Below are 109,717 nucleotides of genomic sequence, written 5' to 3'. Positions count from 1 at the left end.
GCAAAGGCAGCGTGACCGGTCGTGACTGGGTCAGCGAAGCGTCGTCCAGTGCGTCGAGCACATTCATCAGCCAGAGCTGATCGCGGCGGCCGTGGCGCAGCAGGTATTCAACAATATCGGCGTCCAGCAGCATGCCGCGCGCGCCCGCGTGTTCGATCAGCAGCATGCCCTTGGCGTCGTCGTTCAGCGGCTGGATTTCGAAAATCAACGCCTGGCCGATGCGCGTGCGCACGTCTTCACGCAGCTTCAGTTGCTGGGGCGGTGCACTGCCTGCCAGAATCAGCGAGCCCTGCGCTTCGCGCGCCTGAATCAGCGCGCGGAATAATGCCGCCTGTCCGGCTTCGTCGAGTTGATCCACGTCGTCCAGCGCCGCAACAAGCCCATCCTCCATCAGCAGTGCGGAGCCTTGCTGTGCCGGCAGATAGGCTGAAGGCCGGCCACTGGCGCGGCTCTCCGAGAGGGCTGCGTGCAGAAGATGACTCCGCCCGGTGCCCGGCGCTCCCCAGATATACAGCCAGCTGCCGTCACGCGCCGCAATCTGGCGGCGCAGCGCCAGCATCAGCGCGGCGTTGTCGCCCACGACGAAGTTTTCCAGCGTCGCTGGCACCTGAGGGCGCACGTCGAGCGTCAGCTGCTGCATGGCAACTGGCTGGGCAAGGCGCGGTAGGCGGGCACGAACATGGCGGAATCCGGCGGAGTTTTGCGTAAAAGTTGCAGAGCGACTTCTCGACACTCCCCTCTCTCATTTGGGGAGAGGGGTTGGGGGTGAGGGAAACGAGCATGATTTTCATGTTCGTAGGCGAGGGCGCAATCTTACCGGGCCGGGGGCTGAACTCAAATGCCGGCAGACATTTCCCTTCTCGCGAAGCGGGAAGTAGTCGGGCGGCAAAGCGTCTGAGCAGGTAAAATGCCGCACTTTCCCGATTGCCCGAGCTCCCTATCATGGCCCAGACCCCTCTCGATTACGCCGCTGCTGGCGTCGATTACAGCAAGATTGATCCGCTCAAGATCCTCGCCCAGAAATCTGCCAGCGCCACGGCCCGCAACCTTGCCGGGCACGGTGTCAGCGAGATCCCGGCCTCGCGCGGCGAATCGGCCTACGTGATGGACATCGGCGGCACGTTGATCGCCTCGATCACCGAATGCCTCGGCACCAAGGCACTGGTCGCCGATGCCGTGCGCGCCATCACCGGCAAGACGCACTACGACGCCATCGCGCAGGACACTATCGCCATGGCCGTGAATGACCTGATCACTGTTGGCGCCACGCCGTTGTCGGTGCACGCCTACTGGTCCGCCGGCGGCAGCGAATGGTTTGCCGACGAGCAGCGCATGGTCGATCTGGTCACCGGCTGGCAGCAGGCCTGCGACGTGTGCAAAGTCAGCTGGGGCGGCGGCGAAACGCCCGCGCTGGCCGGCGTGGTCGAAGCCGGCCGCATCGATCTGGCAGCCTCCTCGGTCGGCGTCATTCCCTCGCGGGATCGTCTGACCCTGGGCGACAAAATGGGCGCGGGTGACGCCATCGTGCTGCTCGCCTCCAGCGGCATCCACGCCAACGGCGTGAGTCTGGCACGCAAGCTGGTCGAGCGTCTGCCGCAAGGCTACGCCACCAAACTGTCGGACGGCCGCCTTTACGGCGAAGCCCTGCTGGATCCGACCACACTCTACGTGCCGGTCACCGAGGCCCTGTTCGCCGCCGGCATCGTGCCGCATTACTCGGCCAACATCACCGGCCACGGCTGGCGCAAGATGATGCGTCACCCCGGCAACTTCACCTATCGCATCCACACCCTGCCGGACGTGCCGCCGGTGCTCAGCTTCATGCAGGAACACGCCGGCATCGATGACCGCGAAGCCTACGGGAGTCTCAACATGGGCGCCGGTTTTGCCTTCTACGTCGCCGCCGAGCAGGCCGAAGAAGTCGCACGCATCGCCAACGAACTGGGCGTCAAAGCCTGGGTCGCCGGCCGCGTCGAAGCCGGCCCGAAGCAGGTCGTGATCGAGCCGCTGAACCTGACTTATGCGGCGGATGAGTTGCATTTGCGGGCTTAATCGTCATAGACAGCTAACGAAAAACCGACCCGGGCGACCGTGTCGGTTTTTTTACGAAGGACATTTCGATGGCAAAAATTTTCTATTCTTGGCAGGCTGATCGATCAACCAAGACGTGTCGGAATCTGATCGAAAGAGCGCTCCAGCAAGCCATTGCAGAGTTGAGTAGCGATGCCGAGATTGATAAGGCAATACGAGAAGAACTGGAGCTGGACAAGGACACCAAAAACGTTCCCGGTTCGCCGCCCATTGTTGAAACAATTTTCAACAAGATCGATGAAGCAGCCATATTTGTACCGGATTTGACCTTTGTTGGGTCGCGTGCGGATGGTAGGCCTACACCGAATCCGAACGTGCTGATTGAGTATGGTTGGGCACTCAAGTCATTGACCCATTCACGAATTGTGCCGGTTATGAATACTGCGCATGGTGAGCCGACTGGTGAGTCAATGCCCTTCGATATGCGGCATTTGCGTAACCCGATTCAGTTTTGCTGTCCTGATAGCGCGGATGAAACAGCTAGAAAGACCGCTCGGCAAGGTTTGGTGAAGGCCTTCAAAGAGGCGCTACAAGCAGTTTTTGTGAGCGGGGCGTTAAAAGAAATGCAGCCGCCTGTAGCTTTATTTCAGGCGAAGGAGCCTATGTCTGGGAGGGCTAGATTCAGGGCTGAAAATGACCCGATTGGGTTTACTCATTCACAGATACAACTTAAAAAGCCCGAACCAATCCGTTTGAATAGTGGGGCCGCCATGTGGCTTCGGTTGATGCCGAAACATGTACAAGCCAAGCAATGGTTGAGTACTGAAATTGAACGCGCTCTGCGCCAGAATGGGCACATTCCGCGTCCTGTGAACTGGTCGCGTGATGGGAGTCTTAGTTTTGTTCGTGGAGACGATGGGTTTGGAACATGCATGAACGTTGATGGTGATAAAACTCCCGCGACGTTCTATGGATTCAGGTCTGGGGAAGTTTGGACTACCGACACTATTTTATTGTCATGCGATCCGTCAAAAGTGCTGTTTGATGAGGATGAGTTCTGCGTCGTCTTAAAAGAGGCTGCAGCGTTTCTTGAACGCCTAGGTGTTTCAGGCCCCTACCGTTGGATTGCAGGACTGGAGGGCGTTTCAGGCCGGAGTTTGCCCGCGCCTGATGACGGTATTCAGCGTTGGTTGTCGCAGTCGCCGATCATGAATGAAGTTGTCGAATGCGAGGGAGAGTTCTCTGGGAGGTCCGACGATGCGGTATTGGCGTTAGAACCATTCTTTGAGTTTGTATATGACGCGGCACATAGGACGCGCTAAATGCAACCGAGTAGGGCGCGCACCGCGCACGCGAACCGGCCGCAAAGGCCCATCCATCAAGGCTGTGCAGGCAGGTATCCCGGAGACGCCCGCTGCATGCGGCTCTCCAGAGGTGTAGGGGGCAATCCTCATGCCTTTATGGCGAGTAGCACGTCTGTGCTACGCCTTGTGCTAAAGTGCAGAAAATCCTCTCAGGAGTCTGCCATGTCCACCACCACCATCCGTTTGCCCGAGGCCCTGAAGGCGCGCATCGCCCGCGTGGCGGCGCACAGCAATCAGACTGCGCACAGCTTCATCCTTGAGGCGATTGCCGAGAAGGCTGAGCTGGCCGAGCGGCGCAAGGACTTCGAGGAGCTGGCCGGGCAGCGCTATGCGAAGATTGTGGCTACTGGCGAGACGATCCCGTGGGCCGAGATGCGCAGCTACCTGGAAGACAAGCTCGCCGGCAAGGCGACCGAGACGCCGCAGGCCCGCAAGCTGGCGCGCTGAGCGTGGCGCGCATCGAACTGGCGCCGGAAGTCGCCGAAGATATCGAGCGGATCTACACCCACCTGGCGCAATACGAGGTGGCAAATGTCGCGGCGCGCATCCAGGAAATCATTCAGGCGATTGCCGCGCTGGAGCACAATCCCTTGATTGGCAGACCCACAGAAGGCGGCTTGCGCGAGCTGGTCGTGGGGCGTAACAATCGCGGCTATCTTGCGCTGTATCGTTATCTGGACGAGATCGATACGGTTTTTGTGCTGGCTTTGCGCAGTCAGCGCGAGGCAGGTTACGCACGAGACGCTTAGCGCCAAGCCGCTCCAGACCGAACAACATCCATCCACACACATCAAACATGAGCACAGCCCACGACTTCATCCTCTTCGATCTGGACGGCACCCTCAGCGATCCGCTGCAGGGCATCGGCCGTTCGCTGAACTACGCGCTGGCGCATTTCGGTTATCCGGAGCGTGAGCTGGCCGATCTGGCGCCGTGCATCGGCCCGCCGCTGGATCAGAGTCTGGCGCAGCTGACCGGCACCACCTCGACTGAGCACATCGGCGAGCTGGTCGCCAAATACCGCGAGCGTTACGGCGACATCGGCTATGCCGAGAATGTGGTGTATGACGGGATTCCGCAAGCGCTCGCGCAGCTGCACGCCAGCGGCATTCCGTTGGCCGTGTGTACCTCCAAACGCGCCGATTTCGCCGAGCGGATTCTGGATCTGTTTGGCCTGCGCGAGTATTTCCGCTTCGTCAGCGGCGGCGATGTGGGCATCCACAAATGGCAGCAGATCGCCGGCCTCGTCGCGCAGGGCACGGTGACTTCCGCCAGTCTGATGGTGGGCGACCGCGACGTGGATATCGATGCTGGGCAGCGCAACGGGCTCAGCGCGGCGGGCGTGCTGTGGGGCTTCGGTTCGCACGCCGAGCTGTCGGCCGGGCAGCCGCGTTATCTGTTCAAGCAGCCTGACGAGCTTTGTCCATCGCTGCTTGCCTAGCCCGATTTCGACGGCTCGCCCGTTGAAGCAGCACGACTGAATTTCTCGAAAGGAAGAATGATGCGCAAGCTTGTGTGTGGGGTATTCGCGGTGCTGGTATTGACGGCTTGCGGCAATAAGCAGGAGTTTTCTGGCGAGATGGCCAAGTCGGCCGTTGCGCCGATGCAGGCGCGCAGTGCTGCCGCTGATGGTGCGGGCGCGGCGGCGGAGGCTGAGGCGGCAGTGCCGCGTCACATCGAGTTGCGTCACATAGTGGTGATCGAAGTAGCGGCAGACAAGCTGGAGGGCGTGTGGCGTGAGCGGCTGGAGGCGTGCAAGTTGCCTGCTTGCGAAGTGGTTGCGGCGGGGATCGAGAATCAGCGTGGCGATCTGGGTACGGCGAATCTCTCGCTACGCATCGTGCCGGCGCAGGCCGGTGGCTTGCTCGACACCCTGCGCGGTCTGGGCAAGCTGGCACAACATCAGATGAGCCAGACTGATCGAACCAACGAGGTGGTCGACATCCAGGCGCGCCTCAACAATCAGAAGGCGCTGCGTGATCGCCTGCGTGCGCTGGTCGCCAGTCGCAATGTGGCCAAACTCAGCGAACTGCTCGAAGTGGAACGCGAGCTGGCGCGGGTGCAGACCGAGATCGATTCGGCTGAAGGCCAGATGCGTGCCACGCTGGCGGTGACCAAGAAAACCAGTTTTGACATCAATTTCCGCACGCCGGCTTCTATCGCCCGGCCGGGTTCCTGGGAGCCGATTCGCAATGCCTGGAACAATCTGGGCCGTGTTTTTGCAGATAGCCTTGCTGCATTGATGTACTTCGTGGCCGGTGGCTTGCCCTGGTTCGTCATCGGTGGAGTGGTTTTCTGGGGCCTGCGTCGCCTGTGGCGTCTGCGCCGGGCGCGGCGTGACAGCAAGCCAGCCTGAAGCTTGCGCATGACGGATTCTTCGCCCCGGCACCTGCCGCCACGCTTGCCGTCTTCCATCGTGGCACTGGCCTGTTTTTGGGGGCTGGCCGAAGCCACGCTGTTTTTCATCGTGCCCGATGTGCTGCTCAGCTGGCTGGCCTTGCGCCGGCCTTGGGCGCAGGTCTGGCGCGCGTGTTTGTGGGCGCTCGGCGGCGCCTTGCTGGGCGGGGTCTTGATGTATGGCTGGGGCCGGCTGGCGGCGCCTTCGGCATTGGCCACGTTGCAACAGATTCCGGCGATCAGCCTGGCGATGTGCGAAGCCGTCGGCCAACAGTTGCGCGAGCAGGGAGCGCTGGCGCTGTTCACCGGCCCGCTCACCGGCGTGCCGTACAAGATCTACGCCGTGCAGTCGGGCGCGCAGCAGGCCAGCCTGTGGCTGTTTCTGGCGATCAGCGTGCCGGCGCGCCTGTTGCGCTTTCTGGCCGTGGCCGGTCTGGTGCGCCTGATCTGCCGGGCTTTTCCGGCCATGTCGGTGCGCTTCAGGCAAGGTCTGTGTATGGCGGGCTGGAGTAGCTTCTATCTCTATTATTTCTGGCACTTTGCCTGAAGATCCGCATCTGGGTTGGGTCTTCAGCTGGCCTGCCGTGACAGGCCCATGGGTATTGTCTTAGCGGGCAGGGTGGCTGTAGAGGCTTACTGGTGGCGGCTTTCGGGGATGTGATTGATTCCAGCTTGGACGTTCTTTTGTGCCACAGAAAACGGCGGAAACTGGCCGTTTGTACCAATCGGCCAGCTCGCGACGAGGGGACACTTTTGGCTGCTATAAAGAGCTTTCAAGTCACCCGACCCTGAAAGGAAAAATCATGAGCTTTTTCGGCAAGATTCTCTCGAAACTCGGTTTTGGCGGCGATGAAGCCGCTGCCACCACCACGCCTGCTGCGCCTGGCCCCGCCGTGGCAGCGGCGGCCGCCGGCGTAGCACCGGTCGTGGCTATTGCTGTGGTGGATGTCGTCGCCAAACTTGAGGCCCTGGCCGGCAGTCACGCAGAAAAACTCAACTGGAAAACTTCCATCGTCGATCTGCTGAAACTGCTCGGGCTGGACAGCAGCCTGGCGAGCCGCAAGGAACTGGCGACCGAGCTGGGCTGCCCGGCAGAAAAAATGGGCGACTCCGCGCAGATGAACATGTGGTTGCACAAAACCGTGCTGCAGAAGCTGGCCGAAAATGGCGGCAACATTCCGGCGGATTTGCTCGACTGAAATATCGTCAGATAGTGTGTTCAGGGGCCGTCGCGTTTGCGTCAGCCCCTTTTTCTTGTCTTGAGCAATGATGCAAGTGCTGGAGAGCCACATCTGGCAAGGGCCTGCAGGCAGTGGACGGGCAGGGTGGCTGGAGATGCTTGCCGGGAATGGCTCTACGCAGTGATGTTGGTTTAGCGGGTGCTTAGGGTATAGGGCAGGACCACGATGTCCAGAACAAACGAGAACGGGAAGTCGATGGCGGCCAGCACGCCCATCCAGCATTCAGTCGAGCAATTGCTGGCGGCGCCTGCCACCAGAGCGGCATCAATCTGAGTGCCCGCCATCACCTTGTCGCTGGAGCAGGCGTAGGCGCCGCTGCAACTGAGACCATAGATCGAGGCGCAGGCTGATAGCGAAAGCACCATGGTGGCATTGGCGGCGATTGTCCGGATGCGGTGCATGTTGTTTCCTTATGGCGAGTGAGCCGCCTGTGGGTTGATTGGGCTGAAGAGGCCGCTGAGTGAGGGGATACCGGATATAGCTACTTTTCGTTACTTAATTTTTGCCCCACATTTTGAGCAAAATTTCGGGCTTGAAAACGGGTTCTGGTTGTGAATAGTCCGGCCGCAATCGTCGCAAAAACGGATAGTCCGGATGTTCAGGATTGCGATCAACACTACCGCCGGTCCCATAAACTGGAGAACTTGTGTGGATTTCGACGAAAACCAGATGAAGCCAAGAAACAGTGCGCTGGTCACGATGATGAATAGCGGGAGCACTCGCCGTTTCAGCGCAGCATTCCTGTTCAGGAAGAAAAACAGAGCGCTTCCGATTCCGAGGGCGATCCACACTGCGATGAACAACTGAAAATCCTTGGGCATTTGTGCTTCCTTGGATAGGTAGTATTTGAAGTTGTGTCTGGGAAAGCGAATTTGCTAAAAATGCCAGTATGCGAAGTTGGCCGCGATGAAATCCTGTTGCTCAATACAGAACCAAAGTATCCCGCCACCCATCGCAATCATCACGAGTGCCGCTATGGACGTGTAGAGCGAGCGAAAGTGCTTTTGGCGTTGAAGCCAAGCATTGAAGATCATGGCAAGACATCCCCATAACGCGAGCAACCCGCCAGTGCCGAAGAAGGTCAGCCAGCCGGGCTTTGTTGCGGGAAGTCGCGGGTAGATCAACCCAAGGCAGAACACCATAAGGACAGGCGTTGCGATCAGAGGCCAAGTGTATTGAAGCAGTCGAGTCGAAAGAGGCTTGCGCTCGTCTTTGTCTTCATTCATTGAAACTCTCCCGAATGGCATTCCTCACGTCTCAGCGCAACGCGTGAGTTACAACTGGCTCGCCGCCTTCACCGCCAGATAGCGATTCACGGTTTCAATCGCCAGATCTTCGGGCGCGACGTCCAGGCACAGCACGCCTTCGGCGCGCAGGCGTTTGAGGGCGGCTTCGCGGCGGCGGGCGTAGCCGACGGCGGCGGCGAGGCGCGCGGCGTCGTGGGCATTTTCGATGCCCTCGCTCTGGGCGCGATCCAGTGCGGATTCGCGCAGGCTGGCGACCAGTACGAGATGGCGTTTGCCGAGCAGGCGCGTGGCGGCGATCAGGCTCTGATCGTCTTCGTCGCGCAGGTTGGTCATCAGCACGACCAGCGCGCGCTTGCGTTCGCGCAGCAGCAGTTGTTGGGCGGCGCGTTCGAAATCGCTGACTTGCAGCGTGGGTTGCAGGTCGTAGGTTTCGCGCAGGATGCGGCTGACGGTGGCGCCGGAGTGTTGGGCAGGCAGGTAGCGTTCGGGCCCGCCGAGGGTCATCAGGCCGACGCGGTCGCCGTGACTGAGCGCGACGTAGGCGAGCATCAGCACCGAATCCAGGGCGTGGTCGAAATGCGAGAGTTCGCCATCGCGCGCGCCCATGCGTCGGCCGCAGTCGACGAGCAGCAGGATGCGTTGGTCGCGCTCGTCCTGATACTCGCGCGAAATCATCTTGCCCATGCGCGTCGTGGCTTTCCAGTCGATCTGGCGCATGGAGTCGCCTTCGCGGTATTCGCGCAGCTGCGAGAAATCCATGCCCTGACCACGCCGCCGACGTTGCTGCAGGCCGAAGCGCGCGTTGCGGTAATCGACGGCGCGCAGCGCATGACGGGCGAGTGGCGCGAAGTTGGGATAGACGCGCACATCCTGCGCTTCGCCGACTTTCGTCTGACGCAGCCAGGCCTGCCAGGGCGAGACGATGCGTAGCTCAATCTGGCCGAATTGATGGTCGCCGCGCAGCAGGGCGCGCACGCGGTAGCGCAGGGCGAAGCTGTTATTGCCGGCGGTGAGGATCTGGCCGGGCAGGCCTTCCTGGGCGAAGCCGGCCGGATGATGATCGAATACGCTGAGCCGCGCCGGCACTGATCCGGCCCAGTGCAGGCGAATCTCCACGGGCGACCATTCGCCCACCGCCAGCGTGGCATTGACCACGCGCTGGCTGGCCGGCAAGGGCTGGGCGCGCAGCAACAGCCAGTCGGCAGTGGCCCACAGCAGCAGCACCGCGCCCAGGCCGCCACACCACGGGCTGAGCGCCGGCAGGAAGACCGTGGCAATCGCCAGAGCGAGCCAGACGGCCAGGGCGGTGAGGAGGCGGTTGGAGGGCAGGGTCATGCTGGCGCCCTTAGTTCTGTGGCGTGGGTGACCGTGTTGCGCGATAAGGCAAGACGGCTCCTTCCCTCTGTCAGGGGGAAGGTTGGGATGGGGGTGTGAGCGTCAAACACGGTTTGAGTGTTAATTGTGAGACTGGACCCTCTCCCTAGCCCTCTCCCTTGAAGGGCTAGGGGACTGCTGAGTGGGCGCTCAGCCTGTCCGCTTGATAGGAAGGATGAGTTCATGACTCGACTCAAGCGCGCGGTGCGTCAGTACGTGCCAGCAGGCTGGTGAGGATACCGTCGATGCTCAGGCCTTCGATTTCGGCTTCCGGCACCAGGCTGATGCGGTGGCGCAGGGCCGGCAGGGCGATGCGCTTCACGTCGTCTGGGGTGACGAAATCGCGCCCGGCGAGCAAGGCCATTGCGCGAGCGGCACGCACCAGGGCGATGGCGCCACGCGGGCCGGCGCCGATGGCGATGCCGGGCCATTCGCGGGTGGCGCGCACGATGCGCACGGCGTAATCGAGGACGGCTTCATCCACGCGCAGACCAGCGGCGATCTGCTGCATGGCGATGAGCTGTTCGGGTGTGGCAACTTGCTGCACGGCATCGACTTCGAGCTTGTCGCCGGTGCGGCCGGAGCAGGAGGCGCTGACCAGCGCACGCTCCTCGTCCAGCGTCGGGTAGTCGATCAGTACCTTGAGCAGGAAGCGGTCGAGCTGTGCTTCGGGCAGGGCGTAGGTGCCTTCCTGCTCGATCGGGTTCTGGGTCGCCAGCACGAGGAAGGGCGGCGGCAGCGGGATGGTTTTGCCTTCGATGGTGACCTGCGCTTCCTGCATCACTTCGAGCAGCGCAGCCTGGGTCTTGGCCGGCGCGCGGTTGATCTCGTCGGCCAGCACCAGATTGGCGAAAACCGGGCCACGGCGGATTACGAACTGGCTGCTGCGCGTGTCGTACAAGGTGTGGCCGGTGACGTCGGCGGGCATCAGATCGGGCGTGAACTGGATGCGTGAGAAGTCGCCGCCGAAGGTCTTGGCCAGCGCTTTGACCAGCAGTGTTTTGCCCAGACCCGGCACGCCTTCGAGCAGGATGTGCCCGCCCGAGATCAGTGCGCACAGGGCGTGTTCGACGACGGCATTCTGGCCGACGAAGACACGGGCGATTTCGGCGCGCAGGCTGCGCGCGAGTTCGGTGGCTTCAAGGGGCGTGGTGGGCAGGGTCATGGCTGTGTCCTGGAATCAAGAGTGGGTTGGCGCAGGCGCTTGCAGTGATCGCGCAGCAGAGCCAGGGTCTGGCAGCGGCGCAGGAATTCGTGATGCGAGTCAGGCTCGGGCGTGAGGGCGCGGTGGATTTCGCCGGCTTTGATGCCGGTGAGATGTTCTCCCAGTGCCTCGCGGCTGTCGATCTCGGGGTGGCGATGTTGCAGGGCTTCGAGCTGGCGCAGCACGTCTTCGCGCAGCGGCGCGATCAGCGGCTCGTAAGCGCGTTGTTTGAGCAGAAAATGGCCGCTGGCGGCGAGGTGTTCACCCAGGCCGGGGCGCACCGGGGCTGGCTCCGGCAGCAGCGGGCCGAAGCGCGGAGCGACGCGGCGCAGGCCGGCGATGATCAGGATGGCGAGCGCAAGCAAGGCTTCCGGCGCATGCGCGGCAAGCCATTCGAGCAGGCCCGGATAATCCGGTGCGAAGAGCATCAGCACCGGCCGCTTGCCTTCGGGCAGGCTCAGCAGGCGGATGAAGAAGGGCGCGTGATCGGCCTTGGCCAAACTGTCGTTATCGAAAGGCGAGAAGTCGCCAACGGTGACGTAGCCCTTGCCATGGCGGAAGCGGGCGTAGATCGAGGTGACTTCGCCGGCCTCTGCACTTTCGTCTGTGACGCTTGAGTCGGAATCGATGTCGACTTCAGGTTCTGTTTCGGATTCTGCTTCGGCCTCGTCCACGTCTCCGGCGGCTTGCGCCTCTGGTGCGGGCTGCGCTTCTCCGGCAAGCCCGATGGGTGCAGGCGCCAGCCCGGCGGTTTCGGGATGTGGCGCCAGCCCCACAGGTGCGGCGGTCTCGTCGGGCGTGCTCTGGGCAGTGGCCGGCGCGGGGCAGGTGCCGCTGCCGCCCTGGCTGTGCGAGCCGCCGCTCGGAGCTTCGCCGACGGTGAAGATCCGAGCTTCTTCGTCGTCCGAACTTTCCGGAAAGCTGCCGTGCAGATCGACACTCCAGATCGCGTTGTCATCCAGATCGAAAACGGGAGTGTGGCGCAGCTTGAGCTTCAGGTGCCGGCCTTCGATCAGCAAGGCGCGCTCTTCTTCCGCGTAAGACAGGTTGCCGCGCAAGTTGACGCCCAGCGCAGCGAGCAAGGGGTCTTTGTCGTCTTGCTCGGCCAAGGGCAAAACCAGATGGCCACCACGTTCAATCCAGCCGAGCAACTTGGCGCGCAGGGCCGGGTCGGCGAAGCTCTCGTGGCCGCTCAGCAGCAGCGTGCTGTCGGACGCCAGATCGTTCAGACGCGTCAGATCTTCGCTGCGCTCGGCCGGATAGCCGAGGCGGCTCAGCAGCAACATGCCTGCGTGGTAATCGTTGCGCAGGGCTTCTTTTGAATAGCCGGTGCGCTTGGTGGTGGCGTGCCAGGTCAGATTGTCGTACAGATACCAGCCAAGCGCGCCCAGCAGCACCAGCAGGGCAGCGATCAGGATCAGGCGGGCCTTATTCACGCGCACCTCCGCCGAATTCGCGCCACCATTCCTGACACAGGGTTTCGATTTCGTGCGCGCCGATCTCTTGGTGCGCGTAGGCCAGGCGCTGCCAGCAACCCAGCAGGCGGGCGAGGAAGGCGGAGCGCGCGGGCGTGTGCTGGCGCACGCGGCCAAGGCAGTCGCCCTCGGTGTCGCCGCGCGCAAAGGGCACCTGTTCCTGATGCGCCAGACGCGATAGCGTGCCGCGGAACAGCAGGCTCAGCGCCGCGCGCGTGTCCCCGTTGCGCGCCAGCTTCAGGGCCGCACCGGCGATGTCGTCGGGCAGGGATTGCGGGCGGATGTCGAAGCCAGCCAGCTCCGCCGGCGGCACATAGCGCGTGCCGCGCCGGGCCATCCAGCCGAAGCGTGAAATCAGGTACACGAGGATGGCCACGACGCTGAGAATCAGCACCCAGCCGCCGACCCGGCCGAGCATGGCGAAGGCGTTACCAACCCACTTGGCGGCGCTGGCAATGCTGTCGAGCACGCCCTTGAGCCAATCCGGCAGCTTGCTCGGCTCATTCTTTTTCTTTTTGTCGTCGCGCCAGCGCAGTTCGCGATCCGCCTCTTCCTTGCCGAAGGCCGGATCCTGCATGACGCTCTTGATTTCCTGCGCACTGCGCTCCACCGCCTGCTCGCGCAGGGCGACGCTATCCGCTGCCAGTGCCGGGTGTGGGGCCATCGCGCCGAAGCCAATCGTCAGACACAGCAGCAGGCCGACAAAGCTGCTGGTCAGCGCGCTGGCGCGCTCGGCCGCGTGGGCGCGATTGAGACGGCGCAGCTGCAGCTCCACGTCCCAGGCTTCCAGATCGGTGCGCCGCTTGATGTAAAGCATGAAGCCACCGGCCACGTAGAGCGGCTCCAGCAGCAGGCTGCAGAGCAGCAGCGGCAGATTGAGCAGAAGCGAGAACCACCAGGGGGCGTGCGTGAACATCTGGCCCAGACTTTCGAAATCCGGCCACATCGATTGCGGGATCAGCATCGCGATCAGGCCAAGCAGGCCCAGCCACAGGATGCCTTCCAGATGCAGCCAGATGATCGTCTGCCAGCGTGCCGCACCGCTGATGCGCCGGCCCAGCAAGGCTTTGCGCTGACGTGCAGCCCGCCCGCGCAGGCCTTCCAGAACGTCGACCGGCAGCTGGATGCTGCGCGTCATGCTGAAGCGGCCCCAGGTCAACGCGGCGAGCAGGCGCGAGTTCCACAGCAAGTTCGGCAGGGTGCGCAGGGTGGCACGCACGCTCGGCGTCTCACCGAAAACGGTGTGGCTGATGACATGCACCGCAACACGGTCGAAGGCCGGTTTGAGCCACCACATCAGGGAAATCGCCAAGGCGATGTCACCCAGCCACAGCGAAAAAATCAGGCATAGCACGGCTGCCGTCGGCAGCGTCACGGCAAACCAGGCGGCATACAGCGGGCGGGCATGGCGGATGCCCAGACGCACGCCCAGATCAAGCGCTTCCCAGTGAGTGCGCGGGCGCAGGGCGACGGACAGGCGCTCAAGCTCCATGGCGGCTCCCATGGTTTCGTAGGTGCGACTTCAGTCGCACGCCACCGGGAGTGCGACTGAAGTCGCACCTACGTAGAACACGCGCCGTGGCGTCTTGTCGAAGGAGGTGTGCCGAAGAGCCGCAGCGGACGGACTTCTTCAGGCATGCAGGCTGAAGAGCAAGGCGCAGAGCGGCTCTGCAGACAGGCATCGGTTCCGTCGAAAAACTACCGGTTTGGGGCTGGATATTCATGTGCGATCCCTCCCCGCGAACACGAAGTAAGCCAGCGGCAGCAGACTCAGCACGCTGCCCACGCTCAGCTTGATCGGCAGGCCCAGCTTCAGTGGCGACCAGAAACCTTCGATCAACGCCGCGATCACCAGCATCACGGCCAGGCCGCAGATCATGCCGATCAGCGCGCGGGCGGTTTCGCGCAGCGCTGCGCCGCGCGTGCGCTGGCCGGGAGCGATCACCGCGAAACCGAGGCGTAGACCGGCCGCTCCGGAGAGGATGATGGCGCCCAGCTCGAAGCCGGCGTGGCCGATGACGAAGGAGTGGAAGTTTTCGCCGAGCCCGGCCTGGATCAGGCGCATCTCGACGACGCCGAAGGAGAGGCCGTTGCTTACCAGGGCGAAGATGGTCAGCAGCCCGGCCGTGATGCCGCCGGCGAAGCAGCGGAAGGCGATGCTGACGTTGTTGAAGATATAGAAGCCGAACATCTGGAAGTCGGTCGAGGCTTCGCGCGCTACCCGACCCAGCGTTTCCGTGTCGGTGCTGTACATCTGCTCCATGCGCGCCACCTCCAGCGGGCTCATGATCAGATAGGCCAGATCCGGCTGCAGGTGCACTGCCAGCATCATCGCCAGATGCGGGCCGAACAGCAGCAGGGCCGCCGCCAGCACCCACCAGCGCATGGCCCGCACATCCACGGCAAAGCCGCCGCTGGCATAGCGCCAGGCGCGCTGGCCGAAATTGCCCTGCGCGCCGTAGAGCGTGTCATGCCCTTGCTGAACCAGCTGGTGCAGCTGTTCGACCAGTGACAGGCTGTAGTCACGGTCGCGCGCCAGCGCCAGATGCTGGCACAGCTGACGGTATCGCTGTGGCAGTTCATGGGCAGGGAAGGGCGGCTGCTTCAAGGCGTTCTGTTTCGTGCGACGCAGCCGGGCGTGCGCGAACCATTGCTCGAAAGCTTCCCAGTCGGCCGCGTGCTGACGTTCGAAAAATTCCTGTTTCATCGGCGTCGTCCGACCAGATGATTGGCCAGGCCCAGCAGGCGTTGCGCGCCCTGCGGCCCGGCGTCGGCCTGGGCCAGAAAGGGCACGAGATCGGCCAGCTCTTCCTGACGCGCCGGGGTCAGGCTTTCGGCGCGTTCGGCGAAGGCCACCAGCGCGCGCTGGGTGGCGCGATCCAGCGGCGCAGCCGGCACGATGGGCGCTTCGTCGGCCAGCGCTGGCAGGGCTTGTTGTTTCTCGCGATAGATCACCAGCGTGCCGGCAACGATATCGCCGAGGCGGCGGAATTCGCGATGGCAGAGCATCGACACGATGCCGCAGCCATACGCGAAGGGCAGGAAGTCGGCGGTGCGCAGCAGATTGCGCGTGAAGGACGCGCCCCAGCCAACCGGCGTGCCGTTGTCATTGACGACGGCCAGGCCCATCGAGCGCTTGCCCGGCGTGGCGCCCTGATTCAGCACTTCGAAGAGCACCGGGTAGAACCACTCAAGCAGGAACATCAGGATCAGCAGGATGCCGCCGCCGAAGTTGCCCAGCCCGGCCAGCGCTCCGGACAAGGTGGCGATGATGCCGAAGCGGATTGCGGCGTCGATGAACCAGGCCAGCGCGCGCGGCAGCAGACCGGCCGGGCGCAGTTGCACCTCGATCAGTTCGGGCGTGGTGACGGAGCGCAGGGTATCAAGCATGAGTGGTCGCGACAGCGCCCGCAGGCGCCGCCGCTGAGCAGGCTGGGATTATTCTTCGATGAAGATGTCGCGGTAGGCGGTGTAGATCGAGGCGTAGAGAAGGGGGAAGACGACGAGCAAGCCGAGGAACAAGGGGATGCTGCCAAGGATCATGAGCAGAAAGCTGAGGATGAAAAAGATCAGGCCGGGAACGAGATTTTTCATGCAGCCGGCGAAGCTGGCTTTCATCGCCTCGAAAGGCGTCAGGCCCTGCAACACGATCAGCGCCGGGGCAAACCACATCGCGGCATAAAGCATGAGCATGGCTACCAGGGCGAGCAGCACCAGCAGGACAATCCCGACAATTGCCGCCGCGCCGAAGCCGGTTCCTGTCGCTGCAAAAATGGCGACGCCGATCCCGCCAATGATGGCGATCGGAATGAATACCGCCATCGAAAAGGCCATGGTCAATAGCCCTTGAATGCACAAGGGGCCAAGGTGCTCCTGAAAACCGCCAAACAGGTCGCCGAGGGCCAGTTCGCCGGATTCGCGCTGACGCTCACAGGCAATCATTACGCCGCCCATCAACAAGGGCATGAGGACGACGGTGACCATGTTCACCAGCGGGATGATGGCGCACACCATGTAAATCAGCATGAAAACCAGGAACAGACCGATCCAGGTGCCGGGCGATTGCTTGAACATTTCCCAGGCGCTGCCGATCCAGGCCGAGGCGTTGCCGGCCGGCACTTTGCGCCCGCCGGGGATGAAACTGCCTTCGTTCGCGTATTGCTCCTCGTCACTGAGGATGGCGATGGGCGGGGCGTAGGGATTGGTGTCGTGTTCGCTCATGCTGGCGGCTCGCGGGTCTGATGCGTTGAAGTGTCCGGCAGAATGCCGCAGGCGCATGCCGGGCGCAAGCGCCGTCTGCCGGATGTCATGGCGTGGCGCTCGGCTTGTGGTATTTGTGCAGCAGGGTGGGCTGGCTGAAGAGCCGCGCGGGGCTTGGTTCTGCAGTATGCCTGCCTGCGCAGGGCCGCTGGATACGGCTCTTCGGGCAGGTGTGCGGCGGATGTTGTAGGGCGCAATCGAAGCGTAGCGCATTGCGCCGCAGGCAAGGCGTTCATGGGTGCTGAGGCGGCGTTGTGTGCATGCTTCGGCGCAATGCGCTCCGCTTTGCTTCGCTTTGCTTCGATTGCGCCCTACGGTGACGCGTGGCTAATGCTCCAGCCGGTGCTTGCGCGCCACTTCGTGCTCGTCGAGCAACTGCATCAGCGCGGTGTAGCGGCGCGCATCGAATTCACCGGAATCGCGGGCGCCGCGCAGGGCGCAGTCCGGCTCCTTGAGATGATTGCAGTCGCGGAAGCGGCAGGTGCCGAGCAGCGGACGGATTTCCGGGAAGCCGCATTCGATCTCGTTTTTCGTCAGATGGGCGAGGCCGAAGCTTTGCAGGCCGGGGCTGTCGATCAGCTGGCCGCCGCCGGGCAGAGCGTAGAGACGGGCGTGGGTGGTGGTGTGCTTGCCCGAATCGAGGACTTCGGAAATCTCGCGCGTGCGCGCATCGGCATCGGGAATCAGCGCGTTGGTCAGCGTGGATTTGCCCATGCCGGACTGGCCGACGAAGAGGCTGGTGTGATCGCGCAGGCGCTCACGCAGTGGCTCGACATCGCCCATCGCGCTCATTTCCAGCACCGCATGGCCCGCCGCGACGAAGGCCTTGAGCTGGGCGCGGCAGGCTTCCAGCGAGGCGGGGATGTCGCTCTTGTTGAGGACAATCAGCGCGGCGATATCCTGCGCATCGGCGGCGACCATGCAGCGTGTGATCAGCTCGTCGGAAAAACCCGGCTCGGTGGCGACGACGACGACAATCTGCGTGACGTTGGCCGCGATGAGTTTTTCCTTCCATTGATCGGCGCGGTAGAACAGGCTGGCACGCGGCAGGATCTTGTCGATCACACCTTGATCCGGCGCATTCAGCGCCATCTCGACGCGATCTCCGCAGGCGATCTCGCTGCGCTTGGCGCGCGGGTAGCACAGGGCTTCGCCGCCTGTGTCGAGCCGCACGGCATATTGACGGCCAAAGGCCGCGATCACGGTGCCCTGGGCGATGGTGCTGACGACGTTGTCCTTGCTCATGCCTTGCCTTGCAAGCGGCCGATGCGGATGGCCGCTGGCGGGTGCGAATCGTAGAACAGCGAGTGCAGCGGATCGGGTGTCAGGGTGCTGGCGTTGTCGCGATACAGCTTGGCTAGCGCCGTGACCAGATCGCTGGCTTGGGCGTTCGCCACCGCATAGGCGTCGGCCTCGAATTCATGTTTGCGCGACCAGAAGCTCATCAGCGGCGTGAGCGGAAAGGTCACCAGCGGCAGCGCCAGCGAGAACAGGATCAGCGCCAGCGCTTCGGATTGCGCCTGCACGCCCAGACCGTTGTAGAAAGCGGCCTGCTGGCTGAGCCAGCCGAGCACCGCGAAAAGGGCCAGCGACAGCACGGCGAACAGCGCCACGCGCTGCCAGATGTGGCGATGCTTGAAGTGGCCGAGTTCGTGGGCCAGCACGGCCTCGACTTCTTCGGGCGTCAGGGTGGCGAGCAAAGTGTCGAAAAAGACGATGCGCTTGGCCGCGCCGAAACCGGTGAAATAGGCGTTGCCGTGGGCGCTGCGCTTGGAACCATCCATCACGAACAGACCCTTGGACTTGAAGCCGCAGCGCGTGAGCAGTGCGTTGATGCGTGCAGCCAGTGCCTCGTCCTTGAGCGGCTCGAACTTATTGAACAGAGGTGCAATGAAAATGGGATAAATCACCATCGCGGCGAGGTTGAAGGCGATCAGTACGCCCCAGGTCCACAGCCACCAGTCGCTACCCATGCTGCGCATCAGCCACAGCACTACCCACAACAAAGGTGCGCCGATCAGCACGGACAGCGTAGTGCTCTTGACGAGATCGGTGATGAAAGTCGCGGCGGTGGTCTTGTTGAAACCGAATTTTTCTTCCAGCACGAAGGTGACATACAGCGAGCCCGGCAGCTCCCAGAGAAAACCCAGCACGCCCAGTGCGCCAAACAGGGCGATGCCGTGCCACAGGCTGGTCGGGTCGAGTACGCGGCCGAGCTGTTCATGCAGCACTTGCAGGCCGCCGCCGAAGGTCAGCAGCAGCAACCAGACGATGCCCAGCGCCAGATCGATCCGTCCGTAGCGCGATTTGGCTACTGTGTAATCCGCAGCCTTCTGGTGCGCGGCCAGATCGATGCTGGCCGCGAACTCGGCCGGCACGGCGCCCCGGTGCGTGCGCACATGGGCAGCCTGGCGGATGCTTAGCCACAGGCGGATGACGGTACTCAGCACGAGGAAAAATACGAAGGCGATGCTCAAAGTCTGGGAATTCATAGGCGGGGCAGAAGTCTTTCGGGTAGTGGCGTTCTGCCGGGTGCGTGCGAAAATGCAGGCCACTCAATGCAGACCGGAAAGATTATATGGCACAGGATCAAAACAACCTCGTCTGGCTGGATATGGAAATGACCGGGCTCGAGCCTGATCGCGACCGCATCATCGAAATCGCCATGATCGTGACCGACGTGAATCTGAATGTTGTCGCCGAAAGTCCCGTGATCGTGGTGCATCAGAGCGAGGCCGTGCTGGACGCGATGGACGACTGGAACAAGAACACCCACGGCAAGTCCGGCCTGATCGAGCGCGTGCGTGCCTCGACGACCGATGAAGCTGCGGCCGAAGCGATCTATCTGGAGTGGATGGCGCAATACGTGCCCAAGCGCACGACGCCGATGTGTGGCAACACGATTGGCCAGGATCGCCGCTTCATGGCGCGCTACATGCCGACGCTGGAAGCCTACTTCCACTACCGCAATATCGACGTCAGCACCCTCAAGGAACTGGCGCGGCGCTGGAATCCGCCGGTATTGGCCGGTGTGAAGAAGAGCGAGGCGCACACGGCGCTGGCCGATATCCGTGAATCCGTTGCCGAGCTGGCGTATTACCGCGAGCATTTCCTGAAGCTGCCTGCCTGAAGATCCTCGCCCGGCTTGCCTGCGCAACAGGCCTGCCTGGAGAGGGCCGCCGGGTGCGGTTCTTCAGCTCGCCTCAGTTCAGGTATTTGACTGCTGTGTAGCGCGCACTGCGCTGTTCGCTGAGCGGAAAACCGAAGCCGATTCCCATGCCGCTGTGGCGGCTGCCGAACATGCCACCCGTAGAGATGCTGCTGCCGGTCTGTGATGAGGTGACGACTTCAATCAGGGCGTCGGCGCCGATTTCGCGGGCTTTTTTCAGGACGCCGGCTGAAATGCTTTGATGGCGCTCATCCACGGCGGAATTGAACGAATCCTCGATGTAGCCGAGGATTGCGTACTTGCGATCCGGCTCGCCAATGAACCAGACGTCCATGCCTTCCGTGGTGAAGCGCGAGCCGCCCTTGCCGCTGTAGCTGTTGTCGCGACTCTCGTGCGGGTAATAATTGGTGGTGGCACAGGCTGCGAGCATGGCGCCGACGGCGATGAGGGTAGTGAGCCGGAGCAGGGTTTTCATGGCAAGTTCCTGAATGGATAGCGTTTTGCAGTGTAGGCCGAGCGTTGGTTTTGCAGAAGGGCTTCCGACGTTCGGACATTTTTGGGCTGTGTCAGAGAAGATTTTGTGCGAAACATCCTGAAGTCTGGGCTTGCACTGCGTTTTAAAATCCTCTATAGTTCGGCTCCTCGTTGATTTAGAACGAGATTTTGCAGAGTTAGCTCAGTTGGTAGAGCATCCCCTTGACATGGGGAAGGTCGTTGGTTCGAGCCCAATACTCTGTACCAGAATTTTGAAAATCAGGCGATGAAACTGGCTGGTTTTCAGTAAAAGACAATTGACTCAAGTGTTTGCGACAGTTTTGTCGCGCCTTGCAACGAATATTTCAGCAACAAGGAATCGAAAATGTTCCGAACGCACAGCACGACATTTGCTCGGTAAGCGTTTCGGAGTCGCCTTCGATCTGTTGTTGATTGAAAAAAGTGCGGCTTAGCCCGCACTTTTTTTTCGCCCATTTTTTACGTTCCCGATTGAGGCCACCGCAATGCCGAATATCACGCTCCCCGATGGTTCCGTCCGCAGCTTTGAGGCTCCGGTTTCCGTCGCCCAAGTCGCCGCCTCGATTGGTGCAGGTCTGGCCAAGGCTGCGCTGGCCGGCAAGGTCGATGGTCAGCTGGTTGATACCTCGCATGTGATGAGCGCGGACGCGAGTCTGGCGATCGTGACCGAAAAGGACGCGGACGGGCTGGAAGTTATTCGCCACTCCACGGCCCACCTGCTGGCTTACGCGGTGAAAGATCTGTTTCCCGAAGCGCAGGTCACTATCGGCCCGGTGATCGAGAACGGCTTCTACTATGACTTCGCGTATTCGCGCCCTTTTACACCGGAAGATCTCGAAACCATCGAAAAGCGCATGGGCGAGCTGGCCAAGAAGGATGTCGCCATCAGTCGCGAGGAAATGGAGCGCGACGAGGCTGTCAAGTTCTTCCTCGGTCTGGGCGAGAAGTACAAGGCCGAGCTGATCGAAGCGATTCCGTCCGGCCAGACGATTTCTTTGTATCGCGAAGGCGATTTCATCGATCTGTGTCGCGGCCCGCACGTACCCTCGACCGGCAAACTCAAGTTCTTCAAGCTGATGAAAGTGGCTGGTGCCTACTGGCGCGGTGATGCCAAGAACGCGCAGTTGCAGCGCATCTACGGCACCGCTTGGGCCAAGAAGGAAGAGCTTGAGGCCTATCTGCACATGCTGGAAGAGGCTGAGAAGCGCGATCACCGTCGTCTCGGCAAACAGCTGAACCTGTTTCATCTGCAGGACGAAGCGCCGGGCATGGTGTTCTGGCATCCGAAGGGCTGGACGCTGTGGCAGCAGGTCGAGCAATACATGCGCGAGCGCCTGAACGCCTCTGGCTATCAGGAAGTGCGCACGCCGATGGTGATGGATCGCACCCTGTGGGAGAAGTCCGGCCACTGGGAAAACTACCGCGACAACATGTTCACCACCGAGTCCGAGAAGCGTGACTACGCGGTGAAGCCGATGAACTGCCCGGGTCACGTGCAGATCTTCAATCACGGCCTGCGCTCCTACCGTGATCTGCCGCTGCGTCTGGCCGAGTTCGGTTCCTGCCATCGCAATGAGCCGTCTGGTGCGCTGCATGGCCTGATGCGCGTGCGTGGTTTCGTGCAGGACGATGCACACATCTTTGCGACCGAAGATCAGATCGAGTCCGAAGCCATGGCTTTCGATGCGTTGCTGATGAGCGTGTATCAGGACTTCGGTTTTCACAACGTTGAGGTAAAGCTGGCCTTGCGTCCGGACAAGCGCGCCGGCTCCGATGAAATCTGGACCAAGGCAGAGGACGGCCTGCGCGCGGCGCTCAAGGCTTCAGGCAAGGAATGGGAAGAGCTGCCGGGTGAGGGCGCCTTCTACGGACCCAAGGTCGAATATCACATCAAGGATGCGCTCGGCCGTTCCTGGCAGTGCGGCACGATCCAGCTGGACTTCGTGCTGCCCGAGCGTCTCGACGCCGAGTACGTGGCCGAAGACAACTCGCGCAAACGCCCAGTGATGTTGCATCGCGCGATCCTAGGTTCGCTGGAGCGTTTCCTCGGCATCCTGATCGAGAACCATGGCGGTGCTTTCCCGCTGTGGCTGGCGCCGACGCAAGCCGTGATCCTGAATATCACGGGCGCACAGGCCGAATACTGTGCGGATCTGGCTGAAAAGCTGCGGGCGCAGGGCTTTCGGGTTGAAGCAGATTTGCGGAATGAGAAGATTAACTATAAAATCCGCGAACATAGCTTGCAAAAGCTGCCCTACCTGTTGGTTGTCGGCGAGAAAGAAAAAGACGCTGGCATGGTCGCGGTAAGACTCCGTGGCGGTCAGGATCTGGGGCAAATGCCCATAACTGAATTGGTCGAGCGTTGGCAGGGTGAGCTGAAAAGCCGCCAAGCCTAGTCTCGGTTTTATTGTTTTTTTGGAGATTTCACCATCGCTCAGGAAAAGAACGCACACCGCCTCAATCGGGAAATCAGTGTCCCAGAGGTGCGGCTGGCAGGGGAAGACGGCGAACAATTAGGTATTGTTCCAACGGTTGAGGCGCTGGCCATGGCCGAAGAAGCGGGTGTTGATCTGGTCGAGATCGCACCGCAGGCCAAACCGCCCGTTTGTCGTTTGATGGACTACGGCAAGTTCAAGTACCAAGAGCAGAAGCGGGCACACGAAGCCAAGCAGAAGCAGAAGCAGATCCAGGTGAAGGAAGTCAAGCTTCGCCCGGGTACGGATGAAAACGATTACCAGATCAAGATGCGCAACATGACGCGCTTCCTGGAAGAGGGCGACAAGGTCAAAGTGACCCTGCGCTATCGTGGCCGTGAAATGGCCCACCAGGAATTCGGTATTCGTCAGCTGGAACGTATCAAGGCCGATCTGGGCGAGCTGATTGTGGTTGAACAGTTTCCCAAGCTGGAAGGGCGTCAGCTGGTGATGGTGATTGCGCCGAAGAAGAAGACCTGATTTTGCGGGCATTGAAAGATGTCCGCGGGGGCGCAGCAGCCTTGGTTTGACCTGCTGTAAAACAAGTGGTGCCTTGGTAGTTAAAGCACTCCGTCAGGAGTCACCGGGTTCCCTATCCAATAGTTGGAGTTTTAAATGCCAAAGATGAAAACCAAGAGCGGCGCTAAAAAGCGCTTCAAGGTTCGCGCGGGTGGCAGCGTTAAACGCGGTCAAGCGTTCAAGCGCCACATCCTGACCAAGAAGACCACCAAGGCGAAACGTCACCTTCGTGGTATGACCAGTGTTCATGACACTGATACGGCACGCGTTCACGCGATGATGCCCTACGCTTGATTCAGGAGATAATAAATGCCTCGCGTTAAACGTGGTGTAACGGCTCGCGCCCGCCACAAAAAAGTACTCGACAAAGCCAAGGGTTACCGCGGCCGTCGCAAGAACGTATACCGCATTGCCAAGCAAGCGGTAATGAAGGCTGGTCAATATGCCTATCGTGACCGCCGTCAGAAAAAGCGTCAGTTCCGTGTTCTGTGGATCGCCCGTATCAATGCGGCCGCTCGCGAACTGGGCCTGACTTACAGCCGCTTCATGAATGGCCTGAAAAAAGCCTCGATTGAAGTCGACCGTAAGGTGCTGTCTGATCTGGCTGTGTTTGACAAGCCCGCATTTGCGGCTCTGGCCAATCTGGCCAAAGCACAACTCGGACTGTAAGCAGCGCTGCAGGTTGAAAAGGAGGCGCAGGCCTCCTTTTTTTTGCTCTATCGTCAGCGTGCCTTCTGGTGGCACGCGAAATCAAATTCGAATGTGAAGTTGACGTGGAAAACCTCGATCAATTGCTCAATGAAGCCGCCGCCGCGTTTGCCGCCGCCGCTGATATGAACGCGCTGGAGCAGGCCAAGGCCCGCTTTCTGGGTAAGAGTGGCAGCCTGACCGAATTGCTCAAGGGCCTCGGCAAGCTTGATCCGGAGGCTCGCAAGAGTGCTGGCGCCGAAATCAATCGCTGCAAGACGGCTATCGAAGCCGCTCTTGAATCCCGTCGCGACGCGCTGCGTTCTGCCCAGCTGGAAATCCAGCTTGCGGCCGAAGCCTTGGACGTGACTTTGCCAGGTCGTGGTATCGGCCGTGGTGGTCTGCATCCTGTGATGCGCACGCAGGAGCGCGTCGAAACCTTGTTTCGTTCCATCGGGTTTGAAGTGGCCGACGGCCCCGAAATCGAGGAAGACTGGTACAACTTTACCGCGCTGAACACGCCTGCGAATCATCCGGCGCGTTCGATGCACGATACCTTCTATCTGGAAGGGGCGAAAGATGTGTTGCTGCGCACCCACACCAGCCCGGTGCAGATCCGCAGCATGCTGGCGCACGCCGCCAGATATGCCAAAGCCGAAGTGATGCCCGAGCTGCGCTTGATTGCGCCGGGTCGCGTTTATCGTGTGGACTCCGATGCGACGCACTCGCCGATGTTCCATCAGGTCGAAGGCCTGTGGGTGGGCGAAGACATCAGTTTTGCCGGCCTCAAGGGCGTGATCATCGACTTCCTCCAGCAGTTCTTTGAAACCGATGAGCTGCAGGTGCGCTTCCGTCCGTCCTTCTTTCCGTTTACAGAGCCCTCCGCCGAGATTGATTTTGCTTTCATGAGCGGACCGAACAAGGGGCGCTGGCTGGAGATCGCCGGCTGCGGCATGGTGCATCCGGCTGTGTTGAAAAATGGCGGCATTGATGCGCAGCGCTATACCGGTTTTGCTTTCGGCATGGGTCTGGATCGTTTGACCATGTTGCGTTATGGCGTGAATGACCTGCGCCTGTTCTTCGAGAATGATTTGCGCTTTCTCGCCCAATTTCAGGACTGATCGAGATGCAGTTTTCCGAACAATGGCTACGCGCCCTGTGTAATCCCCCGCTTAACTCCGAGGAGTTGTGCCACCTGCTGACCATGGCTGGGCTTGAAGTTGAAGAGGTTGAAGCGATTGCCCCGCCGTTTACTGGCGTGGTTGTGGCGCAGATCGTGAGCTTCGAGAAGCACCCGAATGCCGACAAGCTGCGCGTGTGCAGCGTGGATGTGGGGCAGGGCGAGTTGCTGCAGATCGTGTGCGGCGCGCCGAATGTGGTGGTCGGCATGAAAGCGCCGTGTGCGATGGTCGGTGCCAGCCTGCCTGGCTTTGACATCAAGCCGGCCAAGCTGCGCGGTATCGAGTCCTTTGGCATGATGTGCTCGGCCAATGAACTGGGTATGACGCAGGCGCATGACGGCCTGCAGGTGTTGCCGGATGACGCGCCGGTGGGCGCCAATCTGCGCGACTACCTGTCGCTGGACGACAAGAAAATCACCATCAAGCTCACGCCGAACCGTGCGGACTGTTTGAGTCTGGCTGGCGTGGCGCGTGAGCTGGCGGCCCTGACCGGGACGCCAGCGACTTTCACCGCGCCAATGGATGTCGCCGTGGCGCACATCGAGCAGCGCTCCGTAGTGCTGGACGCGCCGGAAGCCTGTCCGCGTTATTGCGGTCGCGTGATCACGGGCGTGAATGTGAAGGCGGCCACGCCGGACTGGATGAAGAGCCGTCTGGAGCGTTGTGGCGTACGTTCTATCAGTGCTGTGGTGGATGTCACCAATTATGTGATGCTCGAACTCGGTCAGCCGCTGCATGCCTTCGATAACGACAAGCTGCAGGGTGCGATTCACGTGCGCTGGCCGCTTGTGGGTGAAAAAATCACGCTGCTGAATGGCCAGGAAATCACGCCGGCAGCGGACATGCTGCTGATTGCTGACGAAACCCGCGCACTCGCCTTGGCGGGCGTGATGGGTGGCGCCGAAAGTGGCGTGACGGACGATACGCAAGCCATCTTCCTCGAATCCGCATACTTCCAGCCGGACGCGATTGCAGGCCGTGCGCGCATTCTTGGCTTTTCGTCGGATGCCTCGCATCGCTACGAGCGCGGAGTGGATTTCGAACTCGCCCAGCGCGCGATGGTACGTGCGTCTCAGTTGATTATCGAGCTGTGTGGCGGTGCCGTCGGGCCGGTGGTCGAGGCTGTGGCGGCGGCGCATCTGCCGCAACGCGCAGCCGTAAGTTTCCGCCCGGCGCGTGCCCGCAAGGTGCTGGGTTTCGAGGTGTCTGATGAGGCAATGCTGGCCTCGCTCTCCAGACTGGGTATGCGCACAGCCAATGCTGGCGCGGCTCTTGAGGTGACGCCCCCGAGCTATCGTTTCGATATTGCGATTGAAGAGGATCTGATCGAAGAAGTCGCCCGCGTGTATGGCTACGACAATATCCAGCCGCTACCGCCCAAGGGTCCGGCTACGATGCAGTCCAGTACCGAAGCTGCGCGTCCGGTGCATCGTCTGCGTCGCCAACTGGCGGATCTGGATTATCAGGAAATTATCAGTTACGCCTTTGTGGAAGAGGCTTGGGAGCGCGATTTCGCCGGCAATGCGGATCCGGTCAAACTCGCCAATCCCATCGCCAGCCAGATGAGCGTGATGCGCTCGACGCTGCTGGGCGGGCTGGTCGGCGCCTTGAGCAGCAATTTGCGTCGGCGTGCGAGTCGTGTCCGTCTGTTCGAGACGGGGCGTTGCTTCGCCAAGGATGCTGCAGGCGCGCCAGTGGCGGGTTATTCGCAGCCAATGCGTGTTGCTGGTCTGGCCTGGGGTACGGCGGAGCCGGAGCAGTGGGGCCAAGCTTCGCGCCGTGTCGACTTTTATGACGTGAAGCGCGATGTTGAGCTTTTGCTGGGCAATCGTGCTGAATTTGTCGCCGCGAAACATCCTGCCCTTCATCCGGGCCGATCAGCGGCGGTCAAAGTGGATGGAAACGTGACAGGCTTCATGGGTGAACTGCACCCGGCTCTGGTACAAAGCTATGGTCTGGTCACGGCGCCGGTGGTGTTCGAACTGGCGCTCGATAGCGTGCTGGCCGCAAGCGTGCCCGCCTTTGCCGAATTGCCACGTCATCCTGCGGTAATGCGTGATCTGGCGCTGGTTGTGGTCAATGCCGTGACGGCGGACACCTTGCTGGGCGTGTTGCGTGCGGCGGCGAGCGAGATCGTACGCGGCGTTGAGGTATTCGACGTCTATTCGGGCAAGGGTATCGAGCCCGACCAGAAGAGTATTGCACTGCGGGTGATGCTTCAGCATGCTGAACGCACTTTGGAAGAGGCCGAGATTGATGATGCGATGCGGGGGCTGATCAGCGCCGCCGAGCGTGAAACAGGGGGGCGTTTGCGTGCCTGAGATGATTAAAAGCACTGCGGCAACACTGACCAAGGCTGAGCTGGCCGAGTTGCTGTTTGATCGCGTGGGTTTGAACAAGCGCGAAGCCAAGGATATGGTCGAAGGTTTCTTCGACGAAATCCGCAATGCCTTGGAGCGTGGTGAAGAAGTGAAACTTTCTGGCTTTGGCAATTTCCAACTGCGGGACAAGCCGCAACGCCCCGGCCGTAATCCCAAGACCGGCGAAGAAATCCCGATTACCGCGCGTCGCGTGGTGACGTTTCATGCAAGTCAGAAACTGAAGATGACTGTTGAACAACTGAGTGATGGACAACCAGCTTGAAGAGGTCGGAGTTCTGCCCCCCATCCCCGCCAAACGGTATTTCACGATTGGCGAGGTGAGCGAACTATGCGGCGTCAAACCGCATGTGCTGCGTTATTGGGAGCAGGAGTTCACCCAGCTCAAGCCGGTCAAGCGGACGGGCAACCGCCGCTATTACCAGCGTCATGAAGTTCTGCTGATCCGCCGGATTCGCGAGCTGCTGTATAGCGAAGGCTTCACCATCAGCGGCGCACGCAACCGGCTGGAGGAATACCAGATCCTCAAGCGCGAGACGGCAGAAATTGTCGAGCGTGGCCGTTCAACGGCCGCCCAGCTGCGAGATGAACTGGAAGCCGTTCTGGCGATTCTGAAGGCCTGAATTCATAAAAACCTGTTGGTTTGGCTGGCTTAAATCGAGAGCTCTGCTATAATCTCGCTTCTGAGTCGGGGCGTGGCGCAGCCTGGTAGCGCACTTGCATGGGGTGCAAGGGGTCGCGAGTTCGAATCCCGCCGCCCCGACCAACAGAAAAAATAAAAAGGCTGCTCTCCGGAGTAGCCTTTTTGTTTTGCAGTATTCATCGGCAGCTCAGTGCCGTTTGATCCTTGATCTCCAACTCACCCTGTTTCCCTCCGCATGATCACCATCAAGAATGTAACGCTGCGTCGCGGCACAAAAATCGTGCTCAACAGCACAAATGCCACGATCAATCCGGGCGAAAAAGTCGGGCTGGTCGGTCGCAACGGGGCAGGGAAGTCTTCCCTGTTTGCATTGCTGAACGGTTCGATCCATGAAGATGGTGGTGAGTTTTTCATCCCGCCACAGTGGAAGATGGCGCAGGTTGCGCAGGACATGCCGGAGACGGATCAGAGCGCGACCGACTTCGTGATCGAAGGCGATACCGTGCTGCTGGAGGCACGCGAGGCGGTGGCCGAGGCCGAGGCAAGTGACGATGGCATGGCCATGGCGCATGCCTATATGGCGCTGCACGACGCGGGCGAGCACGATGCTCCGGCACGCGCGCAGGCGCTGATTCTGGGTCTGGGTTTCAGTGTGGCTGAGCTGAGCAACCCGGTGAATAGTTTTTCGGGCGGTTGGCGCATGCGTTTGCAACTGGCGCGGGCCCTGATGTGCCCGTCGGATCTGCTCTTGCTGGATGAGCCGACCAATCACTTGGACTTGGATGCGTTGGTGTGGCTGGAAGCCTGGCTCAAACGCTACGAAGGCACGATGGTTGTGATCAGCCATGACCGCGAATTCCTCGATGCTGTGACCAATGTCACCCTGCATATCGACAGCGCCAAGCTTGTGCGTTACGGCGGCAACTACAGCAAGTTCGAAGACATGCGCGCCGAGCAGATGTTGCTGCAGACGGCCTCGCTGGCCAAGCAGGCCGACAAGATTGCCCACCTGCAGAAATTCATCGACCGCTTCAAGGCTTCCGCCGCCAAGGCCAAGCAGGCGCAGAGCCGTGTCAAGGCGCTGGATCGCATGGTCAAGATTGCGCCGGTGCTGGCGGACGCCGAGTTCCAGTTCGAGTTCAAGGAACCGAACAATCTGCCTAATCCGATGTTATCGATGCTGAATACCAGCTTCGGCTATCCGCCGCGCGAGGATGCTCCGGCCGGGGCTGAGTCGACGGTGATCGTCAAAAATATCAATCGCTCGGTGCTGGCGGGCCAGCGCATCGGCATCCTCGGCGCGAACGGGCAGGGTAAGTCGACGGTGGTCAAGACCATCGCCGAGGCCTTGACGCCGACGCATGGCGAGATCACCAAGGGCAAGGGTCTGACCATCGGCTACTTTGCCCAGCAGGAGCTCGACGTGCTGCGCCCCATTGATACGCCGCTGGAACACATGCTGCGTCTCGTTAAGGAAACGCCGGTCAACATGCGCCCGAGTGGCAATGACTGCCGCGAACAGGGCTTGCGCAATTTCCTCGGCACCTTCAACTTCGGCGGCGAGATGATTCATCAGCAGGTCGGCAGCATGAGTGGCGGCGAAAAAGCCCGCCTCGTGCTCTGCATGATCGTGTGGCAGCGCCCGAATCTGTTGCTGCTCGATGAGCCGACCAATCACCTGGATCTGTCCACGCGCGAAGCGCTGGGCGTGGCTCTCAACGAATTCGAAGGCACCGTGATGCTGGTCAGCCACGATCGCGCACTCCTGCGTGCGGTGTGTGACGAATTCTGGCTGGTGGCCGATGGTGCGGTCGAGCCGTTTGAGGGTGACCTAGATGACTATCAGGTCTATCTGCTGGATCAGGCCAAGCGTGCGCGAGAGGCGGCTTCGGCGGCACAGAAAAAGCTCGCCGCGTAAAACGCTGAGAGCAAGGCCATGAGTTTAAAAAAGCCCGCACGGGAAATCGGGCGGGCTTTTTCATTCCTGCCTGAAGAGCCGCTCCTGGCGTTGCTGAGCAGGCAGGCATCTTGAAGAGTCACGCGCGGTAAGCCTGAGCGAGAAGGTATGCTGAAGAGGACCGCTCCATGCGGCTCTTCAGGCAGGCGTAAAAAAGCCCGTCCGCTTTGCAGCGAACGGGCTTTTTGCTCTGGGCTGAGCGATCAGGCCTTCACTTCGTCAGCGATTTCCTTGTATTCAGTGATCTGGTTGAAATTCATGTAGCGATAGATCTTGCTGGAGTCCGCGTTGATCACGCCCATGTCGGCGTGGTACTCGGCAACGGTCGGGATGCGCCCGAGTTTGGAGCAGATCGCGGCGAGTTCGGCCGAGCCCAGATACACGTTGGTGTTTTTGCCCAGACGATTCGGGAAGTTGCGGGTCGAGGTGGACATGACCGTCGCACCTTCACGCACCTGTGCCTGATTGCCCATGCACAGCGAACAGCCCGGCATTTCGGTGCGCGCACCGGCATTGCCGAAGACGCTGTAGTGCCCTTCCTTCGTCAGCTCGCTGGCGTCCATCTTGGTCGGCGGGGCAACCCACAGTTTGACGGGCAGATCGCGGCGGCCTTCGAGCAGCTTGGAGGCAGCACGGAAGTGGCCGATGTTGGTCATGCACGAGCCGATGAAGACTTCGTCGATAGGCGTGTTGGCAACATCCGACAGCAGCTTGGCATCGTCCGGATCGTTCGGGCAGCAGACGACAGGTTCCTTGATGTCGGCCAGGTCAATCTCGATGATTTCCGCATACTCGGCATTGGCGTCAGGCTGCAGCAGCACGCCGCTGGCGATCCACTCTTCCATCTTCTGAATGCGGCGCTCCAGCGTGCGCTTGTCCAGATAGCCGTCGGCGATCATGTTCTTGAGCAGCACGATGTTGGAGTTCAGGTATTCGACAATCGGCTCGCGATTGAGGTGTACCGTGCAGCCGGCGGCAGAGCGCTCGGCGGAAGCGTCCGAGAGTTCGAAAGCTTGTTCGACCTTCAGATCCGGCAGGCCTTCGATTTCGAGGATGCGGCCAGAGAAGGCGTTGACCTTGCCGGACTTGGCGACGGTGAGCAGACCCTTCTTGATGGCGTAGAGCGGAATGGCGTGCACCAGATCGCGCAAGGTAACGCCCGGCTGCATCTGGCCTTTGAAGCGGACCAGGATGGACTCAGGCATGTCCAGAGGCATCACGCCAGTGGCTGCCGCGAAGGCGACCAGCCCGGAGCCGGCCGGGAAGCTGATGCCAACCGGGAAACGGGTATGGCTGTCGCCGCCGGTGCCGACGGTGTCGGGCAGCAGCATGCGATTGAGCCAGCTGTGAATGATGCCGTCGCCGGGGCGCAGGGCGATGCCGCCACGATTGCTGATGAACTTGGGCAGCTCGCGGTGGGTCTTCACATCCACGGGCTTCGGATAGGCGGCGGTGTGGCAGAAGGATTGCATCACCAGGTCGGCAGAGAAGCCGAGGCAGGCCAGATCCTTCAGCTCGTCGCGGGTCATCGGGCCGGTGGTGTCCTGCGAGCCGACCGAGGTCATCTTCGGTTCGCAGTAAGTGCCGGGGCGCATGCCCGTGCCTTCCGGCAGACCACAGGCGCGGCCGACCATCTTCTGCGCCAAGGTGTAGCCCTTGCCGGTGTCCGCGGGGATCTGCGGCAGGCGGAACAGGGTGGACGCCGGCTGGCCGAGGAATTCACGGGCCTTGGCGGTAAGGCTGCGGCCGATGATCAGGTTGATGCGGCCACCAGCGCGCACTTCGTCGAGCAGGACCAGATTCTTCAGTTGCGATTCGGAGATCGTTGTGCCGCCCTTGGTGGCGACGACCTTGCCGCTGGCATGATCGACGTTCAGGGTGATTTCGTCGCCCATGTCCATCTTGGAGACGTCCAGTTCGATGGCCAGCGCGCCGGCATCTTCCTGGGTGTTGAAGAAGATCGGAGCGATCTTGCCGCCCAGGCAGACACCACCGAATTTCTTGTTCGGCACGAAGGGGATGTCTTCACCGGTCCACCACAGTACGGAGTTCGTCGCGGACTTGCGTGAAGAGCCGGTACCGACCACATCACCGACGTAGGCCACCAGATTGCCCTTGGCGGCCAGATCCTGAATCATTTTGATCGGGCCACGCTTGCCGTCTTCTTCCGGGGTGATGCCGGTGCGGGTGTTCTTGAGCATCGCCAGTGCGTGCAGCGGGATGTCCGGGCGGCTCCAGGCGTCAGGCGCCGGGGACAGGTCATCGGTGTTGGTTTCGCCGGTGACTTTGAGCACGGTCAGCTTGATGCTGGACGGAAATTCCGGGCGCGAGGTGAACCATTCTGCTTCAGCCCAGCTCTTGATGATGCCTTGGGCAATCGCGTTGCCAGCCTTGGCTTTTTCGGCGACGTCGTGGAAGAAGTCGAACATCAGCAGCGTCTTCTTCAGACCTTCGGCGGCGACCGGTGCCAGTGCAGCGTCGTCGAGCAAATCAATCAAGGGCTTGACGTTGTAGCCGCCGACCATGGTGCCGAGCAGTTCGGTGGCCTTGGCCTTGGAAATCTGCGGAGCAATCACGTCGCCATGAGCAACAGCAGCCAGGAAGGAGGCCTTGACCTGTGCGGCGTCATCCACGCCGGGCGGCACGCGGTGCGTGAGCAGCTCGACGAGGAAGGCTTCTTCGCCAGCCGGCGGTGCTTTCAGTAGTTCGACGAGCTCACCGGTCTGTTTGGCATCCAGCGGCAGCGGGGGGATACCCAGCGCGGCGCGCTCGGCAACGTGTTGGCGATAGGCTACTAGCACGGTCAGTCCTCCAGGGTTTGCGCAGGCGCGGCTTGGTGCCGTGCCTGCAAATAAGCGTCAGTCGAAAAAGCGGTTCAGTACTGCGTCTTGCAAGGTGATTCCAGTGGCATGCGCTCGTTTCAGCACATTCCAGTAATAACGGTAAGAGGCACGATCATGCAGGCGATCCTGATGGCGGATCGGTCCCCAGTCGGCGTCTTGCGCGGCAAGGATGATTTCGCTGGCTGAGCCAACTTCTGCCGCAGCGGGCTGCATGCCTTGCAGGATCGACTCGATCTGGTTCGGGTGAATGCTCCACATGCGCAGGAAGCCAAATTCATTGCGCGCACGGCGTGCATCCATTTCGATGACTTTGCCGTCTGCAAGTTCCGTGCATACGTTGTGGCTGGGCACCACGCCATGAGCCAGCGCGGCACTGACGATGCGGGTCTTGGCGTCAATAATCAGCGGATGTTCGAACTGACCCGGGCTGCGCATGGCCGCCGAGCCAATCGCGCCGTGGTGGGCGCTGACGAAGTCCATCAGGCCGAAATCCAGGGTCTCGACGCCGGGCAGGGCGGCAATATCCCACACTTGATGTAGCGCACCGTGGGTTTCAATCAATACGTGCAGAGGGATTTCGCGCATCAGGCCACCGCGCGCTTCGACTTCGCGCAGACTGGCGATGACGCGTTCCACATCAGAGGCGCCGCGCGCTTTGGGTAGTACCAGATAGGCGAGACGTGTGCCAGCCAGGCCGACGATCTGTTCCAGATCGGTGCGCCAGGCGTTGTGGGTAATGTCGTGAATGCGGGCGCCGACGCGATTGAAACGGTTGTCGGCACTCATGATCAGGGCTGCGATCATCTCTGCGTGATCGCGTTCGGCACCGGCGGGGGCGCCATCTTCGCAATCACAGGTGATGTCGAAAACGGCGCCGCGCTCGGTTTGCAAGGCCAAGGCCTTGCGCATGGTTTTCTCGTTGCCGGCGAAGTGCTCGACCACGGGAATCCGGGGCAGTGGGCTGCCCTCTGGATAGAGCACGGCATCCGGATGCAGGGGGCTGCGAGGGGATGCTGTGCTCATTGGGCTCTCTGTTGCAGCTGGAGGTTGTAGATCAGACCAGCAGGTCGGCGACGCCGGCGCGCTCTTCGGTCAGTTCGCTGAGTGTGAAGTCCATGCGTTCGCGTGAGAACGCATCGATTTCCAGACCTTCGACGCGGGTGTATTCGCCGTTGGCGGTAATTACGGGCACGCCGTAGATGATGCCCGCCGGAATGCCGTAGGAACCGTCGGATTCGACACCCATGGTGACCCATTCGCCGTTGGAGCCGAGGAACCAGTCATGCATGTGATCGATGGCTGCGTTGGCGGCCGATGCCGCGGAAGACAGGCCACGCGCTTCGATGATGGCGGCGCCGCGTTTGCCAACGGTGGGCAGGAATACATCGCGGTTCCAGGCTTCGTCGTTGATCAGCGCCTTGACCTTGTCGCCATTGGAGGTGACGAAGCGGTAGTCGGCATACATCGTCGGGCTGTGGTTGCCCCATACGACCAGATTCTTAAGGCTGGAGACCGTGCGGCCGCTCTTGCTGGCCAGTTGCGACAGGGCGCGGTTGTGGTCCAGACGCAGCATGGCGGTGAAGTTTTTGGCGGGAACGCGGCCGAACTTCTTGGCGCTTTCCTTGGCAATGTAGGCGTTGGTGTTGCAGGGATTGCCAACAACCAGAACACGACAGTCCGGGGCAGCGTACTGGCCGATGGCCGCGCCTTGCACGGTGAAAATCTTGGCGTTCTCGGCCAGCAGGTCCTTGCGTTCCATACCGGGGCCGCGCGGACGGGCGCCGACCAGCAGGGCAGCCTGGGTGTCCTTGAAGGCGATGGCCGGGTCATCGGTGGCGATCACGCCTGCGAGCAAGGGGAATGCGCAGTCTTCCAGTTCCATGATCACGCCGGCCAGGGCCTTCTGAGCTTGCGGCAGATCGAGCAGTTGCAGGATGACGGGTTGATCCTTGCCGAGCATTTCACCGCTGGCGATGCGGAACAACAGGCTGTAACCGATCTGGCCGGCAGCGCCGGTAACGGTGACACGGATAGGGGACTTGGACATTCGGGGCTCCTTGGTAATTCTGTTTAGAAGACTATGCCTGGGTGTTTGCGCCGGGGCGCGTTCCGCGTTGGGGTTGCGGGTGTGCTGCTGTATGTACTGCTGATTATCGGATGAAGTCTATACGCAGTGGTTTGGTGTGTCAAAAGCTATCTTATGTCTTCTATAAGATATGAGATAGGATATGGACTAAGGTTTTTATTTGTGCTTGAATGATCGTTATGGCACACGAATCGCCCACTTTCAGCCCCCTTTATCGCCAGATCAGAAACCTGATCGTGCAGGCGCTTGAGGCTGGCGAATGGCAACCCGGACAGGCAATCCCCAGCGAACAGGAATTGGCGCTGCGTTTTGGCGTGAGTCAGGGAACGGTGCGCAAGGCGATTGATGAGTTGGCTGCCGAAAATATTCTGGTGCGCCGGCAGGGCAAGGGAACCTTTGTTTCTACTCATCAGGATCCCCGTGCCGTGTTCAGGTTTTTGCGCTTGAAGGCGATCAATGGTGGTCCGGTTCTGCCCAAGAGCATGCCTCTCGAATGCATGCGTGGCAAAGCCGGGCAGGAAGCTGCGCGTAATCTCGGGATTGCGCCGGGCAGTCAGATCATCATCGTGCGCCGGGTGTTGAAGCTGGAGGGCAAGCCGGTGGTGATTGATGAAATGTATCTGCCGGGCGATGTGTTTCAGGGCTTGAGTATCGAGCAGCTGAAAGATTGGCAAGGCTCGCTGTACAGTCTGTTTGAATCGCGTTTCGGGGTGCGTATGGTGCGCGCGACCGAGAAGGTTCGCGCGGTCGCGGCCGAAAGGGCTGTTGCAGAAGTGCTCGGAGTGGCGGAAAACACTCCTTTGCTGTCGGTGGAGCGGGTGGCTTATAGCTATGGTGACAAGCCGGTGGAGTGGCGGCGCGGCCTGTATTCAACGGCCGATCACTTCTACATTAATGAATTGAGTTGATTTTGGGGCGTCGCCAGGCGGCGCAGGTTTGACACAAGGGAGTGCGGAATGGCGGAAGCTACTGTCAAAAAAGAACGGCCCAAGCATCTGAATCTCATGCAGATCAGATTGCCCTTGCCGGGTTTTGTATCGATTTTGCATCGCGTTAGCGGTGTGGGCCTGTTCTTGAGTCTGGCCGGCTTGATCTGGTTGCTGGGGGCAAGTCTTGGTACTCCAGAGCAGCTTGAGTGCTATCGCGCAACCATGGCTTTCAGCGTGCTGGGCCTGCCGGTCGTGAAGCTGTTTCTGCTCGGCTTGCTGTGGGCTTATCTGCATCACTTCTGCGCCGGCATCCGTTTTCTGTTGCTCGACATGCACATCGGCATTGAACTCACTCCGGCACGCGCCAGCGCAGTCGCTGTATTGCTTGTGAGTCTGAGTCTGACCGCCTTGCTGGGAGTGCTGACATGGTAAAACGTCTTGTAGTCGGAGCCCACTATGGTTTCCGCGACTGGCTGGCCCAGCGCGTGACGGCGGTGGTGATGGCTGTTTATACGGTTTATATGTTCGTCTGTGTGTTGAATCTGCCTGCGTATGACAACGCCGCCTGGCGTGGTTTGATGTCCGGCGGCTTTGCCAAGTTCGCAACCTTCTTGTTTGCCCTCGCGTTGTTCTATCACGCCTGGGTGGGTGTGCGGGATATCTGGATGGACTATGTAAAACCGATCAGCGTGCGTTTGACGCTGCATGTAATCACACTTTTGGCACTCATCGGCTACGCCGGTTGGGTTGCCCAGATTCTGTGGAGGCTGTGAGTGAAAGTCGCCAAACGTTCGTTTGATGCAGTAATCGTTGGTGCTGGTGGCGCTGGCATGCGCGCAGCGGTCACTCTGGCCGAGTCCGGCCTGAAGACCGCGGTGATCTCCAAGGTGTTTCCGACGCGTTCGCACACCGTCGCGGCGCAAGGTGGGGTGTCCGCTTCGCTGGGTAACTCCGAGCCGGATCACTGGACCTGGCACATGTATGACACGGTCAAGGGTTCCGACTGGCTCGGTGACCAGGATGCGATCGAGTTCATGTGCAAGCAGGCGCCGCAAGTCGTGGTGGAGCTTGAACACTACGGCATGCCGTTTGACCGCACTGACGAGGGCAAGATCTATCAGCGCCCTTTCGGTGGTCACATGTCGAACTTCGGTGAAAAGCCGGTGCGTCGCGCCTGTGCGGCCGCTGACCGTACCGGTCACGCCATGCTGCATGCGCTGTATCAGCGCAATGTGAAAGCCAATACCCAGTTCTTCGTCGAATGGCTGGCGCTGGACATGCTGCGCGCTCCCGATGGTCGTGTGCTCGGCGTGATCGCCATGGAAATGGAAACCGGTGAAATCACCGTGTTCCAGGCCAAGGCAACGCTCTTCGCCACCGGCGGCGCAGGCCGTATCTATTATTCCTCGACCAATGCCTTCATCAATACTGGTGATGGCGTGGGCATGGCGGCGCGTGCCGGCATTCCGTTGGAAGACATGGAGTTCTGGCAATTCCACCCGACCGGCGTGGCTGGTGCGGGCGTACTGATTACCGAAGGCGTGCGTGGCGAAGGCGGCATTTTGCGCAACGCATCTGGCGAGCGCTTCATGGAGCGTTACGCCCCGAACGCCAAGGATCTGGCTTCGCGTGACGTAGTGTCGCGTGCCATGGTGACGGAAATCAACGAAGGTCGTGGTTGCGGGCCTGCCAAGGATCACGTGCTGCTGGATATCACTCACCTTGATCCGAAGGTGATCATGTCGCGCTTGCCGGGGATTCGCGAAATCTCCCTGCAGTTCGCAGGCGCCGATCCGATCAAGGAGCCGATCCCGGTTGTGCCGACCTGTCACTACCAGATGGGCGGCATTCCGACCAATTATCGTGGCGAAGTGGTTGCCGAGGGCGCGCCGGTTGCCGGTTTCTATGCGGCAGGCGAGTGTGCCTGTGCTTCGGTGCACGGCGCGAATCGCCTGGGTACCAACTCGCTGCTCGATCTGTTGGTCTTCGGCAAGAGTTCAGGCGAGTCGATGATCGAATTCATCAAGAACGAACCCGCTGCGATGCCGGAAATTCCGCAAGGCGAGATCGACAAGGCCTTGGCCCGCGTCAATCGCCTGGATATGCAGACCCAGGGTGCAGACGTGCATGAAACCCGTCTGGCCATGCAGCGCACCATGCAGGCTCATGCTGGTGTGTTCCGCTTCAAGGACATGTTGTCGCAGGGCGTAGACAAGATTCTGGATGTCGAGAAGCAGGTGCTGCAGACCGAGATCAAGGACAAGTCACAGGTCTGGAACACCGCGCGGATTGAGGCGCTGGAGCTCGAGAACCTGATCGAAGTCGCCAAGGCAACCATGATCTCGGCGAATGCACGTACCGAATCACGCGGCGCTCACGTGCGTGACGATGCACCGGATACGCCGGAGCGTCCGAACGGTCGCGATGATGCCAACTGGCTCAAGCACAGCCTGTGGTATCGCGAAGGCAACCGCCTGGAATACAAGCCGGTGAACCTCAAGCCATTGACGGTCGACAGCGTTGAGCTGAAGACGCGTGCCTACTGATTGACCGGGAGCTAAGAACAGATGACCACCCGCACTGTCAAATTCAAGATTTATCGCTACGACCCGGATAAGGACGCAGCACCCTACATGCAGGATCTTTCGGTCGAACTCGACCCGTCTGATCGCAAGCTGCTGGACGCACTGGTCAAGGTCAAGGCACTGGATGATTCCATGTCCTATCGCCGCTCCTGTCGTGAAGGTGTGTGTGGCTCGGATGCCATGAACATCAACGGAAAGAATGGCCTGGCGTGTCTGACCGATGTGGACAGCCTGCCGCAGCCTATTGTGCTGCGCCCGCTGCCGGGGCTGCCAGTCATTCGCGATCTGATCGTGGATATGACCCAGTTCTTCAAGCAATACCACTCGATCAAGCCTTACGTGGTGAACAACTCGCCAGCGCCCGAAATGGAGCGCCTGCAGTCACCCGAAGAGCGCGATGAGCTGAATGGGCTTTACGAGTGCATCCTGTGTGCCTGCTGCTCGACCAGCTGTCCGAGCTTCTGGTGGAATCCGGACAAGTTCGTCGGCCCGGCTGGCCTGCTTGCGGCTTACCGCTTCATTGCCGACACGCGTGATGAAGAGACCAACGAGCGTCTGGATAACCTTGAAGATCCGTATCGCCTGTTCCGTTGCCACACCATCATGAATTGCGTCGATGTGTGCCCGAAGCATCTGAATCCGACCAAGGCGATTGGCAAGATCAAAGAGCTGATGTTGTCGAGGGCCATCTGAGCGATGTCCGATCTGCACGCACTACGTGAAAAAGTGAAATGGCGCGCTCGGCGTGGTTTGCTCGAGAACGATCTTTTCTTCATTCGCTTTGCGGCAAACGAGCTCGATAGGCTGAGCGAACCGCAGCTCATGGATTTGCTGGATTTATTGACCTGCGATGACCATGAGTTGTGGGCCATGCTTAGTGGCAAGACCGAATGTACGGTTGAAAAATGGCAGAACATGGTGGCCTTGCTTCGGCAGAGCGCACCGGCAATCCCCTCTGAAGCGCCCCCGGAAACACGTTCCAAGGAAGGAAATGAAGGCATGACTACTCCAAAAATCGCCACGCTGGGCTTCAATGGCCAGTCCTACGAGTTTCCGGTGCTTACCGGCAGTATCGGGCCTGATGTCATCGACATTCGCTCGCTGTATGCCAAGACCGGCGCCTTCACTTTCGACCCCGGCTTCATGTCGACGGCGGCCTGTAAATCGGCCATCACCTATATCGATGGCGACAAGGGCGAGCTGTTGTATCGCGGTTACGCCATCGAGCAATTGGCGACCAATTGTGACTATCTGGAAACCTGTTACCTGCTCAAGAATGGAGAGCTGCCGAGCAAGGCTCAGTACGATGTCTTCACCAAGACTGTGCGTGAGCACACCATGGTGCATGAGCAGCTGACACGCCTGTATCAGGGCTTCCGTCGTGACGCGCACCCGATGGCGATTCTCGTCGGCATGGTTGGTTCGCTGTCGGCTTACTATCAGGATTCGCTGGATATCGCGAACCCGGAGCACCGCGACGTAGCTGCCATGCGCCTGATCGCCAAGCTGCCGACGATCACCGCGATGGCCTACAAGTATACGATTGGCGAGCCTTTCATGTTCCCGCGCAATGACCTGGACTACTCCAGCAACTTCCTGCACATGATGTTCGCTACGCCGTGCGAGAAATATGAGCCGAACCCGGTTCTGGCCCGCGCACTGGACCGCATCCTGATCCTGCACGCCGATCACGAGCAGAACGCTTCGACCTCGACCGTGCGTCTGGCTGGTTCTTCAGGCGCCAATCCTTTCGCTTGTATCGCCGCGGGTATCGCCTGTCTGTGGGGCCCGGCGCACGGCGGTGCCAATGAAGCCTGCGTAGCCATGCTGGAAGACCTGATGGCGCAGGGTGGTGTCGAGAAAATTGGCGAGTTCATTGCCAAGGTCAAAGACAAGAATTCCAGTGTCAAGTTGATGGGCTTCGGTCACCGTGTGTATAAAAACTACGACCCGCGCGCCAAGCTGATGCGCGAGACCTGTCACGAAGTGCTGAATGAACTCGGCCTGCAGGATGATCCGATGTTCAAGCTGGCGATGGCCCTGGAAAAGATCGCGCTGGAAGACGAATACTTCGTCTCCCGCAAGCTCTACCCGAACGTCGATTTCTACTCCGGCATCGTGCAGAAAGCCATGGGTATCCCGGTCTCCTTGTTTACCGGCATTTTTGCCATGGCGCGTACCATCGGCTGGATCGCGCAGTGGAACGAAATGATCGGCGATCCGGAGCAGAAGATCGGCCGTCCGCGTCAGCTCTACACTGGCGCACCGCACCGCGATGTCAAGCCGATGGCTTTCCGATAAGTAAGCGTAATAGTCCGACGTATTTGCCAATTATTCCGGGTGTGGCTGGCCGCCGCACCCGACCAGAAAAGGCTAACCAAAAATGAGACAGCTTCAGCTCAACTCTTACCTGTTCGGTGCCAACGCACCGTTCATTGAAGAGCTTTACGAGAATTACCTCGAAAACCCGTCGAACGTGCCGGACCAATGGCGCGATTATTTCGACTCCCTGCAGAACCTGCCGGGCGCGGGTCGCGATGTCGCGCATGCACCGGTGATCGCCTCGTTTGCGCAGATCGCCAAGCAGGGCAAGCCCTTGTCTGCAGCAGTCACCACGCCAGGCGTGGCCGACAAGCGCCAGATTGGTGTGCTGCAGCTGATCAATGCTTATCGCTTCCTGGGCAACCGTTGGGCACAGATTGATCCACTCAAGCGTCAGGAGCGTCCGTCGATTGCCGAGCTGGAACCGTCCTATTACGGTTTCACCGAAGCCGATCTGTCGACCAGTTTCAACATCGGCTCCTTCCAGTTTCAGGAAAAGAGCCAGGCTTCGCTGCGCGAGATCCTCGATGCCGCACGCCAGACCTACTGTGGCACGCTCGCCGTCGAATACATGTATATGGCGGATGTGCAGCAGAAGCGCTGGATCCAGAGCCGTCTGGAGCCGATTCGCTCCACGCCGAGCCTGGATGTGCCGACCAAGAAGCGCATTCTTGAGCGTCTGACCGCGGCCGAAACGCTTGAAAAGTATCTCCACACCCGCTACGTCGGCCAGAAGCGTTTCTCGCTGGAAGGTGGCGAATCCGCCATCGTCGCGATGGACACCTTCATCAATGCCGCTGGTGGTCTGGGCGTGCAGGAAATCGTTATCGGCATGGCCCACCGTGGTCGTCTGAACGTGCTGGTCAACACTCTGGGCAAGGCGCCCAAGATGTTGTTTGAAGAGTTTGAAGGCAAGCACGCGTCCGACCTGTCGGCGGGCGACGTCAAATACCACATGGGCTTCTCCAGCGATGTGAATACCGCTGGCGGCCCGGTGCACCTGACCCTGGCCTTCAATCCGTCGCACCTCGAGATCGTCAACCCCGTCGTGCAGGGCTCGGTGTATGCCCGCCAGACGCGTCGCGGCGACAACGGCAAGAGTCAGATCATTCCTCTGCTGATTCATGGCGACGCCGCTGTGGCCGGTCAGGGTATCAATCAGGAATTGCTCAACTTCAGCCAGACTCGCGGTTACGGCACGGGCGGTGCAGTGCATCTGGTCATCAACAACCAGATCGGCTTCACCACCTCTGATCCGCGTGACTCGCGCTCCTCGATCTATTGCACCGACATCTTCAAGATGGGCGAGTGCCCGATCTTCCATGTCAATGCGGATGATCCGGAAGCCGTCGCGCTGGCTTGCCAGCTGGCCATTGAGTTCCGTCAGACCTTCAAGAAGGATGTTGTCATCGATCTGCTGTGCTACCGCAAGCTTGGTCACAACGAAGCGGATGAGCCGATGGTGACTCAGCCCTTGATGTACAAGAAGATCGCTCAGCATCCGGGCACGCGCAAACTGTATGCCGACAAGCTGGTCGGGCAGGGCGTGTGCACCAGCGACGAGCCGGACAACATGATCGCTGAATACCGCGAGCATCTGGATCGTGGCGAGCTGCTGTATAACCCGGTGCTCTCCGGCCACAGCCGTAAGTTCGCGCAGGACTGGACGCCGTATACCAAGAAGGCTTATACCGATGAAGCCAATACCAGCGTGCCGATGGCCGAGTTGAAACGTCTGGCCAAGCGCCTGACCGATCTGCCAGAGGGTTTCACCCTTCATTCGCGCGTGTCCAACATTATCGAGGCTCGCAAGGCCATGGGTGATGGCACGCAGCCGCTGGATTGGGGTATGGGCGAAAACCTCGCCTACGCGTCCTTGGTGGCACAGGGTTATGGCATTCGTATTTCAGGTCAGGATTGCGGGCGTGGCACCTTCTTCCACCGTCACGCGGTGTTGCACGATCAGAATCGCGAAAAATGGGATGACGGCAGCCACGTTCCGCTGGCCAACATCCAGCCTGAACAGGCTCCGTTTGTGGTGATCGACTCCGTGCTGTCCGAATCCGGCATTCTCGGTTTTGAATATGGCTATGCCACCGCCGAGCCGAATCAGCTGGTGGTGTGGGAAGCTCAATTTGGTGACTTCGGCAACTGCGCCCAGGTGGTGATCGATCAGTTCATCGCCTCTGGTGAAGCCAAGTGGGGTCGTCAGGCGGGCATCACCATGCTGCTGCCGCATGGCTACGAAGGTCAGGGCCCGGAGCACTCATCCGGCCGTCTTGAGCGTTACATGCAACTCTCGGCGGAGAACAACTGGCAGGTCGTCGTACCCTCGACGCCCGCACAGATCTTCCACCTGCTGCGTCGCCAGATGATTCGTCCGCTGCGCAAGCCCTTGGTGGTGATGACGCCGAAGTCTTTGCTGCGTCACAAGGATGCGATCTCCTCGCTGGATGATCTGGCGACCGGCACGTTCCAGACCGTGATTGGCGAAGTCGATAAGTTCGACGCCAAGAAGGTCAAGCGTGTGGTGGTATGTTCCGGCAAGCTTTATTACGAGCTGTTGGCCGAGCGTCGCAGCAGGGAACTCAAAGACACTGTCATCGTGCGTCTGGAGCAGCTGTATCCCTTCCCGAACGACGCGTTTGCAGTCGAGCTGGCGAAGTATCCGAATGCCAAGGATGTGGTGTGGTGTCAGGAAGAGCCACGCAATCAGGGCGCCTGGTACTGGATCGCTTCACGTCAACATCTGACGCGTTCCATGGGTGACAAGCACACGCTGTATCTGGTCAGCCGCCCGGCTTCGGCCTCGCCGGCGGTGGGTTACTACGCAGTGCATAACGCCCAGCAGCGTGAAATTGTTGAAGGCGCTTTCGGCAAACTCGGACAAGACCTGGCGCCGCGCTTCTGAGCGCGCCCGGTCAGATAAAAACTGGAGAATCAGAAAATGATCATCGAAGTCAAAGTTCCGCAACTGTCGGAATCCGTTTCCGAGGCGTCCCTCGTTACCTGGCACGCTGTGGAAGGTCAGGCCGTCAAGCGCGACCAGAACCTCATTGATATTGAAACCGACAAGGTCGTGCTGGAAACACCGGCCCCGGCCGATGGCGTGATCGTCAAGATCGTCAAGGGCAACGGCTCCACCGTTGTCAGCGGCGAATTGATCGCGCACATCGACACAGAGGCCAAGGCCGGCGCCCAGCCTCCTTCTGCAGCCACCCCTGCTGCACAGGCAAGCGCAGCGCCAGTCTCCACGGGGGCCGCAGCAGCAGCGGGCACCGGCCCGGCTGCGCGCAAGATCCTCGCCGAGAAGGGCGTCGATGCGGCTTCGCTGGCAGGCTCCGGCCCTGGCGGCCGCGTCACCAAGGGCGATGCGCTGGGCGTCTCGCGTCCGGCCGCTGCAGGTAGTTCTGTCTCGGTGCCGGCCGTTGCCGCACCGGTCGCCAAGGCTACGGCGGATCTGCCGCAGCCGCCCGTGCCGCCGGCTGTAGAAGCAGCCCTCAGCGACCGCCCGGAACAGCGCGTACCGATGAGCCGTCTGCGTGCCCGTGTCGCCGAGCGTCTGCTGCAATCGCAAGCCACCAACGCCATCCTGACCACCTTCAACGAGGTGAACATGGCGCCGGTGATGGAGCTGCGCAAGAAATACGTCGAGAAGTTCGAAAAAGAGCACGGCATCAAGCTCGGCTTCATGTCCTTTTTCGTCAAGGCTGCGGTTGCCGCGCTGAAGAAGTATCCAGTGCTGAACGCTTCCATCGATGGCAATGACATTGTCTATCACGGCTATTTCGACATCGGTATCGCGGTCGGTTCGCCGCGTGGTCTGGTCGTGCCGATTCTTCGCAATGCCGATCAGCTGTCCATCGCCCAGATCGAAAAGAAGATCGCTGAATTCGGCGCCAAGGCCAAGGAAGGCAAGCTTTCCATGGAGGACCTGGCCGGCGGCACCTTCTCCATCTCCAACGGTGGCGTGTTTGGTTCGATGTTGTCGACCCCGATCATCAACCCGCCGCAGTCCGCAATTCTTGGCGTGCATGCCACCAAGGATCGCGCCGTGGTGGAGAACGGTCAGATCGTCATCCGCCCGATCAACTACCTCGCCATGTCTTACGACCATCGCATCATCGATGGCCGCGAAGCCGTGCTGGGCCTGGTCACCATGAAGGAAGCGCTGGAAGATCCGGCCCGCCTGCTGCTGGAAATCTGAACGACGGGAACCGGGGATTGGGAAATGGGGACTGGGTTTTGTACCGCTGGCGGCGCCAGCGCAAATATCCCCAGTTCCCAGTTCCGATTACCCAGTTCCCACTATCCAAAGGATAAGAAATGAGCCAAGAATTCGACGTAGTAGTGATCGGTGGCGGCCCCGCCGGTTATGTTGCTGCCATCCGCGCTTCGCAGCTGGGCCTGAAGACCGCCTGTTGCGAATCCGAGTCCTATGCCGATCCCAAGGGCGAACCGCGCCTGGGAGGCACCTGCCTGAACGTGGGTTGCATTCCGTCCAAGGCCCTGTTGCACTCGTCCGAGCTGTTCGATCAGGCCAACCACTCCTTCCAGATGCACGGCATCAAGATGGATTCGGTCAGCATCGATGTGCCTTCGATGATCAAGCGCAAGGACAATATCGTTACCCAACTGGTCAGCGGCATCAAAGGCCTGTTCAAGAAGTACAAGGTTACCTTCAAGCCCGGCCACGGCAGTTTCGTGGCGCAGGTCGATGGCAAGTGGCAGGTCAAGATCGGTGAGGAAATCGTCACCACGACCCACGTCATCGTTGCCACCGGCTCGCATGCCCGTCATCTGCCAGGCATTCCGGTGGATCAGGAACTGGTGCTGGACAACATCGGCGCGCTCAACATCGCCGGCGTGCCCAAGCGTCTTGGTGTGATCGGTGCTGGCGTGATCGGTCTGGAAATGAGCTCGGTGTGGAAGCGCCTCGGCTCTGAAGTCACCATCCTCGAAGCCATGCCGGATTTCCTCGCCGCGGCCGATGCCAATGTGGCCAAGGAAGCCTGGAAGATCTTCACCAGCAAGCAGGGTCTGAACATCCACATGGGGATTCAGATCAAGGAAGTGACGCCCAAGAAGAAGACCGTCATCATCAAGTACGAAAACGATGATGGCGTGCAGACGCTGGAAGTCGACAAGCTCATCGTTGCTGTGGGCCGCATCCCTAACACTGCCGGCCTGAACGCCGATGTTGTGGGCCTTGCGCTGGATGATCGCGGCCGTATCGCGGTTGATCATCACTGTGCCACCAACCTGCCGAATGTCTGGGCCGTGGGTGACGTGGTGCCGGGCCCGATGCTCGCGCACAAGGGCATGGAAGAGGGCGTCATGGTCGCCGAGCGTATCGCCGGGCAGGGCACCACGATCAATCACGACACCATTCCATGGGTTATTTACACCCATCCGGAAGTGGCGTGGGTAGGCAAGACCGAACAGGATCTGAAGGCGGCCAACATTCCCTACAAGCTGGGTCAGATCCCCTTCCTGGCCAACGGGCGCGCGCTCGGTCAGGGCGACACCACCGGCTTCGTCAAGGTGCTGGCCCATGCTGAGACCGACCAGATTCTGGGCGTGCATATCCTCGGTACCAATGCGTCCGAACTGATTGCCGAAGCCGTCGTGGCGATGGAATTTGGCGGCGCAGCCGAAGATCTGGCCCGCACCTGCCATGCGCACCCGACGCTGTCGGAAGCCATGCATGAAGCGGCACTGGCCGTCGATAAACGCTCCTTGCATTTTTAAGCAGCGGGCTTGATCGCTTAACAAAGGGCAAAGGCCAAAACCTTTGCCCTTTCTTGTTTTCGAGGCAGCGCCATGGATTCGCATCACATTCTCAATGTTCCTGAATTCGGCGTTAGCGATGCTTACGACGCGCTGCTTGGCGTGCGTGGCTATACGGCCGATGCCGCCCAGTTAGGCGCGATCGCCCGCCTGCAGCGGCTGTATACCGAACTGCTCAGCTTCAAGGCGCAGCGCCGCACGCAGCTGCGCAAGTTCTTCATCCACCCGGATCTGCCACGCAGCGTTTTCCTGTGGGGCGGCGTCGGACGCGGCAAGAGCTTCATCATGGATTGCTTCTTCGAGGCCGTGCCATACAAGCGCAAACGTCGCGTGCATTTTCACGCCTTCATGCACGATCTGCACGCCCAATTGCGCGCCCACAAGGCCGAAGAAGACCCACTGGCGCGGGTTGCCGACGATCTGGCGAAACAGGTGCGGCTGCTCTGTTTCGACGAATTCCACGTCTCCGACATCGCCGATGCGATGATTCTCGGCCGTCTGCTCCAGGCCTTGTTCGAGCGCGGCGTGGTCTTCGTGATGACCTCCAACTATCCGCCCGATGGCCTCTATCCCAATGGCCTGCAGCGCCAGAATTTCCTGCCGACCATCGATTTGATCAAGCGGCAATTCGATGTGTTGGAGGTCGACAATTGTGTCGACTACCGCCTGCGCACGCTGGAGTCGCTGAACATCTTCATCACTCCGGCCGATGACGTCGCCCAGCGCGAACTTGCCGGACACTTTGGCAAGGTTGCGGGTTCGGCGGGAGCTCCTGGCGAAATCACCGTGCAGGATCGCAAACTGCCCGTGCGCCGCGTCGCGCCCGGCGTGGTCTGGTTCGATTTCGCCACCCTGTGCGAAGGCCCGCGCTCGCAGAATGATTACCTCGACATCGCCAGCCAGTACCACACGGTCATCCTTTCGGGCGTGCCGGTGATGAAGAAGGAGCAGGGCAACGAAGCACGCCGCTTCACCTGGCTGATCGACGTGCTTTACGATTGTCGCGTCAAACTGATCCTCAGCGCCGCCGCCGAAGCACCCGAGCTGTATCGCGAAGGCCCCAACGCTCAGGAATTCCCGCGCACCGTCTCACGCCTGATCGAGATGCGCTCGCGCGAATACCTGGCGGAGCCGCATCGGGCGCAATAGCGAGTCCCAGCCGAAGAGCCTCACCCAGAATGGCTCTGCAGGTAGGCATGCCGGAGAGGCTCTTCCGTCATGGCTGTGCAGGCACATGCCGCGGAGAAGTCCGCTGCACGCGGCACTTCAATGATCATTTACATGCTCTGTGTGGGAGTGTCCAAGCTTAGGCATGGCATTTCTTGTACTCCTTCTCAGAGCCGCACGGGCATGAATTGTTGCGGCCATCCTTTTTGGATTTGGTCAGTTTTGCGGAGTGTGGAGACTGAGCGAAATACGTGATGTGATCTTTTAACTGCTGCAGGACTGATGTTTCGAAGAAATTCAGAGGGGCTTATTCCAATTCCAGATAGAGACGAGCCGCAGAGAGTGCTAAAGCACGACAAGGCTAAGTCAACAAAGTATCGTTTCTAGCTGGAATTGGAGTTAGCAGGGACTGGCGCTGCTCAGGCATGCGGCCAGATCCTTGCGCAGCTCGGGCATATTCAGCCTGCCCAGCCATGTCTTGACGATGCGGCCGTCCTGGCCGATGAGGGCGGTAAATGGCAGGCCGCCGGAGCGATTGCCGAATTGCGCGGAGAGTTCGGCGCCGTGCATGCCGGCAACGTACAAAGGGTAGCTGATCTCGAAGCGGTCGGCAAATTTCCGGATACTTTCTTGCGAGTCGAGGCCGATGCCGATGAACTGGATGTGTTCGGCGCCGAGCTCGGTTTGCAGGGCGGCGAGTTCGGGCATCTCCTCCACGCAGGGGGCACACCAAGGTGCCCAGAAGTTGATCAGCAAGGGTTTGCCCGCCCAGCGGGAGAGGGCTTGCGGGCTGCCTGTGGCATCGTGCAGGGTCGAACTCAGGAACTGGTTTGTCACTAACTTGCCGGTGTTTTGCTGTGAGCGCTGATGGGCGTTGAAAACGATGCCGAGCAGCGCTGAGCACAATGCTACGGCTAGCAATACGGCATTTCCAGATTTCATCAAGACTTACCCAAGGGCTATTGGCGAGTGTCAAAGTCACGTTCCGTAGGGCCGACTTCAGTCGGCCATCCATGCGTGGAGTGCGACTAAAGTCGCACCTACGAAGGCAGATCGCGCCGTCTGGAAAAATGCTCAGCCTCCGAGGCTTGCCACAGCCTGAAGCTCAGCGCGAGGCTCAGAGTCAGCAAGACGGCGGCGCCGGCATTGTGCGTCACGGCCAGATGCAGCGGCAGTCGAAGCAGGACGTTGGCAATCCCCAGTCCGACTTGCAGACATAAACCGGCGCCGAGCAGCAGGCCCCAGTTGCGCCATTCGGCGCGGCGCAGCAACAGGATGCTGAGCGTGCCGAGGATCAGACTGACGACGAGTGCACCGACGCGGTGCGCCCAGTGAATGGCGACCAGTGCGCTGGCGGGCAGAAATCCGCCCTCGGCGGTCTGGCCGAGTTCGCGGTGGATCTGGAAGGCCTGCGTGAAATCCATTTCAGGCCGCCAGGCGCCCAGACAGGTCGGGAAGTCGCTGCAGGCCAGGGCTGCGTAGTTGCTGCTGACCCAGCCGCCGAGGGCGATCTGGACGACGACGGCCAGCAAACCGAGCAGGGCCAGCCAGCGCAGCGGACTGGAGACGGAACGCGGCTTTGGCGCCTGGCGCGACAGGATGAGCCACACGAGTAGTGCCAGGGTTGTCATGCCCCCCAGCAGGTGTGCGCTGACGATGACGGGTTTGAGCAGGAGCGTAACCGTCCACATGCCGAGCAGGGCCTGTAGGCCGACCACGGCGACCAGTACGCTGGGCAGGAGTGGCGATTGCTGCAGGGCGCGGCGATGCCTCCAGGCCAGAGCCGCAATCAGGGCGATGAGCAGGCCGAGGCTGCCGGCCAGATAACGGTGCAGCATCTCTTTCCAGGCCTTGTGCGTTTCGACCGGCTTGCCGGGGAAGTCGACCAGTGCGGCGGCATGTTCATGCGCCGCATCCGGCACGCCGATCAAATGTCCATAACAGCCGGGCCAGTCCGGGCAGCCGAGTCCGGCGTCCGACAAACGTACGTAGGCGCCAAGGGAAATGACACAGAAGGCGAGGGCTGCGGCGAGGATCAGTAAGCGGTGATAGAGGCGCATCGTAATCAGATGAAGTGGTCGACCAGGAGTGCTGCAAACAGCAGGGTCAGGTAGAGGATGGACCAGCGAAACGTGCTTTTGGCCAGATCGTCACTGTAGTTGCGCCAGAGCCTCCAGGCGTAAGTCAGGAAAATGGCGTCGAGGGTCAGCACTGCGGCCAGATACAGCGGGCCGCTCATGCCCAGACTGTAAGGGATGAGGGTTGCCCCGGTGAGCATGACAACGTAGAGCAGGCTGTGCAGACAGGTGAATTCCACGCCATGCGTGACCGGCAGCATCGGCAGACCGGCCTTGGCATACTCTTCGCGGCGGTAGCACGCTAGCGCCCAGAAATGCGGCGGCGTCCAGATGAAAATGATCAGGAACAGCGCGATCGCTTCCGGCCCGACCGAACCCGTCACCGCTGCCCAGCCGAGCAGGGGTGGCATGGCGCCGGAGGCGCCGCCGATCACGATATTCATTGGCGTGGCGGGCTTGAGCAGCAGGGTGTAGATCACTGCATAGCCCAGAAAGGTGGCCAGGGTCAGCCACATGGTCAGTGGATTGACCAGCACATAAAGAATCCACAGGCCGCAACCGCCGACCAGACAGGCTAGCGACAGGGTTTCGGCAGTGCCGATTTTCCCGCTGGCCGTGGCGCGCCAGCGGGTGCGCGCCATCAGGGCATCGGCGGTACGTTCGACCAGGCAGTTGATCGCGGCTGCCGCGCCGGCAACCAGAGCAATGCCCAGCGATGCGGCCAGAAAGATCCGCAGGGGCGGCAGTCCGGACGATGCCATGAACATGCCGATCATCGCGGTGAAGACGATCAGGCTGTTGACGCGGGGTTTGCACAGGGCAAAAAAATCCGCCAGACGCCGACCGAACGGGCGTGCTGCAGCGACCAGCTCATTGACTGGAGTGGCCGCCGGCTCTCTCACGCTTGTGGACATACGAAACCTCCTGAAACTTTGTTAGCGGATCCACGAGTACTTCAGCAAGCGCTCGAGATCTTTGAGGACACCGCGCATCTGGCCGGGTTCGGCGTAGCGCATCATGACCTTGCCCAGCGGGTCGATGATGTAAAGCGTTTTCCCGGAGCCCTCCAGGGTGTGCTGCCAGGGTGCGGCATCAGCGGGCGCGACGACGCCCAGCACCAGATCTGGAAAGCGGGTCTGCAGGGCGACGGGTGCCACCGTGCCGCTGCTGATCAGGACACGCTGCAAACGGTTCTGATCCTTGTTGAGGGCGATGTGAACCTGTTGCATCTGCTGCAGATTCTTCAGGCAGATAGCCTCGCAGACCCCATTGACTGGCAAGACCAGCAGCCACTTGCCCAGCAACTCGGTGTTCGGGAATGGCGTGCCGTCGGCATGTTTCAGCCCTTCTGCCGGAAGATCGCGAGCCGGCTGCAGGAGTTCGCCATAGTTGCTGAACTTGCCCGGCCGCCAGCCCGACCAGAAGAGCCCCGTGCCAATCAGAAAAGGCAGGACAAACACGGCCGCCAGAAGAAAAAGCATGCGGCCTGCAGGTTTTGCAGCAGGGAGATCTGAGCTGATGGCAGTCATGATGGTTTGCGGAAGTTCACTACCAGCCAGAGCACGACGGTGGTCGCGGCAAAGGTCCACCACTGGATGGCATAGTTGAGGTTGGTTTGCAGGCGCTCATCGGGGCGCTGCCATTCACGGACAAAGCCGCCCGCCGTGCTGTCTGGATCAAGCTGGATGATGATGGGCTGGACGGGGAAGCTGACGGCTTTGCCAAAGCGCGCCATGTCTAGGTTTTGCCAGACGCTTTGCCACTGGGACGCAGCACCAGTAGCATCGGTGCCGAGGGTAAAGAAACGCGTGCCGGGGATGATGCCGGTGCCGGAAATCTCGATCCGCCCGGCCGGGGTACTGATCTGCGGCGTCTGGCGCCGGTCGGGCAGAGCAGGGATCCAGCCGCGATTGACCAGCACGCGCATTTCGCTGCCTTCCAGGCGCAGCGGAGTGATGACTTCGTAGCCGGCGCGGCCTTGCTGAATGCGATTGTCGATCAGGATCTGGTGCTTGGGCTCGTACTGTCCCTGCGCCAGGATCTTGCGATAGCGCAGTGCTGCGGCATCGACCCGCGCTGTCGGCATCTGCAGGGCCGAGGCGGCGCCCCCGGCGTCGAGCTGTTGCTGCAGAGCTTTCTTGCTGTTGGCCTTGTTCCACTGCCACTGCCCGGCCGCCATGAAGAGTGGCACCAGCAGCGCGGCGGCGAGGGTGGGCCACAGGCGTGGCTGAAAGCGACGCCGCGTGGTGACGGTCGCCGATTGCGCCGCTGTCACCGCCTGCGTGCCGGGCGCATAATCTGCGCTTCCCTTATCGGAGTCTGCCATGTTCAAGCTCGTCATCATTCTCATGTTGCTTGGCGTGATCGGCAGCCTGTTTTCGGGGCTGTTTTTCCTGTGCCGAGGGCAAGGCGGTGATCGTGCCGTGAAAGCCTTGACCCTGCGTATCGGTCTGTCGATAGCCCTGTTTGCGATGCTGATGCTGGGCTATAAATTTGGACTGATTTCCAGCCATAGTTTGTAAAGGAAAGTGGCGCATTTATCAGCGTGTCAGCAGGCTTTTTGTCGCCGATTTCGGGTCGGCGGTATTGAAGAAAGCATAGGCCAGGGTGATCGTGCGGATGTCCTTATCGATTTCCGGCTTGACGATGAAACTCAGCGGCAAGTCCTTCGTTTCTCCCGGCGCCAGACTCTGTTGCGCAAAACAGAAACAATCTAGCTTCTGAAAGTGCTGCGCCGCCAGACCGGGCGATACGCTGGGAATGGCCTGGCCGATAATCGTTTTGTAAGAGTTGTTGCGCACGCGGAACATGGCCAGATGCAGCTCGCCCGGATGCAGATCGAGCTTTGCGGTCAGTGGCTGCATCTCCCAGGGCAGGCCGGGCATCACGGTGCCGGTGAACTCGACCGTCACGATCCGCTTGCGATCAATGCGTGAAGGCGCGGCTGATTGCGGCTGGCTGAGGCCCCCGTTACCCAGCGTGCTGGTCACGCTGGCGGTCTTGCCATTCAGGCCGGTGGCAATGCATAGCGCGTCGTACAAGGGCACCAGTGCAAAGCCGAAGCCGAAGAAGCCCACGACGATTGCCAGTAGCTTGATCAGCAAGGCGCGGTGACTGCGTACCGGTGTCGGGCCATCAATGCTTGGGTCGTTCATTACATCAACTTCTCAGGAACATCGAGAAGAGAAAGATCGCCAGTGCGAGAGCCGCAAGGCTCCAGCCGACGCGTTTATTGGCTGCGTGGCGACGTTCCAGCTCGGCTGCAGCAGGGGTTTTCGGGGCGCTCATCGGTGTGCGTACTGTGGGGTTTTTGCGGGCGGGTGATCGCCCGAGTCGGTGTCGATCAGCGAGAAATTGATGTAGCCGAGGATTGCCAGTGGCAGCAGCGCCCAGAACCATTGCACCGCGCCTGTCGTGCCGACGACTTTACTGGCCGAGCGCACGCAGGCCCTGCGGTGTTTGATCATCGAAAAAATCATGATCACAAACACCACGGCAAACAGGGCGCTGATGGCAATCATGTAACGGTTATGCAGGCTCAAGATGCTTGCTCCTTAAACCCAATATACAAAAACGAACAGCAAAAGCCAGATGACGTCGACGAAATGCCAGTACCAGGCCACGGCTTCAAAGGCAAAATGCCGTTCCGGCGTGAAGTGGCCGGCGAGCGCGCGAACGAAAATCACGCCGAGCATGACTGTGCCAAGGATCACGTGAAAACCATGAAAGCCGGTCAGCATGTAGAAGGTGGCGCCGTAAATTCCGTCGCGGATGGTGAAGGCCGCCTCGGCGTATTCGTGGATCTGCAATGAAATGAACAGAATGCCGAGTGCAATCGTCACTGCCAGGCCCAGCTTGAGCTGGAGCTGTTTGTTCTTCTGCAGCCCCCAGTGCGCCCAGGTCACCGTAGCGCCGGATAGCAGCAGGATCAGCGTGTTGAGCGCCGGCAGGCCCCAGGGATCGACCGGTGAGATGGTCGCGCCGGCGGGGGCGCCGGGGCCGGCCGTTGGCCAGCTCGCGGTGAAGCCCGGCCAGAGCATTTGCGAATCTTCAAGCGAAGGGCCGGCGATGGTGCGCGCGTAAAACAGCGCCCCGAAAAAGCCGGTGAAGAACAGCAGCTCGGAAAAAATGAACCACACCATGCCCCAGCGGAAGGATCGGTCGACCTGAGCCGAATATTTTCCGGCCAGACTTTCCTTGATCACGGCGCCAAACCAGCCGAAGAGCATGGTCAGCAGGATTCCGGCGCCAAGCGCCATGACATACGGGCCGGCGGGCATTTTGTTGAGATGCAGAACGAAGCCGACGGCCAAGGTCAACAGGGCGACCGAGCCCACCAGCGGCCAGATCGAGGGTGGCGGAACGTAATAAACATCTTTGTTGGCGTGTGCGTGCATGGTGTTTTCCTTTGCCTACTTCACGAGCGGCGGGGTAACGAAGGAGTGGTAAGGCGGCGGTGAGGTCTGCGTCCACTCCAGCGTGTCGGCGCCGTCCCACGGCCGATTACCGGCGGGTGTACCACCGCGTACGCACTTGATCACGATGTAGAGGAAGAGCAGCTGGCTGGCGCCGAGCAGGAAGCCACCCAGACTCGAGATCATGTTGAACTCGGCAAACTGCAGGGCGTAGTCAGGAATGCGCCGCGGCATGCCGGCCAGACCGAGAAAGTGCATCGGGAAGAAGGTGATGTTGAAGGCGATGGCGGTCAGCCAGAAATGCAGCTTGCCCAGCTTCTCGTTGTACATATGCCCTGTCCACTTCGGCAACCAGTAGTACACGCCGCCCATGATCGCCATCGCCGAGCCGGAAAACAGCACGTAATGGAAGTGGGCGACCACGTAGTAGGTGTCTTGCAGCTGGATATCGACCGGCACCAGCGCCAGCACCATGCCGCTGAATCCGCCGATGGCGAACAGGAAGACAAAGGCCAGCGAAAACAGCATCGGCGTTTCGAAAGTGATCGAGCCGCGCCACAGGGTGGCTACCCAGTTGAAGACCTTCACTCCCGTTGGAATGGCGATCAACATGGTCGTGTACATGAAGAACAGCTGCCCGGCGACCGGCATGCCCGTGGTGAACATGTGGTGCGCCCACACGATGAAGGACAGGAAGGCAATCGAGGCTACGGCATAAACCATCGACACATAGCCGAACAGCGGCTTGCGCGCGAAGGCCGGGATGATGGTCGAGACAATGCCGAAGGCCGGCAGAATCATGATGTACACCTCGGGATGGCCGAAGAACCAGAAGATGTGCTGATACATGACCGCATCGCCGCCCGCGGCTGCGTCGAAGAAGTGCGTGCCGAAATTGCGGTCCGTCAGCAGCATGGTGATGGCGCAGGCCAGCACCGGCATCACAGCGACCAGCAGGAAGGCGGTGATCAGCCAGGTCCATACGAACAAGGGCATTTTCATCAGCCCCATGCCCGGCGCACGCATATTGAGGATGGTGACGATGATGTTGATCGCGCCCATGATCGACGAGATGCCGAGGATGTGTATGGCCATTATCGACATGTCGTAGGCGATGCCACCCTGCATGAACAGCGGCGGGTACATCGTCCAGCCGCCGGCAATGGCGCCGCCCGGGACGAAAAATGTCGCGATGAGCAGGATGCCCGCTGCCGGCAGGAGCCAGAAGCTCCAGTTGTTCAGCCGTGGAAAAGCCATGTCCGAGGCGCCGATCATCAGCGGCAGTTGCCAGTTGGCGAAGCCGACCAGCGCCGGCATGATCGCGCCGAAAATCATGATCAGGCCATGCATGGTCGTCAGCTGGTTGAACACACCAGGCTGGAACAATTGCAAGCCGGGCTGAAACAATTCGGCGCGGATCAGCATGGCCAGCGCACCGGCGAAGAAGAACATGAACAGGCTGAACCACAGGTACAACGAGCCGATATCCTTGTGGTTGGTGCTGGTCAGCCAGCGCATGATGCCTGGCGGGGCGCCGTGTTCGTCGTGGTGCCCGGCGGTGTCATTTACGGTCGTGGTATTCATTTACAGACTCCTGGCTACTTGCGCCGTGCGGTGACGTCGGCTGGCTGCACAACATCGCCGAGCTTGTTGTCCCAGCTATTGCGTTCATAAGTGATGACCGCAGCGAGATCAAGATCCGACAACTGCTTGCCAAAGGCGGCCATGGCCGTTCCCGGCTTGCCGTTGAGGATGATGTCGATATGCTCCGCCTTGCCTGCGGCAATCAACTCTGAGCCGCTGAGTGCCGGGAATGCGCCGGGGATGCCCATGCCGGTCGGCTGGTGGCAGGCCATGCAATTCGTGGCGTAAACCTTTTCGCCTAGGGCTTTCAGCTCCGCCAACTCGTAGGTCTTGCCGGCGTTGGCGCTGGCGGCTGCCACCAGGGTCTTCTGTTGCTGTTGCCAAGTGGCGAACTGCTCCGGCGTCACGACTTCGACCACGACCGGCATGAAACCGTGGCCCACGCCGCACAATTCCGCACACTGGCCGCGGTAAATGCCCGGGGCGTCGGCCTTGAACCAAGCGTCGCGGATAAAGCCCGGCACGGCATCCTGCTTGATACCAAAGGCCGGTACCCACCAGGCGTGGATAACATCGCTGGAGGTCATCACCAGACGGATTTTCTTGCCGGCTGGCACCACCAGCGGACGGTCAACTTCGAGGAGGTAATTTTCTCCCTTGGGCTGCGCGCCGTCGATCTGCTCTTTCGGGGTCGAGGAATTGCTCATGAAGCGGATGTTCTCGCCCAGATACTCGTATTCCCACTTCCACTGATGCCCGGTGACCTTGATGGTCAGGTCTTCCTTGCTGGTGTCTTTCATCGACACCACCAGCTTGGTGGCCGGCCAGGCCATCGCGAGCAGGATCAGTACCGGAATGATGGTCCAGATGATTTCAACCCAGAGGTTGTCGTGGAAGGTCGCGGCCTGATGCCCTCTGGATTTCCGGTGCCTGATCAGCGCGAAAAACATCGGAACGAATACGGCGATGAAAATCGCCAGGCAGATCCACAGAATCACGGTGTGCAGGTCATAAATATCCTGCGCCAGACCGGAGGCCGGGGCGTGAAGATTCAGACCGAATTCCGCATGCGCCCACGTTGGAATTAACCCGATTATAAAAGCGGGTATGGCGCGAATGCCGTGGTAAATATTAACAATGCGCCAGCTGGGGTGATTTAGGGCTTTCAATTTGTCTCCCGCCACTTTTTTAATAATCAGCGCATGGTAGCACCGGGTTTTTATTTTGTGGTGCGTTTGCTTGAAAGGCAGTAGGAATGGGCGATGCGGGCTAGGATTTAATACCCATGATTAATATTGTGGGAATAGGGTTAACCAGAGTGTTTGAATAACCGCTATTTAGAATGCGGGTATTTTTTGAATGATTATTTCATAGTCGTGTGAAGTCAGGTTTGGTGCGAAATTGCTTGAGAATATTGAAAAATTTTCTGACTCTGCGTGTTGAAGTTTATAGCCGCGTTGCCGAGCTTCAGGTGCGACTTCAGTCGCACGACGGCCGCGTTGCACGGCTGAAGTTGCACTTGCCGTCACGGATTCCGCTGTGTGGCATGGCGGACTTGTGAGGTTTGATAAAACGGCAGGAATGTTGTTTGTAACTCCACTTTCAGATAGAGACCAGACGCGAAGATGAGCCGCAGACAGTGCTATGGCACGGCAAGGCGACGTCAACAAAGTATCGTTTCTATCTGGAATTGGAATAAGAGATGCCTGAAGAGCCGCACCCAGCAAGCTTCTTCAGTCTGCCTGCCCGCACAGGTCCGTCCTGTGCGGCTCTTCAGGCCGCTACTTGGCGTCGCCAGAATTGCGCGAGGATGCGCAGATCGCTGCCGACCGGGCTGATTTCCTGAATGTGGAGTTGCTGGCGCTGTTGCAGACTGTCCATTTCGGGCAGGGCAAACATGCCGCGCGCGCCGTTGCCGAGCAGGCTGGGGGCCAGATACAGCAGCAGGGCATCGGCGCAACCAGCGGCAATCAGCGCGCCATTGAGCAGCGGGCCGGCTTCCGTAAGGACTTCATTGAGGCCGCGCTGGCCAAGTTCCTGCATCAGGCGCGGTAGATCGACCAGGCCTTCTGCGTCGGGCAGGCTGACGACATCCACGCCAAGCTTGCGGTAAGGCTCAAAGCGCGCTGCATCTGTGACCGCGGTGGCGATCAGGGCGTGACCGGCATCGAGCACGGCGGCGTCCAGCGGCGTACGTAACTGGCTGTCGACGATCACGCGTAGCGGCTGGCGTTCGCAGGCGATGCCGCGCACGGTCAGGCGCGGGTTGTCGGCCAGCACGGTGCCGATGCCGGTCAGGATGGCGCAGGAGCGCGCGCGCCAGTGTTGGGCGTCGGCGCGGGCAGCATCGCTGGTGATCCATTGGCTCTGGCCGTTGGCGAGCGCGGTGCGCCCATCCAGCGAAGCGGCGGATTTGATGCGCAGCCAAGGCCGGCCGCGCTCCATCCGCGAGATGAAACCTTCGTTGAGACTGCGCGCACGGGCTTCAAGCACGCCGCAGACGACTTCGATACCGGCTTCGCGCAAACGGCACAGCCCCCGTCCGGCGACCAGAGGGTTCGGGTCCTGCATGGCAACTACCACACGCTTGAGGCCGGCCTGGATCAGCGCGTCGCTGCAGGGCGGGGTGCGGCCGAAATGCGAGCAGGGCTCCAACGTGACGTAGGCCGTGGCACCGTGTGCGAGCGGCCCGGCAGCGTGCAGAGCGTGCACTTCAGCATGCGGCTCGCCAGCGCGGATGTGCCAGCCTTCGCCGACGATTTGCTCATCGCGCACGATCACACAGCCGACGCGCGGGTTGGGCATGGTCGTGTTCAGACCGCGTTCGGCCAGCGCCAGCGCGCGGGCCATGTGCGTTTCGTCGAAGGGGTAGAACATGGTCATTTGCTCCTGCGAAGAGAGACTTGAGCCGAACTTGTAGGGTGGATAAGCGTCGCGCATTTCGATGCGCTGGCGCCCATGGTGTAGTAGTTGCGAGTAGATTGAAGCTGCTGCGGCCTTCCGAATGAGTTCGTGGGTGCGACTTCAGTCGCACGCCGAGCGTGGTGGCGGATTGAAGTCCGCCCTACAAAACCACGAGCGCCTTGCTCGCAAGAGTTTGTAAAGCAGAATGCTAGCTCTTGCTGCGAGGTTTGGCGCGTGGATGGGGGCTAACTTCGCGGATCGCGTCGGAAAACTCTTCGGCGTCTTCGAAATTGCGATATACCGAAGCAAAGCGGATGTAGGCGACCTTGTCGAGCTTCTTCAGCTCGCGCATCACCAGTTCGCCAAGTTTTTCACTGGGAATTTCGCGCTCGCCCAGCGCCAGCAGTTTGCTTTCGATCCGGTCCAGCGCGGCTTCCACGCTTTCTACGGTGACCGGGCGTTTGCGCAGCGACAGGCGCATGCTGCCGAGGAGTTTCTCGCGCTCATATTCGGCGCGGCTGCCATTCTTCTTCACGACCTGCGGCATCTTCAGTTCGATGCGTTCGTAGGTGGTGAAGCGTTTGTCGCAATCGTTACAGCGGCGGCGGCGGCGGATGATGTCGCCTTCGTCGTTTTCCCGGGTGTCGGTGACCTGGGTGGATTCAGCATTGCAAAACGGGCATTTCATGGCGCTTGCTCCTGCTGGGGTGGGCCTGCCAAATAAAAACGCGGCCGGTCTGTTCGGGAATATTCCGTTTCAGACTTCGGCCGCGTCAGGTTTTGCACTGCTTATCCTTTGTCGGGATTACGCACCGTAAACCGGGAACTTCTTGCACAGCGCGGACACTTCATTGCGCACGCGTTCCAGCACGGCTTCGTCGTTCGGCGCGTCCAGCACGTCGGCGACCAGGTGCGCGACGCGTTCGGCTTCGATTTCGGTGAAGCCACGCGTAGTCATGGCCGGGCTGCCGATGCGGATGCCGCTGGTGACGAAGGGCTTTTCCGGGTCATTCGGGATGCCGTTCTTGTTGACCGTGATGTGCGCCTTGCCCAGCACGGCTTCGGCTTCCTTGCCGGTGATCTTCTTGCTGCGCAGATCGAGCAGGAAGACGTGGCTTTCGGTGCGGCCGGAGACCACGCGCAGATCGCGCTCGCTCAGCACGCGCGCCATGACGCGGGCGTTGGCGACGACTTGCTCCTGATAGCGGCGGAACTCCGGGGTCGCGGCTTCCTTGAAGGCGACCGCCTTGGCAGCGATCACGTGCATCAGCGGGCCGCCTTGCAGGCCGGGGAAGATTGCCGAATTGATGGCCTTCTCGTGTTCGGCCTTCATCAGGATGATGCCGCCGCGCGGGCCACGCAGGGTCTTGTGGGTGGTCGAGGTCACCACATCGGCAAACGGCACTGGGTTCGGGTAGTAACCGGCGGCGATCAGGCCGGCGTAGTGGGCCATGTCGACCCAGAAAATCGCACCGATTTCCTTGGCGACCTTGGCAAAACGTTCGAAATCGATGCGCAGCGAATAGGCCGAGGCGCCGGCGATGATGATCTTCGGCTTGTGCTCGCGGGCCAGCGCTTCCATCTTGTCGTAGTCGATCTCTTCCTTGGCATCCAGGCCATAAGCGACGACGTTGAACCACTTGCCGGACATGTTCAGCGGCATGCCGTGGGTGAGGTGACCACCTTCTGACAGGCTCATGCCCATGATGGTGTCGCCGGGCTTCGCGAAGGCCATCAGCACGGCCTGGTTGGCCTGCGAACCGGAGTTTGGCTGCACGTTGGCGCAGTCGGCACCGAACAGGGCTTTGAGGCGGTCGATGGCGATCTGCTCGGCCACGTCCACATATTCACAGCCGCCGTAGTAACGCTTGCCGGGATAGCCTTCGGCGTACTTGTTGGTCAGTTGCGAGCCTTGGGCTTCCATGACGGCGCAGCTGACGTAGTTTTCGGAGGCGATCAGCTCGATGTGATCTTCCTGGCGCTGGTTTTCGCTCGTAATCGCGGCGAACAGCTCGGGGTCAATATGGGAGAGGGTATCTTTTCTGGAGAACATGGTCGTGGCTCAGGCTGGAGAAGAAAGGGGGGCAACAAGCGCAGGATGATAACCCGGGAGGGGCTCTCAAGTCAGGGGGCATGTCAAACCGGTGCGTCGGCGGGTGTTTGCGTCCAGCTCAATCAATCCCGTGTGGTGGCCGTCTGTTTTGAAATACGTCTGCCTGAAGAACCTGACCAGGTAAGCGTCTCGCGGTATGTGTGGCTGCAAGGCAAGCCCGCTGAGGCTCTTGCGATATGTGCCTCGAAGACCCTTGTCCGAAGCGGATCTTGGAGCAGGCAATAACAAAAAGGCGAGCCCGCATGGCTCGCCTTTTTGTTGCGCTGCAGCTTCGCTCAGGCAAAGTTTGCGGCGGCGAAGTCCCAGTTGGCGAGGCTCGTCAGGAAGGTCTCGACGAACTTCGGGCGGGCGTTGCGGTAGTCGATGTAGTAGGCGTGTTCCCACAGGTCGATGGCGATCAGCGGGATGTCGCCGGTCGTCAGCGGGTTGCCGGCGGCGCCGGTGTTGAGGATGTCGACGCTGCCGTCGGCCTTCTTCACCAGCCAGGTCCAGGATGAACCGAAGTTGCCCACGGCGCTCTTGGTGAAGGCTTCCTTGAAGGCGTCAAAGCTGCCGAACTTGGCATCGATGGCCGCAGCCAGTGCGCCGCTCGGAGCGCCGCCGCCAGCGGGCTTCATGCTGTTCCAGAAGAAGGTGTGGTTCCACACCTGGGCGGCGTTGTTGTAGATGCCGCCGGAAGCCTTCTTGATGATCTCTTCCAGGCTGGCGTTTTCGAATTCGGTGCCGGGGATCAGATTGTTCAGGTTGGTCACATAGGCTTGGTGGTGCTTGCCATAGTGATACTCGAAAGTTTCTTCCGAGATGTGCGGAACGAGGGCGGTCTTGGCGTAGGGCAGGGCGGGCAGGGTATGGGCCATGTGGGTTTCTCCGTTTGTGGGGGTGTTCTCAGAGCTGCTCAGGGCGTGTTGCAGTGCCATGATCAGATTGCAGGAAGATGCCTGACTAGTTTACTCGGAATTATGCTGTACGGACAAATTGCGACAGGCAATCAGCCCGATAGGCCATGCCTACAACGTGGTTATGGTTTTTCCACGCGTGCCTTCAGGCGCGAGGCGGCGAGCTGGATTTCCAGACGCTGGTTTTCGGCAACTGTTGTCGCATCGCGCAGGATTTCGCCCGCTTCGTTGCGCACGATGGCGTAGCCGCGGGCCAGCACAGCATCCGGGTTGAGGCCTTCGAGCCGCGCGGCAAGGCTGGCCAGTTGCTGCTGCGCGCGCGTCAGCCGCCAGGCCGCGCTGCGCGCCAGGCTTTGTTCGCATGCCTGTAGACGCGCCTGGAGCGGGCCTGTGCGCGGGGCATAGCGGGAGAGGCGCGCGGACAGGGCGTCTACACGGGTGCTGAGGCGAAAGGCCCGTACTTGCTGGGCCTGGCGCAGGCGTTGCTGCAGATTATTGAGCCGCTCGGCGCTGCGGGCGAGGCGCGCACGCGGGTGACTAAGGCGGCGTTGTAGTTCGTCGACGCGCTGGCCGGCTTGCTGCAGGCGGCGCTGGCCGGCGCGCAGCAGATCATTGCGCAGTTGGGGCAGGCGTTGGCGCAGGGCGTACCAGCCGGCCGAGGCTATTTCGGCGGCGGCAGTGGGCGTGGGCGCTCGCAGGTCGGCGGCAAAGTCAGCCAGCGTACTGTCGGTTTCGTGGCCGACCCCGCTGATCACCGGAATTGCACAGCCGGCGATGGCGCGTGCGACCGCCTCATGATTGAAGGCCCACAGATCTTCGATGCTGCCGCCACCGCGACAGACGATCAGCAGCTCAACACCGTCTTTTTGCGCGCGTTCGCTGGCGCTGCGGATTGCGGCGGCGATTCTTTCACCGGCACCATCGCCTTGTACCGGCGTTGGGTACAGGGTGATGCGTAAGCCTGGTGCGCGGCGCCTCAAACTGGTGAGGACGTCGTGCAGGGCGGCGGCGGCGGGCGAGGTGATCAGGCCGATGCCGTGCGGCAGCTCGGGCAAGGCCCGTTTGCGCTCGGCCGCGAAGAGGCCCTCGGCTTCGAGGCTGGCCTTGAGGCGCAGAAAGGCTTCATACAGGTTGCCGAGGCCGGCGCGGCGAATGCTGTCCACGGAAAGCTGCAAATCGCCACGTGCTTCATACACGGTGGCCTGGGCGCGCACTTCGACACGCATGCCTTCGCTGAGTTGAAAGGGCAGGAGTTGTGCCTTGGTGCGCCACATCGTGCAGCGGATCTGGGCGCGTTCATCCTTCAGGGTGAAGTAGATATGGCCGGAGGCGGCACGCACTAGATTGGAAATTTCGCCGGCGATCCAGCCAAGCGGAATTCTGGCTTCGATGAGTTGGCGAATTTGTAGGACGAAATCGGATACGCTGGAAACCGGCGCGCTGACTCGTTCTTGCGGGGGGACGCTGGTGAACATGGCGTCAATTCTAGCTCAATCCACATCCCTGCCCCAAAGGTCGCGCGAATGCTGCCTGTGCGCGTTGCAGACAGGTGTTGACAAGCTTTTTCTTTTCTAAGTATATGATTGTAAAGAAAATGTAATAACAGCTTCATTTTTGATCAAATTGAAAAAAACCGTGTCGTACGGGGCACTTAGCGCGCTCATTCATCCACTGTTCACATACTTATCCACAGAATCTGTGGATTACTCCAAATGAGTGCATGACATGCAGGAGCGGCTTCTTTCCGCTGGATGGTCAGTGCATGGGGGCGCAGCGCGCTTGCCCTTGGCGGGGTGGAACGCTAGAGTTCCGGACTTGTCGAAAATCAGGAGTTGCTCCCGTGCTGGAGATCATCCGTGCTGCCGGTTGGCCAATCATTCCCTTGTTGTTTGCTTCCATCATTGCTCTGGCCTTGATTATTGAACGCAGCATTTCCTTGCGTCGCTCGGTCATCGTGCCGACGGGGCTGCTTGAAAAAGTTCTCGGTGACTTGCGCAAATCCGGCCCTTCGGATGAGCTGGCCAATCGCTTGCATGCGCATTCCTCGCTGGGTCAGGTGCTCGCTGCCGGAGTGCGCAATGTGCGCGCCAGTCGTGAGGTGATGAAGGAATCCATCGAAGAGGCTGGCCGTTCAGTCGCGCATGATCTGGAGCGCTTCCTCACCACGCTGGGCACGATTGCCACGGTGGCGCCGCTGATGGGTCTGTTCGGCACAGTCGTCGGCATGATCGAATTGTTCGGCGCGCAAGGCCCATCGGGCGTGGGCGCTGATCCGCAGCAACTGGCGCATGGCATTTCGGTGGCGCTGTACAACACCGGCTTCGGCCTGATCATCGCGATTCCTGCGCTGATTGCGCACCGCCATTTCCGTGCGCTGGTTGATAGCCTGGTGGTGGATATGGAAATGCAGGCGGTCAAGCTGGTCGAAGTGCTGCATGGTGAGCGTCGCACTTCATCCAGCATTAGCAGCACTGGCGGCAACGCCGCCCACGCCAGCAGCTCTGCGACCGGCGCGTCCAGCAGCGCCAGCAGCAGTAGCCGGAAATAAGGGCGCGCTGACATGGACTTCCGGCGCGGTCGTGGCAAGGAAGAGCTGGAGATCAATCTGATTCCGCTCATCGATGTACTGCTGGTGATCATCATCTTTCTGATGCTTACCACCACTTACTCCAAATTTTCCGGGCTGGAAATCAACCTGCCCAGCTCCGATGCGCCATCCGCGCAAGAGCAGCCCAATGAAATCAACGTGACCATTACGGCGACCGGCGATGTGCTGATCAACCACAATGCCGTCGGCAGTCGTGATCTGAACGTGATTGTCGATGCGCTGCGCCGCCTGGCGCCGGAAAGTGGCAAGTCGCCGCTGGTAGTGATCAATGGCGATGCCAAGGCCAACTTCCAGAGCGTGTTCGATGTAATGCAGGCGGCACAAAAAGCCGGTCTGCCGAACGTGTCTTTCGCCGCACAGACCAAGAAATAAGCCGGGTAGCTCATGGCCGCCCTGAATCGCCCCGTCTGGTGGAGCAAGCGCAGTTTCATCGCTGTCTTGTGGCTGCCGCTGGCGGGGCTTTTCTTTTGGGTTTCGGCTCTGCGCCGCGCAGCCTATCGCGCGGGCTGGCTGCGCTCTGAACGCTTGCCGGTGCCGGTGATCGTGGTTGGCAATATCGCCGCCGGTGGCAGCGGCAAGACGCCGGTGGTGATCTGGCTGGCAGCGGCGCTGGTGAAGCGTGGTTTCAGTCCCGGCATCCTGTCGCGTGGCTATGGTGGCAATGCTGAAGTGCCCACCAGCGTACAGGCGGACAGCGATCCGGCAGTGGTCGGCGACGAACCGGTGCTGCTGGCGCGGCGCACCGGCTGCCCGCTGTGGGTCGGGCGAGATCGTGTGGCGGCGGGGCGGGCGCTGCTCGCCGCGCATCCCGAGGTGAATGTGCTGATTACCGATGATGGCTTGCAGCACTATCGCCTGCAACGCAGCGCCGAGATCGTGGTCATCGACGAAACCATTCTGGGCAATGCCTGGCCCTTGCCGGCGGGGCCGCTGCGGGAACCCATCGCGCGTCTGGCTTCGGCCAGTCTGCTGATTGCCAATGGTGCGATCAGTGCCTGCCTGCAGAGCCGCCTCCCGCCTGTGTCTCAGACCGGCATGGCCCTTGAGGCGCGCCAGTTCTATCGCTTGGGGCAGGTGGCTGAAAAGCGGGGCGCAGCGGACTTCTCGGGGCAGCGCCTGCATGCCTTGGCCGGTATCGGCAATCCCGAGCGCTTCTTTACGACGCTACGTGAGTTGGGCCTCAGGCTCGAAACCACGCGCGCCTTGCCGGATCATCATGCGTTCAGCGCCGAGGATTTGCGCGTGCCCGCAGGAGAAGTTCTGCTGCTGACCGAGAAGGATGCAGTAAAATGCGCCGCTCTCGCGCCGGCCGATGCCTGGGTGCTTCCGGTGGAAGCCTGCATCGATGAAGCCGCGCTGGACCATTTGCTGGAGCGTCTGCATGGACCCGAAACTGCTTGAGATCCTCGTCTGCCCCGTGTGCAAGGGCCCGCTCGAACACCGCCGCGCCGCGCATGAGCTGGTGTGCCGCCCCTGTCGTCTGGCCTATGCCGTCAAGGATGGCATTCCGGTGATGCTGGCTGACGAGGCGCGGCCGCTTAGCGCTGACGAGGCTGGAGCACCGTAATGGCCGCGCGTTTCAAGGTCATCATTCCCGCCCGTTTTGCCTCGACGCGTCTGCCCGCCAAGCCGCTGGCCGATATCGGCGGCAAGCCGATGGTGGTGCGCGTGATGGAGCGCGCCCTGGCCTCGGGTGCCGAGGAAGTGTGGGTGGCGACCGACCATGAAGGCGTGCGCGATGCGGTGCTGGCCGCTGGTGGCAAGGCATTGATGACGCGTGCCGATCATCCGACGGGGACAGACCGGCTGGCCGAAGTCGTCACGACGCTGGGCTGGGCGCCTGGCGAGATCGTGGTGAATGTGCAGGGCGACGAGCCGCTGATTGATCCGGTCGTGATTCGCCAGGTGGCGGAAGCCCTGGCCGCCGATGTGAATGCCGAGATTGCCACGGCGGCGCATCCGATTACTTCTGTGGATGAATTCCTGAATCCGGCAGCGGTGAAGGTGGTCTGCGAAAAGAATGGTCACGCCCAGTATTTCTCGCGCGCGCCGATTCCGTTTCCGCGTGACGCCGCGTTGGCCGGCGCCTTGCTGCCCGGCAAGCCTTTGCCCGCCGGGCTGCTGCCGCTGCGCCATGTCGGCTTGTATGCTTATCGCGTTGGTTTTTTGAAAGCCTTTGCTACGCTTACACCTGCGCCGACCGAGCAAACGGAAATGCTCGAACAATTGCGTGCCCTCTGGCACGGTTACCAGATTCGCGTTGAAACCCTGGGCGAGGCACCGCCCGCCGGAGTTGATACCCCCGAGGATCTCGCCCGTGTGCGAGCCTTCTTTGCCGCAAACAACAACTAACAGGAGAGATTGATGCGTCTGATTCTTTTGGGGCCGCCAGGAGCCGGCAAGGGCACGCAAGCCAAATTCATTGCCGAGAAATACGGCATTCCGCAAATATCCACCGGCGACATGTTGCGCGCTGCCGTCAAGGCAGGCTCACCCATGGGTCTGGCCGCCAAGGCGGTGATGGATGCGGGTCAACTGGTCTCGGACGACATCATCATCGGTCTGGTCAAAGAGCGCCTGACTCAGCCGGACTGTGCCAATGGCTACATGTTTGATGGCTTTCCGCGCACCCTGCCGCAAGCTGATGCGCTCAAGGATTCCGGCGTGGCTCTGGATGTAGTGCTGGAAATCGACGTGCCGGATTCGGAGATTGTGGAGCGCATGAGCGGCCGCCGCGTGCATCTGGCCTCGGGCCGCACCTATCACATCAAGTTCAACCCGCCCAAAGTTGCTGGCGTGGATGATGAAACCGGCGAGCCGCTGGTGCAACGCGACGACGACAAGGAAGAGGTCGTCACGAAGCGTCTGGACGTCTATCATGCGCAGACCAAACCGTTGGTGAAGTACTACAGCGACTGGGCTGCGGCCGGCGACAACGCTGCTCCGCGCTATGCCCGGATCGCCGGCACAGGCCCGGTAGATCAGATTACGGCCAAGGCTTTGTCAGCACTGGAAGGCTGATTGAGTTGCTTGTAAAGATGAAAAACCGCGACGTGCGAGCGTCGCGGTTTTTCGTTTTTGACAGTTCTGAAATGGTCGGAATTGCGCGCTTCACGCGTGCCGTTTGAAATCCGCGATGCGGAAACCCAGCGCAAACAGGGTTGCGAAGTAAGCAAGGCCACCCGCGCCCATCACGCCTGCCAGATGGAGGATGCGCCAAAGCGTGTTGTGTTCCAGCCAGTCGCTCTGCGCGCCCTTGGCAAAATAAAGCACCACCCCCATCACGCTGATGGCGAGCAGCAGCTTGCTGGTAAATACTCCCCAGCCTGCGTGCGGTGTATAGGCATTGCACTGACGCAGGCCCCTGTAGAGCAGGGCGGCGTTGAGGGTGGCGGCGAGGCTGATCGACAGGGCCAAGCCGGCGTGCGGTAGCAGCCCGAAATCGCGCAGGTCGAGCACCCACAAGAACAGCACGTTCAGTAACTGGGTGGCGGTCAGCGAAATCAGCGCGTATTTCAGCGGCGTGCGAATGTCCTGGCGTGAATAGAACGCCGGGGCGAGGATCTTCACCAGAATCAGGCCGCACAGGCCGATGCTGTAAGTCAGCAGGGCGCTTTGCGTGGCCAGGGTGTCGGCAGCCTTGAAGGCGCCATGCTGGAACAGGGTGGCGGCTAGCGGCACGGCCAGCACCATCATGCCGATGGCGCAGGGTGCGGTCAGCAGCAGGGCGATACGCAGGCCCCAGTCTAGCGTGGCGGAAAAGCCCGCCGCGTCATTTTGTGCCTTCATTTTCGACAGGCTGGGCAGCAGGATGGTGCCCAGTGCCGCGCCAAGGATGCCCATCGGGAACTCCATCAGGCGGTCGGCGTAGTTGAGCCAGGAGATGCTGCCGGTCGGCAGCCAGGACGCGAACGCGGTATTGATCAGCAGGCTGATCTGCGCCACGGACACGCCCAGGGTGGCCGGCCCCATCAGCTTGAGGATACGCATCACGCCGGGGTCAGCGGTTGATAGCGAGAAACGCGGCAGCATGCCGATTTTGGCCAGCGCCGGAATCTGTAGAGCCAGTTGCAGGGCACCACCGATGAAGGCGGCCCACGCCAGCGCCATTACCGGCTGAGCAAAATGCGGGGCGGCAAACAGCGCCATGCCGATGAAGCACAGATTCAGCAGCACCGGCGTGAAGGCCGGAATCGCAAAGCGGCTCCAAGTGTTGAGCACCCCCGCGGAGAGCGCCACCATCGACATGAAGAAAATGTAGGGGAAGGTGATGCGCGTCAGTTCAGCGGTGAGTGCGAATTTTTCCGGATTTTTGGCAAAGCCGCCGGCTGTGGCGTGGATCAGCCAGGGCGCAGCCAATACACCGATAATCGAGATCACCAATACGATCAAGCCGAGCAAGGTCGCGACCTGGTTGACCAGCAGGTGCGTCTCTTCCACGCCACGCTTGGCACGGTATTCCGACAGAATCGGGACGAACGCCTGCGAGAAAGCGCCTTCCGCAAACAGGCGCCGCAGCAGATTGGGCAGACGGAAGGCCACGTTGAAGGCATCGGTAAAAATGCCCGCGCCAAAAATGTTGGCGATGAGTATTTCGCGCACAAGCCCCAGGATGCGCGAGACGAAAGTCAGTCCGCTGATGGTGGCGAGGGCTTTGTGCAGTTTCATGAAGACAGTGATCAGGGCTGAGAGTGGCGCGAATCATAACATTCGTGCTCTGGCTGCCTGTTTTCGCCGGTGAAAGGCTACGGCTGGGGATGGTCTCTGAAGAGGCTCTCTGCGCCTTACTCTTGGGCTGATATGCTTGAAAAAGTCCGCCAGATGCGGCTCTTCAGCATGTCTGGCTTGTTTTTGCGTTGCGGCCGGTACGGTTATTTGTACAGGATCGGTAAAAATTCATGGTTCATGGGTTTTTGCCAGACTTTGGGGCTTGCAAGAAGCGGGAGTGCAGGCTAGAATCCGCCCCTTCGCGTAATTTCATACCTAAGACAGAACACATGGCCAATTCCGCACAAGCCCGCAAGCGCGCCCGTCAGGCACTCGTAGCCCGCGCTCACAACACCAGTCAGCGTTCCCGTCTGCGCACCGCTATCAAGGCTGTGCGCAAGGCCGTTGAAGCCGGTGACAAAGTCGCCGCGCAAGCAGTATTTCAGCAATCCGTCAGCATCATCGACAGCCTTGCCGACAAGGACATCGTTCACAAGAACGCAGCTGCTCGTAACAAGAGCCGCTTGTCCGCCGCCATCAAGGCGATGGGCGCTGCTGCCTGATTGTATTCCGCGCCACTGAGGTGGCTGGAATCAAAAAGGGGGTGTGACGCAAGTCGCGCCCCTTTTTCGTTTTTACCTTGTTGACGCTGCCCCTCCCGATTTGGTCGTGCTTTGGCACGGTCTGAGAAAGAGCACCATGAATAAAGCGCCCAGACATTTCCTGCAGTTCAAGGATCTCTCCCGTGACGAGATCGACTACGTCTTTGCCCGTGCAAAATGGATCAAGGACAAGTTCAAACGCTACGAAACCTACCATCCGCTCTTTGATCGCACCCTGGTGATGATCTTCGAGAAAGCCAGCACGCGCACGCGTCTGTCTTTCGAAGCCGGCATGTTCCAGCTGGGTGGTTCTGCGATCTACCTGAATACGCGCGACTCCCAATTGGGGCGCGGTGAGCCGGTGGAAGATGCGGCGCAGGTGATCTCGCGCATGAGCGACGTGGTAATGATCCGCACTTTCGAGCAGACCATCGTCGAGCGCTTCGCGGCCAATTCGCGCGTGCCGGTCATCAATGGGCTGACCAATGAATTCCATCCCTGTCAGATCCTCGCCGACATCTTCACCTGGATCGAACGCCACGGCTCCATTCAGGGCAAGACCGTGGCCTGGATCGGCGATACCAACAACATGTGCAATACCTGGTTGCAGGCGGCTGAGTTGCTGGATTTCAAGGTGCATGTGAGTTCGCCCAAGGGCTACGAAGTCGATCAGGCCAAGGCCAACATCGGCGGTTCGGCGCATTACGAACAGTTTGCTGATCCGATGGATGCTGCGCGCGGCGCGCACATCATCACGACCGACGTGTGGACCTCGATGGGTTTCGAAGCCGAGAATGAGGCGCGCCTGCGCGATTTTGCCGACTATCAGGTCGATGCCGACATGATGGGTGTGGCTGACAAGGACGCCATGTTCATGCACTGCCTGCCCGCGCACCGCGGTGAGGAAGTGACTTCCGAAGTGATCGATGGCCCGCAGAGCGTGGTCTGGGATGAAGCCGAGAATCGTCTGCACGCCCAGAAGGCCCTGCTGGAGTTCTTGATGCTGGGCCGCATCTAAGTGATTTTGAAGTGTGGTGGGCGGCCATGAGGCGTGCTTGCCCTGTCTCTGTTTGATGTGTGGAGAAATGAAATGAGTGATGTGAAGCGCGTGGTGCTGGCCTATTCCGGCGGTCTGGATACCTCGGTGATCCTGAAGTGGCTGCAGGACGAGTACAAGTGTGAAGTGGTGACCTTTACCGCCGACCTCGGTCAGGGTGAAGAGCTGGAACCCGCCCGCGCCAAGGCGCTGAAGGCCGGGATCAAGCCCGAGCACATTTTCATCGACGATCTGCGCGAAGAGTTTGTGCGCGATTTCGTGTTCCCGATGTTCCGCGCCAACACGGTTTATGAAGGTGAATATCTGCTGGGTACTTCCATTGCCCGTCCGCTGATCGCCAAGCGCCTGATCGAAATCGTCAAGGCCACCGGTGCCGATACCATTTCGCACGGCGCGACCGGCAAGGGCAACGATCAGGTGCGTTTTGAGCTGGGCGCCTATGCGCTGATGCCGAACGTCAAGGTCATTGCTCCGTGGCGTGAGTGGGATCTGAATTCGCGCGAAAAACTCATGGCTTATGCTGAAGCCAATGGCATTTCGGTGGACATGAAGCACAAGAATGGCGGCGCACCCTATTCGATGGACGCCAACCTGCTGCATATCAGCTTCGAAGGCCGTCACCTTGAAGATCCGAAGAACGAAGCCGAAGAAACCATGTGGCGCTGGAGTGTGTCGCCCGAGGCTGCGCCGGATCAGGCCGAGTACCTGGATCTGGAGTTCGAACACGGCGATCTGGTTGCCATCAACGGTACGCGCATGAAGGCTCACGAGCTGCTGGCCAAGCTCAACGAACTGGGTGGCAAGCACGGCATTGGCCGTCTGGATCTGGTCGAAAACCGCTACGTCGGCATGAAGAGCCGTGGCTGCTACGAGACCCCTGGCGGCACCATCCTGCTCAAGGCCCACCGTGGTATCGAGTCGATCACGCTGGATCGCGAAGTCGCCCACCTCAAGGATGATCTGATGCCGCGTTACGCGCAGATGATCTACGCCGGTTACTGGTGGAGCCCGGAGCGCATTGCGCTGCAGACCCTGATCGATCATACGCAGGAAAACGTCACGGGCTTCGTCCGCGTGAAGCTCTACAAGGGCGCAGTGTCGGTGGTGGCGCGTGATTCGAAGTACAGCCTGTTCGACCAGAACATCGCCAGCTTCGACGACGATGGCGGCGCCTACAATCAGGCGGATGCCGGCGGCTTCATCAAGCTCAATGCCCTGCGCATGCGCATCGCGGCGAATGCCAAGGCTAAGCGCGGCGGCTGAACGATGAGCTGAGTTTGTGAGCGTATTGCGTTCGTAAAAAAGCCGCTCGGGTTCGAGCGGCTTTTTTATTTCGTGTGACCCGTCTGCTCAGGCGACGATGTTGGCGCCGTGATTGACGAGCTGAAAGACGCCCCAGCCCAGCAGCGCACCGCAGGGCAGATCCAGCATGTAATGCTGTTTGGTGAACATGCAGCTGATGGCGATCAGTGCGGGGAAGAGCAGAGCCCAGGCGCCGAAGTAGGGCCAGGCGAACATGGCGGTGAGCATGGCGACCGAGGTATGCATGCTCGGAAAACAGTTCGAGGACTTGTCGTAGTTCTGCACGAACTTCAGGAAGCGGATCGACCATTTGTTGCTCTCCGGCAATTCGCGCCAGTGCGCGGGTGTTTCGACCGGAAAGACCAGAAAGAAAAACATCTGGCAGAACAGTAACAGGATGAAGCTGATGGCCATGTAGTTGAACTGGCGGTGGTCACGCGCGAGCAGGTTCAGGTAAATGATGGCCGGGTAATACAGGAAGCTGTAGACCCACACCCAACCGGACCAGAACGGAATTTTTTCATCCAGCGGCGAGTGGAACTTGCGCGGAGTAACCCATTGGTTGCGCTGGCACCAGAAATAGAATTGGTAGCAGCCGACAATGAGGATGATGGAGATCGAAATATTGACCAGATAGTCCAGTGTATTCATGCGATCAAGCCCGCTGTTTCTTGTTTGTTGTGCATTGACCGTTAATGCTGGTCAATAAATGTGACGGAATTGTGTCGCCAGTATGACAATGCTGCAAGTATTTCGTACGGGTGGTAGGGGCAGGCTGAGTGTCTCGCCCGATGAGACCGGCGGTGGTTTTTGGAGTCCGCCGTATGTGGATTGCTTCGCACTGGAACAGGGCATACTGATATTCGATATCCATCGATTGCCCAAAGTCAGACGGATGTCTGGAAGTGCTCTGTCAAATTTACACCGCAGATTTTGTGCAAGCGCTACCTGAAGTAGGGGGATAAGGGGTTTTGGGTCGCGGGCAGTAAATCAGAGATTCGAGATCGAGCGGCACAGATTGGCGCGCGCAGCCTCTTCGAACCTCTGGCGGAAATGCGGCGTGTAGTAAATGTTCGGGCGGGCCAGAAAGCCTTGCAGCACTTCACGCCGCTTGCTGCGAAAGACGGCTTCGGGCACCCAGGCGTATTCGGCACGCACCTGCGTTTCGTACTCATCGAAACGCGTAGGCGGCGCACCGAGGATGGCCAGATCGATGTCGACCAGCAAGGCGGCGTCGCCCGCCAAGGTTTGTGCGTTGTGGCAGGTGGCCATCACCAGATCGTGCACGCGCTGCGCCGCCTCGGCCGGGAAGCCTCCCTCCAGCAGCGCCCGGCGGGCCCAGTCGGCGCTGCGTGCTTCGTTGTCGCGGGCGCGCACGTCATAGATCGCGTCGTGAAACCACAGGGCCAGACACAGCTCGGCGGGTCGCTCAGCCAGTGGCCACACGCCTTCCAGCGCGTCCAGGCATTCCACCAGATGGCGCAGGGTATGGTAGTGGCGCTGCGGTTCGCTCCAGGCCAGCAGCAGTTCCGTCATCAGCTGCGGGCAGGCCTGTGCCGCGCCGCTGGCGGCCCAGAATTTTTCCCACGCAGTCTGTGGTGTGGAGATGTTCATGGCGATCCTTGTCCGGCGATGGCGAAGCTTCGCATGTTTCCGGCCTGCTGCTGGTGAACAAAAAAGGCCGCGAATCCATCGCGGCCTTTGCTTGCTTCAGGACAGCCGCTTACTTGGCTGCGCCCACACCGCTGTTCAGGTGTTCGCCCAGATAGGGCACGCTGGCCGTGCCGTAATTGGCTTTCTGCGAACTGCTCCAGTCCTTCCATGGCGCGGTCGAGACGATGTGTTTGCCGAGGGTTGCGCCGCGGATGATCATCTTGCCTACCGGGCTGGACAGGCTGCTCTGCGGCCACTGGCGTGCAAAGTATATCGTGCCGCTAAGGCTGCCGTCGCTGGTGAACGTGCCACCGCTGAACAGGAAGCCGTAGGTCACGCTGCTCTCGGTGCTCGGTGCAGCCATCGCGCTGCTGCTCTTGCGGCCGGTCACGTAGTAAACCTCGCAGCCATCGAATACCGCTGTCGCGTTACCAAAGATGAAGTCCACATCGCCCGCGATGTAGCTGTTCTTCACATACACGCGCTTGTTGGTGCCGGAGACCCACAGCGTGTCCTGATTGCCGATCAGGCGCACGTTGTCGAGAGTCACCTGATCCGCTGCCGTGTAAACCGCCACCGCCTGATCCGCGCCGCCCGAATTGGCGTTGTCTTCGCTATAGGTGTTGGTCACCGTCACGTTCTTCATCTGGAAGCCAGCGTTCTGGATGACGAAGGCCGAGGAGCAGGTCGTGCCTACGATGCTGCTGCCCTTGGCCGCGCAGCCATCCACCCAGGTCTTGCCCGCGCCCGTGTAGTTGGCCGACGGTACCAGCGCCTTGTACTGGCTGCCGGTCATCGGCGAGTTGGTCTTCTGCTGGATCTTCACGTCCGTGGCAGCGCCCGTGCCATACAGCGTGATCGGCACGCCGGAGGCGACGAAGACGACTTCGTTATAAGTACCCGGATTCACCAGAATGTACTTGCGCGTGCTGCCGCCTGCAGCAATGGCTGCGTTGACGGCGGATTGCACCGTCTTGTAAGTCGCGCCGCTGCCCACCGTGTAGTTGGGCGATGCCGGCAGCGTCACGGCGGCTGGCGTCCAGCTGCCGAGGAACTTGGCCGCCGTGTAATTGGCCGCCACCGAGCTGCTCAATTGCGGACGCGTCGCGGTGGACTTTGGCGCCGTGCCGGAGCCACTGCTGGATGAGCTGGAGCTGCTCGACGAGGACGAAGACGAGCTGCTGCTGGAAGAACTGGAGCTGCTGCTTGATGAACTGGAACTGCTCGATGAGCTTGAACTGCTGGATGAAGACGAGCTGGACGAACTGCTGCTGACTACCGGCCCGACTGAACACCAGGCACTGGCCGCGAAACTGTTCGTCGGGAACAGCGAGGTGCTGCAGGTGAAAGCGCCGGTCAGCGTCGCATACACGAAGGCGCCGGACTTGCCGAGCGCGACGGTATGCGTGCCGCTCATGCTGCAGGCGCTGCCTACTTGTGCGCACTTGGTGTAGCCGGATGGATAGTCAGTTGCCGCCAGGGCGCTGCCTGACAGCCCGAGCGCGAGGGCGCCCAGTAAGAGGTTGATACGCATGTTTTGTCTCCATTTTTTATATGATTTCGTCGGCATTGCGGGCAACTAGGTGTGACGTTGCTTTGCCGACGATGTTTGCCGGCGTTCGCCGACCTTTGGCAGACTAGACCGGTAACAGGAAGCCGTCAATAATCAATAGCTTGGCGGTGATACCGATCACATATGCGCGCATGTGGAGGCCGCTCGTACAGGCGTTCTGCAGATGGCCTGCCCGGACAGCCGCTCCTGATAAGCCTGAGCGGGCAGCCGTTGTGAAGACCGAGGTGGGGGGCGGCTCTTCAGGCAGGAGCGTAGAAATATGGATTTTCTCATTCGTCACTGCGCGGGGTACGAATGCTTGCAGGGCGGATTGTTTCGCGAACCCCTATACAGGTCTGTGTCAGGGAGCTGTGTGTAATTCTCGCTATCATCAGGCTCAGAACATTTGATGAACGCGGCAGGAAACAGACATGAGAAAAAATATGACCGGCATTACCTTGGCGATCGTGGTGCTGCTGGGCGTGGCGGCTTGCGTGCCTTTGCCTCCGGGGGCGTGGCCGGATGCGCCTCCGGATCGTCAGCAGCGTGACTACGACCGGGACGGCGACGACCGCTATCGTGGCGAATCGCCCAGATCGCGACAGGAACGGGAGCGGCGTCAGGATATCGAACAGCAAAATCGTCAGCGCGAGCAAGAGCGCATGCGACGCGAACAGGATCAGCACAACCGCGAACGGGCTGAGTAGGATCGGCGCCGCGCCGATCAGGATCGCCAGCGCCAGCAGGTTGATCAGCAAAACCGGCAGCGTGAACAGGAACGAGCGCAACGCGAGCAAGATCAGTACAACCGCGAACGGGCCGAACAGGATCGTCGGCGCACTGAACAGGAACGCCAGCGTCAGAGCGAACAGGAGCAACGTAATCGTCAGCAGGCCGATCAACAAAACCGTCAGCGCGAACAGGAACGGGCACAGCGCGAGCAAGGACAACGCGACCGTGAGCGGGCCGATCAGGATCGTCAGCGCCAGCAAGCTGAACAACAAAATCGGCAAAAGGCCGAGCAGGAACAGCGTGGTCAGCAGCAGGCGGAGCAACAAAACCGCCATCGCGAACAGGAGCGGGCACAGCGCGAGCAAGGGCAGCGCGACCGTGAGCGGGCCGATCAGGATCGCCAGCGTCAGCAAACTGAGCAACAAAGTCGGCAAAAGGCCGAGCAGGAGCAGCGTGGTCAGCAGCAGACGGAGGAGCAAAACCGCCAGCGCGATAAGGGATCGAGAAACGGCGATCGGCCTGAGGGTCAAAGCAGGCCGCGCTGAGTCGGGAGGACAGTCTCTGGCGCGGCCGTCACGAGCAATGCTACATGTAGGCTGTCTGCAGAGCCGCATCTGGCGGACTTCTACAGGCAGCCTGCCGCAATCACCGCGCCCGGCAAGCCTGAGCCGGCTGCTGCCTTGTAGATCCAGTCCGGGGGCGGGTCTTCAGGCGATCTTGTGCAGGTTTTCCTGATAACGGCGGATCGTCGCCAGCGAGCCAGCCGCACTGTGGCAGATCTGGCTTTCTTCATAGCGATGCTCCGCCCCCACCGGACAGGCGCTGCGCGCCGTACAGCCCAGCGCGCAATCGGATTCGGCGGCGAGACGCCCGGCGTTGCAAGCTGCCAGATTGAAGCTGCCGCCTGCCAGCGCCCCGGCCGGGCAGGCCGTGATACAGGGCTTAGTCGCGCAGCTCGTGCACGGATAGCCGTTATCCACCGGCTGCGAGGCCGGCAGATCCGTATCCGTGAGGATCGCCACGCGATACGCAAACCAGCTGCCCCATACTGAGTCGATACCGACCATGAAAGGCGACGCCCGATGCCAGCCGGCAATCGTGCCCAGACGCTGCAGGCCAATGTGGCGTGAGCCTAGGCTTTGCGGAAATACAAAACGCGCCCGCGCCGCCGGCAAGGCCTGCGCCAGCCAGGCCTCCACCGTGCGCACGCTGTACTCGTCAATTGGATGTTCCGTGCGAATGCCTTCGGCCTGCACGCATTCCCACAGCCGCCGCCCGGCATGGCCAAACAGGATCAGCTGACGCTCATGCGCCGCGGGCGCCAGCGGCGCGACCAGATCAGCCGGCAGCTCGGCGAGATTGAAAACGTGCTGGCGATTGAGGCCGGCGTGATTAAGGAAGGCGGCTTCGGGGAGATTGGGCATAGTGTTGGCGTCGGGCGGGTTAGCCGCAGGCGTAACCCGCGCGGCTGGGTGATGGATTCATCGCGATTTATCTTGGTCGCAGGGTTTGTCAGCGTAGGTTAAATGCCCCGGCCTATACGACGGCTTGGGCTTTCCTTCGTTCAGATTGTTGATTGAAGGTGCGCACGCCTAGTATGACCCCGCTGATCAACAGCAGAATTCCCGCTGCGACGGAGATTGAGGGCAGTCTGCCATGCCACATGAAGGCATAGGCGAGGGCGGCCAGCGTTTCGAAGACGATGAGCTGACCGCTCAGCGCGGTCGGCAAAAGGCGGCTGGCGCGATTCCACAACAGCGTGCCGAGCCAGGAGGCGAGCAGGCCGATGGCCAGCATCAGCCCTGCATAGAGAAGGGGGCGTGGCCCGAGCGGAAAGGCGAAGCCGTTTTCCGGTTTGCTAAACCACAGCGCCGCGCCGCCCATGCCGATCAGCGATAGTGGCAAGGTCGCCAAACCTTGCGCCGTGGCCCAGGTGCTCGAAGACAGTGTCGGGTGTAATTGCAGCCAGCGCGCATTGCGGATCGGATACCAGGTCCAGCAGGCCAGCGCGACGATGGCGAGCAGCAACCCGAGGGCGTAGTGCGAATGCGCGCTCGCGACCAGCGCCTGCTCATGCTGATTGACCAGCGCAATCCCCAGCGCGATGACGAGCAGCGGCGGGACCAGCTTGCTCCAGGGCACGGGCGCTTTGCCAGTATTGGCAATAACAGAAATGACCACCGGCAGGGTGCCGATGATCAGGGTGGGCAGGGCGCCGCCGGCCAGCTGGATGGCCGCCGCGAGGCACAGGTAGTACAGGATGTTGCCGATCAGGGCGAGTTCCAGCGCCGCATACCAGTCGCGCTTGTTCAACTGCGCCAGACGCCGCCGATCACGCCAGGCCAGTGGCAGGCAGATCAGGCCGAAAGCCAGATAACGCCCGAAAGCGAGCATGGCTGGCGGGTAGTCGTCGAGGATCTGGGGTGTAACAAAGACCAGGCCCCACACAAGGCCGGCACCCAAGGCACAGAGGACACCACGAAACAGGGATTGAGCGGGCATGGAATGTCGAGAGGTTGAAGGGCTGCTGGGGCGGGCAAAGCCCTGAACACTGCGCTCAGGCGGCAGAAGGTATCAGCTTTTACGGCCAATGAACTGAACGACCGAGGCCCGGCCTGTGTGATAACTGCCTTCGCAGACTTCGCGCTCGATCTGGCGCAGCAACACTGGCTCCAGCTCCGGGAAGTGCTGCTCGATCTTCGCCACGCTCATCAGCATATCGTCATCCTTCGGCCCGCCGGTGGTGTAGGCCAGCTGTTCTTCGGAATAGGCCTCCAGCAGCACGAAGCCGCCGGGCACAAGGCTCTGCTCGATCAGCGGATAGAGCCGCTGGCGCAGCGCGCCGGGCAAGTGCGCAAAGATCGATACCACCGCGCCGTAGTGCGCTTGCGTCGGGGTGAAGTGCGCGAGATCGGCCACCTCCGTTTCGATCTTCAACTGCCGTGCGCTGGCCAATGCATGGGCCTTGCGCAGGCCTACGGCGGAGCTGTCCACGCCCAGCACTTTCAGCCCCATGCTCGCCAGGAAGACGGCATTGCGCCCTTCGCCTTCGGCCAGCGATAGCACAGGCCCGCTCAGGCGATGGGCGTGTTCGACGAGAAATGAATTCGGTTCGGTGCCATACACGTATTCGGCATTGGCGTAGCGTTCATCCCACATTGGGTTCTCCGGGGGCGGCAAGGGGCGGGTGAATGCTACACCGTCGAGCGGTGTTGGGCGGCTCAGGCCTTGCCGTCAGCGCGTTCATTTTTGCGGGGTCAGCGTGGCGTGAAAGACCGGCCGCCTCCGGTGCCTTGCCTGAGCAGCCCTACCCAAGGTGCCTGAGGGCGAGCTTAGGTGCGTAGCGATCAGGTCGCGTTGAAGCCCAGCAAGGGTTTCAGATAGGGCCAGGCGCGAATTTCCACGAAGGCCACCCCGAACCAGACCGCCGAAGCCAGTAGCAGCGCTGGCGCGATGCGCAGATAGCGCACGCTGATGAAGAGCGCGATCAGGAAACACAGGTAAGTGATCAGCGACAGCATGCCAAAGGCAATGGTTTCCTGCAGTCGCTCGACGGATTGGCTGCTGCCCACAAAATAGTAGGAAAACATCGCCAGTGAGGGAAACAGCGGGATCAGCGCAGAGAGGTAATACAGCTTGGAGCGCGCAGCAAGCTGAATGATCAGAACCAGGACGAAGCCCAGCGAAGACTTGATAAGGGTAGCTGCGTCCATGGTGGGCCCTTGTTGTCCTGTAGTTTTGGCGAGCTGCGCAGGGGGCTGCGAGCGGGTACCTGTTGCATGCCCGACAAAAGAACCGCTTCGCGAGGGGGATTTGTACTGAGGGCGTTGATCGCCACGACAAACCAGCGAACACGTTTAAGTTAATGCAAGGGGCAAAGGCGCACAGCGGCAATCACAAAAACAGTCATGGGCAAACTGTAAAAAACGCCGCCATTTTTATCGACACATGCTGCACTTGGCAGAGGGGCTGGCATGTGCCAGCCCCTGATGCCTGTGCGTGACCATACTGGATCAGTGGCTCAGCAATACAACTTGATACACCGTCGGCAACAGGGCGGCTGAGAAAAAGGCGATGGCGCCCAGATATTTGCCGGACGATTCGATGGCGCTTTGAACTTGCTTGGACATGATGATTTCCTCTTCGTTTGCCGGGTACCGGAAGCGGTACCTGATGAGCGAAGTATCCTCCGGGAAAACCCTAACATCCAACTCAAGTTTTAAATGTCGCCATCCGGAAAAGTTATACAAAACAACTATTTAAAGCGCTGATCAGGCAATTTGGCGTGCTGATGCCGTATCCGCGCTTCCGCCACAGTTTGCGTGCGAACTTGCCCACAAACCCCCGATGGGCATCAGGGGGCACTCAATGCTCATCGTGCGCGCAGATGTGATCCGGCGTGGTGGTGAAACCACTGCGGGCCTCGACGAACTTGCCCTTGTCCGCCAGAAATGCGACCAGCGCAGCGGCATCCAGACCCTCGGCGCTGCAGGTATGAAAGCGCGCCGCGCTACCGAAGCGTTCGAGAATCGCCGCGCTCAGGCTCTGCCGGCTGTAGGGCTGGCCTTGATCAAGCATCATGTGCAACACGGCGTGACCATGAATGGATTCAGACATTGTTTCGGACTCCGGATTGAAAGGGGACGAATTGGGTGAGCACGAACCGTTCCTGCACTTTGCCTCCGCAAGCAGAAACTCGGAATTGTACTGCGCCGCTGTCGTTGTGCAGGCTGGAGATCCGCGTGGGATAAGGCGTTGCAAGCAGGGTGGCGCAAGACCCGCAGGCAGGCTGCCTGATGGCGGTGCCTACCTGAAGAAGTCCGCTGGGGGCGGCTCTTCAGAGGGGGTAGATCGGAACACCGAAGGCGGTTCCGCCAGACGCCGCAAGGCAGCATGCCGTTGGCGGGGATGATTTGGCGGAAGCATTACGCGTTTCGCCCTTGTTCGATGTAGCGGTGAATAGTGGAGTGGGGCCAGTCAGCGGCGTTTGTAACGTAGCCGTGTTTGACGGGATTGTAGTGAACATAGTCGATGTGATTGTTCAGATCGCGTTCGTCGCGGATCGTATGTTCCCAGAAGCGGCGTTGCCAGATGCCACGCTCGTTTTTGGATTCCCGCGAGGCATTGATGTGTTCAGTTTTCGGCAAGCTGCGTGAAAACAGCAATTTGATGAGGCGCCAGCGCTCCGGATAATTCGTGTCGCCCGGTGGGAGTATCCAGATGCAATGCAGGTGATCCGGCATTACCACCCAAGCCACGATTTCAAACGGATGTGCGGCGCGTACCGTGCGCACAGCATTGCGCAGCGCATCGACATGCCGTACCAGCAAATCACGGTCACGTTCCAGCAAATTTACCGTGAAGAAAAATGTTCCACCCGGCAGGAAGTTGCGACGGTAGTTCGGCATGCCAGAATCATGGCATGGCGCGATGAAGACAACAACAGACCGAAGTTATCGCGTCCGCAAAGCGGCGGTTGGTTCGGGTTCGGAGGGTGGGTTCCGGAGGTAGGGTGGGTTCGGAGCGAAGCGACAACCCACCGCGATTCCCCCAGAGAAGCCATCTCACGCGTTCGTCAGGTTTGGTAGGCTTTGTAGCAGCCAAGCGGTGGGCCGCGTGAACGAAGATTGGCGGGGATTGCACCAGCAGCGGTGGGTTGCTTCGCGAACCCACCCTACGCGTTGGCGTTGGCTCGGAGGTAGGGTGGGTTCGGAGCAAAGCGACAACCCACCGCGATCACCAAGGGAACCCACCTTACGCGTTACCGGGTTTGGTCATGGAAGCCGAATGGAAAGACCCGAGTTTGGGCCGGGCGGTAAGCCAAGGGCTGGCTCGACACCAACAGATGATCGCAAATCATTAAGCAGGGCTTCGGGAGCAAAGGCACGACCCACCATGGCTTCTGACTCCGAACGAGGATGTTCTGAGTGACGTGCCCGATAGGCAACTATGTTTGGATTGCCTTCTTGTATTGCTCGAAGGCAAAGACCGCGAGCATAAAAGCGATTGAACTCACCTTCGGCAAGGGTTTCATGAGCATTGACCGGGACTTGGACAGGTGTTGTGCCTCCTTTTGGGTTTCGCCGTTCTTCGCGTGTCTTTAGAAGGTTGCGATTTCTAATTTCTGCCGAGAGCCACGCATCATCGTGAGTAGTGATGGCCTCTTCAATGAGAGCGGGCCAAGCTCTCACACCTTGATCATTAAGGCGTGGGCTAACGTAAAGATTGCCTCTTGCTTGATCAATGGCCAATTCTGCTGCCATGTGAGTACGTGTTTTTGAGTCAAGATTTTTGTATGCGAGGCTCATTGTTTTTCCTTGGACGTCTAACGTATTGCCAAAAGCAGATATTGCATCTATTGCAGGGCGCACTTGGGGTTTCCACGCCGTACGCGGAAATAACCAACCGTGGTTACTTTTTACGTTGAGCGAGAGCTGAGCCCGCCGCGCTTTTCGACGCGGCACTGGTTCGTCCATCGCTCAGAACTTTAGAGGCGGCGGAGGCCGCTTTGGCCGAAGTGGTCTTTGTTGGAGATACCTGCGACAGCGCGCTTCCCGCTGCGGTTTTTGATGATTTTCCCGTACTTGTCGAAGTCAGGACGCTTGACGACTTGCTTGCTACGGGCTTGCCTGTAACTCTTGTTGCCATGGCCATAACTCCTTTGGTAGTAAAAATCTAGCAGATACAAAAAAGGCAGCCAGAGCTGCCTTTTTCATTCATCAAATCACCCGCAAGTCCCCACCGCCCCACAAGCCGTGCAGAAGTCACACCCATCCTTCCTGATCATGGTGTGGTTGCCGCACTCCGGGCAGGCTGAGCCTTGCATGACTTTGGGCTCGTCCTTTTCGCGCGGGGTTTCGAGGATGCCCATTTCGCGCATGGGGTAGCCGTTTTCGTCCAGCACGCCGAGCATGGCGTAGCGGTGGATGATCAGGCGGGCCATGTAGGCGATGGTGCTGGGCCAGTTTTGCTGACGACGCGTGCCGGGTACGAAGGCCATGAAGTCACCCAGGGGTTCCGGGTAGTTCAGGAGTTTGCGTAGTTTCATGCCGATCCAGGCCGGATCGACGACGCGCATGTCGAGCGAGAGCAGGCGGGCCAGACCGTCCAGGGCGCGCGGGTAGTTGCCGGAGAGCCACATGGAGTAAGGGCGGGTTTGGGAATGACCCCCGGGGCCGTCCGGCAGGGTGATTTCCTTGAGGCCCAGGACGAAGTCTTCGGAGGTGGCCGGGTTCTGGATGTCGACCGTCCAGGACAGGGTGCCGTCGGCGCCGGTCTTGGGTTCGGTGACGCTGAACACGGCGTCGCGTACGGGGGTTTCACCTTCCAGTTCAAACGCGCCGAGGGTTTCGCAGCGGTAGCGGATGATCTGGGCGAAGGCGGCGACGACACCGGGCACGCGCTTGTGTTCGCCATGCGGTGGGAAGGGTAATTCGAAGGCGGCTTCACCGACGGTGTGGGCCAGCATGTCGAGCTTGAGCTTGAGCCAGGCGTGGTCGTTGGCGCGCATGTCCATCGACAGGGTCTTGGCGACGGCACCGAGGCCGCGCGGCTGGTCGGCACCATTCACCCAGACTTCGAAGGGGAAGTTGCCACGGATGGAATCGCCGTTGGCATCGCTGCTGCTATCTGTCTGGCCGACGAAGATGGCGAACGAGCCTTGCGGGCTGTTGAGCATGTAGGTCCACGACAGGTTGCCGTTGGGCAGCTCGGGACGATTCGGCCAGCGCAGGCTGGAGAGTACGGGCGCGGGCAGATTGGGGATGGTCAGGCGGCGGTTGGCGTCGCTGACTTGCACGTCGTGCGGTTTTTTCTTGTCGTCGCCGCCCGGTGCGGTGCTGGGGCCGACGGAGAGGACGGAGCCGAGGATGCTGTTCGGGCGATAGGTGGCGAGCCCCTTGAGGCCGGCTTTCCAGGCGCTCATGTAGAGGTCTTCGAAGTGCTCGTAGGGATAGTCTTCCGGCACATTGACGGTCTTGGAAATGGCAGTGTCGATGCACGGGGCGACGGCGGCGACCATGTCCTTGTGCGCAGCGGCGGACAGTTCCAGCGCGGTGACGAAGTAGCTGGGCAACTTGCTGGTGTCGCCACCCAGATGCTTGTACAGACGCCATGCGTAGTCTTCGACGGCGTATTCCTTATGGGTGCCATCCACCATGCGTTTTTTGCGGGTGTAGGTCCAGGAGAAGGGCGGTTCGATGCCGTTGGAGGCGTTATCGGCGAAGGCCAGTGAAATCGTGCCGGTGGGGGCGATCGAGAGCAGGTGCGAATTGCGCAGGCCGTGCTTGCGGATCTGCTCTTTCACGTCACTCGGCAGACGCGAGGCGAAGTTGCCGCCGGATAGGTACATGTCGGCATTGAAGAGCGGGAAGGCGCCGCGTTCCTTGGCCATGTCGACCGAGGCGAGGTAGGACGCATCGCGCATCACTTCGCTGATCTTGGTGGCCATGGCGCGTGCTTCGTTGGTGTCGTAGCGCAGGCACAGCATGATCAGGGCGTCGCCCAGACCGGTGAAGCCGAGGCCGACGCGGCGCTTGTTCATGGCTTCGAGGTGTTGCTGCGGCAGCGGCCAGTGGGTCACGTCCAGCACATTGTCGAGCATGCGCGTGGAGGTGGCGACGACCTTGGCGAAACCGGCTTCGTCAAACTTGGCCTTCTTGGTGAAGGGGTTGGTGATGAAGCGGGTCAGGTTGATCGAGCCCAGGCAGCAGCAGCCATACGGCGGCAGCGGTTGTTCGGCGCAGGGGTTGGTGGCCTCGATGGTTTCGCAGTAGTAAAGGTTGTTGTCCTTGTTCATGCGATCCAGGAACAGGATGCCCGGCTCGGCGTGATCGTAGGTGGAGCGCATGACTTGCTCCCACAGATCACGGGCGCGCACCTTGCGATACACCCACTGGCCATCTTCGCGCTGATAGGCGCCGGCAGCCTTGAAGTCGGCGGCGGGTTCGGCCTTGTGAGCGAGTTCGACATCGCCGTCGACTTCCACGGCCTGCATGAAGGCATCACTGACGCCGACCGAGAGGTTGAAGTTGGATAGATCGCCGGAATCCTTGGCGTGGATGAAGGCTTCGATGTCCGGGTGGTCGCAGCGCAGCACGCCCATCTGGGCGCCACGGCGGGCGCCGGCGGATTCGACGGTCTCGCAGCTGCGGTCAAACACGCGCATGTAGCTGACGGGGCCGGAGGCGCGGCTCTGAGTGCCCTTCACATGGGCGCCGACCGGACGGATCGAGGAGAAGTCGTAACCCACGCCGCCACCGCGACGCATGGTTTCGGCGGCGTGCGACAGGGCGGTGTAAATGCCCGGGCGGCCGTCGACTTCTTCGGTGATGGAATCGCCCACCGGCTGCACGAAGCAGTTGATCAGGGTGGCGGCCAGCGAGGTGCCGGCAGCGGAGTTGATGCGCCCGCCGGGGATGAAGCCGGCTTCCTGGGCTTCGAAGAATCGCTCTTCCCAGAAGGCGCGTTTGTCTTCAGTTTCGATGGCTGCAAGCGCGCGGGCGACACGACGGCGCACGTCCGTAACAGAGGCTTCATTACCCTTGGCGTATTTTTCGAGCAGGATCTCGCCCGAAATCTCTTGCTCTGCGAGGGTGGAAATGGCCTCGTTGCGGATCTGTGTTTCCATCGTATTTAGCTCCCGTGGTGGTTTTTCTTACTCACAGTGTAGCGAAACCAGGTTCGGGACGCTGTGGCGAATTGATCGGCGGAGCTTACTACATCTAGTGTGTGCTCTTCAATAAAATACTAGATGTAGGGGGTTTGCCCCAAAGGGCAGGCGTGCGCAGTGGCTACTGGCGGGGCTTCGCAAGGGGGTTGCCCGGTGAGGCCCGCCGGGCGCGGCTTGGCAGGCAGGTGGGGGTGTAAAGCGTGTAGCAGGCTGCTTCAGCTGACGCCGAGCGAGGTCATGACCGATTCGAGCTGGGCTTCGCAATGTTCGGCGAAGACCGGCATCAGGGCCAGATCGACGCCGGCCAGATCTGGCGCGGCGTCGCACAGCAGCGGACAGGAGGCGCCTGCGCTTTCGCCGCGCTCCAGACATTCCGCCATGGAAATGGCCAGGTTCAGGCGGGCGGCTTCGGCGCTGTGTTCGCCGCCTTGTTCCGGCGTGAGCTGGCAGGCAATCACCGAGCCGATGCTGGCCGGTAGGTGCCAGGCGGCGCACAGGGCCGCGCCGACTTCGGTGAAGTCGCAGCCGACGATGCTGCGTTCCTGTTCGGCCTGGGCGAGGAGTCCATCCTGCGCGGTATCGAGCACGATGCCCATCAGATCCGGCACCGCGTGATACATCACAAGGTGGCCCATGTCCGAGAGCAGGCCGACAACGAAGGCGCGTTCGGCATCGCGTTCCCCAAGGCTGCGGGCGAACTGGCGGCACAGCAATGCCCGGCGGATGCTGCCGCGCCAGAAACGGCCCATGTCCATGCGATGTGGGCGAATGCCGCTGAAGGCTGCTGCCAGGGTGCTGGCGAGAACGATTTCGCCGACTTGATCCAGTCCGATCAGGCTGATCGCGCGCGACAGGGTTTCGATCTTGCGCGGGAATCCGTAGAAGGCGCTGTTGGCGATGCGCAACAAGGAACCGGTGATGGCGGGGTCGGCGGCGATCAGGTCGGACAGATCACCGATATCCAGATCCTGATCCAGCAGGGCCTCGCGGACTTTGTAATACAGGTTGGGCAGACTGGCCAGATGGTTCTGGCTGGCAACGAGTTCTTGTGCAAGGTGCATGAACGACCCTTCCCTGTGTGCCTGCGCGGGGGCCGGCAGGCTGTGTTTCAGCGGGGCATTATGGCCCGGAATGGGCGAGCTGGGTATGGGTCTGGCGCAAGAGGCTGCTCATGATCTTACTGCGAGGCCGTGATCAGAGCTCATGCGCTGCCCGGAATCCTCATGTATCAACATACATTCCGGTTCCTGCGCTGCTCTTCACTCTGCTGACGGCCTCTCGCTACAGATCGTGAACAGCCTCTAAGGAATCAGGCTTGGGTTTCCGGGCCGAGCGTGCGTTCAATGATCGAGATGCGATCCTTGACGATGAGTTTGCGTTTCTTGAGGCGGCGTACCGCCAGTTCGTCCTCGTCCGGGGCGAGGCACAGGCGGGAAATGGCGTCGTCGAGCTCGCGGTGCTCGGCCCTGAGACTATCCAGACGATGATTGAGATTCATCGCGTTTTCAAACATGTCGCTCATCGGTTTGCTCCTCGGGTATTTTTATTTTTGTAGTGAATTTTTTCTTGCTGCGACAGGCGCTTCAGACCGTACGGTAATCCAGAGCGTTGTTTGTAGCGTAGGAACTAAAGGGCACAGACACAACTCTTAACATCGGTGATTGGAGAAAGCGCACTGCGCGGCCGATATGAACACCAGAGGGTGGTGAAATTCCACCCCGGCAAGCCCCCGAAAAACCAATGTTCGAAGGAGGGTTACCATGCATATCGTACTCAACAATCCGGCGCTCTACGTTGTAGATTACCCTTCGGTCGGTGCCATTGAAGTCATCGACAAACGCAGGGCCCGTGGTGGTTTGCTGGCCGGCGCAACGGCACTGCGGTTTCGCCGCGAACTGGAAGATGTGATGAATCAGGGTGACGATGTGAATGAGTTTGATCTGTGCCTGGATGGTTACGATGGTCTGTTAACCCAGCCGGCCATTTATCAGTAGGCCCTCTGTTCGAGTTCGTTTCACCCCCCGGAAAGCCGCAGCCAGTCTGCGGCTTTCTGCTGTCGGGAAAGGAGTCAGGCGCAGGGCTCGCCGATGCGGATCGTCAGCGTGCCCAGGCTGTCGATCTCGCCGACCATTACGTCACCGGGCTGCACCGGGCCGACGCCGGCTGGCGTGCCGGTGAGGATCAGGTCGCCGGCTTGCAGGTCAAACAGGCGGGACAAGTGGGCGATGATTTGCGGCACGTTCCAGATCATCTGCTTGAGGTCGGAGTTCTGTTTTACCTCGCCATTCACGCTTAGCCGGATCAGGCCGGAGGCTGGATGGCCGACACTGCTGGCAGGGTGAATTGCGGCGCAAGGTGCGGAGTGGTCGAAGCCCTTGCCGACATCCCAGGGCGAGCCTTTGGCGCTGAGCTGTTTCTGCAGATCGCGCCGGGTCATGTCCAGCGCCACGGCGTAGCCGAAGACGTGGCTCAGTGCCTGATCTTCGGGGATGTTGTAGCCGCCCGACTGGAGGGCGACGGCCAGTTCCAGCTCGTAATGGAGGTTCTGGGTGACGCTGGCGTAAGGGATGCTTGCGCCGTCCTGCACGATGGCGTCGCGTGGCTTGGTGAAGAAGATCGGTGGTTCTTTCTCGTCGTTGCCCAGTTCGCGGATGTGTTCCAGATAGTTGCGGCCGACGCAGTAAATGCGGCGCACAGGGAAACGGGCGTCCGATCCGGCGACGGGCAGGGAGACGACAGCGGGGGCCGGGAAAACATAGCTAAGGCTGAACATTGCGGGCTCCACTTGAGGGATGGTGGGCGAATTATCGCCCGTGAATGCGCCGCACAGTGTGCTATCTGAAGACCCGCACCCAGCCTTGCTGTACAAGCAGGCATGCTGAAGAGGTCCGCTGGGTGAGGCTCTTCAGCAAGGCGCTCAGGCTGATTGCAACTCGTTCAGGCGCTTCCAGTAAGGATTGGCCTTGTCGCTGTCGCCACGCGCTTCGTAGAAGGCGCCGGCCTGGGTGGTGGCCTCTTCGCACAGACTGCGGTCGCGCTGCATGGCCAGTTCCAGATAGCGGATGGTGGTTTCGTCGTCGCGGGTGTGCAGGATGCGGGCGGCCGCCAGCGCAGCGCTGGCGGTGCCCTGTGGGTGGTCGGCGGCCTGGCGCAGCAGGGGCAGCGCTTCGTCGGTGCGTCCAAGGGTTTCGAGTGCCAGGGCGTAGTGACCCAGCTCGGTCGGGCTGAGCGTTTGCTGTTCGCGTTTTTCGAGGCGACGGGCTGTGTCCTGAGCGGTGGCGACGGTCTGGAAACGTTCGCGCCAGCGCACTTCGTTATGCTGCAGCCAGAGTCCGTCGAAGGCGTGTTGCAGCTCCGGCAGGCGGTCGCCGAGCAGCGCCTGGGCGGCGCTGTGGGTGGCATCCGGCGGCAGTTCGCAGGCAGTGTCGAGAGCCAGAATGCGCTCGCGCAGGCAGGGGTGGGTGTCGTCACTGAAAGTGTCGTGCTTGAGCTCTTCGCTCAGCCATTGCTCGGCTTGTTCTTCCCGCAGGCCCAGATTCAGGGCGGTGCGCATGGCGCTGTGCGGCAGGAAAGGCGGGGTGATGTGGCGATCGGCCCGGCTCCACAGGTCGCGCCAGAAGCAGTCTTCGATGAAGCGTCCACGCACGGTGATGGCAATCAGCGCGTCGGCGAGGGTGCGCGGCCCGACGATGGCGGCGGCGAGGCGGTCGGCCTCGTACTCATCCTGACGTGCAAGGACGAAGCTGTAGGCGTTGAAATAGGGGATATAGCTGCGCAGGAAGCGGGTCAGCAGCAACTGGGCAAAACCGTCACCTTCGCTGAAGGAGTCATGTACCTGCATCCACACGGTGCGGATGCGGTAGATCCAGGTGCCCAGTTTGCCGTGTCGGCCGGAGAGGTGACCGAATTCATGGGCCAGGATGGCGGCGAATTCCTTGCGCGACAAGGCTTGCAAAAAGGGCAGGCCGATGACCAGCACATTGCGATGCCAGCCCAGAATGCCCAGACGCGGGATCTGCAGGATCGAAGTGTTGAACACGTCGTTGATCATCACCTGATCAATTTTCGGCCCCTGTGCTTTGTTGCGGATCTTCTCGATCATGGCAAACAGTTTGGGCACGTCGGCTGCCGTCAGGATGCGCCCCTGCGGTTGCGGAATCCGCACCCACAAGGCCGGCACGAGAAACAGGGAGATCAGCCCGCTGAGCAAGCCAACCTTGGTGGCGCCGAAGAAATCTCCGTCGAGCAGCTGCCACAGCGCCCACAGCAGGCCGCTGAGCGCCAGGGCGGTGATCAGGAATACGTAGGCATAGCCGAGCGCGGCAAGCAGCACAACCTTTAGGCGATAGGCCTCAGGCGCGGCTTCACTTTCTCTTTCCAGGCGTGCAACCAGACGCTGGAGCTCCCTTTTGTTCATTGTTTGCGCTTACATGATTTGTTTGCAGTTAGTTCAGCAAGCCATGTGCCACGCCTGGTTTTTTACAGGAGTGTGACAAATTCCACGATTTTGGCGATTTTGATGAAAGACACTGCCGCGCCACGGGTCTTGGGTGACGTGGAACGTCACTTTGTCGGGGTGTCGCACTATCTGATTTTTCAAAAGTGCTCAAAGTTCGATGGCCGCAACCGGATCGATACGGTGGGCGATCTGTCGCTCAGTATCGATTCAGGTGGCAGCGGCTACTTTGGCGACATCATGTTGCAAGGACACAACAACGCCAGCGGAGTGAGTTACGACATCTATTGGGACAATCTGGCGGCGGTGCCGGCCGGCCGGGCGTCTGCCGCCTGCTGAGTGGCATGCTTGGAGAGCCACGCCTGGTAAGCTTCTTCAGGCGGGTATACTGCAGAAGCAATATGGGCGCGGCTCTTCAGGCATCAGTCCTTGAGCGCGACCTTGTTGCGGTTCAGCGGTGGATTTTTGGCGAAGTAGCGCTTGATGCCGCGCAGCATGGCGTCGGCCATCTTGTCCTGATAGGCATCGTCGGTCAGGCGCTTCTCTTCTTCCGGGTTGGAAATGAAGGCCGTCTCGACCAGCATTGAAGGGATGTCCGGCGCCTTGAGCACGGCGAAGCTGGCTTGCTCGACCGAGCCCTTGTGCAATTGATTGATGCCACCGAGTTCGCTGAGGACGGCCTTGGCGACTTTCATGCTGTCATTCAGCGTGGCCGTTTGCGACAGATCCAGCAGGGTCTTGGCCAGATGGCTGTCCTTGACGCCCAGATTCACGCCACCGATCAAGTCCGCCGAGTTTTCCTTGTTTGCCAGCCAGCGTGCGGCGGTGCTGGTGGCGCCGCGGTCCGAGAGGACGAAGACCGAGCTGCCACGCGCATCCGGGCGAATGAAGGCATCGGCGTGAATCGACACGAACAGGTCGGCCTGCACGCGGCGCGCCTTCTCTACGCGCTGGCCCAGCGGCACGAAGAAATCCGCGTCGCGCGTGAGCATGGCGCGCATGTTCGGCTCGGCATCGATCTTGGCCTTGAGGCGACGGCCGATCTCCAGCGTGACGGTCTTTTCGTAAGTGCCGCGTGCGCCGATTGCGCCGGGGTCCTCGCCGCCGTGGCCGGGATCCAGGGCGATGGTGATCAGCTGCAGGCTTGGCCTGGAGATCCGCGCCGGACGGTCATTTGCAGCAGGGGTGGCTGGAGAACGGGCACTGTCGCGGCTGATGCGGAAGGGGTTGTCTTCAGCCGCGCCAGGCTTGCCGCTGCCGATGACGGCATCTTCCGGCGAGCGTTTTTCGATCAGCGCCATCAGCGGATCGGCCTCGACGGTCGGATACAGATCCAGCACCAGACGGTGGCCGTAGCTGCCGGCCGGCGGTAGTGAAAATACCTGAGGGCTGATTTCGCTCTTCAGCTCGACGACCAGACGGACTACGCCGGGCCGGTTGCGGCCGGCACGGATCAGGCGGATGTAGGGGTCGGTCTCGGAGATTTTGTCCGGCAGGCTTTGCAGCATGCTGTCGAATTCCACGCCTTCCAGATCGATGACCAGACGCTCCGGATTCTTGACGATCTGGAAGTTGTACTTGAGTAAATCTGCGCCTTCCAGCGTGATCCGCGTGTAGTCGCGCGACGGCCAGACGCGCACGGCGAGGATGCGCGCGGCGCTCTGCGCCATGCCCACTGGCGTGACCAGCAGCGTCATCAGTGCACCGCCAGCCTTGAGCAGGCGCCGGCGTGACGGGTTCAGTGGGTGAATTGAGCGCGATTCAGACATTCATGACCTTTTGTACTGCGGGCTTCGAGGCGGGCGCGGCGGCCTTCACCTTCGACGCTCATGTGGATTTCCAGATCGGCTTGCGGCACATGCGGCAGCGCCTTGTCCGCCCACTCGACGAGGCAGACACCGTCGCCGCCAAAATACTCTTCCAGCCCGGCTTCCAGAAATTCATCAGGGTGGTTGAAACGGTAAAAATCAAAGTGGTAGAGCATGATTTTGCCGGGATTATAGATTTCCATCAGCGTGTAAGTCGGGCTTTTGACGCTGCCGGTGTGACCCAGCGCGCGTAGCAGGCCGCGCGTCAGGGTGGTCTTGCCCGCCCCCAGATCGCCCGTCAGCCAGATCACCAGACCCGGTGATAGCGCCGATGTGAGGGCCGCACCGAAGGCTTCGGTGGCCTGTTCGTCTTCAAGGAAGGTGGGCATCTCTAAAAACTCCGATTTCGTCGCAATACTGCGTTGCTCAAGAAAAATATCGTCTTGCATATCGAACATATGCGGCACCGAAATTTTTCTTTCGCGCCTTGTCTTGCTTTGAACTCGAAGCTTTTAGAGGCGCCCACCAAGTATGATCCGCGGCGTGACTCATTCCACTCATCCATCTATCGATCCCGCCACGCTCGCGCAGCAAATCCGCGCGTGGGGCAGTGATCTGGGTTTTTCCGCAGTCGGCTTCACTGGCATCGATCTCAGCTCGGCCGAGCAGGGCCTGCTCGACTGGCTGGCCGCCGGTTTTCACGGCGACATGGATTATATGGCGCGCCACGGCCTGAAACGCGCCCGGCCGGCAGAACTTGTGCCGGGCACCGTCAGCGTGATTTCCGTACGCATGGATTACTGGTCCGAGCCGGGTCTGGCCGAGGCCCGCGCCGTGCAGGCCGACGAGGCGCGCGCGGCGATTTCGCGTTACGCGCTGGGGCGTGATTATCACAAGCTGATACGCGCCCGCCTGCAGAAACTGGCCGAGCGCATCGGCGTAGCGGTCGGCGACTATGGCTATCGCGTTTTCACCGACTCCGCGCCGGTGCTGGAAGTGGAGTTGGCAACGCGTGCCGGCCTGGGCTGGCGCGGCAAACACACCTTGTTGCTGACGCGCGAAGCGGGCTCGCTGTTCTTTCTTGGCGAGATCTACGTTGATCTGGCGCTGCCTGAATCCGTTCGTCCTGAGCGTAGTGAAGCGAAGTCGAAGGGGCAGACGGGGCATTGCGGCTCGTGTTCAGCCTGCATTCCGGCCTGCCCGACGCAGGCTATCGTCGCTCCCTATCAGCTGGACGCGCGGCGTTGCATTTCTTATCTGACCATCGAACATGCCGGGGCCATTCCCGAAGACCTGCGGCCCCTGATCGGCAATCGCGTGTATGGCTGCGATGATTGCCAGCTGGCCTGTCCGTGGAATCGTTTCGCCCAACCCACGCAGGAGGCGGATTTTGCCGTGCGCAACGGTCTGGATCGCGCCACGCTGGTCGAGCTGTTTGCCTGGACGGAAGACGAGTTCAAGACGCGGCTGGCCGGCTCGGCGATCTATCGCATCGGGCATGAGCGCTGGCTGCGCAATCTGGCCGTGGGTCTGGGGAATGCGCCAAGCACACCGACAGTGATCGCCGCCCTGCAGGCGCGGGCCGAGGATGCGTCGGAGCTGGTTCGCGAGCATGTGGCCTGGGCGCTAGCCAGACACAGCAGCGCCGATCAATCCTCGCGTGCTTCGTAGGCGTCATTTTGGGCCGTTTCCAACAAGGTTTCGGCGTGTTGCCGGATGTCGGCTGGCCAAGCCGCCATGTGGGTAAGGACTGCCGCGAAATTGCCGGCAAAGAGTGCGCGGGTAGCCTCTTCGAAACCTTGCAGATTTCCGCTCATGGTGAGCATGAAGTAGTGGCAAACATCGCGGGAGGCACGGGCCCGGTCGCGTGCCCGACTGGCCCGGCTGGCCGTTTCCACCAGTTTGCGCAGTGCTACCGAGGCGCCGCCAGGCTGGCTGGCGAGCCAGTCCCAATGGCGTGGCAGCAGCGTGATTTCGCGTGCGACGACACCGAGTTTGGGGCGGCCCGGACCAGGTTTCTCGACCGCTGCAGCGGTGTCGCTAGTTGCCGAAGCGAGGCGCGCCAGGGACTCATCGAGTGTGCCGCGCAAATCGAGATCAACACAGTGACCAGTGGCATTGTCGAACACTTGATAGGCAAGATCGGGCTGAATGCCAAGTTCGGCCTTGAGCGCACGAACGATATCGGCAAGGGCGCCGGAGGCGAGCAGGCGTTGACCAGTAAACGCGGTGTAGGCGTGCATGATTTATCCGGGTAAAATTGAAGGCAAGTAATTAAACCCGGGTGTAAATGACTTGTCAAATTATATCCGGGTAAAATCAGCTGATGGAGGTGTTTCAGGGCCCATCTCCAAGAGCCGCACCTGGCGGGCTTCTCCAGCGTGCCCTGCTGGCTAGGCAGGGCGGGTGCGCTTCTTCAGGCAAGGCGCGCTAAAATCTCCCTACACTTTACTCTCCACTTAAAACCATGGCCTTCGCAGACAATCTCAAACAACTCCCCGGCGTTTCGCATCTTGCTGCAGTTCAGCTCCTTGATGCCGATGGCAATGAAGTTGGGCTTATCGAACACAAGCCCGGTCAGATCGGTTCGTTGGCGGTCTACAATCATCTGGCCCAGTTCTACGGCGCGATCAATGTCGATGCAGCAAACAAGGGGCTGGAGATCTATGCTGAACACACGGACGATGCACGGCAGAATCCGGGCAAGCATCCGAACATTGATCGCTTGCTGCAAGTTGTCAGTGATGGGCACGTTTTGCGGGTCAAACATGTTTTTGCAGGATCGGCTGATTAAGTCCGGCCGTTTAAGGTGAATGCCGCCCCCGGCATTCAATGACACGAGCAGCACTCACCACAGAGGAATTAACATGAAATTTCAGCACCTTGCCGTACTCGCTCTGGCCGGCCTCGGCGCATCTGCGGCTTTCGCTCAGGCCAAGCCGGAAGACCAGATCAAATATCGTCAGTCAGCCATGACAGTCAACGCACGCAGCAGCGGCGCACTGAATGCGATGGCCAAGGGCGACGTAGCTTTCAACAAGGATGTCGCTGTGCGCCATGCCAGCGTGATCGCGGATCTATCCGATCTGCCCTTGCAAGCCGGCGCTTTTGGTCCCGGGACTGACAAGGGCGCGCCGACCAAGGCTGACCCGAAAGTGTGGAGTGAGCCGGAAAAGTTCAAGGCCGCTTATGACAAGTTCACTGCTGCAGCCAAGGCACTGCCAGCGGCGGCCGGTGATGTTGGAACGCTGAAGGTTGCGCTGGCTGATCTGGGCAAGACCTGCAAGGGTTGTCACGATGACTATCGGATGAAGTAAATCCGGGCCATCATGCAAATGAAAAGCCGCCGCATGAAAGATGCGGCGGCTTTTTTATGTGTTCTGGATCAGAGCTTGTTGATGATGAACCAGACGGTGCCGGCTGCCACGCCGAATACCAGCAGGCCGAGCCAGGCAGAGCCGCCGCTGGCGTCTTGGTCCGGCAGTTCAGCAGGCACTTCCTTGTTGCCCGTTACCATCGGTGTGATCAGGTTTTCGCGTTTGATAAAGCGGTAAAACAGGATCGCAGCCAAGTGCAGACCGATCAGCGTGAAGATGATTGCGGCATTGATCTCGTGGATCTCGGCCAGCAGGCTGGCGGTGGCGCCACTGATGTATTTGAAGAGCGGCGCCTCAAACATGATTTCATCAGTCAGGAACAGTCCTGAAGTTGCTTGAACAAACAGGGCGGCGAGCATGCCCAGCACTGACAGCGCCCCCAGCGGGTTGTGGCCGATGCTCGGGCCTTTGTGCTCTTTCATGCGTTTCAGGTAGTCGAGTACGGTTCCCGGTCCGCGTATGAAGCTGACAAAGCGCGCGTGACTGCCGCCCACCACGCCCCATATCACGCGGAAGATCAGCAGGCTCAGGATGGCGTAGCCGAAATATTGATGCACCTCGACGTTCTCGCCTATTTCGATGCTCGCGATGGCGCCCGCCACACAGATCAGCAGTGCCCAGTGAAACAGGCGCAGGGGCAGATCCCATAGCTTGATGCGACGTGTTTTTTTTGTTTCGGTCATCGTGTTCTCCGGGGCGGGGTTTGAAGATGAAATGATGGCAGAAGTTTAAACCTGGAAACCGCAGTTGACCGCTTTCAATCGCTTGCCAACCCGCATGAAAACGAAGTTTCGTCCCCACGCCAGCCTTCATCTTTTGGGTGAGCGCGCTACACGTCCGGTTGAGCCGCGCTGCGGTACGCTGGCTGCGTTGCTTCTCCTTGCGGGCAAAGGCCCGCTGCGTCGGCGCGCCTTGCCAACGCACCGCATCACGACCCACTCGGGCGTGTCCAACTACGGTTTCCAGGTTAAAAAGAAAAACGGCTCCACGCGGGAGCCGTTTTTTTACAGAAGAGGCACGGTGTTTAAACGACAGCTTCTTCCTTGACCACTTCAGCCTTGATGAACTGTTCGCGCGACACACCCAGCCACATTACCAGCGGTGCTGCCACCAGTACTGACGAGTAGATGCCGAAGCAGATGCCGATGGCTAACGCCAGTGCAAAGTGGTGCAGGGTCGGGCCACCAAAAAAGTACATCGACAAGACCATCATCAATGTACAGGCGTGGGTGATGATGGTGCGCGAGATGGTGCTGGTGATGGCGTGATCCAGCACTTCCGGCACCGTCAGGCCGCGCTTGCGGCTGTTGCGGAAGGTTTCACGTACGCGGTCGAAGACCACCACGGACTCGTTTACCGAATAGCCCAGTACGGCGAGCACCGCTGCCAGTACGGGCAGCGAGAACTCCCACTGGAAGAAGGCGAAGAAGCCGATGATGATGATCACATCGTGCAGGTTGGCGATGATTGCCGATACGGCGAAGCGCCATTCGAAGCGGAAAGCGAGATAGATGACGATGAAGAGAACCACCATCAGCATGGCCATGGCGCCGTCGGTGGCGAGTTCTTCGCCAACCTGCGGGCCGACGAACTCGACACGGCTGATGGAGGAGATCTCAGTGCCTTGAGCTGACATGCAGGCTTCTTTGGTCAGTGCTTCACCTTTGGGGCCGACTGCTTGAGTGCTCTTTACTTCCCCGGTGGATGCGGCACAAAGAGCCTTGAAAACCGTGCCGGAGACCAGCGCAGAGTTTTCGTTGGCACGATTGGGGACGCGCACCATGATGTCGCGTGAGCTGCCGAAGGTTTGTGCCTGAGCGTCGACATAGCCGGCTGCATTCAGGGTGTTACGGATCGGCTCCAGTTGTGGCGCTTCAGCGTAACTAACCTCCATGACAGTACCGCCAGTGAACTCCACTGACAGGTGCAGGCCGTTGTAGAAGATGAAGAACACGGCTAGCAGGAAGGTGACCAGCGAAATCACGTTGAAGACCAACGCGTGACGCATGAAGGGAATGTCTTTACGGATGCGGAACAGTTCCATGATTTTTCTCCTGGCGCTTATTCAGCCGAAGCGCGCCAGATCTGGCCGATGGCGAGTTTGTCGAGTTTGCGGCGATAGCCATAAACGAAGTTGGTGAGCATGCGCGAGACGAACACGGCGCTGAACATCGAAGTCAGAATGCCCAGGCAATGCACCACAGCGAAGCCCTTGATCGGGCCGGAACCGAAGGCCAGCAAGGCGATACCTGCAATCAGGGTGGTGACGTTCGAATCCAGAATCGTGTCGAAGGCGCGCTCGTAACCGGCGGTGATTGCCGCCTGTGGCGTGGCGCCATTACGCAGTTCTTCGCGGATGCGTTCGTTGATCAGCACGTTCGAGTCAATGGCCATACCCAGTGCCAGCGCGATAGCCGCAATGCCCGGAAGGGTCAATGTGGCCTGGAACAGCGACAGCAGGGCAATCAGCAGGAGCACGTTGGCGCCCAGCGCGATGGTGGAAATGAAGCCGAAGAACACGTAATACACGCACATGAAGGTGGCAATCGCCAGGAAGCCCCACAGCGTGGATTTGAAGCCCTTTTCAATATTGTCAGCGCCCAGGCTTGGGCCGATGGTGCGTTCTTCGATGATATCCATCGGCGCCGCCAGCGAGCCGGAGCGGATCAACATGGCCAGGCTGTTGGTTTCTTCGCTGCTGAAGTTGCCGGTGATCTGGAACTGGCTGCCGAATTCTCCCTGGATGTTTGCGACCGAAATAACTTCGCCCTTGCTCTTTTCGAACAGGATGATGGCCATCGGCTTGCCAAGGTTTTCACGCGTGACATCACGCATGATGCGGCCACCAGCCGCATCCAGCGTGACCGAGATGGCCGGGCGCTGGTTCTGGTCGAAGGTGGCTTGCGCTTTGACGAAACGATCACCGGTGAGGACGACCTGTTTTTTCACCGCAACCGGGACGGTCTGGCCGCTGCGGTTCTCGGGGAATGTGTCGGTGCCGGCAGAAGCACTTTCAGCCGCCATGCGCACTTGCAGGGTCGCGGTGCGGCCGATCAACTTCTTGGCCTGGGACACGTCCTGCACACCGGGCAATTGCACCACGATGCGGTTCAGGCCTTGCTGTTGAATGACGGGCTCGGCAACGCCAAGCTCGTTTACGCGATTGTGCAGGGTGGCGATGTTCTGCTTGAGCGCATCTTCCTGAATTGTCTTGCGGGCCTGCGGGGTCATGTTGGCGACCAGCAGGCGATCTTCACCTTCGCTGCGCTCGGTGTATTCAAAATCGCTGCGGCTGGCTCGGATGGCGTCTTTGGCCTGGCTGCGGGTGGCGTCGTCACGCAGGCGGACGACCAGCATTTCGCCTTCGCGCGCAATGCCGCCGTGACGGATTTTCTTGTCGCGCAACAAACTGCGCAGGTCGCCGGCAGCGACGTCCATCTGTTTGACGATGGCGCCCTTCATGTCAACTTCCAGCAGGAAGTGCACCCCGCCGCGCAGATCCAGGCCCAGATACATCGGCAGAGCCCCGATCTTGGTGAGCCAGGCCGGGCTGGCCGAGAGCAGGTTCAGTGCGACAACATAGGACGGGTTTTGTGCATCCGGGTTCAGCGCACGTTCGATGGCGTCACGCGCCTTCATCTGATCATCGGCGCCCAGGCGCACGCGCAGGCTGCTCTGGTCGCGAAGCGTGCCTTGCGGAACGATCTTGGCCGCGCTCAGGATTTCAAGCGTCTTCGCCTCAAGGGCGTTATCGACCTTGACGGTCGAACGAGCGGCAGAGATCTGCACCGCCGGTACTTCACCGTAGAAGTTCGGCAGGGTGTAGAGCAGCCCGAGAATCAGCACGACGCCGATCATCAGGTTTTTCCAGAGCGGGTAACGGTTCATGGTCAGTGAGGAGCGAGAAGTGAGAAATATGGAGTGATAAGTGAGAAATCGGGGCGGGGCTTACGCCTCACCCCTGATTCCTCACTCTTCACTGTTTCAGGAATTCTTCAACGTGCCCTTGGGCAGCACAGCAGAAATGGCCGGTTTTTGCACGGTGATTTCCACGCCGCTGGCGATTTCGACCTTGATGAAGTTGTCGCCAACGCTGGCAACTTTGCCGGCGATGCCGCCCTGGGTGATGACTTCATCGCCAGCTGCCAGTGCATCGAGCAGGGCGCGGTGTTCTTTGGCGCGGGTTTGCTGCGGGCGGAAAATCAGAAAGTACATGGCCAGCCCCATAGCGCCAAACATGAACAGCGGATTGTTCAGGCTCAGGCTCATGAAATCAGGCCCTGCCTGGGCTGCGGTCGTGGCGGTCTGTGCGTACGCGTCTGAAATGAACATCGTCTGGCTCCGGGTCTTGGGTTCTTTAAGGCGGCCGAGTATAGCAGGCCAAAGCTTGGGGCAAACGACGCTAACTCAAGCCTTCGGACAATCGTAAGCAGCTCTTGCACTGTCAGCGTGACCGGTGCCCGTGGCATGAGGGGCATGCTGCACAGCCGCATCCAGCTTGCCTCTACAGCGTGCCTGCCTGTAGATGCCCGTCAGGCAAGCCTCTGCGGGTAGGCGACCGATCAGACCCCGCGATTGCGCTCGGCAGCAAAACGCAGCTGGAAGCCGGCGAAATCATCGACTTCGATGGCCGCACGGATCTCGCGCATCAGGTGCTGGTAATAGTGCAGGTTATGAATGGTCATCAGGCGCGGGCCGAGCATCTCCTGCGCGCGGTCCAGATGATGCAGATAGGCGCGTGAGAAATTCCGGCAGGTGTAGCACTCGCAGCTTTCGTCGACCGGGCGCGTGTCCGTCTTGTGTTTGGCGTTGCGGATCTTCAGATTGCCCCAGCGCGTGAATAGCCAGCCGTTGCGCGCGTTGCGCGTGGGCATCACGCAGTCGAACATGTCGATGCCTTGCGACACGCCATACACGAGATCTTCCGGCGTGCCGACGCCCATCAGGTAGTGCGGCTTGTGGGCCGGCAGGCGCGGGCCGGTGTGGGCCAGCACGCGGTAAAAATCTTCCTTGGGCTCGCCCACCGACAGGCCGCCAATGGCGTAGCCGTCGAAGCCGATTTTCTCCAGGCCCGCCAGGGATTCGTCGCGCAGGGTTTCGTACATGCCGCCCTGCACGATGCCGAACAGCGCGTTGCGGTTTTCCAGTTTGTCGTGTTCGTCGCGCGAGCGTTGCGCCCAGCGCGCCGACATGCGCATCGATTTGGCCGCCTCATCCACGGTGGCGGGGTAGGGCGTGCATTCGTCGAAGATCATCACGATGTCTGAATTCAGTCCGTGCTGGATCTGCATCGAGATTTCCGGCGTCAAGAAGAGCTTGTCGCCATTGATCGGCGAGGAAAAATGCACACCTTCTTCGGTGATCTTGCGCAGCGCGCCCAGCGAGAACACCTGGAAGCCGCCCGAGTCGGTCAGGATCGGCTTGTCCCAGGCCATGAAATTGTGCAGCCCGTCGAATTTCTCGAAGACCTCCATGCCCGGCCGCAGCCACAGGTGGAAGGTGTTGCCGAGAATGATCTGAGCGCCGATGTCGTGCAGCTCGTGCGGGCTCATGGCCTTGACCGTGCCGTACGTGCCGACCGGCATGAAGACCGGCGTTTCAACGATGCCGTGGGTCAGGTGAAGACGGCCGCGGCGCGCGCCGCCGGAAGTGGACAGGAGTTCGTATTTCATCGTGGATCGTTAAGGGGCGGCGCGTGAGCCGCCCCGATCTGGGGCAAAGAGCGGGTTATACGGAAGCCGCGAGTGGCTGGCAAGACCCTGCCTACCAATGCGCCGGCGGGTCGGGAACGAAACCGGGGTTGCCGGGGAAGGGGTTGGGCTGTGCGCGCGGGCGCGGCGCGGGAATGATGCCCAAGGCGATTAGATTGTCGCGGCTGTCGTAGCGGATCACGACAACATCGTCGGGGCGCGGGTTGGCCCGTTCGAAATCGGTAAAGGTGACGGCCGAGTGTTCGCGCTGACCGTGGCCGGTGCCGAGTTTCTCCCTCTCGGCGGCCGGAGCCGGCGCACCTGAGGCGCGGCTGGCGGCTTTGTCGCTCAGGCTTTCGTCGCTGTGGTAGGGCATGATGACTGGCGGTGGTGGCACTGCCCGCTCACGGAAAGTGGCGATGCCGATGCTGCCGACGTTTTGCGGCCGCCCGGTGCGGGCTGCGTAGGAGCGGGGCAATGCGGTAAACACGAAGGCAGCGACCTGCGTGTTGCTCTTGCGCCAGCCCGTGATCTGCGTGTTCTGGCGCTCGCCCAGCACATAGCCGGTCTGATCCCAGGCTGCGGTTTCGCCGCTGACGGCATTGATCCCGTCGACCGACACAACGGTCAGTGAGCGTTCATATAAACCGCTAGCGAGCGTGATGCCGTAGCGGTGACCGGGCGTGCCGGCGATCCAGTACTGGCCTTGATGAACATGGATCGGCAGGGTTTCGCCGGTGTTGCGGTCGACGATGCTGAGGTCAACCAGATTGCCCACGGCTTGCGCACTCGGCAGAGTGCTGGCAAGAGCAAGAGCAAGGGCGAGCAGGGCGGTTTTGCTGAAAAGTTTCATGATGCAACTCCGGTTGTGAGGGGTGTGCATCTGAAACGGGCGGCGGCGCGGAATCGGGTTGGCGGTGCAGAGACGCCTTGATGGGTGGCTGGAGAACCGCTCTGGGCGAGGCTCTCCAAGGGGGTGTTCAGTCCCTGCGCTCCAGCAGCATCGCGTCGCCATAGCTGAAGAAGCGATAGCGCTGGGTTACGGCGTGGGCATAGGCTGCGCGAATGGTTTCCGTGCCGGCCAGCGCCGACACCAGCATCAGCAGCGTGGATTTGGGTAGATGGAAATTCGTCACCAAAGCATCGGCCACGCGGAAGCTGTAGCCCGGCGTGATGAAGATGCCTGTCTCGGCGCTGCCGGCTTTCAGCTCGCCTGTTTGCGCAGCGGACTCCAGCGCGCGCATGGCCGTGGTGCCGACGCAGACCAGTCGGCCACCGCTGGCGCGGGTGCGGGCAATCGCCTCGACTGTGTCCTGCGGAATGCTGTAGGCCTCGCGATGCATCTTGTGTTTCGACAGATCGTGCTCGCGCACCGGCTGAAAGGTGCCGGCACCCACATGCAGCGTCACAAAGGCGCGCTTGATGCCTTTGGCTTCGAGTGAGGCCAGCAGCGCGTCGTCGAAATGCAGGCCGGCCGTGGGCGCTGCCACGCTGCCCAGTTCGCGTGCATATACGGTCTGGTAGCGCGTCTCGTCACTCGCGTCGGCGCTGTGTTCGATGTACGGCGGCAGCGGCAATTTGCCAAAGCGTTCGATGTAATTCACTGCCGTGTCATCACTCGGGAAGCGTAGCAGGAAGAACTCGCCATTCGCGCCCGCGCGGCCGGTCACTTCAACCTCGAAGGCATCCATCAAGCGGATGCGCGAGCCCGGCTTGGGCGATTTGCTGGCGCGGATCATTGCCAGTATGGCGTGATCGCCGAGCGGGCGTTCCACCATCACCTCGACCTGGCCGCCAGTCTGCTTCTGGCCGAACAGGCGCGCGTGGAGTACGCGGCTGTCGTTGAAAACGAGTAAGTCGTTCGGGCGCAGCAGTTCGGGCAACTCGCGGAAGCCGCGATCTTCAAGCCCCTCCGGGCGTGCCACCAGCAGGCGGGAAGCTGCGCGGTCGGGCAGGGCCGTCTGGGCGATCAGTTCAGGGGGCAAGTCGTAATCGAAATCGTCGAGTGTGAGCATGTTCAGATAGTTGTAGCGTCCGGCTTGCCGGATGGGCGGGCTTCGTGGATAATCCGCCACCTTCCCGTGCCGGGATGGCGGAATCGGTAGACGCAGCGGATTCAAAATCCGCCGCCGCAAGGTGTGGGGGTTCGAGTCCCCCTCCCGGCACCACCACATTTTTCTTGTGGAATCAATCACTTGCGAGTGGTTGGTCTCAAAAACCTAGCCGGCGATTATAGCCAGTAATGGTATTTGGGACAAATCTGCGACAGTTCGGTTAGTTGTCGTTGGCGCTATACCTCCCTTTAACCGGAGCGCCAACATGGCAACTATCACCAAACGAGGCCTATCACAGTACCAAGTCAAGGTACGCAGCTCAGGCTGGCCCACACAAACCAAAACGTTCGAAACCAAGTCTGAAGCCAAGGCCTGGGCCGCTGTGATCGAGTCTGAGATGGCTCGGGGTGTCCATCTGGATCGTTCCATGCTGGAGCGAACTAGCTTGGGCGACATCCTTCAGCGATACGCTATTGACGTCACGCCAAACAAGCTGAGCGCCTCGCAAGAAGCTCGTCGCATCAAAACGTGGCTCAAGCATCCACTTGCGGCACGCTCGTTGGCGACCCTACAGACCGCCGATTGGACTCAGTACAGAAAGAGTCGGACTGAGGACGGCGTCAAAGACGACACGATCCGACTCGAACTTGCCGTGATTCGGTCTGCTTTGGGCTATGCACGGCAAATGTGGTCATTTCCAATTGACGAGGCCTTGCTCCGGATGGGGACATTCGACTCCACTGTTCGGGAGCGGCGCCTACGTTTTGGGGAAATTGAGCGTTTGATGGAGGGGGCCAAGCAATCACGTCATCCGTTGGAGCTGTGCACCGTTATTGAGCTGGCGATTGAGACCGGGTTGCGTCAAGGCCGCCTAGCAGACTTGGATTGGGATCAAATTGACCTGAAAGCAGGGGTCGTTCGTGTGTTGACGAAGGCGGAAAAGCGGAATCAGCGTGAGATTGCAATTCCTCTTTCTGAGCGCGCCATACAGTTACTCAAGGCGTTGCCTCGGTCCATCGACGGGAAGGTTTTTCCCGCTTTTCCTACGGGTAATGCTCTGTGCAAAGCGTATGAACGTGCTCGATACGTCGCTGGAATTACCGATTTGAGGTTTCATGACCTTCGCCATGAGGCGGCCAGTCGTATGGCCCCGTTTGTTCCTGCCGCCACATTGGCAAAAATTATGGGATGGAAAACGATCCAGATGGTGATGCGTTACTACAACCCGTCTGAAAGCGAGTTGGTGAATGCTCGTCGCCGTGCCGAGGCGGGCTGGAGGGCTGACGAGGCTGCATAGTCGGATTGTTTGTCCCAAAAAAGATTTTTCCGAAGCTTTTGTGAGCACCCCTAATTGAAAAATTAGAATCTGGACGCGTCCGCTTGCCGTAAAAATGCAGCCACTTTGGGATCAAATACGCTTGCAGGCTTGGGAATGACGCAACCCGACCCTTTGCTGCCGGTCAGAATTTTGGGAAGCGGACGTTCGGGCGAAGGGCGGAGTGCCAACTCCGCCACCTGAGCGACGCCTGCGGTGGAGTTTCACTCCACCCTACCACTGCGTCGTACGAAGTAACTGGCCTTTCTTCGACCTACAAGTCGGGCGCATATTCCGGGTTAAGAGCCTGTCGACTATAGATACTGTGCGCTTGTAATTATCAATTTGCTATCTGCTGAACTACAAGTCAATGTCATTGCTGCATCGTTAGTCCATAACTTTTCCATTCTCAATATTTTCGAATTAACGATAGTTCGCGAAGGGTAGTTTGGACTGACTGAAGCAACTAGGGATTCTATTTTTCCAACACAATTTGAATAGCTAATACTTTCGCTTTTCGTTATGGGGCTACCTTGCTTTGGGTAGTTGCTGCTTTGAACCATGCTCCGAAGTTGAGCGGGCGTATATGTAACGCTTCTTGGGGTGCTAGCGCACGAAGTCAGGGAGAACACAGTTATGGACAAAATGATTAGCGGGCCAAACTTATCGATCACTTGTGAAAACTCCTCGTTGCCAAAACGTTTGACATGACAGCCGGTACGCGACCCTGCCGCGTACGGCGCAATAAAGCTATTTGGACACGACTCGCAGGGAGTCAATGAGCGAAGCGAATTGCGCCGAATGCGGTGAAAAACTATCCTGCGCCCTACTAATGACCACTTTCGGCACGACTACCTAACCGCCCGCTTGTGGACGAGCTTCGCCTGATTGTACGCATTCGGCATCCGTTCCGCAGCCCCTGGCACACCAACGACCGCTCTTTCCGTCCGCGTCCGGATCAAGCTGACCCATTGCGGCCGGCCAGGTCTTTAAAAGGTGCTACTCAACGTTGAAACAGACGAACCTCCCATTTTGCATGGGCGGTTTAATAGTCTATTAGACTTGAGACAAGAGGCACAAATCCGCATCCATGCCAGAATTATTATTTCGAAAAATCAGCTAACTGGTTTAGAAAAACCATCTCTTATCCATACAAATAGTTTGATAAGTATTAATGCGGCAAACTCTGCCAAGCCAAGAACAAAAATAAAATCACTAACATCATGGAATGTTCCATAAAATAACGCAATCAATGGAATTAGGACCTGCATGGATATAAAAACCCTCGCCCATCCTGCATGCGTCTCAGTTTTGAAATCAAAAAACCAGGCAGAAATGATTAAATATGGAATAAATATCATAAACAAGCCAAGAAAAAACATTGCAAAAATCGAATAGTCGGCTGATTTCATTACATCAAAAAAGTCAAGGTTTGATGTAACATCTCCGCCCAAATACCCTGTCGATTTATTTCTAATTGAAGTAATTTCACGGCTGTAAGCGTGAAAAATTGAAAGCAAAGACGTAGCCAAATATATTGAAGTAGCAAAAATCCAATTTTTTGCGGTTATTTTTTTGAAATAATTTTTCATTTATTCACCATTAATTGTCAGGCGGAGTTTAAAGGCTTTTGTCTGATTTAATTTAGTCTGTGCCAACCAAGTATAATCGGGTTAATTACGTTTTTTGCGTGAACGAAACTCTTTCTGTTAGCACCAGAACTGTTGAAGTGAGATATGTGTCGGCGTCAACTCCTATCAATGACGGCAACACTCTAGTTATGATCTCAAGCGGTAATGCATTGATCGGACAAGAAAGATCGACATTAAACATAAAGTGCGAATCAGACGTAAAAATATAAAGTCATGACAATAGCTGCTACAAAGCCAAGGCAAACAAACACTTTAACAATATAAGCTGAAATTATTTTTTGATTGCTTGTCAAAAGCAAACTCTCAATTTCTTGATTGTTTCTTGAGATGCTTAAAATAAGCGAAGATATTTTTTGTTGAATTTCGCTATGTTTAATCCTAAGGGAGTCGATTTCGTTCAGTCCGTCTGATCCAGAATTTCCACCCGACGACAATGCACGTACTGCAAGACTTCCAGCCGCATTGTTCACAAAGCTCGACTGAGTGATTTCTGGAGGGGCAATTATCAGTGCGACGGATGCCACAGTCTTGGCAGTCCTAAATAAAGATTTGGAAAGGTTTTTAATCACCTCCAAAGGCTTTGAGTTTTTGTTTTTTATAATTGAAATTCGTTCTTTTATAAGATTTCTTCTGCGCCGAAGAGTTGCAATTTCTTGTTCAATGGATGCGTTGTTTGATTTTAATTGACAAATCCGTATCTGGTGTTTTGCTCTGGTTTTATTTACAATCCAGTTAACCATCTAGGTCTCCAATTTAAATTCCGGATAAGTCATGAGGATCACAGCAATGTTTTTGATTCCGTTGATTGACTTGTAGCGTCGGACAGCTTGGAAATCTAGGCTTGTTGCCGCCAAGGCTAGACTTTGCCACCGCGCCGATTTTGAACTACGCCTTGTGTTTCGACGGCCATGCCAACATGTATGCGACCAATGCAGTGGGTCGACTGGCTCACTCGGTGATTGGCGTAAATGTAAAACGTGGCTTATGTCTGTGTCGGCGTCAACACGGCTAGTGGTCGTCCTTCTCAATGGACTAAAAAGGTTAGCCTTCAAGCCACCCCCACTTTTTTACCAGGCTTGGATCTGCATCAGTTTCGAGCATCACAGTGAACTCTCTCATATCTTTGAGGCGAATAATCTCCAACCCTGATCCCGTCCCAAACAGTTGATGCGCTTGCTCTATGAGGACGATCATGTAATTCAGAGCGTCAATGCAATTGCTCATGACTTCTCCTTCGCCCAACTCTTCCACAACCCAGGCGCGCTCAATTCCCGCCTGTTCGCCAATTATGCTGTGCTTCCCACCCAGAAAAAAATCACAAACAAACTTTGAAGTAGTAGTGAGGAGTCTTTCCGTTTCAGTGAATGGCTTTATATCCATTTTCATCGACAGCTTCATTCTGCGGCCCTGAAACAGGCCGCACATTACAGTGCTCTTTGCCGTAAGTGATGATTGCTTTACGACGATATTTCTCGCCTCAACAAAGCGACGCAAAGGATTGATGTTTCGCATTTCTCCTCGCTTGGCTTCGTACCATGCGTTAAACCCGCTTGGAAGCCCTTCTTCGCTTTGAAGCATAAAAGTTATGTTTCGAAGAGCCTGAATAAATGCATTTAGATTATGTAGAAACGGCTGAGGGGAGTGGTAGTGGAGTAAGCATTCAACAAGAAAGTACCTTGCCTCCGCACATCTCGTATGTGCATTAGGAATCGGACATCCTTCTTCGAATGGCTTCATGGGTAAGTAGCGTGGCTGGCCTTGAGGCAAGGGAGGACGGCTTTTCGCCAGCCCCTTTTTACCGTAAGGCTAGGTAGCCTAATCAAGGTAATTTTTCTCCTGCCATTTTCAGCGTGAAGCTAGGTACGCGTGTGTCGTTCCATTTGCGCAAAATTTCTCCACAAATTTCACATGTAAATGAATCACTGTCTCTGGCGGGTAGGCGGTGAATTATTACAGAGTAGATGGAGCCACATTTCTCGCAGGTTTCATCATCACCATCTCCGCTCGTCCAAGTTTTAACCATGGGGCATTTTCTCTCGAAGTTAATGGGTTGCCTAATTTACTATAGGGTGCAGGTTTGACGGTGGGTTGTCGCTATGCTCAGGCCCCATCTTGCTAACGCCCGCTTTCGGCGCACATCATCAACGTCCGCCCATGGCCGACTTCCGCCTGATTGTACGCATTCGGCATCCGCTCCGCAGTCCCTGGCACACCAACGACCGATCCCACGGTCCTCATCGGGATCAGGTCGACCCGAAGCGGCCTCTCAGATACCAGCTAAATTGCGGTGTCCGAAATCCGCAGCAAGCGAAAAGTTAATACCATTTTGTTAAGTAAACACTGGCAATAAGTGGCAATACTAACGCTGCTACTGGAATTATTGCACCGTCGAAATATGGCATCAGAAACCAAGCATCAATCGCCGAGGGTATTCACAAACTAGTGGGACGCGCTGGACGGCTTCGAGACTGAGTGCCCTGTGCGTTATGGAACATAAACCATATAGACCTCAAAAACGAAACCAGAACTTGATTCTGACACCTTGGCACTCAGAATCATGTCGCTGCGCCCCTCTCCTTCAGTCCATAGGTCTATGAGTACATCCCATCGTGTGCCCATCCAAATGCACACAGAAGTCTCCCATGTGTCTTCCGGTAACTCGATAAGTGTCTCGCCGTAGTCTTGGATATATTCGTCTATCTGATTGGCTGTATCTGACGTGATAGGCAAAACACCTAAAACTCCAAGGTCAACCTGATAATCTTGCTTGGCAAAAGCGCTAACAATGCTGCGAAACACAGGCCTCCAAATCGAAGGGACTGGCAACTCATGCTCTTCATCTTTGACTACAGATACATCGCTAATTCCGTTCAGGTCGGTCATAGAGTTGTTCGCCTAACGAGGGTGTAGAAAAATGTTGCCCGTGTCCGGAACAGCCTTGAACGGCCGCTTCGAAGCTGACTGTCTGAAAGACCGCTCCTGGCCGGCTCCTGCCTGATTGCTCATATTAGGGGATTGGGCGGTCATTGTGCAGGCACCCACTTAAGTTTTTCATCGACAAACGCTGCATAGGCAGGGTCAGCATCGGGGTATGGGTTTAACTTTCGGTAGCTTTTAATTTTTATGAGGGTTTGGGTTATATCAGATCGCGTCTTTTCGGCCATTAGAGCCAAGCTTTCTTCTGTAGCCAACATCGCAACACTTAACCCAAGCGCAGGTTCCAGATTACTTCGAATAGCCTTGATGTCATTTTTCTTGAGGTTATGCAATGCAGATAGCTCTTGGTCTGCATGAAGCTTGTGGCCGTAAAACGAATCTTGCATTGCCTCTTTAATCCCTACTCGTCGGCCAAACTCCCAAGAAAACACGCAGAGGCATGCAGTTGCTGCGGCCACTGAAAGAATGACCAGTTTTGGACTTTGGAGAAAAGACATGGGTTCCCTTAGCGAGGGTGTAGAAAATGTTGTTCATGCCCGAAATAGCTTTGAACGGCAGCTTTGAAGCCTGATAACGAATGACCGCTTGTGGCCGGCTTCCGCCTGATTGTACGCATTCAGCATCCATTACGCAGCCCCTAGGCCCACCCCATTCAACACAAGTCCACCAGCATAATTCGGCGCATCTCCCGCGCCCAGAATAACCCCTTAGTTTAGTCT

General features: G+C 59.8%; 112 protein-coding genes, 3 tRNA genes and 2 pseudogenes (1 of these 117 cut by a window edge). 51 read left to right on the top strand and 66 right to left on the bottom strand.

What is annotated here, in order from left to right; genetic code table 11:
• On the bottom strand, nucleotides 1-640 hold the 5' portion of the coding sequence (hda, locus tag ABXR19_RS10265; RefSeq protein WP_354601028.1) for a DnaA regulatory inactivator Hda. Its footprint begins 47 nt before the window's first position; 640 of the gene's 687 nt are visible here — the first part of the coding sequence; the start codon lies at nucleotides 638-640; its stop codon lies off the left edge, out of view.
• 302 nt (nucleotides 641-942) lie between these two features.
• On the opposite strand from hda, the gene ABXR19_RS10260 reads away from it, so the two are divergent.
• From ABXR19_RS10260 to ABXR19_RS10225, 8 genes are all read left to right on the top strand, one after another.
• A complete protein-coding gene (locus tag ABXR19_RS10260; RefSeq protein ID WP_354601027.1) occupies nucleotides 943-2,052 on the top strand; it encodes an AIR synthase-related protein in 1,110 nt (369 codons plus the stop codon).
• Between the two features lie 68 nt (nucleotides 2,053-2,120).
• Nucleotides 2,121-3,353 carry a hypothetical protein gene (locus ABXR19_RS10255; RefSeq protein ID WP_354601026.1) on the top strand — a complete coding sequence of 411 codons (1,233 nt, stop codon included), beginning with the start codon at nucleotides 2,121-2,123 and terminating at the stop codon, nucleotides 3,351-3,353.
• A gap of 204 nt (nucleotides 3,354-3,557) precedes the next feature.
• The gene (locus ABXR19_RS10250) at nucleotides 3,558-3,842 is read left to right on the top strand and encodes a CopG family transcriptional regulator (RefSeq protein WP_354601025.1); all 285 of its coding nucleotides are present in this window, start codon (nucleotides 3,558-3,560) and stop codon (nucleotides 3,840-3,842) included.
• A 2-nt stretch (nucleotides 3,843-3,844) separates the two neighbouring features.
• On the top strand, nucleotides 3,845-4,144 hold the full coding sequence (locus ABXR19_RS10245; RefSeq protein ID WP_354601024.1) for a type II toxin-antitoxin system RelE/ParE family toxin: 300 nt from the start codon (nucleotides 3,845-3,847) through the stop codon (nucleotides 4,142-4,144).
• A 47-nt stretch (nucleotides 4,145-4,191) separates the two neighbouring features.
• Entirely contained in the window at nucleotides 4,192-4,836 is a 645-nt protein-coding gene (locus tag ABXR19_RS10240; RefSeq protein WP_354601023.1) for an HAD hydrolase-like protein, read from the top strand.
• A gap of 57 nt (nucleotides 4,837-4,893) precedes the next feature.
• On the top strand, nucleotides 4,894-5,751 hold the full coding sequence (locus ABXR19_RS10235) for a DUF4349 domain-containing protein (RefSeq protein ID WP_354601022.1): 858 nt from the start codon (nucleotides 4,894-4,896) through the stop codon (nucleotides 5,749-5,751).
• A 9-nt stretch (nucleotides 5,752-5,760) separates the two neighbouring features.
• Complete coding sequence (locus ABXR19_RS10230; protein WP_354601021.1) at nucleotides 5,761-6,339, top strand: hypothetical protein; 579 nt, start codon at nucleotides 5,761-5,763, stop codon at nucleotides 6,337-6,339.
• Between the two features lie 256 nt (nucleotides 6,340-6,595).
• Complete coding sequence (locus ABXR19_RS10225; RefSeq protein ID WP_354601020.1) at nucleotides 6,596-6,991, top strand: DUF3597 domain-containing protein; 396 nt, start codon at nucleotides 6,596-6,598, stop codon at nucleotides 6,989-6,991.
• 173 nt (nucleotides 6,992-7,164) lie between these two features.
• Here the strand turns inward: ABXR19_RS10225 and ABXR19_RS10220 are convergent, their stop codons facing one another.
• The 12 genes from ABXR19_RS10220 to ABXR19_RS10165 all read right to left on the bottom strand — a co-directional run bounded on the left by ABXR19_RS10220 (nucleotide 7,165) and on the right by ABXR19_RS10165 (nucleotide 19,085).
• A complete protein-coding gene (locus ABXR19_RS10220; protein WP_354601019.1) occupies nucleotides 7,165-7,434 on the bottom strand; it encodes a YceK/YidQ family lipoprotein in 270 nt (89 codons plus the stop codon).
• Nucleotides 7,435-7,524: 90 nt separating this feature from the next.
• Nucleotides 7,525-7,854 (bottom strand): hypothetical protein, encoded by a 330-nt coding sequence (locus ABXR19_RS10215; RefSeq protein WP_354601018.1) that lies wholly within the window; start codon nucleotides 7,852-7,854, stop codon nucleotides 7,525-7,527.
• Nucleotides 7,855-7,908: 54 nt separating this feature from the next.
• Nucleotides 7,909-8,259, bottom strand: coding sequence for a hypothetical protein (locus ABXR19_RS10210; protein WP_354601017.1), 351 nt, complete (start codon nucleotides 8,257-8,259; stop codon nucleotides 7,909-7,911).
• 48 nt (nucleotides 8,260-8,307) lie between these two features.
• Nucleotides 8,308-9,615, bottom strand: coding sequence for a DUF58 domain-containing protein (locus tag ABXR19_RS10205; protein WP_354601016.1), 1,308 nt, complete (start codon nucleotides 9,613-9,615; stop codon nucleotides 8,308-8,310).
• A 232-nt stretch (nucleotides 9,616-9,847) separates the two neighbouring features.
• Nucleotides 9,848-10,819 carry an AAA family ATPase gene (locus tag ABXR19_RS10200; protein ID WP_354601015.1) on the bottom strand — a complete coding sequence of 324 codons (972 nt, stop codon included), beginning with the start codon at nucleotides 10,817-10,819 and terminating at the stop codon, nucleotides 9,848-9,850.
• Nucleotides 10,816-12,294, bottom strand: coding sequence for a DUF4350 domain-containing protein (locus tag ABXR19_RS10195; protein ID WP_354601014.1), 1,479 nt, complete (start codon nucleotides 12,292-12,294; stop codon nucleotides 10,816-10,818). The genes ABXR19_RS10200 and ABXR19_RS10195 overlap by 4 nt, the downstream gene beginning before the upstream one ends.
• On the bottom strand, nucleotides 12,287-13,825 hold the full coding sequence (locus ABXR19_RS10190; protein ID WP_354601013.1) for a DUF4129 domain-containing protein: 1,539 nt from the start codon (nucleotides 13,823-13,825) through the stop codon (nucleotides 12,287-12,289). The genes ABXR19_RS10195 and ABXR19_RS10190 overlap by 8 nt, the downstream gene beginning before the upstream one ends.
• Nucleotides 13,826-14,053: 228 nt before the next feature.
• The gene (locus tag ABXR19_RS10185; RefSeq protein WP_354601012.1) at nucleotides 14,054-15,040 is read right to left on the bottom strand and encodes a stage II sporulation protein M; all 987 of its coding nucleotides are present in this window, start codon (nucleotides 15,038-15,040) and stop codon (nucleotides 14,054-14,056) included.
• Nucleotides 15,037-15,723, bottom strand: a complete 687-nt coding sequence (locus ABXR19_RS10180; RefSeq protein WP_354601011.1) for an RDD family protein — start codon at nucleotides 15,721-15,723, stop codon at nucleotides 15,037-15,039. Before ABXR19_RS10180 ends, ABXR19_RS10185 begins: the two co-directional genes overlap by 4 nt.
• 48 nt (nucleotides 15,724-15,771) lie before the next feature.
• Complete coding sequence (locus ABXR19_RS10175) at nucleotides 15,772-16,554, bottom strand: BPSS1780 family membrane protein (RefSeq protein ID WP_354601010.1); 783 nt, start codon at nucleotides 16,552-16,554, stop codon at nucleotides 15,772-15,774.
• Between the two features lie 366 nt (nucleotides 16,555-16,920).
• Nucleotides 16,921-17,838 carry a ribosome small subunit-dependent GTPase A gene (gene rsgA / locus ABXR19_RS10170; RefSeq protein ID WP_354601009.1) on the bottom strand — a complete coding sequence of 306 codons (918 nt, stop codon included), beginning with the start codon at nucleotides 17,836-17,838 and terminating at the stop codon, nucleotides 16,921-16,923.
• Nucleotides 17,835-19,085, bottom strand: a complete 1,251-nt coding sequence (locus ABXR19_RS10165; RefSeq protein WP_354601008.1) for a M48 family metallopeptidase — start codon at nucleotides 19,083-19,085, stop codon at nucleotides 17,835-17,837. Before ABXR19_RS10165 ends, rsgA begins: the two co-directional genes overlap by 4 nt.
• Before the next feature lie 86 nt (nucleotides 19,086-19,171).
• Here ABXR19_RS10165 and orn point away from each other — a divergent pair, with 86 nt between their 5' ends.
• A complete protein-coding gene (gene orn / locus ABXR19_RS10160; RefSeq protein WP_354601007.1) occupies nucleotides 19,172-19,723 on the top strand; it encodes an oligoribonuclease in 552 nt (183 codons plus the stop codon).
• A 73-nt stretch (nucleotides 19,724-19,796) separates the two neighbouring features.
• Here orn and ABXR19_RS10155 read toward each other — a convergent pair whose 3' ends face one another.
• Nucleotides 19,797-20,237 carry a hypothetical protein gene (locus tag ABXR19_RS10155; protein WP_354601006.1) on the bottom strand — a complete coding sequence of 147 codons (441 nt, stop codon included), beginning with the start codon at nucleotides 20,235-20,237 and terminating at the stop codon, nucleotides 19,797-19,799.
• Nucleotides 20,238-20,427: 190 nt separating this feature from the next.
• On the opposite strand from ABXR19_RS10155, the gene ABXR19_RS10150 reads away from it, so the two are divergent.
• From ABXR19_RS10150 to ABXR19_RS10100, 11 genes are all read left to right on the top strand, one after another.
• Nucleotides 20,428-20,503: transfer RNA gene (locus ABXR19_RS10150), tRNA-Val, on the top strand.
• Between the two features lie 257 nt (nucleotides 20,504-20,760).
• On the top strand, nucleotides 20,761-22,671 hold the full coding sequence (thrS, locus tag ABXR19_RS10145; protein WP_354601005.1) for a threonine--tRNA ligase: 1,911 nt from the start codon (nucleotides 20,761-20,763) through the stop codon (nucleotides 22,669-22,671).
• Between the two features lie 33 nt (nucleotides 22,672-22,704).
• Nucleotides 22,705-23,229, top strand: coding sequence for a translation initiation factor IF-3 (infC, locus tag ABXR19_RS10140; RefSeq protein ID WP_354601079.1), 525 nt, complete (start codon nucleotides 22,705-22,707; stop codon nucleotides 23,227-23,229).
• A 135-nt stretch (nucleotides 23,230-23,364) separates the two neighbouring features.
• Nucleotides 23,365-23,562: a 50S ribosomal protein L35 gene (gene rpmI / locus ABXR19_RS10135; RefSeq protein WP_354601004.1), complete on the top strand. Its 198-nt coding sequence runs from the start codon at nucleotides 23,365-23,367 to the stop codon at nucleotides 23,560-23,562.
• Nucleotides 23,563-23,577: 15 nt separating this feature from the next.
• Nucleotides 23,578-23,937, top strand: a complete 360-nt coding sequence (gene rplT, locus ABXR19_RS10130; RefSeq protein WP_354601003.1) for a 50S ribosomal protein L20 — start codon at nucleotides 23,578-23,580, stop codon at nucleotides 23,935-23,937.
• Nucleotides 23,938-24,041: 104 nt separating this feature from the next.
• Nucleotides 24,042-25,076, top strand: a complete 1,035-nt coding sequence (pheS, locus tag ABXR19_RS10125; RefSeq protein ID WP_354601078.1) for a phenylalanine--tRNA ligase subunit alpha — start codon at nucleotides 24,042-24,044, stop codon at nucleotides 25,074-25,076.
• 5 nt (nucleotides 25,077-25,081) lie between these two features.
• Complete coding sequence (gene pheT / locus ABXR19_RS10120) at nucleotides 25,082-27,457, top strand: phenylalanine--tRNA ligase subunit beta (RefSeq protein ID WP_354601002.1); 2,376 nt, start codon at nucleotides 25,082-25,084, stop codon at nucleotides 27,455-27,457.
• Nucleotide 27,458: 1 nt separating this feature from the next.
• Nucleotides 27,459-27,779: an integration host factor subunit alpha gene (locus tag ABXR19_RS10115; RefSeq protein WP_354601001.1), complete on the top strand. Its 321-nt coding sequence runs from the start codon at nucleotides 27,459-27,461 to the stop codon at nucleotides 27,777-27,779.
• Entirely contained in the window at nucleotides 27,763-28,137 is a 375-nt protein-coding gene (locus tag ABXR19_RS10110) for a MerR family transcriptional regulator (protein WP_354601000.1), read from the top strand. The genes ABXR19_RS10115 and ABXR19_RS10110 overlap by 17 nt, the downstream gene beginning before the upstream one ends.
• Before the next feature lie 66 nt (nucleotides 28,138-28,203).
• Nucleotides 28,204-28,280 (top strand) — tRNA-Pro (locus tag ABXR19_RS10105).
• A 112-nt stretch (nucleotides 28,281-28,392) separates the two neighbouring features.
• Nucleotides 28,393-30,075, top strand: coding sequence for an ABC-F family ATP-binding cassette domain-containing protein (locus tag ABXR19_RS10100; protein WP_354600999.1), 1,683 nt, complete (start codon nucleotides 28,393-28,395; stop codon nucleotides 30,073-30,075).
• 242 nt (nucleotides 30,076-30,317) lie between these two features.
• Here the strand turns inward: ABXR19_RS10100 and acnB are convergent, their stop codons facing one another.
• From acnB to ABXR19_RS10085, 3 genes are read right to left on the bottom strand one after another with little or no spacing between them, the layout of a single operon-like run.
• Nucleotides 30,318-32,915, bottom strand: a complete 2,598-nt coding sequence (gene acnB, locus ABXR19_RS10095) for a bifunctional aconitate hydratase 2/2-methylisocitrate dehydratase (protein ID WP_354600998.1) — start codon at nucleotides 32,913-32,915, stop codon at nucleotides 30,318-30,320.
• Between the two features lie 57 nt (nucleotides 32,916-32,972).
• On the bottom strand, nucleotides 32,973-33,980 hold the full coding sequence (locus ABXR19_RS10090) for an HpcH/HpaI aldolase/citrate lyase family protein (protein ID WP_354600997.1): 1,008 nt from the start codon (nucleotides 33,978-33,980) through the stop codon (nucleotides 32,973-32,975).
• A gap of 31 nt (nucleotides 33,981-34,011) precedes the next feature.
• Complete coding sequence (locus ABXR19_RS10085) at nucleotides 34,012-35,004, bottom strand: malate dehydrogenase (RefSeq protein ID WP_354600996.1); 993 nt, start codon at nucleotides 35,002-35,004, stop codon at nucleotides 34,012-34,014.
• Between the two features lie 218 nt (nucleotides 35,005-35,222).
• Between ABXR19_RS10085 and ABXR19_RS10080 the strand changes: the two genes are divergently transcribed.
• From ABXR19_RS10080 to zapE, 11 genes and pseudogenes are all read left to right on the top strand, one after another.
• Nucleotides 35,223-35,951, top strand: a complete 729-nt coding sequence (locus tag ABXR19_RS10080) for a GntR family transcriptional regulator (protein ID WP_354601077.1) — start codon at nucleotides 35,223-35,225, stop codon at nucleotides 35,949-35,951.
• Nucleotides 35,952-35,999: 48 nt separating this feature from the next.
• Nucleotides 36,000-36,404, top strand: a complete 405-nt coding sequence (gene sdhC, locus ABXR19_RS10075; protein ID WP_354600995.1) for a succinate dehydrogenase, cytochrome b556 subunit — start codon at nucleotides 36,000-36,002, stop codon at nucleotides 36,402-36,404.
• Nucleotides 36,398-36,745, top strand: a complete 348-nt coding sequence (gene sdhD / locus ABXR19_RS10070; protein WP_354600994.1) for a succinate dehydrogenase, hydrophobic membrane anchor protein — start codon at nucleotides 36,398-36,400, stop codon at nucleotides 36,743-36,745. The genes sdhC and sdhD overlap by 7 nt, the downstream gene beginning before the upstream one ends.
• The gene (gene sdhA / locus ABXR19_RS10065; protein WP_354600993.1) at nucleotides 36,746-38,518 is read left to right on the top strand and encodes a succinate dehydrogenase flavoprotein subunit; all 1,773 of its coding nucleotides are present in this window, start codon (nucleotides 36,746-36,748) and stop codon (nucleotides 38,516-38,518) included.
• A gap of 21 nt (nucleotides 38,519-38,539) precedes the next feature.
• The gene (locus ABXR19_RS10060) at nucleotides 38,540-39,250 is read left to right on the top strand and encodes a succinate dehydrogenase iron-sulfur subunit (RefSeq protein ID WP_354600992.1); all 711 of its coding nucleotides are present in this window, start codon (nucleotides 38,540-38,542) and stop codon (nucleotides 39,248-39,250) included.
• A gap of 3 nt (nucleotides 39,251-39,253) precedes the next feature.
• Nucleotides 39,254-39,481: pseudogene (locus ABXR19_RS10055) on the top strand (FAD assembly factor SdhE); the annotation flags it as partial.
• A gap of 75 nt (nucleotides 39,482-39,556) precedes the next feature.
• Nucleotides 39,557-40,858 (top strand): citrate synthase, encoded by a 1,302-nt coding sequence (gene gltA, locus ABXR19_RS10050; protein ID WP_354601076.1) that lies wholly within the window; start codon nucleotides 39,557-39,559, stop codon nucleotides 40,856-40,858.
• An 82-nt stretch (nucleotides 40,859-40,940) separates the two neighbouring features.
• The gene (locus tag ABXR19_RS10045; RefSeq protein WP_354600991.1) at nucleotides 40,941-43,790 is read left to right on the top strand and encodes a 2-oxoglutarate dehydrogenase E1 component; all 2,850 of its coding nucleotides are present in this window, start codon (nucleotides 40,941-40,943) and stop codon (nucleotides 43,788-43,790) included.
• A 36-nt stretch (nucleotides 43,791-43,826) separates the two neighbouring features.
• Nucleotides 43,827-45,086: a 2-oxoglutarate dehydrogenase complex dihydrolipoyllysine-residue succinyltransferase gene (gene odhB, locus ABXR19_RS10040; RefSeq protein ID WP_354600990.1), complete on the top strand. Its 1,260-nt coding sequence runs from the start codon at nucleotides 43,827-43,829 to the stop codon at nucleotides 45,084-45,086.
• 119 nt (nucleotides 45,087-45,205) lie between these two features.
• Nucleotides 45,206-46,630, top strand: a complete 1,425-nt coding sequence (gene lpdA, locus ABXR19_RS10035; protein WP_354600989.1) for a dihydrolipoyl dehydrogenase — start codon at nucleotides 45,206-45,208, stop codon at nucleotides 46,628-46,630.
• Nucleotides 46,631-46,702: 72 nt separating this feature from the next.
• Nucleotides 46,703-47,818 carry a cell division protein ZapE gene (gene zapE / locus ABXR19_RS10030; protein ID WP_354600988.1) on the top strand — a complete coding sequence of 372 codons (1,116 nt, stop codon included), beginning with the start codon at nucleotides 46,703-46,705 and terminating at the stop codon, nucleotides 47,816-47,818.
• Between the two features lie 157 nt (nucleotides 47,819-47,975).
• On the opposite strand, the gene ABXR19_RS10025 is transcribed toward zapE, so the two are convergent.
• The 6 genes from ABXR19_RS10025 to ABXR19_RS10000 form a co-directional block, all read right to left on the bottom strand.
• Nucleotides 47,976-48,056 carry an SEC-C metal-binding domain-containing protein gene (locus tag ABXR19_RS10025; protein ID WP_354601075.1) on the bottom strand — a complete coding sequence of 27 codons (81 nt, stop codon included), beginning with the start codon at nucleotides 48,054-48,056 and terminating at the stop codon, nucleotides 47,976-47,978.
• Between the two features lie 179 nt (nucleotides 48,057-48,235).
• Nucleotides 48,236-48,778 carry a TlpA family protein disulfide reductase gene (locus ABXR19_RS10020; RefSeq protein ID WP_354600987.1) on the bottom strand — a complete coding sequence of 181 codons (543 nt, stop codon included), beginning with the start codon at nucleotides 48,776-48,778 and terminating at the stop codon, nucleotides 48,236-48,238.
• A gap of 98 nt (nucleotides 48,779-48,876) precedes the next feature.
• Nucleotides 48,877-49,896: a COX15/CtaA family protein gene (locus tag ABXR19_RS10015; RefSeq protein ID WP_354600986.1), complete on the bottom strand. Its 1,020-nt coding sequence runs from the start codon at nucleotides 49,894-49,896 to the stop codon at nucleotides 48,877-48,879.
• 5 nt (nucleotides 49,897-49,901) lie between these two features.
• On the bottom strand, nucleotides 49,902-50,828 hold the full coding sequence (cyoE, locus tag ABXR19_RS10010; RefSeq protein WP_354600985.1) for a heme o synthase: 927 nt from the start codon (nucleotides 50,826-50,828) through the stop codon (nucleotides 49,902-49,904).
• Nucleotides 50,829-50,849: 21 nt separating this feature from the next.
• Complete coding sequence (locus ABXR19_RS10005; protein ID WP_354600984.1) at nucleotides 50,850-51,395, bottom strand: SCO family protein; 546 nt, start codon at nucleotides 51,393-51,395, stop codon at nucleotides 50,850-50,852.
• A 44-nt stretch (nucleotides 51,396-51,439) separates the two neighbouring features.
• Nucleotides 51,440-52,240, bottom strand: coding sequence for an SURF1 family protein (locus ABXR19_RS10000; RefSeq protein ID WP_354600983.1), 801 nt, complete (start codon nucleotides 52,238-52,240; stop codon nucleotides 51,440-51,442).
• Between ABXR19_RS10000 and ABXR19_RS09995 the strand changes: the two genes are divergently transcribed.
• The gene (locus ABXR19_RS09995) at nucleotides 52,239-52,436 is read left to right on the top strand and encodes a twin transmembrane helix small protein (RefSeq protein WP_354600982.1); all 198 of its coding nucleotides are present in this window, start codon (nucleotides 52,239-52,241) and stop codon (nucleotides 52,434-52,436) included. The genes ABXR19_RS10000 and ABXR19_RS09995 overlap by 2 nt on opposite strands.
• 18 nt (nucleotides 52,437-52,454) lie before the next feature.
• On the opposite strand, the gene ABXR19_RS09990 is transcribed toward ABXR19_RS09995, so the two are convergent.
• The 11 genes from ABXR19_RS09990 to xseA form a co-directional block, all read right to left on the bottom strand.
• Nucleotides 52,455-53,069, bottom strand: coding sequence for a cytochrome c oxidase assembly protein (locus tag ABXR19_RS09990; RefSeq protein WP_354600981.1), 615 nt, complete (start codon nucleotides 53,067-53,069; stop codon nucleotides 52,455-52,457).
• 4 nt (nucleotides 53,070-53,073) lie between these two features.
• Nucleotides 53,074-53,202 carry a hypothetical protein gene (locus ABXR19_RS09985; RefSeq protein ID WP_354600980.1) on the bottom strand — a complete coding sequence of 43 codons (129 nt, stop codon included), beginning with the start codon at nucleotides 53,200-53,202 and terminating at the stop codon, nucleotides 53,074-53,076.
• On the bottom strand, nucleotides 53,199-53,456 hold the full coding sequence (locus tag ABXR19_RS09980) for a cytochrome c oxidase subunit II (RefSeq protein ID WP_354600979.1): 258 nt from the start codon (nucleotides 53,454-53,456) through the stop codon (nucleotides 53,199-53,201). The genes ABXR19_RS09985 and ABXR19_RS09980 overlap by 4 nt, the downstream gene beginning before the upstream one ends.
• 12 nt (nucleotides 53,457-53,468) lie before the next feature.
• Nucleotides 53,469-54,311, bottom strand: a complete 843-nt coding sequence (locus tag ABXR19_RS09975; protein WP_354600978.1) for a cytochrome c oxidase subunit 3 — start codon at nucleotides 54,309-54,311, stop codon at nucleotides 53,469-53,471.
• A gap of 15 nt (nucleotides 54,312-54,326) precedes the next feature.
• Nucleotides 54,327-55,913 carry a cytochrome c oxidase subunit I gene (gene ctaD / locus ABXR19_RS09970; RefSeq protein ID WP_354600977.1) on the bottom strand — a complete coding sequence of 529 codons (1,587 nt, stop codon included), beginning with the start codon at nucleotides 55,911-55,913 and terminating at the stop codon, nucleotides 54,327-54,329.
• 14 nt (nucleotides 55,914-55,927) lie between these two features.
• The gene (gene coxB / locus ABXR19_RS09965) at nucleotides 55,928-57,082 is read right to left on the bottom strand and encodes a cytochrome c oxidase subunit II (RefSeq protein ID WP_354600976.1); all 1,155 of its coding nucleotides are present in this window, start codon (nucleotides 57,080-57,082) and stop codon (nucleotides 55,928-55,930) included.
• 604 nt (nucleotides 57,083-57,686) lie between these two features.
• Nucleotides 57,687-58,796 carry a bifunctional diaminohydroxyphosphoribosylaminopyrimidine deaminase/5-amino-6-(5-phosphoribosylamino)uracil reductase RibD gene (gene ribD / locus ABXR19_RS09960; RefSeq protein ID WP_435594318.1) on the bottom strand — a complete coding sequence of 370 codons (1,110 nt, stop codon included), beginning with the start codon at nucleotides 58,794-58,796 and terminating at the stop codon, nucleotides 57,687-57,689.
• Between the two features lie 229 nt (nucleotides 58,797-59,025).
• The gene (gene nrdR / locus ABXR19_RS09955; protein ID WP_354600974.1) at nucleotides 59,026-59,505 is read right to left on the bottom strand and encodes a transcriptional regulator NrdR; all 480 of its coding nucleotides are present in this window, start codon (nucleotides 59,503-59,505) and stop codon (nucleotides 59,026-59,028) included.
• A gap of 117 nt (nucleotides 59,506-59,622) precedes the next feature.
• On the bottom strand, nucleotides 59,623-60,870 hold the full coding sequence (gene glyA / locus ABXR19_RS09950; protein ID WP_354600973.1) for a serine hydroxymethyltransferase: 1,248 nt from the start codon (nucleotides 60,868-60,870) through the stop codon (nucleotides 59,623-59,625).
• A 335-nt stretch (nucleotides 60,871-61,205) separates the two neighbouring features.
• Nucleotides 61,206-61,787 carry a superoxide dismutase gene (locus ABXR19_RS09945; RefSeq protein WP_354601074.1) on the bottom strand — a complete coding sequence of 194 codons (582 nt, stop codon included), beginning with the start codon at nucleotides 61,785-61,787 and terminating at the stop codon, nucleotides 61,206-61,208.
• A gap of 161 nt (nucleotides 61,788-61,948) precedes the next feature.
• Nucleotides 61,949-63,301, bottom strand: coding sequence for an exodeoxyribonuclease VII large subunit (xseA, locus tag ABXR19_RS09940; protein WP_354600972.1), 1,353 nt, complete (start codon nucleotides 63,299-63,301; stop codon nucleotides 61,949-61,951).
• A 365-nt stretch (nucleotides 63,302-63,666) separates the two neighbouring features.
• Between xseA and ABXR19_RS09935 the strand changes: the two are divergent.
• The 6 genes and pseudogenes from ABXR19_RS09935 to adk all read left to right on the top strand — a co-directional run.
• A pseudogene (locus ABXR19_RS09935) lies at nucleotides 63,667-64,278 on the top strand (MotA/TolQ/ExbB proton channel family protein); the annotation flags it as partial.
• A gap of 108 nt (nucleotides 64,279-64,386) precedes the next feature.
• The gene (locus ABXR19_RS09930) at nucleotides 64,387-64,806 is read left to right on the top strand and encodes an ExbD/TolR family protein (protein ID WP_354600971.1); all 420 of its coding nucleotides are present in this window, start codon (nucleotides 64,387-64,389) and stop codon (nucleotides 64,804-64,806) included.
• Between the two features lie 12 nt (nucleotides 64,807-64,818).
• Nucleotides 64,819-65,835, top strand: a complete 1,017-nt coding sequence (gene lpxK, locus ABXR19_RS09925; RefSeq protein WP_354600970.1) for a tetraacyldisaccharide 4'-kinase — start codon at nucleotides 64,819-64,821, stop codon at nucleotides 65,833-65,835.
• Entirely contained in the window at nucleotides 65,816-66,001 is a 186-nt protein-coding gene (locus tag ABXR19_RS09920; protein ID WP_354600969.1) for a Trm112 family protein, read from the top strand. The genes lpxK and ABXR19_RS09920 overlap by 20 nt, the downstream gene beginning before the upstream one ends.
• On the top strand, nucleotides 66,001-66,786 hold the full coding sequence (gene kdsB, locus ABXR19_RS09915; protein WP_354600968.1) for a 3-deoxy-manno-octulosonate cytidylyltransferase: 786 nt from the start codon (nucleotides 66,001-66,003) through the stop codon (nucleotides 66,784-66,786). Before ABXR19_RS09920 ends, kdsB begins: the two co-directional genes overlap by 1 nt.
• A 12-nt stretch (nucleotides 66,787-66,798) precedes the next feature.
• Entirely contained in the window at nucleotides 66,799-67,455 is a 657-nt protein-coding gene (gene adk / locus ABXR19_RS09910; RefSeq protein WP_354600967.1) for an adenylate kinase, read from the top strand.
• Nucleotides 67,456-67,545: 90 nt separating this feature from the next.
• Here the strand turns inward: adk and murJ are convergent, their stop codons facing one another.
• Nucleotides 67,546-69,102 carry a murein biosynthesis integral membrane protein MurJ gene (gene murJ / locus ABXR19_RS09905; protein WP_354600966.1) on the bottom strand — a complete coding sequence of 519 codons (1,557 nt, stop codon included), beginning with the start codon at nucleotides 69,100-69,102 and terminating at the stop codon, nucleotides 67,546-67,548.
• 329 nt (nucleotides 69,103-69,431) lie between these two features.
• Here murJ and rpsT point away from each other — a divergent pair, with 329 nt between their 5' ends.
• From rpsT to ABXR19_RS09890, 3 genes are all read left to right on the top strand, one after another.
• The gene (gene rpsT / locus ABXR19_RS09900; RefSeq protein WP_354600965.1) at nucleotides 69,432-69,704 is read left to right on the top strand and encodes a 30S ribosomal protein S20; all 273 of its coding nucleotides are present in this window, start codon (nucleotides 69,432-69,434) and stop codon (nucleotides 69,702-69,704) included.
• Nucleotides 69,705-69,840: 136 nt separating this feature from the next.
• Nucleotides 69,841-70,761: an ornithine carbamoyltransferase gene (gene argF, locus ABXR19_RS09895; RefSeq protein WP_354600964.1), complete on the top strand. Its 921-nt coding sequence runs from the start codon at nucleotides 69,841-69,843 to the stop codon at nucleotides 70,759-70,761.
• 72 nt (nucleotides 70,762-70,833) lie between these two features.
• Nucleotides 70,834-72,063: an argininosuccinate synthase gene (locus ABXR19_RS09890; protein ID WP_354600963.1), complete on the top strand. Its 1,230-nt coding sequence runs from the start codon at nucleotides 70,834-70,836 to the stop codon at nucleotides 72,061-72,063.
• A gap of 87 nt (nucleotides 72,064-72,150) precedes the next feature.
• Here ABXR19_RS09890 and ABXR19_RS09885 read toward each other — a convergent pair whose 3' ends face one another.
• The 3 genes from ABXR19_RS09885 to ABXR19_RS09875 form a co-directional block, all read right to left on the bottom strand.
• Nucleotides 72,151-72,753, bottom strand: a complete 603-nt coding sequence (locus ABXR19_RS09885; protein WP_354600962.1) for a phosphatase PAP2 family protein — start codon at nucleotides 72,751-72,753, stop codon at nucleotides 72,151-72,153.
• Nucleotides 72,754-73,092: 339 nt separating this feature from the next.
• Complete coding sequence (locus ABXR19_RS09880; RefSeq protein WP_354600961.1) at nucleotides 73,093-73,716, bottom strand: HD domain-containing protein; 624 nt, start codon at nucleotides 73,714-73,716, stop codon at nucleotides 73,093-73,095.
• 109 nt (nucleotides 73,717-73,825) lie between these two features.
• Nucleotides 73,826-74,836 carry a pectinesterase family protein gene (locus ABXR19_RS09875; RefSeq protein ID WP_354600960.1) on the bottom strand — a complete coding sequence of 337 codons (1,011 nt, stop codon included), beginning with the start codon at nucleotides 74,834-74,836 and terminating at the stop codon, nucleotides 73,826-73,828.
• On the opposite strand from ABXR19_RS09875, the gene ABXR19_RS09870 reads away from it, so the two are divergent.
• Nucleotides 74,826-75,209, top strand: a complete 384-nt coding sequence (locus ABXR19_RS09870) for a hypothetical protein (RefSeq protein ID WP_354600959.1) — start codon at nucleotides 74,826-74,828, stop codon at nucleotides 75,207-75,209. The two genes, ABXR19_RS09875 and ABXR19_RS09870, sit on opposite strands and share 11 nt — an antisense overlap.
• A gap of 388 nt (nucleotides 75,210-75,597) precedes the next feature.
• Here the strand turns inward: ABXR19_RS09870 and ABXR19_RS09865 are convergent, their stop codons facing one another.
• From ABXR19_RS09865 to ABXR19_RS09830, 8 genes are all read right to left on the bottom strand, one after another.
• Complete coding sequence (locus ABXR19_RS09865) at nucleotides 75,598-76,569, bottom strand: hypothetical protein (protein ID WP_354600958.1); 972 nt, start codon at nucleotides 76,567-76,569, stop codon at nucleotides 75,598-75,600.
• Nucleotides 76,570-76,746: 177 nt separating this feature from the next.
• Nucleotides 76,747-77,463 carry a hypothetical protein gene (locus ABXR19_RS09860; protein ID WP_354600957.1) on the bottom strand — a complete coding sequence of 239 codons (717 nt, stop codon included), beginning with the start codon at nucleotides 77,461-77,463 and terminating at the stop codon, nucleotides 76,747-76,749.
• A 112-nt stretch (nucleotides 77,464-77,575) separates the two neighbouring features.
• Complete coding sequence (locus ABXR19_RS09855) at nucleotides 77,576-78,541, bottom strand: DMT family transporter (protein WP_354600956.1); 966 nt, start codon at nucleotides 78,539-78,541, stop codon at nucleotides 77,576-77,578.
• A gap of 72 nt (nucleotides 78,542-78,613) precedes the next feature.
• Nucleotides 78,614-79,198, bottom strand: coding sequence for an SAM-dependent methyltransferase (locus ABXR19_RS09850; RefSeq protein ID WP_354600955.1), 585 nt, complete (start codon nucleotides 79,196-79,198; stop codon nucleotides 78,614-78,616).
• 188 nt (nucleotides 79,199-79,386) lie between these two features.
• Nucleotides 79,387-79,752 (bottom strand): GlpM family protein, encoded by a 366-nt coding sequence (locus ABXR19_RS09845; protein WP_354600954.1) that lies wholly within the window; start codon nucleotides 79,750-79,752, stop codon nucleotides 79,387-79,389.
• A gap of 652 nt (nucleotides 79,753-80,404) precedes the next feature.
• Complete coding sequence (locus tag ABXR19_RS09840; RefSeq protein ID WP_354600953.1) at nucleotides 80,405-80,656, bottom strand: YecH family metal-binding protein; 252 nt, start codon at nucleotides 80,654-80,656, stop codon at nucleotides 80,405-80,407.
• Nucleotides 80,657-80,964: 308 nt separating this feature from the next.
• The gene (locus ABXR19_RS09835) at nucleotides 80,965-81,447 is read right to left on the bottom strand and encodes an REP-associated tyrosine transposase (protein ID WP_354600952.1); all 483 of its coding nucleotides are present in this window, start codon (nucleotides 81,445-81,447) and stop codon (nucleotides 80,965-80,967) included.
• A gap of 366 nt (nucleotides 81,448-81,813) precedes the next feature.
• Nucleotides 81,814-82,515, bottom strand: coding sequence for a hypothetical protein (locus ABXR19_RS09830; RefSeq protein ID WP_354600951.1), 702 nt, complete (start codon nucleotides 82,513-82,515; stop codon nucleotides 81,814-81,816).
• A gap of 32 nt (nucleotides 82,516-82,547) precedes the next feature.
• Between ABXR19_RS09830 and ABXR19_RS09825 the strand changes: the two genes are divergently transcribed.
• A complete protein-coding gene (locus ABXR19_RS09825; RefSeq protein WP_354600950.1) occupies nucleotides 82,548-82,718 on the top strand; it encodes a hypothetical protein in 171 nt (56 codons plus the stop codon).
• A 45-nt stretch (nucleotides 82,719-82,763) separates the two neighbouring features.
• Here the strand turns inward: ABXR19_RS09825 and ABXR19_RS09820 are convergent, their stop codons facing one another.
• The 3 genes from ABXR19_RS09820 to ABXR19_RS09810 form a co-directional block, all read right to left on the bottom strand.
• Nucleotides 82,764-85,667 (bottom strand): adenosylcobalamin-dependent ribonucleoside-diphosphate reductase, encoded by a 2,904-nt coding sequence (locus ABXR19_RS09820; RefSeq protein ID WP_354600949.1) that lies wholly within the window; start codon nucleotides 85,665-85,667, stop codon nucleotides 82,764-82,766.
• A gap of 257 nt (nucleotides 85,668-85,924) precedes the next feature.
• Nucleotides 85,925-86,770, bottom strand: coding sequence for an HDOD domain-containing protein (locus tag ABXR19_RS09815; RefSeq protein ID WP_354600948.1), 846 nt, complete (start codon nucleotides 86,768-86,770; stop codon nucleotides 85,925-85,927).
• A 248-nt stretch (nucleotides 86,771-87,018) separates the two neighbouring features.
• Complete coding sequence (locus ABXR19_RS09810) at nucleotides 87,019-87,231, bottom strand: YdcH family protein (protein ID WP_354600947.1); 213 nt, start codon at nucleotides 87,229-87,231, stop codon at nucleotides 87,019-87,021.
• A 238-nt stretch (nucleotides 87,232-87,469) separates the two neighbouring features.
• Here ABXR19_RS09810 and ABXR19_RS09805 point away from each other — a divergent pair, with 238 nt between their 5' ends.
• The gene (locus tag ABXR19_RS09805) at nucleotides 87,470-87,703 is read left to right on the top strand and encodes a DUF3567 family protein (protein WP_354600946.1); all 234 of its coding nucleotides are present in this window, start codon (nucleotides 87,470-87,472) and stop codon (nucleotides 87,701-87,703) included.
• Nucleotides 87,704-87,777: 74 nt separating this feature from the next.
• On the opposite strand, the gene ABXR19_RS09800 is transcribed toward ABXR19_RS09805, so the two are convergent.
• Together ABXR19_RS09800 and ABXR19_RS09795 are read right to left on the bottom strand one after the other, a co-directional pair.
• Nucleotides 87,778-88,482, bottom strand: a complete 705-nt coding sequence (locus ABXR19_RS09800; RefSeq protein ID WP_354600945.1) for a fumarylacetoacetate hydrolase family protein — start codon at nucleotides 88,480-88,482, stop codon at nucleotides 87,778-87,780.
• 144 nt (nucleotides 88,483-88,626) lie between these two features.
• Nucleotides 88,627-90,126, bottom strand: a complete 1,500-nt coding sequence (locus ABXR19_RS09795; protein ID WP_354600944.1) for a M48 family metalloprotease — start codon at nucleotides 90,124-90,126, stop codon at nucleotides 88,627-88,629.
• Between the two features lie 102 nt (nucleotides 90,127-90,228).
• On the opposite strand from ABXR19_RS09795, the gene ABXR19_RS09790 reads away from it, so the two are divergent.
• Nucleotides 90,229-90,504, top strand: a complete 276-nt coding sequence (locus ABXR19_RS09790; protein ID WP_354600943.1) for a hypothetical protein — start codon at nucleotides 90,229-90,231, stop codon at nucleotides 90,502-90,504.
• 83 nt (nucleotides 90,505-90,587) lie between these two features.
• Here the strand turns inward: ABXR19_RS09790 and ABXR19_RS09785 are convergent, their stop codons facing one another.
• Together ABXR19_RS09785 and tsaE are read right to left on the bottom strand one after the other, a co-directional pair.
• The gene (locus ABXR19_RS09785; RefSeq protein ID WP_354600942.1) at nucleotides 90,588-91,934 is read right to left on the bottom strand and encodes an N-acetylmuramoyl-L-alanine amidase; all 1,347 of its coding nucleotides are present in this window, start codon (nucleotides 91,932-91,934) and stop codon (nucleotides 90,588-90,590) included.
• Nucleotides 91,904-92,362 (bottom strand): tRNA (adenosine(37)-N6)-threonylcarbamoyltransferase complex ATPase subunit type 1 TsaE, encoded by a 459-nt coding sequence (tsaE, locus tag ABXR19_RS09780; RefSeq protein WP_354600941.1) that lies wholly within the window; start codon nucleotides 92,360-92,362, stop codon nucleotides 91,904-91,906. Before tsaE ends, ABXR19_RS09785 begins: the two co-directional genes overlap by 31 nt.
• Nucleotides 92,363-92,504: 142 nt before the next feature.
• Here tsaE and queG point away from each other — a divergent pair, with 142 nt between their 5' ends.
• Nucleotides 92,505-93,644 (top strand): tRNA epoxyqueuosine(34) reductase QueG, encoded by a 1,140-nt coding sequence (gene queG / locus ABXR19_RS09775; RefSeq protein ID WP_435594315.1) that lies wholly within the window; start codon nucleotides 92,505-92,507, stop codon nucleotides 93,642-93,644.
• Here the strand turns inward: queG and ABXR19_RS09770 are convergent.
• Nucleotides 93,623-94,216 (bottom strand): DUF2239 family protein, encoded by a 594-nt coding sequence (locus ABXR19_RS09770; RefSeq protein ID WP_354600939.1) that lies wholly within the window; start codon nucleotides 94,214-94,216, stop codon nucleotides 93,623-93,625. The genes queG and ABXR19_RS09770 overlap by 22 nt on opposite strands.
• Nucleotides 94,217-94,440: 224 nt before the next feature.
• Here ABXR19_RS09770 and ABXR19_RS09765 point away from each other — a divergent pair, with 224 nt between their 5' ends.
• Complete coding sequence (locus ABXR19_RS09765) at nucleotides 94,441-94,767, top strand: DUF2322 family protein (RefSeq protein WP_354600938.1); 327 nt, start codon at nucleotides 94,441-94,443, stop codon at nucleotides 94,765-94,767.
• Between the two features lie 73 nt (nucleotides 94,768-94,840).
• Nucleotides 94,841-95,290, top strand: a complete 450-nt coding sequence (locus ABXR19_RS09760; RefSeq protein WP_354600937.1) for a c-type cytochrome — start codon at nucleotides 94,841-94,843, stop codon at nucleotides 95,288-95,290.
• A 68-nt stretch (nucleotides 95,291-95,358) separates the two neighbouring features.
• Here ABXR19_RS09760 and ABXR19_RS09755 read toward each other — a convergent pair whose 3' ends face one another.
• Nucleotides 95,359-96,033, bottom strand: a complete 675-nt coding sequence (locus ABXR19_RS09755; protein WP_354600936.1) for a cytochrome b/b6 domain-containing protein — start codon at nucleotides 96,031-96,033, stop codon at nucleotides 95,359-95,361.
• Nucleotides 96,034-96,097: 64 nt separating this feature from the next.
• On the opposite strand from ABXR19_RS09755, the gene ABXR19_RS09750 reads away from it, so the two are divergent.
• A complete protein-coding gene (locus ABXR19_RS09750) occupies nucleotides 96,098-96,397 on the top strand; it encodes a hypothetical protein (RefSeq protein WP_354600935.1) in 300 nt (99 codons plus the stop codon).
• On the opposite strand, the gene secF is transcribed toward ABXR19_RS09750, so the two are convergent.
• The 6 genes from secF to queA all read right to left on the bottom strand — a co-directional run bounded on the left by secF (nucleotide 96,375) and on the right by queA (nucleotide 103,055).
• Nucleotides 96,375-97,394, bottom strand: a complete 1,020-nt coding sequence (gene secF, locus ABXR19_RS09745) for a protein translocase subunit SecF (RefSeq protein ID WP_354600934.1) — start codon at nucleotides 97,392-97,394, stop codon at nucleotides 96,375-96,377. The two genes, ABXR19_RS09750 and secF, sit on opposite strands and share 23 nt — an antisense overlap.
• Nucleotides 97,395-97,411: 17 nt before the next feature.
• Complete coding sequence (gene secD / locus ABXR19_RS09740; RefSeq protein ID WP_354600933.1) at nucleotides 97,412-99,238, bottom strand: protein translocase subunit SecD; 1,827 nt, start codon at nucleotides 99,236-99,238, stop codon at nucleotides 97,412-97,414.
• Nucleotides 99,239-99,334: 96 nt separating this feature from the next.
• A complete protein-coding gene (yajC, locus tag ABXR19_RS09735; protein ID WP_354600932.1) occupies nucleotides 99,335-99,682 on the bottom strand; it encodes a preprotein translocase subunit YajC in 348 nt (115 codons plus the stop codon).
• 230 nt (nucleotides 99,683-99,912) lie between these two features.
• Nucleotides 99,913-101,022: a tRNA guanosine(34) transglycosylase Tgt gene (gene tgt / locus ABXR19_RS09730; protein ID WP_354600931.1), complete on the bottom strand. Its 1,110-nt coding sequence runs from the start codon at nucleotides 101,020-101,022 to the stop codon at nucleotides 99,913-99,915.
• Between the two features lie 91 nt (nucleotides 101,023-101,113).
• Entirely contained in the window at nucleotides 101,114-101,893 is a 780-nt protein-coding gene (locus ABXR19_RS09725) for a hypothetical protein (RefSeq protein WP_354600930.1), read from the bottom strand.
• 127 nt (nucleotides 101,894-102,020) lie between these two features.
• On the bottom strand, nucleotides 102,021-103,055 hold the full coding sequence (queA, locus tag ABXR19_RS09720) for a tRNA preQ1(34) S-adenosylmethionine ribosyltransferase-isomerase QueA (RefSeq protein ID WP_354600929.1): 1,035 nt from the start codon (nucleotides 103,053-103,055) through the stop codon (nucleotides 102,021-102,023).
• Nucleotides 103,056-103,123: 68 nt separating this feature from the next.
• Between queA and ABXR19_RS09715 the strand changes: the two genes are divergently transcribed.
• Nucleotides 103,124-103,208 (top strand) — tRNA-Leu (locus ABXR19_RS09715).
• Nucleotides 103,209-103,359: 151 nt separating this feature from the next.
• The gene (locus ABXR19_RS09710) at nucleotides 103,360-104,391 is read left to right on the top strand and encodes a site-specific integrase (RefSeq protein ID WP_354600928.1); all 1,032 of its coding nucleotides are present in this window, start codon (nucleotides 103,360-103,362) and stop codon (nucleotides 104,389-104,391) included.
• Nucleotides 104,392-105,524: 1,133 nt separating this feature from the next.
• On the opposite strand, the gene ABXR19_RS09705 is transcribed toward ABXR19_RS09710, so the two are convergent.
• From ABXR19_RS09705 to ABXR19_RS09685, 5 genes are all read right to left on the bottom strand, one after another.
• On the bottom strand, nucleotides 105,525-106,001 hold the full coding sequence (locus tag ABXR19_RS09705) for a hypothetical protein (protein WP_354600927.1): 477 nt from the start codon (nucleotides 105,999-106,001) through the stop codon (nucleotides 105,525-105,527).
• Nucleotides 106,002-106,252: 251 nt separating this feature from the next.
• Nucleotides 106,253-106,801, bottom strand: a complete 549-nt coding sequence (locus ABXR19_RS09700; protein WP_354600926.1) for a hypothetical protein — start codon at nucleotides 106,799-106,801, stop codon at nucleotides 106,253-106,255.
• A gap of 301 nt (nucleotides 106,802-107,102) precedes the next feature.
• Nucleotides 107,103-107,798: an Ea47 family protein gene (locus tag ABXR19_RS09695; RefSeq protein WP_354600925.1), complete on the bottom strand. Its 696-nt coding sequence runs from the start codon at nucleotides 107,796-107,798 to the stop codon at nucleotides 107,103-107,105.
• A 747-nt stretch (nucleotides 107,799-108,545) separates the two neighbouring features.
• Nucleotides 108,546-108,944 (bottom strand): DUF7668 domain-containing protein, encoded by a 399-nt coding sequence (locus tag ABXR19_RS09690; RefSeq protein WP_354600924.1) that lies wholly within the window; start codon nucleotides 108,942-108,944, stop codon nucleotides 108,546-108,548.
• A gap of 140 nt (nucleotides 108,945-109,084) precedes the next feature.
• Nucleotides 109,085-109,495: a hypothetical protein gene (locus ABXR19_RS09685; RefSeq protein ID WP_354600923.1), complete on the bottom strand. Its 411-nt coding sequence runs from the start codon at nucleotides 109,493-109,495 to the stop codon at nucleotides 109,085-109,087.
• Nucleotides 109,496-109,717 lie beyond the last annotated feature (222 nt).

It is taken from the genome of Uliginosibacterium flavum (genome assembly GCF_040566545.1).
In the GTDB taxonomy this organism is placed as follows: domain Bacteria; phylum Pseudomonadota; class Gammaproteobacteria; order Burkholderiales; family Rhodocyclaceae; genus Uliginosibacterium; species Uliginosibacterium flavum.
This window is presented reverse-complemented; position numbering and strand designations above follow the sequence as displayed.

What these genes read in the sequence shown, in the direction of transcription:
- rpsT (WP_354600965.1), top strand. Translation starts at nt 69,432, where the DNA reads ATGGCCAATTCCGCACAAGCCCGCAAGCGCGCCCGTCAGGCACTCGTA.
- ABXR19_RS10000 (WP_354600983.1), bottom strand. Translation starts at nt 52,240, where the DNA reads ATGGCAGACTCCGATAAGGGAAGCGCAGATTATGCGCCCGGCACGCAG.
- ABXR19_RS09695 (WP_354600925.1), bottom strand. Translation starts at nt 107,798, where the DNA reads ATGAAGCCATTCGAAGAAGGATGTCCGATTCCTAATGCACATACGAGA.
- pheT (WP_354601002.1), top strand. Translation starts at nt 25,082, where the DNA reads ATGCAGTTTTCCGAACAATGGCTACGCGCCCTGTGTAATCCCCCGCTT.
- ABXR19_RS10115 (WP_354601001.1), top strand. Translation starts at nt 27,459, where the DNA reads ATGATTAAAAGCACTGCGGCAACACTGACCAAGGCTGAGCTGGCCGAG.
- ABXR19_RS10100 (WP_354600999.1), top strand. Translation starts at nt 28,393, where the DNA reads ATGATCACCATCAAGAATGTAACGCTGCGTCGCGGCACAAAAATCGTG.
- ABXR19_RS09890 (WP_354600963.1), top strand. Translation starts at nt 70,834, where the DNA reads ATGAGTGATGTGAAGCGCGTGGTGCTGGCCTATTCCGGCGGTCTGGAT.
- ABXR19_RS10020 (WP_354600987.1), bottom strand. Translation starts at nt 48,778, where the DNA reads ATGAAATCTGGAAATGCCGTATTGCTAGCCGTAGCATTGTGCTCAGCG.
- lpdA (WP_354600989.1), top strand. Translation starts at nt 45,206, where the DNA reads ATGAGCCAAGAATTCGACGTAGTAGTGATCGGTGGCGGCCCCGCCGGT.
- lpxK (WP_354600970.1), top strand. Translation starts at nt 64,819, where the DNA reads ATGGCCGCCCTGAATCGCCCCGTCTGGTGGAGCAAGCGCAGTTTCATC.
- ABXR19_RS09710 (WP_354600928.1), top strand. Translation starts at nt 103,360, where the DNA reads ATGGCAACTATCACCAAACGAGGCCTATCACAGTACCAAGTCAAGGTA.
- ABXR19_RS09815 (WP_354600948.1), bottom strand. Translation starts at nt 86,770, where the DNA reads ATGCACCTTGCACAAGAACTCGTTGCCAGCCAGAACCATCTGGCCAGT.
- ABXR19_RS10215 (WP_354601018.1), bottom strand. Translation starts at nt 7,854, where the DNA reads ATGCCCAAGGATTTTCAGTTGTTCATCGCAGTGTGGATCGCCCTCGGA.
- ABXR19_RS09990 (WP_354600981.1), bottom strand. Translation starts at nt 53,069, where the DNA reads ATGAACGACCCAAGCATTGATGGCCCGACACCGGTACGCAGTCACCGC.
- ABXR19_RS10260 (WP_354601027.1), top strand. Translation starts at nt 943, where the DNA reads ATGGCCCAGACCCCTCTCGATTACGCCGCTGCTGGCGTCGATTACAGC.
- sdhD (WP_354600994.1), top strand. Translation starts at nt 36,398, where the DNA reads ATGGTAAAACGTCTTGTAGTCGGAGCCCACTATGGTTTCCGCGACTGG.
- ABXR19_RS09835 (WP_354600952.1), bottom strand. Translation starts at nt 81,447, where the DNA reads ATGCCGAACTACCGTCGCAACTTCCTGCCGGGTGGAACATTTTTCTTC.
- ABXR19_RS09700 (WP_354600926.1), bottom strand. Translation starts at nt 106,801, where the DNA reads ATGGTTAACTGGATTGTAAATAAAACCAGAGCAAAACACCAGATACGG.
- ABXR19_RS10190 (WP_354601013.1), bottom strand. Translation starts at nt 13,825, where the DNA reads ATGGAGCTTGAGCGCCTGTCCGTCGCCCTGCGCCCGCGCACTCACTGG.
- kdsB (WP_354600968.1), top strand. Translation starts at nt 66,001, where the DNA reads ATGGCCGCGCGTTTCAAGGTCATCATTCCCGCCCGTTTTGCCTCGACG.
- ABXR19_RS10155 (WP_354601006.1), bottom strand. Translation starts at nt 20,237, where the DNA reads ATGAAAACCCTGCTCCGGCTCACTACCCTCATCGCCGTCGGCGCCATG.
- secD (WP_354600933.1), bottom strand. Translation starts at nt 99,238, where the DNA reads ATGAACCGTTACCCGCTCTGGAAAAACCTGATGATCGGCGTCGTGCTG.
- rpmI (WP_354601004.1), top strand. Translation starts at nt 23,365, where the DNA reads ATGCCAAAGATGAAAACCAAGAGCGGCGCTAAAAAGCGCTTCAAGGTT.
- ctaD (WP_354600977.1), bottom strand. Translation starts at nt 55,913, where the DNA reads ATGAATACCACGACCGTAAATGACACCGCCGGGCACCACGACGAACAC.
- ABXR19_RS10240 (WP_354601023.1), top strand. Translation starts at nt 4,192, where the DNA reads ATGAGCACAGCCCACGACTTCATCCTCTTCGATCTGGACGGCACCCTC.
- ABXR19_RS10200 (WP_354601015.1), bottom strand. Translation starts at nt 10,819, where the DNA reads ATGACCCTGCCCACCACGCCCCTTGAAGCCACCGAACTCGCGCGCAGC.
- ABXR19_RS09830 (WP_354600951.1), bottom strand. Translation starts at nt 82,515, where the DNA reads ATGGACGAACCAGTGCCGCGTCGAAAAGCGCGGCGGGCTCAGCTCTCG.
- odhB (WP_354600990.1), top strand. Translation starts at nt 43,827, where the DNA reads ATGATCATCGAAGTCAAAGTTCCGCAACTGTCGGAATCCGTTTCCGAG.
- ABXR19_RS10235 (WP_354601022.1), top strand. Translation starts at nt 4,894, where the DNA reads ATGATGCGCAAGCTTGTGTGTGGGGTATTCGCGGTGCTGGTATTGACG.
- ABXR19_RS10005 (WP_354600984.1), bottom strand. Translation starts at nt 51,395, where the DNA reads ATGCTTTTTCTTCTGGCGGCCGTGTTTGTCCTGCCTTTTCTGATTGGC.
- ABXR19_RS09945 (WP_354601074.1), bottom strand. Translation starts at nt 61,787, where the DNA reads ATGGCCCATACCCTGCCCGCCCTGCCCTACGCCAAGACCGCCCTCGTT.
- ABXR19_RS09760 (WP_354600937.1), top strand. Translation starts at nt 94,841, where the DNA reads ATGAAATTTCAGCACCTTGCCGTACTCGCTCTGGCCGGCCTCGGCGCA.
- ABXR19_RS09785 (WP_354600942.1), bottom strand. Translation starts at nt 91,934, where the DNA reads ATGTCTGAATCGCGCTCAATTCACCCACTGAACCCGTCACGCCGGCGC.
- rsgA (WP_354601009.1), bottom strand. Translation starts at nt 17,838, where the DNA reads ATGAGCAAGGACAACGTCGTCAGCACCATCGCCCAGGGCACCGTGATC.
- ABXR19_RS09810 (WP_354600947.1), bottom strand. Translation starts at nt 87,231, where the DNA reads ATGAGCGACATGTTTGAAAACGCGATGAATCTCAATCATCGTCTGGAT.
- ABXR19_RS10110 (WP_354601000.1), top strand. Translation starts at nt 27,763, where the DNA reads ATGGACAACCAGCTTGAAGAGGTCGGAGTTCTGCCCCCCATCCCCGCC.
- ABXR19_RS09885 (WP_354600962.1), bottom strand. Translation starts at nt 72,753, where the DNA reads ATGAATACACTGGACTATCTGGTCAATATTTCGATCTCCATCATCCTC.
- argF (WP_354600964.1), top strand. Translation starts at nt 69,841, where the DNA reads ATGAATAAAGCGCCCAGACATTTCCTGCAGTTCAAGGATCTCTCCCGT.
- ABXR19_RS10090 (WP_354600997.1), bottom strand. Translation starts at nt 33,980, where the DNA reads ATGAGCACAGCATCCCCTCGCAGCCCCCTGCATCCGGATGCCGTGCTC.
- ABXR19_RS10250 (WP_354601025.1), top strand. Translation starts at nt 3,558, where the DNA reads ATGTCCACCACCACCATCCGTTTGCCCGAGGCCCTGAAGGCGCGCATC.
- ABXR19_RS09795 (WP_354600944.1), bottom strand. Translation starts at nt 90,126, where the DNA reads ATGAACAAAAGGGAGCTCCAGCGTCTGGTTGCACGCCTGGAAAGAGAA.
- ABXR19_RS10185 (WP_354601012.1), bottom strand. Translation starts at nt 15,040, where the DNA reads ATGAAACAGGAATTTTTCGAACGTCAGCACGCGGCCGACTGGGAAGCT.
- ABXR19_RS09800 (WP_354600945.1), bottom strand. Translation starts at nt 88,482, where the DNA reads ATGTTCAGCCTTAGCTATGTTTTCCCGGCCCCCGCTGTCGTCTCCCTG.
- ribD (WP_435594318.1), bottom strand. Translation starts at nt 58,796, where the DNA reads ATGACCATGTTCTACCCCTTCGACGAAACGCACATGGCCCGCGCGCTG.
- ABXR19_RS10060 (WP_354600992.1), top strand. Translation starts at nt 38,540, where the DNA reads ATGACCACCCGCACTGTCAAATTCAAGATTTATCGCTACGACCCGGAT.
- murJ (WP_354600966.1), bottom strand. Translation starts at nt 69,102, where the DNA reads ATGAAACTGCACAAAGCCCTCGCCACCATCAGCGGACTGACTTTCGTC.
- gltA (WP_354601076.1), top strand. Translation starts at nt 39,557, where the DNA reads ATGACTACTCCAAAAATCGCCACGCTGGGCTTCAATGGCCAGTCCTAC.
- ABXR19_RS10220 (WP_354601019.1), bottom strand. Translation starts at nt 7,434, where the DNA reads ATGCACCGCATCCGGACAATCGCCGCCAATGCCACCATGGTGCTTTCG.
- rplT (WP_354601003.1), top strand. Translation starts at nt 23,578, where the DNA reads ATGCCTCGCGTTAAACGTGGTGTAACGGCTCGCGCCCGCCACAAAAAA.
- cyoE (WP_354600985.1), bottom strand. Translation starts at nt 50,828, where the DNA reads ATGTCCACAAGCGTGAGAGAGCCGGCGGCCACTCCAGTCAATGAGCTG.
- ABXR19_RS09705 (WP_354600927.1), bottom strand. Translation starts at nt 106,001, where the DNA reads ATGAAAAATTATTTCAAAAAAATAACCGCAAAAAATTGGATTTTTGCT.
- ABXR19_RS09790 (WP_354600943.1), top strand. Translation starts at nt 90,229, where the DNA reads ATGAAAGACACTGCCGCGCCACGGGTCTTGGGTGACGTGGAACGTCAC.
- ABXR19_RS10085 (WP_354600996.1), bottom strand. Translation starts at nt 35,004, where the DNA reads ATGTCCAAGTCCCCTATCCGTGTCACCGTTACCGGCGCTGCCGGCCAG.
- yajC (WP_354600932.1), bottom strand. Translation starts at nt 99,682, where the DNA reads ATGTTCATTTCAGACGCGTACGCACAGACCGCCACGACCGCAGCCCAG.
- ABXR19_RS09765 (WP_354600938.1), top strand. Translation starts at nt 94,441, where the DNA reads ATGGCCTTCGCAGACAATCTCAAACAACTCCCCGGCGTTTCGCATCTT.
- glyA (WP_354600973.1), bottom strand. Translation starts at nt 60,870, where the DNA reads ATGTTCTCCAGAAAAGATACCCTCTCCCATATTGACCCCGAGCTGTTC.
- ABXR19_RS10210 (WP_354601017.1), bottom strand. Translation starts at nt 8,259, where the DNA reads ATGAATGAAGACAAAGACGAGCGCAAGCCTCTTTCGACTCGACTGCTT.
- nrdR (WP_354600974.1), bottom strand. Translation starts at nt 59,505, where the DNA reads ATGAAATGCCCGTTTTGCAATGCTGAATCCACCCAGGTCACCGACACC.
- ABXR19_RS10180 (WP_354601011.1), bottom strand. Translation starts at nt 15,723, where the DNA reads ATGCTTGATACCCTGCGCTCCGTCACCACGCCCGAACTGATCGAGGTG.
- ABXR19_RS09770 (WP_354600939.1), bottom strand. Translation starts at nt 94,216, where the DNA reads ATGCACGCCTACACCGCGTTTACTGGTCAACGCCTGCTCGCCTCCGGC.
- tsaE (WP_354600941.1), bottom strand. Translation starts at nt 92,362, where the DNA reads ATGCCCACCTTCCTTGAAGACGAACAGGCCACCGAAGCCTTCGGTGCG.
- ABXR19_RS10165 (WP_354601008.1), bottom strand. Translation starts at nt 19,085, where the DNA reads ATGAATTCCCAGACTTTGAGCATCGCCTTCGTATTTTTCCTCGTGCTG.
- ABXR19_RS09685 (WP_354600923.1), bottom strand. Translation starts at nt 109,495, where the DNA reads ATGTCTTTTCTCCAAAGTCCAAAACTGGTCATTCTTTCAGTGGCCGCA.
- sdhC (WP_354600995.1), top strand. Translation starts at nt 36,000, where the DNA reads ATGGCGGAAGCTACTGTCAAAAAAGAACGGCCCAAGCATCTGAATCTC.
- ABXR19_RS09995 (WP_354600982.1), top strand. Translation starts at nt 52,239, where the DNA reads ATGTTCAAGCTCGTCATCATTCTCATGTTGCTTGGCGTGATCGGCAGC.
- thrS (WP_354601005.1), top strand. Translation starts at nt 20,761, where the DNA reads ATGCCGAATATCACGCTCCCCGATGGTTCCGTCCGCAGCTTTGAGGCT.
- zapE (WP_354600988.1), top strand. Translation starts at nt 46,703, where the DNA reads ATGGATTCGCATCACATTCTCAATGTTCCTGAATTCGGCGTTAGCGAT.
- xseA (WP_354600972.1), bottom strand. Translation starts at nt 63,301, where the DNA reads ATGTTCACCAGCGTCCCCCCGCAAGAACGAGTCAGCGCGCCGGTTTCC.
- ABXR19_RS09820 (WP_354600949.1), bottom strand. Translation starts at nt 85,667, where the DNA reads ATGGAAACACAGATCCGCAACGAGGCCATTTCCACCCTCGCAGAGCAA.
- secF (WP_354600934.1), bottom strand. Translation starts at nt 97,394, where the DNA reads ATGGAACTGTTCCGCATCCGTAAAGACATTCCCTTCATGCGTCACGCG.
- ABXR19_RS10080 (WP_354601077.1), top strand. Translation starts at nt 35,223, where the DNA reads ATGGCACACGAATCGCCCACTTTCAGCCCCCTTTATCGCCAGATCAGA.
- queG (WP_435594315.1), top strand. Translation starts at nt 92,505, where the DNA reads ATGATCCGCGGCGTGACTCATTCCACTCATCCATCTATCGATCCCGCC.
- ABXR19_RS09930 (WP_354600971.1), top strand. Translation starts at nt 64,387, where the DNA reads ATGGACTTCCGGCGCGGTCGTGGCAAGGAAGAGCTGGAGATCAATCTG.
- ABXR19_RS10255 (WP_354601026.1), top strand. Translation starts at nt 2,121, where the DNA reads ATGGCAAAAATTTTCTATTCTTGGCAGGCTGATCGATCAACCAAGACG.
- ABXR19_RS09725 (WP_354600930.1), bottom strand. Translation starts at nt 101,893, where the DNA reads ATGAAACTTTTCAGCAAAACCGCCCTGCTCGCCCTTGCTCTTGCTCTT.
- ABXR19_RS10175 (WP_354601010.1), bottom strand. Translation starts at nt 16,554, where the DNA reads ATGAGCGAACACGACACCAATCCCTACGCCCCGCCCATCGCCATCCTC.
- ABXR19_RS10045 (WP_354600991.1), top strand. Translation starts at nt 40,941, where the DNA reads ATGAGACAGCTTCAGCTCAACTCTTACCTGTTCGGTGCCAACGCACCG.
- adk (WP_354600967.1), top strand. Translation starts at nt 66,799, where the DNA reads ATGCGTCTGATTCTTTTGGGGCCGCCAGGAGCCGGCAAGGGCACGCAA.
- ABXR19_RS09690 (WP_354600924.1), bottom strand. Translation starts at nt 108,944, where the DNA reads ATGACCGACCTGAACGGAATTAGCGATGTATCTGTAGTCAAAGATGAA.
- ABXR19_RS09805 (WP_354600946.1), top strand. Translation starts at nt 87,470, where the DNA reads ATGCATATCGTACTCAACAATCCGGCGCTCTACGTTGTAGATTACCCT.
- queA (WP_354600929.1), bottom strand. Translation starts at nt 103,055, where the DNA reads ATGCTCACACTCGACGATTTCGATTACGACTTGCCCCCTGAACTGATC.
- ABXR19_RS09855 (WP_354600956.1), bottom strand. Translation starts at nt 78,541, where the DNA reads ATGCCCGCTCAATCCCTGTTTCGTGGTGTCCTCTGTGCCTTGGGTGCC.
- ABXR19_RS10015 (WP_354600986.1), bottom strand. Translation starts at nt 49,896, where the DNA reads ATGCGCCTCTATCACCGCTTACTGATCCTCGCCGCAGCCCTCGCCTTC.
- orn (WP_354601007.1), top strand. Translation starts at nt 19,172, where the DNA reads ATGGCACAGGATCAAAACAACCTCGTCTGGCTGGATATGGAAATGACC.
- ABXR19_RS09975 (WP_354600978.1), bottom strand. Translation starts at nt 54,311, where the DNA reads ATGCACGCACACGCCAACAAAGATGTTTATTACGTTCCGCCACCCTCG.
- ABXR19_RS09755 (WP_354600936.1), bottom strand. Translation starts at nt 96,033, where the DNA reads ATGACCGAAACAAAAAAAACACGTCGCATCAAGCTATGGGATCTGCCC.
- ABXR19_RS09985 (WP_354600980.1), bottom strand. Translation starts at nt 53,202, where the DNA reads ATGAGCGCCCCGAAAACCCCTGCTGCAGCCGAGCTGGAACGTCGCCAC.
- tgt (WP_354600931.1), bottom strand. Translation starts at nt 101,022, where the DNA reads ATGAAATACGAACTCCTGTCCACTTCCGGCGGCGCGCGCCGCGGCCGT.
- ABXR19_RS09840 (WP_354600953.1), bottom strand. Translation starts at nt 80,656, where the DNA reads ATGTCTGAATCCATTCATGGTCACGCCGTGTTGCACATGATGCTTGAT.
- ABXR19_RS09920 (WP_354600969.1), top strand. Translation starts at nt 65,816, where the DNA reads ATGGACCCGAAACTGCTTGAGATCCTCGTCTGCCCCGTGTGCAAGGGC.
- ABXR19_RS09880 (WP_354600961.1), bottom strand. Translation starts at nt 73,716, where the DNA reads ATGAACATCTCCACACCACAGACTGCGTGGGAAAAATTCTGGGCCGCC.
- ABXR19_RS09850 (WP_354600955.1), bottom strand. Translation starts at nt 79,198, where the DNA reads ATGTGGGATGAACGCTACGCCAATGCCGAATACGTGTATGGCACCGAA.
- ABXR19_RS09860 (WP_354600957.1), bottom strand. Translation starts at nt 77,463, where the DNA reads ATGCCCAATCTCCCCGAAGCCGCCTTCCTTAATCACGCCGGCCTCAAT.
- ABXR19_RS10230 (WP_354601021.1), top strand. Translation starts at nt 5,761, where the DNA reads ATGACGGATTCTTCGCCCCGGCACCTGCCGCCACGCTTGCCGTCTTCC.
- ABXR19_RS10205 (WP_354601016.1), bottom strand. Translation starts at nt 9,615, where the DNA reads ATGACCCTGCCCTCCAACCGCCTCCTCACCGCCCTGGCCGTCTGGCTC.
- ABXR19_RS09845 (WP_354600954.1), bottom strand. Translation starts at nt 79,752, where the DNA reads ATGGACGCAGCTACCCTTATCAAGTCTTCGCTGGGCTTCGTCCTGGTT.
- ABXR19_RS10225 (WP_354601020.1), top strand. Translation starts at nt 6,596, where the DNA reads ATGAGCTTTTTCGGCAAGATTCTCTCGAAACTCGGTTTTGGCGGCGAT.